This is a genomic window from Flavobacterium sp. ENC, from assembly GCF_020991415.1.
Classification (GTDB): domain Bacteria; phylum Bacteroidota; class Bacteroidia; order Flavobacteriales; family Flavobacteriaceae; genus Flavobacterium.
Genome location: NZ_JAJMOY010000005.1, coordinates 230487 through 345829, shown reverse-complemented (window position 1 = coordinate 345829; position 115343 = coordinate 230487). Strand labels below are relative to the sequence as shown.

The window sequence follows — 115343 nt, the reverse complement described above, 5'->3', positions numbered from 1 at the left end:
GTTTATTCATGAAAATCTGGGTCATTTGTATAATAACTCTATTCCTCTGTTAGTATTGTTGGCTGCGATGCAGTTTTTTTATCCAAAACAGGTTTATGCGGTTCTTGGTTATGGAATTATATTCTCCGGCTTGATTACCTGGATCATCGGCAGGGAAAATTATCATATTGGAGCCAGTGGCTTAATTTATGTATTGGTCAGTTTTATTTTTTTTAAAGGAATACAAACCAGATATTACAGATTAGTAGCCCTTTCTTTTTCCGTGGTGCTGCTTTACGGCGGAATGATCTGGTATGTTTTTCCGGATATTGATAACACAATTTCCTGGGAAGGACATCTGGCTGGTTTTTTGACCGGTTTTGCGCTTACTCTTTTTTATAAAACTCCTGATTATGCCAAGCCGATTGTTTACGAGTGGCAAAAACCAGATTTTAATCCGGAAGCCGATTCTTTTATGAAACACTTTGATGCAGAAGGCAATTTTGTCAATACGGAGATTCCGGAAGAAGAAACCGAGGATGTAATGACTTATTTTAATTCAAATGTTTTAGTGAATTACACGATTCGAAAAAGTGAAGAATCGGATATAAATTAGTAGCAGGGGAGGATAGGCGATTCTATAACGTGCAGTAAAAAAAATATCCATAACAGTCATTTGCAAAACTATTATGGATAAGTATATATTTTATTAATCATTTTAAGGTTGAGTCAGCAAGCATTCAGTTAATTAAAATGATTCATTACCAATCTAAACTTTAGTATTAACTTCTTTGGCGGACAGCTTCGTATAGAAAAGCGCCACAAGCAACTGATACATTTAAAGAGCCTATTGTTCCGAACATTGGGAGTTTTGCTTTTTCATCTACAATTTTAAGCACCGAAGGGTTTATTCCGCGATCTTCAGATCCCATTATTATGGCTACCGGTTCATTCAGTGATAAATCATAAATGTTGTGCTCTGTTTTTTCAGTTGCGGCAACAGTTTTAATCCCTGAACCCTGAAGATAGAATATAGCATCTTTAATATGCTCCACTTTACAGATTGGAACATTAAAAACTGCACCCGCTGATGTTTTTACGGTATCTCCGTTTACGGGAGCAGACCCGGCTTTTTGAACAATAATTCCGTTCACACCAGTACATTCAGCAGTACGGATAATAGCGCCAAAATTTCGGGCATCAGAGATTTGATCCAATATTAGAAACAAAGGTTTTGCACCGGATTCAATAGTAGATTCGACAAGATGCTCTAAGTCAATAAAACCGATAGGTGAAATTGTGGCTACAGCGCCCTGGTGATTATTAGGTGTTAATCTGTTTAGTTTTTCTACAGGAACATAAGAGAAATTGATGTTGGCGCGTTTCATCACCTTCATCAGGTCTTTCATTAATTCACCTGAAATTTCCTTTTGGATGAATACTTTATCTACTTCCTTACCTGCCTGAATTGCTTCTATAATGGCTCTAATTCCAAATATTTGATGTTCTTTTTCCATGGGGCAAATATAGGCATAATGTTGATATAAAAAAAAACCACTCTGAATGAACAGAGTGGTTTTAATATGTTTATTTGAGAATAAATTAGAATTTATCCCAGAATAATTTTGTAGTCAATAAATCTCCACCGATAGCTGTAGATGCAGCTTTCCAGTTTGAGCTGTTTACTTGTTGCTCTAATACTGGGTATGCCATTCTTACAGGAACTTTACCACCAGCATTGATAATAGCTGTAGCAGGAGCTGTTAATACAGGGAAGTCTAATCTTCTCCAGAAATTCCAGGAAGTTAAGGCTTGGTTAAACATAGCTACCCAAGCTTGCTCTCCAATTGATTTTTTCCAGTTAACTGCATCGTAAGGATGAGTTGCAAGGTAAGTTACAGCTTCAGCCGGAGTACCACCCCATTCTACGATAGAAGCAGTTACAGCTGTGTTGTAAGCAGTTGCAGCAGCTGCTGGATTCCAACGAGCGTTAGCTTCTGCGATATAGAAAGCAACTTCTGTATAGTTTAATATCACACCTGGAGTTGTAGGAGTGTATGCAAATTCACCAATATGAGAAAATTCTGCAAATTCACCACCTTCACCAATTGTCTGACCAATATAACCACCACCAGGTACTTCGTCATAATAATCGTCAAGTCTTGGATCAGCTGAAGTCTTCATGAAATCAATTAATGTTTTACCAGCAATATAATCTTCTCTACCACTAGCCTCTAAATTTTCGTATAAAGGATTGTAATTTGGAGATGCTGCTAAATATTGGAATTGACCGTTATCTGCAGGAGATGTCATTACTCCGGCTGCAATAGCTGCAAGTGCAGTTGTTTGTGCTAAAGTAGGATTAGAATCCGCTATTCCGATTCCAAGTTTTAATTTTAGAGAGTTAGCAAATACAGTCCATTTTGCGATATCTCCATGGTAGTATTGGTCACCATCACTGAAAGATTGAAATCCAGTTGCGCTGGCATCTAAATTAGCGATGTCTGCATTGATTCTGGCAATCAAATCCGTATAAATTGTAGCTCCGTCGTCATAAGCAGGCAAAGGATAAGCAAGAAGATTTGCTGCCTGAGTATAAGGAACGTTACCAAAAGTATCCACTAAACGTTGGTAAGTGAAAACTTGTATAATATCAATTATAGCTAACTGATTTTTTTTGTTTTTTGGCCATCCTGCTACTTCAGTTGCAGTTGGTGCATAAGCATTAATCGCATCTTTAGCTTTACCTAGATTGTTTAATACATTTACATAATTGTCAGAATAGATCTGATTAGAAACATTTCTGTTTGTAAAGTCATAATTACTTTCGTTTACATACGTTGTTTCTTGCCAATACTGCATGGTAAGCCTAAAGTTATTTTCGTTTACGCTTGGTGTATTCAGGTAATCGCTTAATTCTTTCTGTGCGTAATTAATTAACGATCCGGGCACAACAGTGTACGCACTGTTTGGATCTGTATTTATATCTTCATTAACACAAGCTGTCAAAGACAATCCTATTGTTAATATTGCTATGATTTTTTTCATTTTTATTTTTTTTAAAAATTAACTTTGACATTAAAAGAAATATTTCTTGTTGTCGGCATAGGTCCTGATTGGTATCCTTGTGTGTTACCTGAAGACAATCCAGCTTCTGGATCAGAATATGGTAAACTTTTGTCAATGATCCAAAGATTGTTACCTATTAAGCTAAATGAAGCTCCTTTAACAGATTTTCCTAAGATACTTTCAGGAAGATTGTATGTGAAAACAACTTCTCTTAATTTTACAAATCCTGCATCGTAAACAAATGCAGCAGCAGGTGGATCTGTACCGAAAACCTGGCTTGATTGAGATCTGTCTAATCTTGTAGTGTTTGTTATGTATTGTGGTTGAGTTCCTCCTGGAGTGTAAGCAGGATTTGCCATAACACCTTGTAGAATTTCACCACCACCATTAGCTAATGTATTTCTTATTGGGTTTCCTAAATCATTGTTTCCAACTGAATTAGCATAAATACCTGTTCCGTAACCGTAGTATTGATCAAGTGAGAAAACACTTCCTCCTTTTTTCACATCAATTAAGAAACTGAAAGAAAGGTTTTTGTAAGTGAATTTATTGTTGATACCACCAGCCCAATCAGCTTGGTATGTTCCTAATTTGTTGTCAGTAGTAGTAGAAACTACGTAAGCACCGTTATCTCCGATAATTCTGTTTCCAGAAGCATCAAGTACATAAGTTGTTCCCCAGATTTGACCGTAATCCTGGTTAAGAGGAGCATTTATACTAACACCACCCTGAAGTGAGTTAATGTTGATGTTCTCAATACCTGGAGCTAATTCTGTAACTTTTGTGTTAGGATTAGACCAGTTGATATTTACATCCCAAGCAAAGTTAGCCGTTTTAAAAGGAGTAGCGTTAAGTGAAACCTCAAATCCTTTTGTTGTTAATGTACCTGCGTTAACAGTGTTGAATGCTGATCCAGTAGATGTAGATACAGGTAATGGTAAAATTTGATCGTAAGCTTTGTTTTGGAACCAAGCAACATCAAATCCAACTCTGTTTTTTGCAAATTGCATGTTCAAACCTAACTCGACGTTGTCTAATTGTTGTGGTTTCAAGTTTGGATTTCTTGCAGTTGTATTATAAGAGTAAACTGCTGTTCCAAATGGAGTTCTTGCAGTGTAGGCATTTTGTAATGAATTAGGATCTGTGTCACCACCTACCTGAGCGTAAGCTGCTCTGAATTTACCGAAATTGATGAATTCAACATCTTTTAACCAGTTTGAGAAGATAACACTTCCAGAAACTGCAGAATACCAGTATGCATTGTTGTCTACCGGTAAAGCAGATGATTCATCTCTTCTTACAGAACCTTCTAAATAGTAAGTTCCTTTGTAACCTAATGTTGCTTGTGCAAACAAACCAAGTACTTCTTTTCTTGTGTCTATGATTCTAGGTAGAGCCGGAGCTGATACAGAGTTAGAAATAGTATACAATCCAGGAACATACAATCCACCAGATGTCATTTGTTGATTAGAGAATTTACTTTGTACGTTGTAGTTACTACCAACGATAACATTAAGATTTAATTCTTCAGCTAGATCTCTCTTGTAAGTTGCCAGGAAATCATAATTTTGTTCGCTGTAATCATAGATATCTAAAGCGTAACCAGATGGTTGTGCAGGTAGATTTGCAAGATTTGAGTTAGATCCTAAAGTTGCCGGAGTTGAACCTGCAGCGATTCTGTCTTCAGTTGTCATAGTGAAACCATCAGTACCCATTCTACCTGTGAAACTTAAACTTTTAGATACATCATAAGTTACACTTGCATTTGCAGCAAATCTTTTTCTACTATCGTTATTGTAGTTTTGGTATCTTCCGAAGTAAGGGTTATCCCAGTATGCAGGAGAGATATTCGTAGCACTTGCCATGTTCCAAGTATAGTTTTGGTGGCTCATGTTGTAGAAATCTTTTTGATCGTTAAGATCAACGTTGTTTGCCCACCATTGTCTGAAACCAGCAATTTGATTTCCTCCGTAACCAGTTGTATTTCTGTTACGTGTGTTTTGAGCTACATAAGTTGCGTTGAATGTAGAGCTTAATTTGTCGCTAAATTTATAAGTAGCTGAAGCATTAAAGTTATTCTTGCTTAATAAAGAATTTGGTAAAATGTCAGAACTGTTTGTGTTAGCATAAGTTAATCTGTAAGTTGCTTTATCGCTACCACCGCTTAATGCGATATTGTTTACAGTTGATGTTGCAGTGTCAAAAAATTCAATTGGACCATTCTTTGCAGCAACCCATGGAGTTCTTTGTCCAAAAGTAGCAGATCCTGGTATAAATGAATTGTATTGGTATACTAAAGAACCATCATATTTAGGTCCGTAAGATGCATCATCTCCAGTTCTAGCTCTTGGCTGTCCCAGGTAAGTTGAAAATCTTTGTCCAAAATATCCTTGACCATATTCTGTTTGATATTCAGGGAAAGTTTTTTTATCTACAGTACCCATAGTGTAAGAAGATGAAAACTCTACAGCCATGTCATTTCTTGCTTTTCCTTTTTTAGTAGTAATAATGATCGCACCATTTTGTGCTCTTGATCCGTAAAGAGCTGTTGCAGCAGCACCTTTTAATACGTTGATCTCAGCAATGTTATTTGGGTTGATATCAGAAGCGGCATTACCATAATCGAAACCACCTCTACCACTTTTTTGATCCGCACTGTTTACGTTGTTGTTCAAAATTGGCACACCATCAACAACAAATAAAGCCTGGTTATCTCCTAAAAGAGATTTGAAACCTCTAAGAACAACGTTTGTAGATCCTCCAAAGTTAGTACCCTGAGTTACACTAAGACCTGCAACTTTACCAGATAAGTTATTTACGAAGTTTCCTGTTGGAACTGTTCCTACTTGTTCTGCTGATACTGATTGAGCAGAGTAACCAAGAGATTTTTTCTCTCTTTTAATACCTAAAGCCGTTGTTACAACAACTGCTTCAAGTTCATTTGCATCAGCACCTAATTTTACATTGATTACTGATGAACTTGCCGCTACTTCCTGAGATTTCATCCCAATGTAGCTAAATACCAAAACTTGGCTTGTTGATGCTTTGATAGAGAATTTACCATCAAAATCAGTTTGCGTTCCAGTTTTTGTTCCTTTGATCAATACACTTACACCTGGCAAAGGCATACCTGTATTATCAGAAACCATCCCTGAAACAGATCTTTCTTGCGCGAAAGTTAGTTGCGCCACTAGTACTAGTAAAAGCACTAAGAATCCATTGAACTTTAGTTTCATTTTTAAATATTTTGAATTAGTATCGCAAAACTCTTAATAATTTGTTAACTTTCCTAATAAATAAAAATCTTTTTTTGATAAACCCTAAAATTTAACATTATAACATATGTTTATGATAGTGTTATATAATTCAAGGTCTTTAATGTTTTCTCCTCCGTTTGTTAGGATTATTTTTAATAAACCGTTTTTGGTCTGAATGGCAGTCCCAACTCCGATTCCTATTAATTTTTTAATTTTATTTTTATTCAAATTGCTTGTCAGGTCTTGGTATAAGCCGTAATCTGTAACAGAATGAACGAATAGGTTTTTAGAGACAATATATCGGTATTCTGTAAGAATTAAGGAATTGAAATTTGCCTGTAAACTATTTTCTAAAAAGCCTCTTATTGAATTTATACCGCCAAAACGCTGCAATTCGTTAGAAATGTAATTTTTACTTTTTAAATAAAAATTTTGTGAATTTATGTTAATAAAGTTCTTTTCGTTCAGTTCAAAATTATACGAAATGTTTAAGCTGGAGTAAAATTGTTTGCTTGATTCTGCAGTTTGAGGATCGTTGTTGGTATCTCTTTTTCCGTATCCCATTATAAAGTTTAAAAAAGCTTTTTTAGGGAGAAGGTCGTTCGCAATGTCAATTTTTTTATACTCTAAGGTTGAAGTGAGGTAGGAGTTTTTGTAATCGCTAATCGAAAAGTTATTTGTATTCTGAATGTCGCTTGATTCTGTAGATTGATAGCCAAGATATATTTTTGAATTATAATTAAGATAATAGCCCAGATCGATCGCAGTTTTGGTATTTTGAAAAGTACTGTCTTGTTTAAATATATTTAGCTGGGCTTTTATGCCAAGGGATGTTTTGAAGATGTATGGAATTTCTAATTTTGTGTCAAATGTTTTTTGTTGGTTTCCGTCGCTTTTCCAGTACAGCGAGAATTTTTCTCCGGAATGAAGAATATTTTGTAAAGTAATGTCGAGATATCCGTTCAGGTTTACTTTTTTGTTTTCGTCGTTTGAAAAGCCAATATACCCGTCAAAATTGTTGGCTCTTCTTTTTTCAATATAGGTGTATATTTTTGTGGAATCTGTAGTAAATAATATTTCAGGATATTTTGTCTGAGAGATAAATTCAAAACTATTGATGTCATCATACAGTTGTTTTGTTATTTGTTGATTGAATGTCTTGTTAAGGTATTTTTTATTTAATTGTTTTAAATGTCCTTTTGGAAAAAAATCCTTTCCTTTATTATCTGTGTAATTTAGAATAATTGAATTTACGATACGTTTTTTTTCGGATTTAAAATTTAAGTCCGCATAAATTACCGAATTCTTTCTCTGAATATTTTCAAGTTTTATTTTACTTAAAGCGAAACCTTGTTTTGCTGCCTCAATTATTTTTTGATTTAAATAATCTTCAAGTTCTGCATACGGAATAATTAAGGTGTCTTTTTGTATTTCGGATGAATTAAAAAACGAATTATTTCTACCTATATATATATGAATGTTTTTTGTTTTGTTTTTAAGGCTTATTATAGACCGGTAGGCAGTGTCATTTAATTTGGTGATTTCTAATATGGTGTTATCCAGATATCCTTTTTTTTCAAGCATTTTTGATGTTTTATTTGTTTCATCAAATAAGGATTTTATATTGCTGTGCTTTGTTAAATAATGTAAGGAGTCTATGATTTTGCTTTCGTTCTGATTGCTTCCTTTAATTTCCAGATAAAAATTCTGGGCATGGGAGCTCATTCCTGTAATGAAAATCAATATGGTTAAAAGTTTTTTCAAGTGTTAACTGTAGTTTATTAAATGTATTGCAAATATCTATTGTTTGTTTCTAAAATCATAAGGATAAATAATGTTATTGAAAATTAATGATTTAACGTTTGTATAGTGAAAAATATTTTATACATTTGCAACCCCGTAAAAAGCGGGAATTTAATATACATAATAAATTTTTAGTATTAATTATGCCAACAATTCAACAATTAGTAAGAACAGGAAGAACTCAGATCACTAAGAAGAGTAAATCGGTTGCTTTAGATTCTTGTCCTCAAAGAAGAGGGGTTTGTACGCGTGTTTACACTACTACACCAAAAAAACCAAACTCTGCAATGCGTAAAGTTGCGCGTGTACGTTTGACAAATGGTAATGAAGTGAATGCTTACATCCCTGGAGAAGGACACAATTTACAAGAGCACTCGATAGTATTAGTGCGAGGTGGAAGGGTAAAAGATTTACCAGGTGTTAGATATCATATCGTTCGTGGAGCGCTTGACACGTCAGGAGTTGCAGGAAGAACGCAAAGAAGATCTAAGTACGGTGCTAAACGCCCAAAAGAAGCAAAAAAGTAATTTAAAACGTTAAGAGTTGGAGGTTAGGAGTTAAGGGTTAGGGATTGAAACTTTGGTAGAAGTCTGTAACAACATAACATTTAACGGATGACCTATAACTTTTTATTAAAAAAAAGACATGAGAAAAAGAGCGGCAAAGAAAAGACCACTTTTACCAGATCCAAGATTTAACGATCAATTGGTAACACGTTTTGTGAACAACTTAATGTGGGATGGTAAGAAATCTACAGCTTTCAAAGTATTTTATGATGCAATTGACATCATTGAGTCTAAAAAGCAGGATTCAGAAAAATCTTCATTAGAAATTTGGAAAGATGCTTTAACAAACGTTATGCCTCACGTAGAAGTACGTAGTCGTAGAGTGGGTGGAGCTACATTTCAAATTCCAATGCAAATTAGACCAGACAGAAAAATTTCTATGGCAATGAAGTGGTTAATACTTTATTCCAGAAGAAGAAATGAAAAATCTATGGCACAACGTTTAGCGTCAGAATGTTTAGCTGCTGCTAAAGAAGAAGGTGCTGCGGTTAAGAAAAGAATGGATACTCACAAGATGGCAGAGGCTAATAAAGCTTTCTCTCACTTTAGATTTTAATTCGTAAGAAATGGCTAGAGATTTAAAATATACAAGAAATATCGGAATTGCTGCTCACATTGATGCTGGTAAAACAACAACAACTGAGCGTATCCTTTTTTATACTGGAAAGTCACACAAAATTGGTGAAGTACACGATGGTGCTGCAACAATGGACTGGATGGCTCAAGAGCAAGAAAGAGGTATTACAATTACTTCGGCTGCAACAACTTGTGAGTGGAATTTTCCAACTGAACAAGGTAAAGTTTTGCCTGAATCATTGCCATACCACTTTAATATCATTGATACTCCCGGACACGTTGACTTTACTGTAGAGGTAAACCGTTCTTTACGTGTACTTGATGGATTGGTTTTCTTGTTTAGTGCTGTTGATGGTGTTGAGCCTCAATCAGAAACTAACTGGAGACTTGCTGATCAGTACAGAGTTCCACGTATGGGATTCGTAAACAAAATGGACCGTCAGGGATCTAACTTTTTGGCAGTTTGTCAACAAGTTCGTGATATGTTGAAATCTAATGCTGTTGCAATCACTTTGCCAATTGGTGAAGAAAATGATTTCAAAGGTGTTGTAGATTTAGTAAAAAACCAAGCTATCATCTGGCATGATGCTACTCAAGGGGCAACTTTTGATATTGTGCCAATCCCTGAGGATATGTTAGCTGAAGTTAAAGAATACAGATCTATTCTTATTGAAGCAGTTGCTGACTACGATGAAAATCTTTTAGAGAAATTCATGGAAGATGAAAACTCTATTACAGAGGAAGAAATCAACAACGCTTTAAGAGCTGCTACTATGGATATGGCTATCATCCCGATGATCGCTGGTTCTTCTTTCAAAAACAAAGGAGTTCAATTCATGTTAGATGCAGTTTGTAAATATTTACCTTCTCCAATGGACAAGGAAGGTATCGAAGGAATTCACCCTGATGATGCTGAATTGTTAGAAGAAGATCAAACTAAAATCTTGCGTAAGCCAGATGTAAAAGAGCCGTTCGCTGCTTTGGCATTTAAAATTGCTACTGACCCATTCGTAGGTCGTTTAGCTTTCTTCCGTGCTTACTCTGGTCGTTTAGATGCTGGTTCTTATGTTTTGAACACTCGTTCAGGAAATAAAGAAAGAATTTCTCGTATCTACCAAATGCACGCTAACAAACAAAATCCAATCGAATATATTGAGGCTGGAGATATTGGAGCTGCTGTTGGATTTAAAGATATCAAAACTGGAGATACATTGTGTGATGAAAAACACCCAATCATTCTTGAGTCTATGAAATTCCCTGCACCGGTAATTGGTATTGCAATTGAACCTAAAACTAAAGCTGACGTTGATAAAATGGGTATGGCTTTGGCTAAATTAGCTGAAGAGGATCCAACATTTACTGTTAGAACAGATGAGGCTTCAGGGCAAACTATTATCTCAGGTATGGGTGAGCTTCACTTAGATATCCTTGTAGATCGTATGAAACGTGAATTTAAAGTTGAAGTGAACCAAGGTGAGCCTCAAGTTGAATATAAAGAAGCGTTTACAAGAACTGCAACACACAGAGAGACTTACAAGAAACAATCAGGAGGTCGTGGTAAATTCGGTGATATCGTATTTACACTTGAGCCAGCTGACGAAGTTGACGGTAAAGTTCCTGTTGGATTACAGTTTATCAATGCAGTAAAAGGTGGTAACGTTCCTAAAGAATATATCCCTTCTGTAGAAAAAGGTTTCCGTGAAGCTATGAAAACAGGTCCATTGGCAGGTTATCAGGTGGATAGTTTAAAAGTAACTTTGACGGACGGATCTTTCCACCCTGTCGATTCAGATGCACTTTCTTTTGAGTTAGCTGCTAGAATGGGTTATAGAGAAGTAGCTAAAGCTGCTGGTGCGATTATTTTGGAGCCAATCATGAAAATGGAAGTTATTACTCCTGAAGAAAACATGGGGGATATCGTAGGTGATATCAACCGTCGTAGAGGTCAGGTAAATGACATGGGTGACAGAAACGGTGCTAAAACTATTAAAGCTGATGTGCCTTTATCAGAAATGTTTGGATATGTAACAACATTAAGAACATTGTCTTCTGGTAGAGCTACTTCAACAATGGAGTTTTCTCACTATGCAGAAACACCTTCTAATATTTCAGAAGCTGTAATTAAAAAAGCAAAAGGTAACGCTTAATTCTTAAGAAAATGAGTCAAAAAATCAGAATAAAACTAAAATCTTACGATCACATGTTGGTAGACAAGTCTGCTGAAAAGATCGTAAAAACAGTAAAAACTACTGGAGCAGTTGTAACAGGTCCAATTCCGTTACCAACTCACAAAAAACTTTTCACTGTGTTACGTTCTCCGCACGTTAACAAAAAAGCGAGAGAGCAATTTGAAGTAATGTCATACAAGAGATTGATTGATATTTATTCATCTTCATCTAAAACTATCGATGCATTAATGAAACTTGAATTGCCAAGTGGAGTTGAAGTGGAGATCAAAGTATAATTAGATTATATTTTATATAGGAAAGCGAGACAGCAATGTCTCGCTTTTTTTATGTGATAAATTGAATGTTTTAACCTGGAATATATATAGGTAGAAGATTTTAGTTTTACTGTTGTTGCTTTGTATTTTATATTTAACTTTAAAATAAATTATTTATAAGAAAAATATTATATTTAAATAATATTGAAAAAGCGTGGGATAGTCTCTCGTATTATACTACGCTAAATATTTTTTACCCAATACTTATTATTGAACTTAATTATTATCTTTGAATTATGAGTACAGCAACAAAACCAAATCACATAGGGCGTAAAATAAGCCGTATTCGTGAGCTAAAAGACATGAAGCAAGAAGCCTTAGCGCAGGCATTAGGGACCAATCAGCAGGCTGTTTCTATTATGGAAAACAGCGAGACTATTGATGAAGAAAAATTAGTTGAAGTAGCAAAGGCTCTGGGCGTAACTGTGGAAGCTATTAAAAATTTCTCGGAAGAAGGGGTGTTTAATTATTTCAACACATTTAATGATACAACTAATAGCGGTGCGTTTAATTTTGGAACGAATCATTGTACATTTCATCCTCTTGATAAATTAGTTGAAGTTTATGATGAAAATAAAAAATTATACGAGCGATTAGTTCAGGCTGAAAAAGATAAAAATGAATATTTAGAAAAATTATTAAAAGAGAAATAATCTTTTTAATAAAATAAGTAACTTTTAAAAAAGGCCACTTCGGGTAACGAAGTGGTCTTTTTGTTTTGTTGTGAAATTTAACAGTAAATATAGTTTGTGAAAGTTGTAGTGGAGTTGTTTAGAGTGTTCTGAGAAGAGTATAATTGTTTTCTTTACACGGTATGGATTGAGGCATTCGTTTTGTTCTTTACGATGCTAAGCGCGTGTGTAAATAATTACTGTCGAAGTTTTGGAACTTGTAAATTTGAAGGATAGTTACGATAAAGGAAAGGTTGGTAATTTTAAATTGTTAAATCGGTAAAAAAAGAGAAAAGTTTTTTACAATTATATTTTAAATGCAAAAGAGAGCTGGCAATGTTTCGTTTTTATTTTTTGGTTCAGATTGGAGTGTCTTTTTTAGTTTTAATTGTATTTGTTTTAATTGTCACTTTTTGATGAAATGTCTTTTGTTTAGGCTGTTGCCAAAGATTTTCAAGAGCTAAATTAAGTAATTGTTAAGAAAAATGTTTTTAGGGCTTAATAGAGATGTTCGGTATTTTTTTTATTAACAGAATGTTCTTAGTAGAAGCTTTGATGCTTGGATTTTGATAATGAGCGATTTAATTTTTGTAACCGTTTGGTATATTCAATTTTAATGTCTACTTTTGCACTCCCTGTTTGGAAATTTCTGTTATTTTCAAATTGAAGGGAATTTTAGTAATTAATAATTAATATTTATGTCTGGGTTAATTGGTAAAAAAATCGGCATGACTAGTATTTTCGACGAAAACGGGAAAAACATTCCTTGTACAGTAATCGAGGCTGGGCCGTGTGTTGTTACCCAAGTCAGAACCAAAGGTGTTGACGGGTACGAAGCGTTGCAACTTGGTTTCGATGACAAAAACGAGAAACATTCCACTAAAGCGGCTTTAGGTCACTTTAAAAAAGCTGGAACTGTTGCTAAGAAAAAAGTCGTTGAATTTCAAGATTTTGCAACTGAACAAAAATTAGGAGATCTTATTGATGTTTCTATTTTTGCTGAAGGAGAATTTGTAGATGTACAAGGTGTATCTAAAGGTAAAGGTTTTCAAGGGGTTGTTAAACGTCACGGATTTGGTGGTGTTGGACAAGCAACTCACGGTCAACACAACCGTTTAAGAGCGCCAGGTTCTGTGGGAGCTTCTTCTTATCCATCCAGAGTATTCAAAGGAATGCGTATGGCTGGAAGAATGGGAGGAGACAATGTAAAAGTTCAAAACCTTAGAGTTTTAAAAGTAGTAGCTGAAAAGAACCTACTTGTTATTAAAGGATGTGTTCCTGGACATAAAAACTCTTATGTAATCATTCAGAAGTAATGGAAGTAAAAGTATTAGATTTCAACGGAAAAGATACTGGAAGAAAAGTTCAACTTTCTGATTCAGTATTCGCAATTGAACCAAACAATCACGCTGTATACCTTGATGTTAAGCAATATCTTGCTAATCAAAGACAAGGAACTCACAAAGCTAAAGAAAGAGCTGAAGTGACAGGAAGTACACGTAAGATTAAGAAACAAAAAGGAACAGGTACAGCTCGTGCGGGAAGTATCAAAAATCCATTGTTTAAAGGTGGTGGAACAGTTTTCGGACCAAGACCAAGAAGTTATTCATTCAAATTGAATAAAAGCTTGAAAAGATTGGCAAGAAAATCAGCGTTCTCAATCAAAGCAAAAGAGTCAAATATTATCGTTCTTGAGGACTTTAAATTTGAAACTCCAAACACTAAAAATTTCATTAACGTTTTGAAAGCTTTAGGGTTAGAAAATAAAAAATCTCTATTTGTGTTGGGAGAGTCGAATAAAAATGTATATTTGTCCTCACGCAATTTAAAGGCTTCTAATGTCGTAACTAGCTCAGAATTAAGCACTTACGCTATTTTAAACACTAACAATTTAGTGCTTTTAGAAGGTTCTTTGGAGTTAATTGAAGAAAATTTAAGCAAATAATAGGAATATGAGTATCATAATTAGACCTATAGTAACAGAAAAAGTAACCAAAGAAAGTGAAGTTTTAAACCGCTTCGGATTCGTTGTTGACAAAAAAGCAAACAAAGTTCAGATTAAGAAAGCTATTGAAGCTGCTTATGGAGTAACTATCGTTTCAGTTAACACGATGAACGTAAGACCGGACAGAACTACAAAATACACTAAAAGTGGTTTGATCAGTGGAAAGACAAATGCAATTAAGAAAGCGATTGTTCAAGTACAAGAAGGAGAAACAATTGATTTTTACAACAATATCTAAGATAGAAAAATGTCAGTAAGAAAATTAAAACCTATTACCCCAGGTCAGCGATTTAGAGTTGTGAATGGTTATGACGCCATTACAACTGATAAGCCGGAACGCTCTTTGATAGCGCCGATAAAAAACTCTGGAGGTAGAAATAGTCAAGGAAAGATGACCATGCGTTATACGGGTGGTGGTCACAAGCAGAGATATCGTATTATTGATTTCAAACGTACAAAAGAAGGAATTCCGGCTACAGTGAAATCAATCGAATATGATCCAAATCGTACTGCATTTATCGCTTTATTAGCTTATGCTGATGGTGAGAAAACTTATGTAATTGCACAAAACGGATTGAAAGTTGGTCAGAAATTAGTTTCTGGTCCAGAATCTCAACCTGAAATTGGTAATACATTACCTTTAAGCAGAATTCCTTTAGGAACTGTAATCTCTTGTATTGAGTTACGTCCAGGTCAGGGAGCGGTAATCGCTCGTTCAGCTGGTACATTTGCTCAGTTAATGGCAAGAGACGGAAAATATGCTACAATTAAAATGCCATCTGGTGAAACAAGATTGATCTTGTTAACTTGTTCGGCTACAATTGGAGCTGTTTCTAATTCAGACCACCAATTAGTTGTATCAGGAAAAGCTGGTAGAACAAGATGGTTAGGAAGAAGACCTAGAACAAGACCTGTTGCAATGAACCCTGTTGATCACCCAATGGGTGGTGGAGAAGGACGTTCTTCTGGTGGACATCCACGTTCAAGAAATGGAATACCAGCAAAAGGTTATAGAACTCGTTCTAAGAAAAACCCGAGTAACAAGTATATCGTAGAACGTAGAAAGAAATAATAAGATATGGCACGTTCATTAAAAAAAGGACCTTTCGTTCATTATAAGTTAGACAAGAAAGTTCAGGAAAACGTAGAAAGTGGTAAAAATAGTGTAGTAAAGACTTGGTCTAGAGCTTCTATGATTACTCCGGATTTCGTTGGACAAACAATCGCAGTTCATAACGGTCGTCAATTTGTACCAGTTTACGTAACAGAAAACATGGTAGGTCACAAATTAGGAGAATTTTCACCAACTAGATCTTTTAGAGGTCATGCTGGAGCAAAAAATAAAGGTAAAAAATAAGAAGCAATGGGAGTTCGTAAAAGAGAAACAGCAGATGCGAGAAAAGAGGCTAATAAGTCTATTGCTTTCGCAAAATTGAATAACTGCCCTACTTCACCTAGAAAAATGCGCTTAGTAGCGGACTTGGTAAGAGGTCAGAAGGTAGAAAGAGCACTTAACATCTTAAGATTCAGTTCTAAAGAGGCTTCAAGAAAATTAGAGAAACTATTATTATCTGCAATCAACAACTGGGAGCAAAAAAATAGTGAAGGTAATTTAGAAGAAGCTGGATTATTTGTTAAAGAGATCAGAGTAGATGGTGGAATGATGTTGAAAAGACTTCGTCCAGCTCCACAAGGTCGTGCACACAGAATAAGAAAACGTTCTAACCACGTAACAATCGTGCTTGGAGCTATCAATAACACACAAAGCAATTCTTAAGCAGCATGGGACAAAAGACAAATCCAATTGGAAATAGACTTGGTATCATCAGAGGGTGGGACTCAAACTGGTATGGTGGAAATGATTACGGTGACAAACTTGCCGAAGATCACAAAATCAGAAAGTATATCCACGCTCGTTTATCAAAAGCTAGTGTATCTAAAGTAATCATCGAGAGAACTTTGAAACTTGTAACCGTTACTATCACTACTGCAAGACCTGGTATCATTATCGGAAAAGGCGGACAAGAGGTAGACAAGTTGAAAGAAGAACTTAAGAAAGTTACTGACAAAGAGGTTCAAATCAACATCTTTGAAATTAAAAGACCTGAGTTAGATGCTTATCTTGTGGCGACAAGCATCGCTCGTCAAATCGAAAGCCGTATTTCTTACAGACGTGCAATCAAAATGGCTATTGCTGCTTCTATGCGTATGAACGCTGAAGGTATCAAAGTTTTGATTTCTGGTCGTTTGAATGGTGCAGAGATGGCGCGTTCAGAAGGTTTCAAAGAAGGTAGAATTCCTCTATCAACTTTCAGAGCTGATATTGATTATGCTTTGGCTGAAGCTCACACTACTTACGGTAGAATGGGTATCAAAGTATGGATCATGAAAGGTGAAGTTTATGGAAAGAGAGATCTTTCCCCACTTGCAGGAATGGATAAAAAACAATCCGGAACTGGTGGTGGTAAAGGTGGTGATTCTCCAAGAGGAGACAGAAAACCCTTTAATAAAGGTGGAAAACCAGACGCTCGTAAAAGAAAGTAAATTTTTAAACTAAAGAAAAATGTTACAGCCTAAAAGAACAAAATACCGTAAGGTACAGAAAGGTAAAATGAAAGGTAACTCTCAAAGAGGGCATGAACTTTCTAATGGAATGTTTGGTATTAAATCTGTACATGAAGATGGAATGTTCTTAACGTCTCGTCAAATCGAAGCTGCGCGTATTGCTGCAACTCGTTTCATGAAGAGAGAAGGACAATTATGGATCAAAATATTTCCAGACAAACCAATTACTAAGAAACCTCTTGAGGTACGTATGGGTAAAGGTAAAGGTGCCGTTGAATATTGGGCTGCCGTTGTTAAACCCGGAAGAATTATGTTTGAAGTTGGAGGAGTTCCTTTATCAGTTGCAAAAGAGGCGTTACGTCTTGCAGCTCAAAAGCTTCCAGTAAAAACTAAGTTCGTCGTTGCTAGAGATTTCGAAGCATAATTAATAGTATATTATGAAACAATCAGAAATAAAAGATCTTTCTGCAGCGGAGTTGCAAGAAAAACTTAGTCAAACTAAGAAGATATATGCTGACCTAAAAATGGCCCACGCTATTTCTCCAATTGAGAACCCACTTCAAATCAGAAGTGTAAGAAGAACAGTTGCAAGATTGGCTACAGAGCTAACTAAAAGAGAGTTACAATAATTGTATTCTGCTGAAAGATGGAAGAAAAAAGAAATTTAAGAAAAGAAAGAATAGGTGTTGTTACTTCAAATAAAATGGATAAATCTATTGTTATTGCTGAAGTAAGAAAAGTAAAACACCCGTTATACGGTAAGTTCGTGTTGAAAACAAAGAAATACGTTGCACACGACGAAACAAACGACTGTAACATTGGAGATACTGTAAGAATTAGCGAAACGCGTCCTTTAAGTAAAACAAAATGTTGGAGATTAGTTGAAATCTTAGAAAGAGCTAAATAATTATGGTACAACAGGAATCAAGACTAAAAGTAGCAGATAACACGGGAGCAAAAGAAGTTTTAACTATCCGTGTTTTAGGAGGTACCAAAAGAAGGTATGCCTCTGTTGGTGACAAGATTGTAGTATCTATTAAAGATGCAACTCCTAACGGTAACGTTAAAAAAGGAGCTGTTTCAACTGCAGTTGTTGTACGTACCAAAAAAGAAGTGAGAAGAGCTGATGGTTCTTATATCCGTTTCGATGATAATGCATGTGTTCTTTTGAACGCTGCAGGGGAAATGAGAGGAACACGTGTTTTTGGTCCGGTAGCAAGAGAACTTCGTGAAAAACAATTCATGAAAATTGTATCATTAGCACCAGAAGTGCTTTAATTCGTTTTAAGATGATAAAGCTAAAAATTAAATCAGGAGATATCGTAAGAGTTATTGCTGGAGACCATAAAGGTGCTGAAGGTAAAGTTCTACGTGTTTACCGTGAGAAAAATAAAGCGATAGTTGAAGGTGTAAACATGGTTTCGAAACATACAAAACCAAGTGCTAAAAACCCTCAAGGTGGTATCGTTAAGAAAGAAGCTTCTATACAAATATCTAACATTTCACTAATTGATCCTAAAACAAAGGAAACAACTAGAGTTGGTATTAGAGTAGAAGGAGATAAGAAAGTAAGATTTTCAAAAAAATCTAATCAAGTACTATAGTAATGGCATATACACCTAGACTAAAAGAAGAATATAAGAGTAGAGTAATCTCTGCTCTTAAAGAGGAATTCGGATATACAAACGTAATGCAAGTTCCAAAACTTGAAAAAATCGTTTTGAGCCGTGGAGTTGGTGCAGCTGTATCTGATAAAAAACTTATTGACTATGCAGTTGATGAGTTAACAAAGATCACTGGACAAAAAGCAGTATCTACAATTTCAAAGAAAGACGTTGCGTCTTTTAAATTGAGAAAAGGGATGCCTATTGGAGCAAAAGTTACTTTACGTGGTGAAAGAATGTATGAGTTTTTAGATAGACTTATTACTTCTGCTTTGCCACGCGTTAGAGATTTTAGTGGTATCAAAGCTACTGGTTTCGACGGAAGAGGTAATTACAACCTTGGAGTTTTGGAGCAAATCATTTTCCCTGAAATTGATATTGACAAAGTAAACAAAATTTCAGGAATGGATATTACATTTGTTACTACTGCAAAAACAGACAAGGAAGCAAAGTCATTATTGGCTGAATTAGGATTACCTTTTAAAAAGAATTAAGACATGGCTAAAGAATCAATGAAAGCCCGTGAGGTGAAAAGAGAGAAAACGGTAGCTAAGTATGCTGAGAAAAGAAAAGCTTTGAAAGAAGCTGGAGATTTTGAAGGTTTACAAAAATTACCTAAAAATGCTTCACCAGTTCGTTTGCACAATCGTTGTAAATTAACAGGCAGACCAAGAGGTTATATCCGTCAATTCGGTATTTCACGTGTAACTTTCCGTGAGATGGCTAATAATGGATTAATTCCCGGAGTTAAAAAAGCATCTTGGTAATCTCGCAATAAGTTAGTACTTTTGCAAACCAAAAAATAATTTTAATTGATTAAAGGTTCGGGAGGCGAGTGCCTCCCGAAAACCATAATCGCAATCAAATACATATGTATACAGATCCTATTGCAGATTATTTGACTAGAGTTCGTAACGCCGTGGCTGCAAACCACAAAGTTGTTGAAATTCCAGCTTCTAATCTAAAAAAAGAAATAACCAAGATCTTATTTGATCAGGGTTATATCTTGAGTTACAAATTTGAGGACAACACCGTTCAGGGTTCAATCAAAATTGCTTTGAAGTATGATAAAGATACTAAAGAGCCTGTAATTAAAGATATCCAAAGAATTAGTAAACCTGGTTTACGTAAATACGCAGGTGCTGCCAAATTACCAAGAATCCTTAACGGATTAGGAATTGCAATTGTTTCAACTTCAAAAGGTCTTATGACTGGAAAACAAGCGAAACAATTAAATGTAGGTGGTGAAGTAATTTGTTACGTATACTAATTTTAAAGACTAGATAAGATGTCAAGAATAGGTAAAAGCCCAATTGTAATCGCTGCTGGAGTAACTGTAGAAGTTAAAGACGGTATCGTTACGGTAAAAGGAAAAAAAGGTCAACTAACTCAGGAGTTTTCGGACATTACTGTAAAAGTTGAAGGCGATCAGGTTCTGTTAGAAAGATCGTCTGATCATAAAGACCAAAGAGCAAAACACGGATTATACAGATCATTGATCAATAACATGATTATTGGTGTGTCTGAAGGTTTTACAAAGGAACTTGAATTAGTTGGAGTTGGTTACAGAGCTTCAAACCAAGGTCAAAAGTTAGATTTAGCTCTTGGATATTCTCACAATATTGTTTTAGAAATTGCTCCGGAAGTAGCTCTAGAAACAATATCTGAAAAAGGTAAAAACCCTATCGTAAAATTAACATCATTTGATAAACAACTTTTAGGTCAGGTTGCTGCGAAAATCAGAGGTTTCCGTAAGCCAGAGCCATATAAAGGAAAAGGTGTTAAATTTGTGGGTGAAGTATTAAGAAGAAAAGCAGGTAAATCAGCTTAAAAAATAAGATTATGTCATTAACAAAATCTGATAGAAGACAGAGAATTAGATTCAGAATTAGAAAAACGATTAGTGGTACTGCTACTAACCCAAGACTATCTGTATTTAGAAGTAACAAAGAAATTTATGCTCAACTTATTGATGACGTAAACGGAGTTACTATATTAGCTGCATCTTCAAGAGAAAAAGAAATAGGAAAAGGTACTAACGTTGAAGTAGCTGCTGCAGTTGGAAAACTAGTTGCTGAAAAAGCGTTAAAAGCCGGGATTGATACCATCACTTTTGACAGAGGTGGATATTTATATCACGGTCGTATTAAATCATTAGCAGAAGGCGCAAGAGCGGCTGGACTTAAATTCTAATATATTATGTCTAAATACAAAAATGTAGAATTGGTAAAACCAAGTGGTCTTGAACTTAAAGATCGTCTGGTAAGTGTTAATCGTGTTACTAAAGTTACAAAGGGTGGTAGAGCTTTCGGTTTTTCTGCTATTGTAGTTGTAGGTGATGAAAACGGAGTAGTTGGTCACGGATTAGGAAAATCTAAAGACGTTTCTGAAGCAATTGCGAAAGCAGTAGAAGATGCTAAGAAAAATTTAGTAAAAATTCCTTTGAACGGACAATCTGTTCCTCACGAACAAAAAGGTAAATTTGGTGGTGCACGTGTATTCTTAATTCCTGCTTCCCATGGTACAGGAGTTATTGCTGGTGGAGCTGTTCGTTCAGTTCTTGAATCAGTTGGTATTCACGATGTATTATCTAAATCTCAAGGATCATCAAATCCTCATAACGTGGTAAAAGCAACTTTTGATGCTTTATTACAAATGAGAAGCGCTCACACTGTTGCAAAACAAAGAGGTGTTTCTTTAGAAAAAGTTTTTAAAGGTTAATTCAAGGAAATTATGGCTAAATTATTAGTAAAACAAGTAAGAAGCAAAATCAACTGTCCTCTTTCTCAAAAGAGAGGTTTGGAAGCTTTAGGTCTACGTAAAATGGGACAAGTTGTAGAGCATGATTCAAACCCTGCTATCCTTGGTATGATAAACAAAGTTAAACACTTAGTTTCTGTCGAAGAAGCTAAATAACAAATACTGTTATGAATTTAAGTAACTTACAACCAGCTGAAGGGTCAACACACAATCAAAATAAAAGATTAGGTAGAGGAGAAGGTTCAGGAAAAGGTGGTACTTCTGCAAGAGGTCACAAAGGAGCAAAATCTCGTTCTGGTTATTCTAAAAAGATTGGTTTTGAGGGAGGGCAAATGCCACTTCAAAGACGTGTGCCTAAGTTTGGTTTCACAAACATCAATCGTAAAGAATACGAAGGTGTTAATTTAGATACGCTTCAATTATTAGTAGACAATGGTGTTATTACTGATTCTGTTTCTATGACAGATTACGTAGCAAATCGTCTGGCTACCAAAAATGAGATCGTTAAGATTTTAGGTAGAGGAGAATTGAAAGCAAAATTAAAAGTAACTGCCCACAAATTTACTGCTACTGCAAAAGCTGCTATTGAAGCTGCTGGAGGAGAAGCTGTAACTATATAACTTATCTATTAAGATGAAGAAATTTATTGAATCAATAAGTAATGTTTGGAAAATCGAAGAACTGAAAAATAGAATCTTAATTACATTAGGATTGCTTTTGGTATATCGTTTTGGTGCACATGTAACGCTGCCTGGTATTGACGCAACTCAATTAACAGGTTTAGCGGGACAAACTAAAAATGGTTTAGGATCTATCCTGGACATGTTTACAGGAGGTGCTTTCTCTAAAGCTTCAGTTTTTGCTTTAGGTATTATGCCTTATATTTCTGCATCTATTGTTGTTCAGTTGATGGGAATTGCGATTCCTTATTTACAAAAACTTCAAAACGATGGAGAGAGTGGCAGAAAAAAGATTAATCAAATCACTCGTTGGTTGACTATAGCTATTACACTGGTTCAAGGTCCAACTTATATCTACAATTTATACAGAACGTTACCTGGAAGTGCATTCTTACTAGGCTTTAATTCACCTGAATTTTTGTTCTCTTCTGTTATTATCTTAGTTACTGGTACAATTTTCGCTATGTGGCTTGGAGAAAAAATTACGGATAAAGGTATTGGAAATGGAATTTCATTGTTGATTATGGTTGGTATCTTAGCGCGTTTACCGCAAGCTTTTATACAAGAATTTACAACCAGAGTTACCAATAACAATGGAGGTCCAATGTTATTAGTTATTGAAATTATTGTGTGGTTATTAGTAATTATATCTTGTGTATTGCTTACAATGGCAGTACGTAGAATTCCTGTTCAATACGCTCGTCGTACAACAACTGGAGATTACGAACAAGATTTAGCAGGTGGTAATAGACAATGGATTCCTCTTAAGCTTAATGCTTCGGGAGTTATGCCAATTATTTTTGCGCAGGCAATTATGTTTATTCCTGCAGCTGTAGCTGGATTGTCTAAATCAGACACATCACAATCTATCGTTGGAGCATTTAGTAATATATTTGGATTTTGGTATAATTTTGTTTTTGCAACTTTAATTATTGTATTTACATTTTTCTATACTGCTATCACAGTACCTACTAACAAAATGGCTGATGATTTAAAGAGAAGCGGTGGTTTCATTCCGGGAGTTCGTCCAGGAGCTGAGACTTCAGATTTTCTTGATAAAGTGATGTCTTTAATAACTTTCCCAGGATCTTTATTCCTTGCTTTGATTGCTGTGTTCCCAGCTATTGTTGTAAGTATTATGGATGTACAACAATCTTGGGCAATGTTTTTTGGAGGTACCTCATTAATAATTATGGTTGGTGTTGCGATAGATACTATTCAACAAATCAATTCATACTTGTTAAACAAACATTATGATGGTTTAATGAAGACTGGTAAAAATAGAAAAGCGGTAGCTTAATATATTTATGGCAAAACAATCAGCAATAGAACAAGACGGATCAATCATCGAAGCATTGTCAAATGCGATGTTCCGTGTAGAGTTAGAAAATGGACATATCGTAATTGCTCATATTTCTGGTAAAATGCGTATGCATTACATCAAGTTATTACCTGGTGATAAAGTGAAACTGGAAATGAGTCCTTATGATTTGTCAAAAGCAAGAATTACTTATCGATATTAAAGGATATTCACTATGAAAGTTAGAGCATCAGTAAAAAAGAGAAGTCCCGAGTGCATTATTGTGCGTAGAAAAGGGAGATTGTACGTAATAAACAAAAAGAATCCTAGATTTAAACAAAGACAAGGATAATTATGGCAAGAATAGCAGGGGTAGATATCCCAAAAAATAAAAGAGGTGTTATAGCACTTACCTATATCTTTGGATTAGGAAGAAGTAGAGCAATTGAGATTTTAGAAAAAGCTCAAGTTAGCCAAGACAAAAAAGTTCAAGATTGGAATGATGACGAGATCGGAGCGATTCGTGATGCAGTTTCATTTTACAAAATTGAAGGAGAATTACGTTCAGAGGTTTCTTTAAACATCAAACGTTTAATGGATATTGGTTGTTACAGAGGTATCCGTCATAGATCTGGTCTTCCGTTAAGAGGACAAAGAACTAAAAACAACTCTAGAACAAGAAAAGGTAAAAGAAAAACTGTTGCGAACAAGAAAAAAGCAACTAAATAATAAGTAATATGGCTAAAGCAACTGCAAAAAAACGTAAAGTTATCGTTGAATCAACGGGTGAAGCTCATATTTCTGCCACTTTCAACAACATTATCATTTCTTTGACTAATAAGAAAGGTGAAGTTATTTCTTGGTCTTCAGCTGGTAAAATGGGTTTCAGAGGTTCTAAAAAGAACACTCCGTACGCAGCTCAGATGGCAGCAGAAGATTGTAGTAAAGTAGCTCTTGAGGCAGGACTTAAAAAAGTAAAAGTTTATGTAAAAGGACCAGGAAACGGACGTGAGTCTGCTATCCGTTCTATTCATAACGGTGGAATTGAAGTGACTGAGATTATCGATGTTACTCCAATGCCTCACAACGGATGTCGTCCTCCAAAAAGACGTAGAGTTTAATACTCAAAAATTTAATATAGTATAACCTAGATAGAACATAGATTATCGAAGGATAAGACCTGAATTCATAATCTCTATCTTAAACAATTTAAAATGGCAAGATATACTGGTCCTAGTACAAGAATCGCTCGTAAATTTGGCGAAGCAATCTTCGGAGATGATAAATCTTTCGAAAAAAGAAATTACCCACCTGGACAACACGGGATGGCTAAAAAAAGAGGAAAAAAATCTGAGTATGCTGTTCAGTTAATGGAAAAGCAAAAAGCTAAATATTCTTACGGAATTTTAGAAAAACAATTCAGAAATTTATTCGAAAAAGCATCAGCGACTAAAGGAGTTACTGGTGAAGTTTTATTACAATTATGCGAAGCAAGATTGGATAACGTAGTTTTCAGAATGGGTATCGCTCCTTCTAGAAGAGGTGCACGTCAAATCGTATCTCACAGACACGTTACTGTAAATGGTGAAGTTGTTAATATTCCTTCTTACCACCTTAAACCTGGTGATAAAGTTGCAGTTCGTGAAAAATCTAAATCTCTAGAAGCTATCGAACGTTCTTTATCAAATTCAAGTCATGTTTATGAATGGATTACCTGGAACAATGATCTTAAAGAAGGAACTTTTGTTTCTGTACCTGCAAGACTTCAAATTCCAGAAAACATTAAAGAACAATTAATCGTAGAGTTGTACAACAAATAATAATTGACTTAGTCGAAATTTATGGCAATATTTAATTTTCAAAAGCCCGATAAAGTTATCATGATCGATTCAACCGATTTTGAAGGTAAATTCGAATTTAGACCTTTAGAACCTGGTTATGGATTGACTGTTGGTAATGCACTTAGAAGAGTTTTGCTTTCAGCATTAGAAGGTTATGCAATTACATCTGTTCGTATCGAAGGTGTAGATCATGAGTTTTCTACTATTTCAGGTGTTGTTGAAGATGTTACCGAAATTATCCTTAATCTAAAACAAGTACGTTTCAAACGTCAAATTGAAGATATCGATAATGAAGCAGTTACTATTTCTGTTTCTGGTAAAGATCAATTAACAGCAGGTGATTTTCAAAAATTTATTTCAGGTTTTCAAGTGCTGAACCCAGACCTTGTTATCTGTAATTTAGATCCTAAAATCAAATTGAACTTCGATTTAACAATCGAAAAAGGTAGAGGATACGTTCCTGCTGAGGAGAACAAAAAACAGAACGCTGCAATTGGTACCATTTTTACAGATTCTATTTTTACCCCGGTAAAAAATGTAAAATATGCAATTGAAAACTTCCGTGTTGAGCAAAAAACAGATTACGAAAAATTAGTTTTTGAAATTAAAACTGATGGTTCTATTAATCCAAAAGATGCCCTTACTGAAGCTGCTAAAGTTTTAATTCACCACTTCATGTTATTTTCTGACGAAAGAATTACACTCGAGGCTGACGAAATTGCACAAACAGAATCGTATGATGAAGAGTCATTGCATATGAGACAATTGCTTAAAACTAAGCTTGTTGATATGGATTTATCTGTGAGAGCATTAAATTGCTTGAAAGCGGCTGAAGTTGATACACTTGGTGATTTAGTATCGTTCAATAAAAATGACCTAATGAAATTCCGTAATTTTGGTAAAAAATCTTTAACTGAACTTGATGAACTTGTTGCAGTTAAAAATTTAACTTTCGGAATGGATTTAGCTAAATACAAATTAGATAAAGAATAATTCAATCCGCCACGGCGGATTAAATTTAAAATAGCAATGAGACACGGAAAAAAATTCAATCACTTAAGCAGACAGACTGGACATAGAAAAGCTATGTTGGCTAATATGGCTTGTTCTCTTATCGAGCACAAACGTATTAACACTACTGTTGCTAAAGCTAAAGCGCTTAAACAATTCGTTGAGCCTTTAATTACAAAATCAAAAGAAGATACGACTCACAACCGTCGTATTGTTTTTGCTTACTTACGTAGTAAATATGCTGTAACTGACTTGTTCAGAGACGTAGCTGCTAAAGTTGGTGACCGTCCAGGTGGATACACTCGTATCATTAAAGTTGGAAATCGTTTGGGAGATAATGCTGATATGGCAATGATCGAACTTGTAGATTTCAATGAACTTTACAATGGAGGTAAAAAAGAAGTTAAAAAAGCAAAAAGCCGTCGTGGTGGTAAAGCAAAAAAAGCTGAGGAAACTTCTGAAGCTCCAGCTGCTGAGTCAGAATCGACTACTGAAGCTTCTGAATAATTATGAAAGTAATGATTCTATAGAAATCAAGGATAAACTAATTTTTAGTTTATCCTTTTTTTTTGATTTTTTTTTAAATTGAAATTTAACTTATTTCTACAGTTAGGTTTTATTTTTATGAATGAAATTTTTAATTTTTTTTGGAAGCACTCTTTTAAAGAAGTAAATTTGCAAAATATCTAATTATAAATGAAATGGGCCTGCCGGATTTCATTAAACAATTATAAAAAACAATACAACTAAGAATGAAATACACTACACGACAAAGCGCCATTCTATTACTAAGCGACGGAACTATTTTTCACGGTAAATCTATTGGTATTAGTGGTAAAACTTTTGGAGAGGTTTGTTTTAATACTGGAATGACCGGATATCAGGAGATTTTTACAGATCCTTCTTATTTTGGTCAGATAATGGTGGCTACCAATGCCCATATTGGAAACTATGGTGTTAATGATTTGGAAATTGAATCTGATAGCGTCAAAATTGCTGGTTTAGTTTGTAAAAACTTCAGTTTTAATTATTCAAGAGAAGATTCTTCCGGAAGTTTGGAAGATTACTTTATAAAAGAAAATTTAATCTGTATTTCTGATGTCGACACGAGAGCTCTGGTAAGTTACATTCGTGACAATGGCGCTATGAATGCTGTAATTTGTACAGATGGAACGTCAGTTGAAGATTTGAAAAAAGAGTTGGCAAATGTGCCAAATATGGAAGGTTTAGAGTTGGCATCAAAAGTTTCAACTACTGAACCTTATTTTTTTGGAGATGAGAATGCAACTTATAAGATTTCAGCTTTAGATCTTGGAATTAAAAAGAATATATTAAGAAATCTTGCTAAAAGAGATTGTTATATTAAAGTTTTCCCATACAATTCGACTTATAAGGATTTGGCAGAATTTAATCCGGACGGATACTTCTTGTCAAATGGCCCCGGGGATCCGGATCCTTTATTCGGAGCTATAGAAGTTGCAAAGGAAATTATAAAAAATGATAATCCATTGTTCGGAATTTGTTTAGGACACCAGATTATTGCTTTAGCAAACGGCGTTAAAACTTATAAAATGTTCGGCGGACATCGCGGAATTAATCATCCTGTAAAAAATCTTCTCACCGGTAAAGGGGAAATTACTTCTCAAAATCATGGTTTTGCCGTAAAAAGAGAAGCTTTAGATGGTCATCCGGAATTGGAAATTACACATGTACATCTAAATGATGATACGGTTGCCGGAATGCGTATGAAAAATAAGAATTGTTTTTCGGTACAGTATCACCCTGAAGCAAGTCCCGGACCACATGATTCGTCTTATTTGTTTGATCAGTTTGTTGAGAATATAAAACTGGTTGCTGCTAAAACGATATAGTTAATAAGTAAAGGCGTTTAATAGTAAGAATGCATTTTTTCTATTAAATATTTTTATAATTTCGAAAAAAAATATAATTTATTAATAAAAAACAAAAATAATGAGTATTATAATTAAAGTTCACGCAAGACAAATTTTTGATTCCAGAGGTAATCCTACTATTGAAGTTGATGTTGTAACAGAAAACGGAGTTTTAGGTAGAGCAGCTGTTCCATCGGGAGCTTCAACTGGAGAACACGAGGCTGTTGAATTACGTGATGGAGGAAAAGCATTCTTAGGAAAAGGAGTTTTAAATGCAGTGAATAATGTAAATACTGTTATTGCTGAAGAATTAGTTGGAACTTCTGTTTTCGAACAAAATACAATTGATCAGTTAATGATTGATTTAGATGGGACTCCAAATAAATCTAAATTAGGTGCTAATGCAATTTTAGGAGTTTCTCTTGCTGCTGCAAAAGCTGCGGCTAATGAACTTGGATTACCTTTATACAGATATGTTGGCGGGGTTTCTGCTAATACGTTGCCTGTACCAATGATGAATATCATCAATGGAGGTTCTCACTCTGATGCTCCTATCGCATTTCAGGAGTTTATGATTTTCCCTGTAAAGGCAACTTCATTTACACATGCTATGCAAATGGGAACTGAAATCTTCCATAGCCTTAAAAAGGTATTGCATGACAGAGGTTTAAGTACTGCAGTGGGTGACGAAGGAGGTTTTGCTCCTAACCTGGCCGGTGGTACTGAAGATGCTTTAGATACTATCAAACTGGCAGTTGAAAAAGCGGGATATACTTTCGGTGACGAAATTATGATTGCTCTTGACTGTGCTGCTTCTGAGTTTTATGTAAACGGAAAATACGATTATACTAAATTTGAAGGTGAAACCGGAAAAATCAGAACTTCTGAAGAGCAGGCTGATTATTTAGCTGATCTTGCTGCTAAATATCCAATTATTTCTATAGAAGATGGTATGTACGAAGATGACTGGGATGGATGGAAATATTTAACTGAAAAAATTGGACATAAAGTTCAGTTAGTAGGTGATGATTTATTCGTTACTAATGTGGAGCGTTTGTCAACTGGAATTGAAAGAGGAATTGCAAATTCAATCTTAGTAAAAGTAAACCAAATTGGTACTTTAACTGAAACTATTGCAGCTGTAAATATGGCTAAAAATGCAGGATATACTTCAGTAATGTCTCACCGTTCAGGAGAAACAGAAGATAATACTATTGCTGACTTAGCAGTAGCTTTAAACTGTGGTCAGATTAAAACAGGTTCTGCTTCCCGTTCTGATCGTATGGCAAAATACAATCAATTATTAAGAATCGAAGAAGAGTTAGGAAGTACAGCTTATTTCCCTGGATTAAACGCTTTCAAGATCAAATAATTGTAAGAGTTATATATTGAAATTAAACCATTCGTTTTTGCGAATGGTTTTTTTTTGGAGTTTTAACAAATTCATAGCAGGATTCTTTTTTTAATTAGTCTTAAATTCCTTAGATTTGATAAATTATTATTTTAAAGATTTATTTCCGATATATTATGTCAAAAATAGCTACATTAGAAGTAGATGGTCAAAAAATTGAACTTCCGGTAATCACAGGAAGCGAAAATGAATCAGCTATCGATATTAACAAATTACGTGATTTAACAGGTATTATTACCATTGATCCGGGATATAAAAATTCTGGTTCTTGTAAAAGTGAAATCACCTTCTTAGACGGAGAATTAGGAATTTTGCGTTATAGAGGATACTCAATTGAAGATTTAGCTGAAAAGGCTAATTTTCTGGAAGTATCATATCTTTTAATTTTTGGAGAACTTCCAACTGCTCAGGAATTAGAACAGTTCGAAAATGGTATCAAAAAACATACTTTGGTAAACGAAGAAATGAAAAATATCATTGACGGTTTTCCAAAAACAGCCCATCCAATGGGTGTTTTATCTGCTTTAACAAGTGCTTTAACGGCATTTAATCCAAAAGCGGTAAATGTTGAAAATGAAAAAGAAATGTACGAAGCCATTTGTAAAACAATGGGTAAATTCCTTGTGATTGCTACCTGGACGTACAGAAAATCTATGGGGTATCCTTTGAATTATTATGATAACACAACAGGTTACGTTGATAATTTTATGCAATTAATGTTTAAATTGCCTACAGGACCTTATTCAGCCAATCCGGTTATTGTTGACGCTTTAGATAAATTGTTTATCCTTCATGCGGATCACGAGCAAAACTGTTCTACTTCAACAGTAAGAATGGTTGGTTCTTCTCATGCCGGTTTATTTGCTTCTATCTCTGCAGGTGTTTCAGCTCTTTGGGGACCACTTCATGGAGGTGCAAATCAGGCAGTTCTTGAAATGCTTGAGGAAATCAATAAAGACGGTGGTGATACGGACAAATTTTTAGCGAAAGCGAAAGATAAAAACGATCCTTTCCGTTTAATGGGATTTGGTCACAGAGTTTATAAAAACTTTGATCCAAGAGCTAAAATCATCAAAAAAGCAGCTAAAGAGGTATTAGAGACTTTGGGTGTTGATGATCCTATTTTAGAAATTGCCAAAAAATTAGAATCAGCTGCTCTTGAAGACGATTATTTCAAATCAAGAAATTTATATCCAAACGTAGATTTCTATTCCGGAATTATTTACAGAGCATTAGGGATTCCAACCGATATGTTTACAGTAATGTTTGCTATCGGAAGATTGCCGGGATGGATCGCACAATGGAAAGAAATGCGTGAAAACAAAGAGCCAATCGGTCGACCTAGACAAATTTATACAGGACACCCATTGAGAGACTTTAAGTCTAACAGATAAAATAACTTTAAAAGCTTCACTTAACTGTGAAGCTTTTTTTATATTTGCCCAAAATATAATAAAGTTATGTTGCAATTAAATGTAAAGAACGAAACGTCAAGATTACGTGCTGTAGTTTTGGGTTCTGCTGTTCATAATGGGCCGACTCCATCTGTTGATGAAGCCTATGATCCTAAATCATTGGAACATATTAAGGCAGGAACTTATCCTATTGAAAAAGATATGGTTGCTGAAATGGATGCTTTTAATGCTGTTTTTCAGAAGTACGATGTAACGGTCTATCGTCCTGAGATGATCGAAAATTACAACCAGATTTTTGCCAGGGATATTGGTTTTGTTATTGATGATACTTTTGTAAAATCTAATATTTTACCGGACCGAGAAAGAGAACTGGATGCTATTCAGTATGTGCTTGACCAGATGGATGCAACAAAAGTGGTTCGCCCTCCGGAAGAAGTTCATATCGAAGGTGGAGATGTCATGCTTTGGAATGATCATATTTTTATTGGGACTTATAAAGGTAGCGACTACAAAGATTATATCACTGCCCGAACCAATATGCAAGGTGTAAATTATATTAAGGAGTTGTTTCCAAATAAAATAGTCAAAGAATTTGATCTGGTTAAATCTAAACTTGAAGCAAGAGACAATGCTTTGCATTTGGATTGTTGTTTTCAGCCGGTAGGAAAAGACAAAGGAATAATCTATAAAAGAGGATTTCGTGAAGAAGCTGATTATCTTTATTTAGTAAACCTTTTTGGAAAAGAAAATTTATTTCACATCGAAAGAAATGAAATGTACCATATGTTTTCGAATGTGTTTTCAATAGATACGAATGTGGTGGTTTCAGAGAAAAATTTCACAAGGCTTAACAATTGGTTACGTGCAAACGGTTTCACTGTTGAAGAAATTCCGTATGCTGAAATTGCCAAACAGGAAGGGTTGTTGAGATGTTCGACTTTACCTTTAATTAGAGACTAAATTCAGTTTTGAGTTTTGAGTTATGAGTTTTGAAATGCTAGTGAAGATGAAGCACATGTTGAAATGAAGAGTTATAAAGATTTAGATGTTTACAAGATTGGATTAGATCTATTTTATCTGGTTCATCCGTCATCACTCAAACTTCCAAAATATGAATTGTATGAGCTCGGAAGTCAAATAAGGAGGTCTTCTGATTCTGTGGTTTCTAACATAATTGAAGGATATGGTAGGAGAAGATATAAAGCTGATTTTATAAAATTTTTAGTTTACTCTCATTCTAGTTGTCTTGAAACCATTGGTCATTTAGAAAAAATAGCAAAACTTTATCCAGATTGTTTTTATAATATGGATGAGTTAATTAATAATTATGAAGGATTAGGAGGTAAGTTGTTTAATTTTATCAAATACGTTGAAGAGAATTGGAAGAATTGATATGAATTCAGCGATTCAATTTGAAAACTCACAACCTACAACCCAGAACTCACAACAAAAAAGATTATGAAACAAACTACAAATGCCATCGTAATGATTCGTCCGGTTGCTTTCAGGATGAATGAGCAAACGGCTGTGAATAATTATTACCAAAAAGTATTAGACGGACTTTTGCCAAGTACGGTAAATGCGAAAGCACAACAGGAATTTGATGTTTTTGTAGAAAAACTGAGAGCGGTAGGAGTTGATGTTACGGTTATTGAAGACACACTTGAAACAGATACGCCCGATAGTATTTTTCCAAACAACTGGGTTTCATTTCACGAAAATGGTGATGTGGCATTGTATCCTATGTTTGCCGAAAATCGTCGTCAGGAACGTCGTGAGGATATTTTAGATACTCTTGAAGACAAAGGTTTTGAAATCGCTAATATAATGGATTATACGTCGGCTGAAGAAGACGGGTTTTTTCTCGAAGGAACAGGAAGTTTACTTTTAGACAGAGCTAATGCAAAAGCATATTGTGCTTTGTCACCTCGCGCCGATGAGGAATTATTTATCGAATTCTGTGAGGATTTTGATTATGCTCCTGTTATTTTTGAAGCTTTTCAAACTGTCGCTGGCGAGCGTAAACTAATTTATCATACAAACGTAATGATGTGCCTAGGAGAAACTTTTGCCGTAATCTGTGCCGATTGTATCGATGATAAAAAAGAACGCAAAATGGTTCTGGATAACCTAAAAGCGGATAAAAAAGAGATTATTCTCATTACAGAAGCGCAGGTAAATAATTTTGCAGGTAATATGTTAGAAGTTAAAGGAACAAACGATAAAAAGTATCTTGTAATGAGTGCTTCGGCTCACCAGAGTTTAACTCCAAAACAAATCACACAATTAGAAGCTCATGCTGAAATTTTGAGCTCAAGCCTGGATACCATCGAAGCTTGTGGCGGAGGAAGTGCAAGATGCATGATGGCCGAAGTATTTTTGCCAAGAAGTTAAAAGCAAAATAATAAAATTTGATATTAAAAAGGCTCAACTATTTAGTTGAGCCTTTGTTTTTTTATAAATTATGATGTCTAAGGTTACTTATTGATTAGTTTTTCAAGCCTTGCCATCATTTCATCTTTTTCTTTCAGCATACGCTCGTATAACTCAATTTTTTCTTCATGCAGCTTGATTAGTTTCTCAATTGGATTGTTATTGAAAGTTGGGTTGTAATTTATCAGGCCCTGAGTATCATGAAAAGTATTAGAAATAATATTTATAGCCTGCTCTTCATCAAAATTCTGAAAAGCTTCCACAGGAATTTTTAAGGCATGTGAAATTTGATCCAGGATAGCATCTTCAATTACATCTTTTTGCTCCAGCATAGAAATTTTCTTCTGATTCCAGTCATTTCCCAGATCAAAAGCCAATGATTCCTGTTTGATACCAAGCATTTCTCTGAAACGTTTTACGTTTCTTCCCTGATGTATTTTCTGTTCCATAATAAATATAAATTTTCCGAAGGCTCAAATATAACGCCATTTGGGTTAAAAATTCCGAGTTTTAAAGATAAAAAAAATATCCTGTAAAATATTATTTTTGTAAGAATATTATAGTGTAAAATAAATTACATCAGATTTCCTTTTACAATATTAATGATTGAACTAACGATATATTGAATTCCGATTGATATAACAATAAATCCAACAATTCTGGAAATGGCCACAATTCCTGAGGCTCCTAATATTCGGGCTAAATAATGGGCACTTTTTAAAATAACATAAATTGCAACGGCGATAGCCAGAATAGCCAGGCAGGAAAAAATTATTTCTTCCATTTGATGATGCTCCTGATAAAAGGCAATCAACAATGAAATTGATCCCGGGCCTGCAAGCATTGGTATGGCCAAAGGCGTTAAGGCGATGTCATTACGCTGCTGTGCATCGGTTTCTATTTTTTTATTTATTCCTCGTTTTTTATTGAATTTTCCGGAAAGCAAGGAGAATCCGGAGTTTACAATTACAATTCCGCCTGCAATTCGAAGTGCGTCAATGCTGATTCCAAAAAAAGTCAATACATACTGGCCAATAAAAAAAGAAACAATCAAAATGATGAAAACGTTTATAGCGGTCCATAATGAAATTCTCGAGCGCTCTTTTTGGGAGTCATGCTGTGTCAGTCCCACAAAAATGGGAACGGTACCAATGGGGTTTAATACGGAGAAAAGAGCGGCAAATAAATAAATGAATAAATCCATGTTGTCTGGGTTAGTGAAGTAAAAATAGTCAATTTTTAACATTTCATGGCATATTCATGTTTCGATATTGTTTTTTTTATTGCTGGTATTTCTGTGAAAATAACCTAAAATAAGCTCATACTTTTTGATTACTTTTGTAGCATATTTTAAAATGATGAAAAACAAAAAAACTTTAGTTCTGGGTGCTACCACAAAACCAGACCGCTACGCTTATAAGGCCATAAATGCATTGGTTCAAAAAGGACACACTGTTTTGGCAATTGGTCAGAATACCGGTGAAGTTGCAGGTGTGAAAATTTACACAAAAGCAATCCCGGTCAAAAATATTGATACTGTAACTTTATATTTAAATCCTTCCCGTCAGCGTGATTACTATAATTATATTATAGAAGCACAGCCAAAAAGAGTCGTATTCAATCCCGGGACTGAGAATCCTGAATTATATCAATTACTGGAGCTGAATAACATCAAGGCAGAAGTGGCTTGTACTTTGGTTTTGCTGGCTACAAATCAATATTAATTTTTTTTAGCATTTTTTCGGGTATCTTTTTTTGCTGATTAACGATGATAGAAAGTTTGATTGTTAGTAAGCCGGAATAGAAAAACCATAAAATAGTACTTTTGCAGTTATGGAATTTTCATCAAAATTGATCGAAAAAGCAGTCAGTGAAATGTCGCAATTGCCCGGAATCGGTAAGAGGACGGCTTTGCGGTTGGTTTTGCATTTATTGAAACAGCCCAAAGAACAAACGGGTTTTTTATCCCAGGCATTATTAAACATGCGAGAGGATATTAAGTTTTGTAAAAGCTGCCATAATATTTCAGATACAGAAGTGTGTGAAATTTGTGCTAATTCAACAAGAAATCACCAGCTGATTTGTGTGGTCGAAGACATTCGGGATGTAATGGCTATTGAAAATACAGGGCAATACAAAGGTATTTATCATGTTCTGGGCGGGAAAATTTCTCCTATAGAAGGCGTTGGTCCAAGTCAGTTAAATATCTCCACTTTAGTGGAAAAAGTAAAATCGGGAATCGTTACAGAGATTATTTTTGCACTGAGTTCCACAATGGAAGGTGATACGACAAATTTCTACATCTACAAACAAATTGCTGAATCAGATATCGTAATTTCAACAATTGCGAGAGGTATTTCAGTAGGGGACGAGTTGGAATATGCAGACGAAGTTACACTTGGAAGAAGTATTTTACATCGTATTCCGTTTGAAAAAACTTTCAAAAACAATTAAATAAGATCAATTAAAAGTTAGATTTTCTGAAGATTAAAGGAAAACCTATATTTGCCGATAAAATATTTACAATGACAAAAAACAGCTTTTATATATTACTATTGATTAGTGTATTATTTACATCCTGCATTCCTGTAAAAGACCTGGTGTATTTACAAGACAAAAATACTTCCGGTGAGCAAAATACTGTCGCTGCTGTCGAGTCTAAGCCTTACAGATTGCAAACTAACGATGTGATAACCGTCGACATTAAGGCAATTGATCCTAAATTGGTTTCCATTTTCAGTAAGTCAAATACAGCAATTACCGATAAATCAGAGTCAGCTTTGTATTTTGACGGATTTACCGTAGATGATCATGGAAATATCAGAATGCCGATTTTAGGCGAAATAAATGTTATTGGTTATACCCTTGAGGAAGTAAGGTTAATGATTGAAAAAAAATTACTTGAAGAATATTTTAAAAGTGAGGCTAATATTTTTGTTACCGTAAAATTAGCCGGCTTCAGATACACTATTAATGGTGAGGTTGGAAGCATGGGCACAAAAACATTATTTCAGTCACATGTAAATATTATGGAAGCTATTGCAAATGCTGGCGATATTACAACGGTAGGAGATAGAAAAGCGGTAACCGTAATTCGCCAAACGCCGACGGGAGTTCAGATGCATGATATTGATCTGACAGATGCCAATGTAATGAAGTCTCCCTATTATTATTTGCAGCCTAACGATTATATTTACGTAAAACCATTAAAGCAGAAAACATGGGGAACAGGGCAGACCGGTATACAATCTATAAGTACTGTCATTACTTTGCTGTCATTGGCTACAACAGTTTATTTGCTTCTTAAAAATTAAAACCAGATTCAGAGATGTTAGATATAAAGGATTTTTCGATGTTTGAAAATCATTCGAATTTTGATTTTAAGGGGCTTTTGCTAAAGATTCTGAGTTATTGGAAATGGTTTCTTATTAGTTTAATAATTGCCTTTACAATTGCATATCAGGTAAATATTCGTAAAGAAAAAATTTACGGAATGCAAACCATGATTTCTATTGAGGAAGAAAGTAATCCGTTTTTTACTTCAAATACGAGCCTGGTTTTTAACTGGGGAGGGATTTCGGATCAGGTAAACGGAATTTCAACCATCCTAAAGTCAAGATCACATAATGAACTTGTGGTTGATAAATTACAGTTCTACACTGATTATCTTACGCAGGGAAAATATAATCTGGTTGATTCTTATGGGGAAGTACCTTTTTATTTAAACATTGATAAATCGAGAGGACAGCTTGCCAATACTTTAATTGGTATAAAGTTTTTAAGTGAAAATATATACGAAATCAGAATTCCGTTTGAGACTAATTCTGTTTCTTTAATAACGTATTCCAAAAATACGTATTCGAATACTTCAGTTCAGCCTGTAGAATTCGTGAAAAAATATAAAGTTGGAGAGCAGGTTTCACTGCCTTTCCTAAACTGGAAATTACAGATAAATGACAATCCTGGACTTTATAAGGGGAATGAGTATTTTGTTCGTTTTAATGATTTTGATAATACCGTTTCTAATTACCGAACCATTGATGTAAGCGCTGATGACAAGGGAGGCTCATTGCTGACTTTATCATTACAAGGTACAAACAAGGCAAGAATGGTCGACTATCTGAACTCGACCGTGAAAATGCTGATTAAAATTCAGCTTGACGGGAAAAACCAATTTGCAAACAATACAATACGATTTATTGATAGCACCCTCGTTGCAATGGAATCTCAATTAAAAGAAAATGGTAATGAACTAAAGTCTTTTCGAAAAGATAAAAACATCTATGAGATTGAAGATGGCGGTGCCAAGTTTTCTGATAAAATAATGGATTTTGATGTTCAGAAAGATGTAATTTCCAGAAAAATTGCCTATTACAATTCCTTAAAAACATATCTGAATAATAGTGTTGATTATTCACGTTTGCCGGCCCCGTCGGTTGCAGGAATCGAAGATCCTAATATTGTTGTAAATGTTTCAAAACTTATTGCACTTTCAACACAAAGATCAGAAATGGCCTATGCGGTAAAAAGTGATAAAATTTTTAAAGATTTTGATAATCAAATGCATGCTGTTAAAGATGTATTGCTGGAAAATATCATCAGTGCAAAATCATCATTGTTGTATGATTTGTCAATGATAAACGCAAAAATTGGCCAGGCTGAAAGTACTGTCAAAAGACTTCCGGAAGAACAACAGGAATTGTTGAAGATTAAAAGAAAATATGATTTAAATGATAATATTTATACGGAGTTTCTTCAAAAACGAAATGAAGCAGAAATTGTAAAAGCATCTAACTTGTCAGATATCCATTTTATTGATCCGGCAAAAGATATTGGCGGAAATTTAATTGGACCCAAAACTTCTGCCAATTATGTACTGGCTTTGTTTCTTGGTATGTTGATTCCTTTGCTTATTGTTTTTGTGATTTTTTTCATCAATAATTCAATTCAAAATATCGAGGATGTCAATAAATTAACACAGATTCCTATTATTGGAGTAATTGGTATTAATAAAGACAATATTAATCTTGCGGTATTTGATAAGCCAAAATCGGCACTTTCAGAATCCTTTAGAACAATTCGTTCTTCGTTACAGTTTCTTTATAAAAAACAAAGAGTAAGCGGAGCAAAAACATTAATGATTACTTCGTCAATAAGTGGCGAAGGAAAGACATTTTGTTCGATAAACATTGCGACTGTTTTCGCTTTAAGTGAAAAGAAAACAGTAATAATAGGTTTAGATTTGAGAAAGCCCCGATTAGCAGACGAGTTTAACCTGACAAACAATGTTGGGGTTGTTAATTACCTGATTAAACAAAAAAGCCTGGAGGAAATTACCAATCCAACAAGTATTTCAAATCTGGATGTTATTCTTTCCGGTCCGATTCCGCCAAATCCTTCCGAACTTATTTTAAGCGAAGCGATGAAAGAGTTAATCGACGAATTAAAGCAAAAATACGATTATATTATCCTGGATACGCCTCCGGTTGGTTTGGTTTCTGATGCTTTAGAGCTGGCTCAGTATGCAGATGTTACCTTATACATTGTGAGACAAAATTATACCAAGAAGGATATGATTACCTTGTTGAATAACAGAATAAAAAGAGGAGAGCTCAACAATGCGAGTATCGTTTTAAACGGATATGAAAATAAAGCCAAATACGGTTCCGGATACGGATATGGTTATGGAGCTTATTCTAACGGATATCATGAAGAAGAAGAGCAAAAGAGTTTCGTAAAATCTATTTTCAATAAATGGAATAAAAAATAATTTGAGGTACATGAAAATATCAGCTCAATATACAATTTTAATTACGGGAGGTGCCGGTTTCATTGGCTCCAACTTATGCGAGCATTTTCTAAAATCAGGGCATAAGGTTGTTTGTCTTGATAATTTTGCGACAGGACACCGTCATAACCTGAAAGATTTTATTGAGAATCCAAATTTCAAATTAATTGAAGGCGATATCCGCAATATTGCCGATTGTCTTTTAGCAGTCGATGGAGTTGATTATGTGCTGCACCAGGCGGCTTTAGGTTCTGTTCCTCGATCTATAAATGATCCGATAACAACCAATGATGTTAATGTATCCGGTTTCTTAAATATGTTAACAGCCTCCCGCGATGCTAAAGTAAAAAGATTTATATACGCAGCAAGCTCTTCTACCTATGGAGATTCTCAGGGGCTTCCAAAAGTAGAAGAAGTTATTGGTAAACCACTTTCGCCATACGCTATAACAAAATATGTAAACGAACTGTATGCTGAAATTTTCAGTAAAACATATGGATTAGAAACGATAGGACTGCGCTACTTCAATGTTTTTGGAAGAAAACAAGATCCAAATGGCGCATATGCAGCGGTTATCCCTAAGTTTGTTATGCAGCTTATGAACTACGAAAGCCCTGTAATTAACGGTGATGGAAATTATTCCCGTGATTTCACCTATATTGATAATGTAATTCAGATGAATGAACTGGCTATGATAAGCCAAAATCCAGACGCAGTAAATACCGTTTATAATACTGCATTTGGAGATCGTAATACTTTAAATGATCTGGTAGGCTATTTAAAAAAATATTTAGCGGAATTTGACTCAAAAATTGCTGATGTAGAAATTATTTATGGTGCAAACAGAGCAGGAGATATTCCACATTCACTGGCAAGCATTGACAAAGCTAAAAATATGCTGGGTTACGATCCAAAATATTCTTTGCAGAAAGGGTTAAAAGAAGCAGTGAACTGGTACTGGAATAATTTGAAATAAAAATCAAGATTAAGATAATAAATAATTAAATGGAAATAACCAAAATTTGTTGCATTGGTGCAGGTTATGTCGGAGGACCGACAATGGCAGTAATTGCTCAAAAATGTCCCCATATTCAAGTGACTGTTGTTGATTTGAACGAACAAAGAATTAAAGACTGGAATGATCCGGATACAAATAATATTCCGATTTACGAGCCGGGGCTTTCAGAAATTGTTGCAGAAGCCAGGGGAAGAAATCTTTTTTTTTCCACTGAAGTTGAAAAAGCAATCAATGAAGCTCAGGTAATTTTTATATCCGTAAACACCCCGACCAAGACGTACGGAAAAGGAAAAGGGATGGCAGCCGATTTAAAATACATTGAATTGTGCGCCAGGCAAATTGCCAAAGTTGCCAAAGAAAATAAAATTGTAGTTGAAAAGTCAACTTTGCCGGTTCGTACAGCAGAAGCAATCAAGAGTATCCTGGACAATACCGGAAATGGAGTTCAGTTTCAAATATTATCTAATCCTGAGTTTTTAGCGGAAGGAACCGCTGTTACCGATTTGCTGAATCCTGACAGGATTTTGATTGGTGGCGATACAACTCCCGAAGGAGAAGCAGCGATTAATGCCTTAGTTGATGTATATGCCAATTGGGTCAGCAAAGATAAAATCCTGACTACAAACGTCTGGTCTTCAGAATTATCTAAACTTACCGCAAATGCATTTTTGGCGCAGCGTATTTCATCAATAAATGCCATGTCGGAACTTTGTGAAAAAACAGGTGCTGATGTAAATGAAGTTGCCAAAGCAATTGGTATGGATAGTCGAATTGGATCAAAATTTTTAAAAGCCTCTGTAGGTTTTGGAGGTTCCTGCTTTCAAAAAGACATTTTAAATTTAGTTTATATCGCAAAATCATACGGATTAAATGAAGTAGCAGACTATTGGGAACAGGTTATCATTATGAATGATCATCAGAAGAGAAGATTTTCAAATAAAATCGTTCAAACCTTATATAATACTGTTGCTGATAAGAAAATTACATTTTTAGGATGGGCATTTAAAAAAGATACAAATGATACCCGTGAATCTGCAGCAATATATGTAGCGGATGATTTGATTAATGAACAGGCTAAAATATCTGTTTATGATCCGAAGGTTTCAAGAACTAAAATGCTCGCTGATTTAAATTATTTAGAAAGCAGATCAGTTGAAGAAAATAATAAAGCAATTCTTGCGTTTGATAATCCTTATGATGCCTGCAAAGGTTCGCATGCGATTTCAATTCTTACCGAGTGGGATGAATTTGTAACGTATGACTGGCAAAAAATTTACGACTCAATGCATAAGCCGGCCTTTATTTTTGATGGGAGAAATATTTTAAATGCTAAAGAAGTAGAGGAAATTGGGTTTGTTTATAAAGGCATAGGTTCTTAATTGAAAATAAAGACTGAGGTAAGATTTAATTCGAAGTGAGATAAAAATAAGACTGATAATCTTATTTCAATATAAAAATACATATGAATTGGTATGTTATATATACTAAACCCAAGTGGGAGAAAAAAGTTTCGGATAAGCTAAATCAAATAGGTGTTGAATGCTATTGCCCTCTGATAAGTCAGATTAAACAATGGTCGGATAGAAAGAAAAAAATTGAGGTTCCCCTTTTTAATTCATATGTTTTTGTTCGCTTGCAGGATGCTGAAAGGAATTCTGTTTTTCAGGTTTCCGGTGCTGTCCGGTATTTGTTCTGGTTAGGCAAACCGGCAATTGTTAAAGATGAAGAAATTGAGATCATAAAAAAAAGTCTCATGGATGTAAATGTTAGTGAAATAGCAGTAACCCCGTTTCAGGTTGGAGACCGGATAAAATTAGAATCCGGGGTCTTTAGTAATCAGGATGCAATTGTTCAGGAAGTGTCAAAAACGCATTATATCCTGGTTTTAGAATCTTTAGGATGTGTTTTGAAAATAAAATATAAATAACTATTTTTAAAATAGTATAAGTAACGAGATGGAAGATGAAATGCTTTTTTAGCTTTTTTATCTTCTGTTTTTTTTAAATGCAATCTTTAGTGTCTGATTGATAAAGGTTTGATTAGGTTTATGACGTTTTGACTTTTTAGTAAGTTAAGTTCTGTTATAAACCGTATTGAATAAGTTGACTTAATGTGCTATATTTGCCAAAAATGGATTTTGAGTTATCTGTGTCAGCTATAATGTGACTCAGAAGGGCGAAGCCGTGAATTGAAATGAAAAAAGTGAATAAAAACGACGATAAAATAGACAGAAACATAAAAGTAGCCATTATTGGCTTAGGATATGTAGGTTTGCCATTGGCCAGATTATTTGCTACTAAATATTCGGTCGTAGGTTTTGATATAAATGAATCAAGAATTGCATCGTTAAAATCGGGAACAGACACCACACTGGAGGTTGATGATGTTACTTTGCAAAAAGTACTGGTTGATAATGCATATCAGGATACAGGATTATATTGTACAAGTTCTTTAAATGATCTCGCAGCTTGTAATTACTTTATAATAACAGTTCCTACACCAGTAGATAAAAACAATCGCCCGGATTTAACCCCATTGTATAAGTCCAGTGAATCGGTTGGTAAAATACTGAAAAAAGGTGATATTGTAATTTATGAATCAACAGTATATCCGGGTGTTACAGAAGAGCAATGCGTTCCTGTTTTAGAAAAAATTTCAGGATTAACGTTTAATGAAGACTTTTTTGCAGGATACTCCCCGGAAAGAATAAATCCGGGAGATAAGGAACATACGGTTGAGAAAATTCTAAAAGTTACATCAGGATCCACATTAGAAATTGGCCTGAAGGTAGATGCGTTGTATAAATCTGTTATTATAGCGGGTACGTATCTCGCTCCTTCCATAAAAGTGGCAGAAGCCGCTAAAGTTATTGAAAATTCCCAACGCGATATTAATATCGCATTTGTAAATGAACTAGCCAAAATATTCAACTTAATGGGTATTGATACCCAGGAAGTATTAACTGCGGCAGCTACAAAATGGAACTTTTTACCCTTTAAACCAGGATTAGTAGGTGGGCATTGCATTGGTGTTGATCCCTATTATTTAGCACAAAGAGCCCAGGAATTTGGTTATCATCCAGAAATAATTTTAGCAGGAAGACGCTTGAATGACAGTATGGGAGAATATGTTGCTTCGCAAATAGTAAAGCTCATGATCAAAAAAGGAATTTCTGTTAATGGTGCAAATCTTTTAATGCTTGGAATTACTTTTAAAGAAAACTGTCCGGATGTTCGAAATACGAAAATTGTAGATGTTGTAAAAGCATTAAAAGAATATGGAATCCTAGTAACCATATTTGATCCGCTTGCTAATGCGAATGATGTAAAAAAAGAATATAATTTAATAACAATTAACAGTATTCCCAATGATAAATTTGATGCGATTGTTCTGGGAGTAGCACATGCAGAATTTTTAAAATTAAATTTCTCAGAACTTCAAAAAGAAGATAGTTTAATATATGATGTAAAAGGAGTTTTAGGAGCTATAGCTGATAATAGATTATAGTCACTAAAGGTCTTTTTTTATTTTAAGAAATTTTATTTTAAGAAAAATGGAAACAAAAAATTCAATTATACATGTCATTTTAACTGGTGGAGTTGGTAGTAGATTATGGCCGCTGTCACGAAAAAGCCAGCCTAAACAATATTTAGAGATATTTGAAAACAAATCATTATTTGAAATGACAGTGCAACGCAACAGTCATTTAGCGGATAAAGTAATGGTGGTTGGAAATGTAGACAATCATCACTTAAGCGGAAAGGTGATGGACAAAACTAAAACAACTTATTTAAATATTGTAGAAGCTACACCAAGAAATACTGCAGCTGCTATCGCTTTTGCAGCATTTGCTTCAGATCCGGACGATATTTTAATCATAACGCCATCGGATCATATTATTGATAAAATGGATGATTACAATAATGCAATTCAGGAAGCCGTTAAAAAAGCCAATGAAGGTTTTATTGTTACTTTTGGAATTATACCAACTAAGCCTGAAACGGGCTATGGATATATCGAATCTAAAGGGGATAAAGTGCTGTCATTTCGTGAAAAACCAAATGAAACTACCGCAAAAGAGTTTATTGCAAGAGGTAATTTTTTATGGAATAGCGGAATGTTCTGCTTTAAAGCAGGAGTTCTTTTGGACGAATTAAAACAATTTCAGCCTGAGGTTTATGAAAAATCAAAAGCAGTTTGGGAAGCAAACGAAAAAGGGCTTCTTAATTTAGATTTGTCAATGGAAATTCCGTCAATTAGTATTGATTATGCAGTAATGGAACGCAGTAAGAAAATTAAAGTCGTACCTGCGTCATTCTCCTGGTCAGATTTAGGCTCGTTTGAGTCTGTTTATGATTATTTGCTTTCAAAAAATCATCCTGTTGATAAAAATGGAAATATGGTTATTGGCTCTGGAAAACATACTACTTTTCTAGGATTAAAAAATACTATTTTTGTATATACCGATACAGCAAATCTAATTTTGCAAAAAGAAAACTCACAAGATGTAAAAGACATATACAGTGAGTTGGAAAAAATAAATTCAGATTTATTAAATTAATTAAAATTTAAAATGAAAAAAATACTTATAACAGGTGGTGCCGGTTTTATTGGATCACATGTAGTTAGACGTTTTGTGAACAGATATCCTGATTATCAAATTTTTAATTTAGATGCTTTGACTTATGCAGGAAATCTGGAAAATATAAAAGATATTGAAGATCACCCCAATTATCATTTTGTAAAAGGAGATATTGTTGATGAATCTTTTATCAATGAACTCTTCCTAAACTATAATTTCGACGGTATATTGCATTTAGCGGCAGAATCACATGTAGATCGTTCTATTGAAGATCCTTTGGCTTTTGTAAAAACCAATGTTATTGGTACAATGAATTTGTTAAATGCTGCAAAAAATCAATGGAAGGATGATTTTACAAATAAAAGATTTTATCATATAAGTACAGATGAAGTGTATGGTTCTCTGGGAGCTGAAGGGCTTTTTACTGAAACGACACCATACGATCCCAATTCTCCATATTCTGCCTCAAAAGCAAGTTCTGATCACTTTGTCAGAGCTTATGGAGAGACTTACGGACTACCGTATGTTTTGACAAACTGCTCCAATAATTACGGATCTTATCACTTTCCTGAAAAATTGATTCCACTTTTTATAAATAATATTATAAATAATAAACCATTACCGGTTTATGGTGATGGAAATTACACGAGAGATTGGCTATTTGTAGAGGATCATGCAGCAGCAATTGATTTGGTTTTTCATGAAGGAAAAAATCATGAAACCTATAATATTGGTGGTTTCAATGAGTGGAAAAATATCGATTTGGTAAAATTATTATGCCAGATTATGGATGAAAAATTAGGTAGAACTTCCGGGACTTCCCAAGAGCTGATAACTTATGTAAAAGACAGGCCTGGTCATGATTTGAGGTATGCAATAGATGCTTCAAAAATTAATAAAGAACTAGGTTGGAAACCTTCTGTAACTTTTGAAGAAGGTTTGGAAAAAACAATTAATTGGTATCTTGAAAATGAAGAGTGGTTACAAAATGTAACTTCTGGCTCTTATAAAGATTATTATCAAAAACAATACTCATAGATTTATTTGTATCAAATATTTTTAATATGAAAAAAACAATATACGTTCTTACTCTGTTCATTCTTTTATTTACTTCTTTACATGTTAATGCTCAGGATATTCTTAGATCTAAAGATTTAAGTACAGTAAATGTAGATTATTTGACAGATAGCGATATAGCTAAAATTGATGCCCAATTAAAAAGCAATAATACTACTATCGAACAAGTTGAATCAATGGCAATTTCCAAGGGAATGAGCCAGACAGAATACGACAAACTGAAGTCAAGGCTTAATGAATATGCAGGTAAATCTAATAATAATAATAAACCAAAAATTCAGGAGAACTCCAATGACTCTGAGAGAAAACAAGTCAAAATTACTAATGAAAAAGTAAAAGATTCAGTTAACTCATTAATTTTTGGTTCAGAGCTTTTTGATAATCCAACGCTTAATTTTGAGCCGGATTTAAAATTAGCGACTCCAATGAATTATATCTTGGGGCCTGGAGATGAATTGCAAGTAAGCGTATATGGCGTTCAGGAATATAATGCAAGTATTCCAGTAAGTGTTGAAGGAAAAATATCAATTCAAAATGTTGGACAAATAGCCGTTTCAGGAATGTCAATTGAAGCAGCGACTCAAAAAATAAAAGCAGCAATTGCTAAAGTATACACTACAGTTAGATCCGGACAATCTCAGGTAAGTATTAGTTTAAGTCAAATACGAACTATTAAAATAACAGTGGTTGGAGGTAAACAGCCTGGTAATTATTCAATCTCATCCTTAGCTACTGTATACAATGCGTTACACCTGGCGGGTGGTCCGGGAAAAAATGGGAGTTACAGAAATATTGAATTAATTAGAAACAATAAAGTTTTTAAAAATATAGATATTTACAGGTTTCTGGTTAAGGGAGACCAATCTGATAATGTTAGCTTAAAGGATAATGATGTAATTAGAATTCCTGCATATAGCCAAAGAGTAACAGTTGAAGGAGAGGTAAAACGCCCTGGTATTTTCGAAATGAAAAAAGGAGAAACATTTTCAGATTTATTAAATTTTGCTTCAGGATTTAACGAATTTGCTTATACTGCTTCTGTCAATGTGGTGCAAAAAACAGGTAAAGAGTTTAGAGTTCATGATATAAACGAAAGTGATTTTAGTACTTATAATCCACAATCCGGAGATGTTTTTAAAGTAACGAAAATTTTAAATCGATTTGAAAATCGTATCAAAATAGAGGGGGCTGTTTTTAGACCTGATTATTACTCTTACAGCGAAGGAATGAGAATTTCTGATCTTATTACGCGAGCAGAAGGACTTAAAGAAGATGCCTACAGTAAAAGAGCCAGAATTATACGCTTAAAGTCTGATTTGACAACGGAAATAGTGAATGTAGATTTAGGTGCTGCATTATCTGGTGATATAAATGCGGACATTCAGTTGAAAAGAGAAGATATAGTAACAGTTTATTCTATTCTTGATTTCAGAGAAGAATATAAAGTCACTATTGACGGTGAAGTAAAAAAGCCTGGTACATATGATTATTTTGATAACTTAACCTTAAATGATTTAATTGCACAGGTTGGAGGTTTAACGGGTTCTGCTTCTAAAAGAGTCGAAATTGCAAGAATGGTTAAATCGGATGTAATAAACGATGCTGATCCAAATCGAATTGAATTAGTGGAGCTTGAGATTTCAGGCGATAATAATGAGCAAATTAAGAATTTTGCTTTAAAACCTTTCGATGTTATAAATATAAGAAGAATAGCGGTTTACGAAAAGCCTGAAATGATTACTATAACTGGCGCTGTCACTTATCCGGGAAAATACGTTTTGGCAAACAAGAAAGAAAAAGTTTACAATATCGTAATGAGAGCCGGTGGATTGACTTCTATTGCAAATTTAGAAGGTATGAAAATCAAGAGACCTATTAAAGAGGAAGAAATCGAAAAAATAGAAAACGTAGATTTAAATTTATCGAAAGAAGATACTTTAAAAGAAAAAATAAGAGATAAAAAGTTTTCAACCATTCCTATTAACTGGGAGAAAATTGAGAAAGATAAAAATCATTATTCCAACGTTACTTTATTTCCAGGTGACGAAATTGAAGTTGCTGTTTATAATGAAGGCGTAAAAGTGACTGGAAATGTTTTGTTAACATCTGAAATTCCATACAGAAGAGGAAAAGGATTTAAATATTACATAAGTGCCGTAGGAGGCGTAAACAATAAAGGCTGGAAAAGAAAAGCCTATATAATATATCCTAATGGAAAAGCTGATGTAACGAAATCTTTTTTATTCTTTAGGTCATATCCTACTGTAGAGCCAGACTCTCAAATAGTTGTTCCGGAAAAACCTGAAACCAGGAAAATGAGTACCGGGGAGTGGGTAAGTATTGGAAGTGTTCTGACAAGTTTAGCATTATTAATTGTTACTGCTTTTAGATAATTATGGATAGTAAACCAATAGAGAACGATGAAATATCGTTAAAAGAGTTAATCGAAAAAGCTAAGGACTGGTATAGTTTTTTATGGTCGCAATGGATAAAGATATTTTTGGCAGGACTAATTGGTGCTGGTATAGGGTTAACATATTCTTTAATTAAAAAACCTATTTATACTGCTAATTTGTCGTTCGCACTTGAAGACGAAAAAGGAGTTGGCGGACTCGGAAGTGCATTAGGACTTGCCAGTACTCTTGGATTAGATTTAGGGGGTAGTGGCGGAGGAATTTTCACCGGATCAAATTTGACAGAATTGTTTAAATCCAGATCGATGGTTGAAAAAACATTATTGTCTCCGGTAAATGTCGATGGCAAAGTTATTTCTTTAGCAGAAATGTATATTCAAAACAATAAATGGAGAGATAACTGGAAAGAAAATCCTAAACTAACTTCAATTCAATTTTTGCCAAATAGCGATCGAAAAAACTTTTCCAGAATGCAGGACAGTATAATTGGTTCCATGTATAGTAATCTGTCCAAATCTAGTTTATCTGTTGGGCAAAAAGACAAAAAAGTTTCTATAATTAATATTGATGTTTCTTCAACTAATGAATTGTTTGCAAAGTATTTTTGTGAGGCACTGGCCAAAGAGGTTTCTGATTTTTATATTAAAACCAAAAGTAAAAAAGCACGTTTAAATATGGCAATTTTACAAAAGCAGACAGATTCAATCCGTGGTGAATTAAATGGCGCCATTACAGGAGTAGCTGTTGCTAACGACAATACTTTTAATTTGAATCCTGCGCTTAATGTACGGCGTACTCCTTCCATGAAAAGGCAAGTTGATGTACAGGCAAACACAGCAATATTAACGGAGCTCGTTAAGCAGACTGAATTGGCAAAAGTAACTTTGCGCAGAGATACACCTTTAATTCAGGTTATTGATCGTCCAATTTTACCTTTATCAAAAGAACGGGTTGGAAAAATGAAAGGAATGATTCTAGGAGGATTCATTGGAGGATTTTTGATTTTAATTTATCTCATTATTAAACGGATATTTAAACAGTTAGTTTAAATATATTTACAAATACTTATAACAATTACATATGTTAAATAATAAAACGATACTTATAACCGGAGGAACTGGTTCTTTGGGTAAGGCCCTGACAAAGCATATTTTTAAAACTTATCCATCCGTTAAAAAAGTGATTATCTTTTCAAGAGACGAGCAAAAGCAGTTTCAGATGGCACAAGAATATCCTACAGATAAATATCCGCAAATACGTTTTTTATTGGGTGATGTTAGAGATGAGCAAAGATTGATTAGAGCTTTTCAGGGAGTAGATTATGTTATCCATGCGGCGGCGATGAAACATGTTCATTTAGCAGAATATAATCCTGATGAATGTATTAAAACAAATATTGGTGGTGCTCAAAATGTAATTCATGCAGCAATGCAGACTAATGTACAAAATGTAGTTGCATTATCAACAGATAAAGCTTGCGCTCCTATTAATCTTTATGGCGCAACTAAGCTAACATCAGATAAATTATTTGTTGCAGCTAATAATATAAAAGGTTTTAATCCTATAAAATTTTCAGTAGTAAGATATGGAAATGTTATGGGATCTAATGGCTCTGTTATTCCATTTTTCATTAATAAAAAGAAAGAAGGGAAGTTGCCAATTACAGATTTAGCAATGACACGTTTTAATATCTCTCTTCAGGGAGGTGTAGATATGGTTATGCATGCTATGGAACATGCTTGGGGGGGAGAAATCTTTATACCTAAAATACCGTCTTATAAAATTACAGATGTTGCAGAAGCAATTGCACCAGATTGCCCAATTGAAGTAGTTGGAATTAGACCAGGTGAAAAAATACATGAAGAAATGATTACTGCTTCGGATTCATTTTACACGTATGATCTTGGGAAATATTATACAATACTACCTTCTGTTCCAAAATTTAAAATAGAAGAGTTCTTAAATCATTTTAAAGCAGTAAAAGTTGAGGAAGGATTTAATTATAATTCAGGCTCAAACGAAGATTGGGAAACTGTTAATTCTTTAAGGGGTTTAATAAAAGAGCATGTTGATGCTAATTTTGAAATTTAAAAAATGAATAAAAATGTTCTAATTACAGGTATTAGTGGTATGCTTGGTAAATCTGTATATAGAAGTTTTCTAAAATCTGAAAAATATCATATACATGGTATTTCAAGAAAAGTTGATTATTCAGTTTCTGGAGTAACCATGTTTTATGGTGATTTGTCTTCAGCAGATTTTGTGAACTCAATTGATCACATTTTTTTTGATGCTATTATTCATTGTTCGGCTGAAGTTAATGTAAATTTATGCGAAAAGGATAGAGATTTAGCTTATAAATCAAATGTTGAGGCTACTATGAATGTCTTCTCAATATTGAAAGCAAAAAAGTATCTATATATATCTACTGACTCTGTTTTTGATGGTGATAATGGTGATTATCTTGAAAATTCAAAAGTAAATCCTCTAAATTATTACGCCGAAACAAAGCTGTTAGGAGAGAATGCGGTTAAAGAATGTACTCCAAGTTATTATATTTTAAGGACAAATATTTATGGATTTAATAAACCAATAAAAAATTCACTTTTTGAATGGGGTTATTCAGAGCTAAACAAGGGAGTTGAACTAAATGGATTTGCTAATATGTTTTTTAATCCATTATATGTTGGGCAATTAGCGGAGTTAATCGAACAAATAGTTGAAAAAGATATAGAGTTTGGAGTTTATAATATTTCTTGTGATGATAAAATATCAAAATATGATTTTCTGCAAAAAATAGCACAAGAGTTTGGTTTTTCTTCAGATTTAATAAAGCCAGTTATTTTTAAGCAAACTGATCTTATTGCAAAAAGAGCATTAAATACAACTTTAAACAATTCTAAAATTCAGAACGCAATTAAAACTTTTGATTTCTCAATAAATAAAGGTTTTTCTATGTTAAAAAAAGATTTAAAAAATGAGTAAAAAAATTAAATTTGGAAATAGAGTTATAGGTAATGGTGAACCATTATATTTCATTGCTGACATAGGCGCTAACCATGATGGTAGTCTGGAAAGGGCATATAAATTAATAGAATTAGCAAAAGAGGCAGGGGCTGATGCTGCAAAATTTCAAAATTTTCAGGCTTCTAAGATTGTAAGCAAGGTGGGTTTTGAAAAATTAGGTTCTCAGTTGTCACATCAGGCTTCATGGAAAAAAAGTGTTTATGAAGTATATGAAGATGCAAGTTTATCTTGGGATTGGACGCCATTATTAAAAGCGAAATGTGACGAAGTTGGAATTGATTTTTTTACAAGTGCGTATGATTTTGAATCAGTTGATGAGGTTGATCCATATGTTGATTTATATAAAATAGGATCAGGTGATATTACATGGATTGAAATTTTAGAATATATAGCAAAAAAAAATAAACCTGTTTTACTTGCAACAGGTGCATCAGAAATGACAGATGTAGTTAGAGCAATGAATGCAATTGAAGCAATTACTGATGACGTAGTGTTGATGCAATGTAATACAAATTACACTGTAGATAAAGATAAATTTAAGTATGTCAATTTAAACGTTCTTAAAAATTTTGCACTTAGATTTCCTAATGTAATTCTGGGATTATCCGATCACACTTTTGGGCATGCAACAGTTTTAGGAGCTGTAGCATTGGGTGCTGTAGTTATCGAAAAACATTTTACTGATAATAATGAAAATGAGGGACCTGATCATAAATTTGCGATGAATCCAAAGTCCTGGAGAGAAATGGTCGAAAACGCTAATGAGGTCTATTATGCATTAGGTGACGGTATAAAAAGGATTGAGGAAAATGAAAAAAAATCTTTAGTAGTTCAAAGAAGATCTTTACGCTCCACAGCAAATTATGAAATTGGTCATATAATTACCGAGGGAGACTTAGAGGCTCTCAGACCTATAACAGAAGATGGTTTTGCACCTTATCAGTTGAAAGATCTTTTAGGGAAGAAATTGACGCATTCAATTGGAAAAGGAGAACACATTACAAAAAATCATATTCAATAAGATATGTTAAAAGGAAAAATAACTGGCTTACGTGCCCTTGAAAAAGAGGATTTGGTTTTTCTACGTGATTGGCGAAATAATCCTGATTTTAGGAAAAACTTTAGAGAACATAAGGAGCTTAATTTACAAAATCAAGAAAATTGGTTTAATCGAACCTACAGTAATCCAAATGATTTTATGTTTGTTATTGTAGATTTAAAAAATAATGAACCAATAGGGGCATGTGGTCTTTTGTATACAAACTGGATCAACAGATCTAGTGACTTTTCATTTTATATTGGTTATAACGATCTTTACATAGATGAAGTGTATGCTTTTGATGCTGCAAATACTCTTATAAAATATGGCTTTGAGGATTTAAATCTAAATAAAATATGGATGGAGCTTTATGAATATGATTTAAAAAAAATTGACTTTTTCAAAGACCGATTTAATTTTAAAGTTGATGGTAAATTGAGACAAAATGCTTTTGCTGAAGGCAAGTATTGGGACTCATTTATTATATCATTGTTAAAGTCTGAGTTTTAAGAATGGAAAAAAAAATTGCTATAATACCCGCAAGGGGTGGAAGTAAAAGAATACCGAGAAAAAATATTAAAGATTTTTTTGGTAAACCCATAATTGCTTATTCGATTGAAGTTGCTTTACAAAGCGGCTTATTTGATGAGGTAATGGTTTCAACAGATGATGAAGAAATAGCTGATATTGCAGTTAATTATGGTGCAAAAGTACCTTTTTTACGTTCTTCGGAAAATTCTGACGATCTTGCAACAACAGCGGATGTATTACTGGAAGTTATTGATAAATATAAAAAGGAGTTTGATATTGATATTAAAACAGCATGTTGCATATATCCAACATCTCCTTTGACTCAGATAAGTCAATTAATGGAAGGGAATCGTTTATTGGAGGTAAATAATTACGATTCAGTATTTCCAGTTGTTGCATTTAGCTTTCCAGTTTGGAGAGGAATAGATTTAGATAGTCAAAATCTGGTAACTATGCAGTGGCCTGAATTTTATAATTCCCGTTCACAGGATTTAAAGACTCTGTATCATGATGCAGGACAATGGTATTGGTTTAAGAGCGACTCTTTAAAGGAGAGTAAAAAGCTTTACATGAATAAAAGTTATGGTTATGTTTTGGACGATACCGAAGTTCAGGACATTGACAATTTGGTTGATTTTAAGCTGGCAGAGTTAAAATATCAATTATTGAAAGACGTATTGTCTTAGCTATTCCTCCAATAGAAGATGAAAATCATAGTGTGGGTTAAAGATTAAAAATAAATGTTTCTTTTAATGAAGTTCCAATTTCAAGTATAATAATGAGGTTATTTGAAGTTTTTGAATGAATAATCAAAAAGAACGAAATGAGATGAATTTTATAAATTAAATAAATATTTTGAATGCTTTTTAATTCGATTAGTTTTGCTGTTTTTTTGCCAATTATTTTTATTTTGTATTGGTTTGTAACTAATAAGTCTTTAAAATTTCAAAATTTCTTATTACTGGGAGCAAGTTATTTTTTTTATGCTTGTTGGGATTGGAGGTTTCTCTTTCTATTAGTTTTCTCAACACTATTAGATTTCTATTCGGCCATAGCAATGTCGAATGCAAAAAATGATCAAATTAAGAAGTTTTGGTTTTGGTTAAGCATTTCCATAAATCTGGGCTTTTTAGGCGTTTTTAAGTATTATAATTTTTTTGCTGAATCTTTTTCAAGTGCAATCTCTAATTTTGGATTACATATCAATACATGGACTTTAAATATTATTTTACCTGTAGGTATTTCATTTTACACATTCCACGGCTTATCTTATGTAATTGACTGTTATCAGAATAAAATAAAAGAAGAAAGAAATTTTATCGATTATTCTCTATTTGTCAGTTTCTTTCCTTTATTAGTAGCTGGCCCAATTGAAAGGGCAACACATCTTCTTCCTCAAATAAAAAATCAAAGAATATTTAACTACGAAAATGCTATTTCTGGTTTAAGGCAAATTCTTTGGGGGTTATTTAAGAAAGTTGTAATTGCAGATCAATGTGCCCAATATGCAAATATGGTATTTAATAATTCTGAAAATTATTCTGGAAGTACTTTATTGATAGGGGCTGTTTTTTTTGCTTTACAAATTTATGGTGATTTTTCAGGATATTCTGACATAGCACTTGGTGTAGCAAGATTATTTGGTTTTGAACTTTTAAAAAACTTTGCTTTTCCATATTTTTCGAGAGATATAGCTGAGTTTTGGAGAAGATGGCATATTTCGCTATCAACATGGTTTAGAGATTACTTATATATTCCACTTGGAGGAGGAAGAGGTGGCACCTGGATAAGAATCCGAAATACATTTGCAATTTTTTTAGTCAGCGGTTTTTGGCATGGCGCTAATTGGACTTTTATTGTGTGGGGTGGATTAAATGCTTTACTAATGATGCCTTCTATTATCAACCATACTAACAGAGCTAATATGGAGATAGTGGCAAAAGGAAGTTTGTTGCCTACATTTAAAGAGTTTTTTCAAATATGCTCTACATTTCTTTTAGTCGTTTTTGTTTGGATATTTTTCAGAGCAGAAAGTCTTACTCATGCATTTCAATATATTGGCGGAATTTTTTCAAATACGATATTTTCTTTGCCTGCGATACAGATACCAAAAAGACTTATTTTTATAATTTTTGTTTTTATTTTTATTGAATGGTTAGGGAGAGAGAATGAATTTGCACTGCAAAAAATTAATTTAAGAACTCCAAAACTATTAAAGTGGGGATTATATTACGTTTTAATTTTTTTGATACTTTATTATGCAGGTTCTGATGAACAATTTATTTACTTCCAATTTTAATATGAAAAAATTTATACATACGATTTTTCTTTTTGTTATTTTTAGTTGTTTCATAAGTGCATTATTGGGCTTTATTATAGTAGTAAAGTATAAAATTACAGCTAAAGACATTCCTGCATTACATTTTTCAGAAAGCTACTCATTTAATGAAAAAATGATGTTCTTGTTAAACAAGAATAAAAATATCAATACTTTGGCAATTGGCTCATCAATGACGTTATACAATTTGAACTCTGAAGTAGTAAAAAAAGAATTGAAATCGGATAGTTTCCTAAATACTGCTTCGTGGGGCATGTCTATAAAAGACGATTACTATTTTTTAAAGACATTACACAAATATTTTAAAATAAAACAGTTATTGCTATCGGCTAACATAGGGGATTATTCACATGATGTCGATGAAAAAAAAATAAAATATGATTATGCGGAAAATTTCCTGATCTATAAAAAATCTTTTAGCGTAGAAAATTTTAGTATTAAATACTATCTTGATAATTTTGAATTTGCAAGGAAAGTAAGAAGTTGTAAGGGGTGTGATGAAAGTTTACAATTTGATCAGTCGGGTGGCGTAACTCATAAGAAGAAAGGTTTTTTAATCAATAATGAAAGATGGAAAAGTAATGGGCTGTCTGGAGAAACTAATGAAATTCAGTATAATTATTTGGACAGTATAGAAAATTTTTCAAAAAAAAATAAAATTAAACTTATAGTTTTTGAATCTCCTTTTCGAGAAGGAATTTATACTACATTAAGTACGGCTAACAAGAAAAAGTTTGAAATTCATTTGCAAAAGGTTAGAGATATTTGCAAAAAAAATAATTCATTATATGTGGATGCTAATAATCGACTATGGCCTGATTCACTTTATGTGGATGCAAAACATTTTAATGAAGATGGAGCAAAATTATATACTAAATACTGTTTTGATATTATTAAAAGATAACCCATAATTTCATATGAAAAAAAAACTACTCGGTTTATTTGTTGGTTTGCTAATTTGTACGGCATGTACTTCACAAGATTACGATGATGATGATAGTTTTATTACTCAACGAATTACAGATAATCAGGATAGCCATCAAGGTTTTACAGATTTAGTGTTCTTTGACAATCAGTTTTTTTTAGTATTTCGGGAATCAAGCAGCCATGCATATGGCACCGATGGTATTGTGAAATTGTATAGTAAAGGAAGTGATGATAAATGGACTTTTGTAAGAGAATTTAAGGTTGATGGATTTGATTTGCGAGATCCTAAATTTTCAATTCACGAAAATAATTTGATGCTCTACATACACGGGACCACTTTTGAAGGTAAAAAAGTTGTTGGTTTTACAGATTACAATTCTAGCTATTCAGTAGATAAAGGTTGGAACGAATTACAAGATGTTAAGTTAGATAATTTGAAATCGGGTGCAGAAAAATTAAAGGGTAATGAAGCCTGGCCCTGGAGAGTTACATGGTATAAGAATGTCGCTTACAGTGTGGGATATAATTATTCCGGAATATTTGATTTATACAATAGTGACAATGGATTATTTTTCAAAAGTACTAATAGCTTTTCAAATATTCCCAAGATGCCAACAGAGGCCACTCTTAGAGTTAATAATGAGGGTCAGTTTTATATTTTGGCGAGAAGAAATTATGGAAATGCAATTATAGGCAGATCAAACATTTCTCTGACGGATTGGGATTGGTTTTCCGAAATACCAATTCTTAATTTTGGAGGACCTAATTTTTTATTGACAGGAAATAACAATATGTTAATTTCAGGTAGAGAAAATGATCAACTTGTATTGGGAGAATATGATATGGCTGAGAAAACATATAATCGGCTTTTAACGTTAAAAAGTGGTGGTGACTGTGGATACGCCGGGATGGTTAGAAAAGATAACTTTTTATGGATTAGTTACTATTCTTCTCATGAATGTGCTAAGGGATCTTCAATATATATAGCTAAAATTAATTTGGATAAATTAAAAGGGTATAAAGAATGATCTAAATCCAATAGTACTTTTTTACACATTACTTAATTTTTTTTGCCGTATTTATTATCATTAAATACACATTTTGGAGGTTATATATGGATACATATCTTATTAAATATTTGAGAGACAATTTAGAGAATGAATTGTCAAAAAAATATATAGATTTTTTTAAAATTGAGTTAGACTGGCATATTTACAATTCAGAGAGACATATCTCAAAAGAATATCATAGAAATAGGGAAAAAGGCTGGAAAGAGAAGACAGTGTCTCTATTACAGTATTCAAATGCGATTTTTGAGAAACCTAAACATTCAGAAAAACTGAATATTTTGTCGACGATAAGTTTTTCTGATAAGAACTTATTATCTAACGCAGGTTTTAATCCTTATTCTCCTGTTTGGCAACCAATGGGAAAGAAAAATATCTTCGGAGATTTAAAAACAATTAGCTGGCATAAAAAAATTCAAAATTTAATTCAAGAGAAAGATTTTTATGAATATCTAAATGTAAATTTATATGAGGAATTAGAAGACTTTCAAAAGTATTTAATAGACAAGTATAGAGAAAAAGACTTTAGAGCTTTCTTAGTTAGTAGTGATCAATATTTCTACAGCAAATATTTTATTGATCTTTTTAAAAAACTTGACAGGCCGTCATTAGTTTTCTCTCATGGATTACCGGCAATATACTCAACAGATGTAGATAATAGGTCCGATTACTTAATGGTTTGGAGCGAAAAAATCAAGCAGAATTATATTAATTCAGGTTTCGATGAAGCAAAAATTAAAGTTATTGGAAACCTTAAATATAAAATGATACCTAATAATAAAGAGTTAAGATCTAATTTGTCAGATGTACTTATTGTTCCAGTATCATCAATTCTTTGGCATCAACATGAATATGATACTACTGTCCTTGTCGATAAGAGTATGATTGTTTTGTATTTATATAAAGTGCAATCAGTATTAAAAAAATTGGGAGTTAAAAAAGCCAGATACCGACCACATCCATCGATTGATAAACAATGGGTTCATGCCTTTTTAGATCAGGATTTTTTTATTTGTGACAATGAATCTCTTGAAGATTCTCTTAAGCACTCATCTTTGGTAATAGGTGCAACCTCTACAGTACTATTGGAATCTTTAGTAAATGGTGTTAACTATCTGGTATTTGAGCCTAAAGAAGAAAATAATATAAACATGGCAGGACTTAAGTTAGTTCCTCCATTTGATGGTTCTGATGAAAAAGTTATGATTGCATGTAATGAAGATGAATTGGAAAAAATGCTAAGATTTAATGCTTTAACAGATTATAGTCTTGTTCGTGACTATATTCAGGATTTTGATATATCAATTTTAAAAGAATTGATAAAATAATTTTATGACAGATAATAAAAAGTTAGTTAAGAATACTACAATTTACGCTTTAGGAGACATCGTTCCCCGATTACTTGGATTTATAAGTTTCCCTATCCTTACCCGATATTTATCTCCTGCAGATTATGGTATTGTAAATTACGTGGGCACACTAACAACTTTTATGTTAGCCTTAGGTTTTTTATGTATAAATACTTATTATTTAGTTTTTTATTATAGATGTGAAGATGACATCACAAGGAAAAAGTTATTAGGAAACCTTACTTCTTTTGTCATTTTATTTAATGTGTTCATTGTAGTGCTGTTTGTGCTATTTGGACCCTATTTTTTTTCATTGCTTGGAAGTAATATTTCTTTTTATCCTTTTATATTAATAGGTGTTTTTACCAATTTTTTTAATATTTTTTCGATACTTCCTTCAGCATTATATAGACTTTTGGAAAAGCCTTTAATGCTTACAGTAATAAATATTTCAAGAGGAGTAATAACACTTGTACTAACACTAGTATTGGTAGTCTATTTTAATTATTCTGCATTAGGAGTTTTATTGGCGGGACTGTTGGTTAATTTTATATATGCATTTGTTTTTCTCTATATTTCCAGAAAACATATCATATGGAATCTTTGCCTTAAACAAATAAAGGAAGTTCTGTTATTTTCTTTACCACTTGTCCCAGGTACTTTAGCCTATTATGTTACAACAATTTCTGACAGGATTTTGATAGACAAATATCTTAGTTTAAATGATTTGGGTATTTATAGTACAGCATCAACATTGGCATTGATCCTTAATATTTTCGCCTATGGAGCTTATAAGGCTTTTGAGCCTTTTATATTTAAAACCTGGGGGACTGACGGATTTATCAAAACGTTTGAAAATATAAGGAATGGCTTTGTCTACGTTTTACTTATTGGCGTATTATGCTTAAGTGTATTTTCAAAAGAGTTTTTTCAAATAATGTCAAATCCGCAATTTCATGGAGCATATTGGTATGTTCCAATGATAATAATTGGAGTGTACAGTTCTTCTCTAAGTATGTTATACGGCACTATTATTACAGCACAATCCAAGACCAAGATAAATTCCCTTATTAATATTATTGGTGCAGGTATCAGTATTGTTTTAAATATATTTTTACTGCCTTTATATGGCCTTGTGGTTGCAGCCCTAGTCTCTAGTTTTTCTATGACTGTCATGTTATCTATCTCAATGTGGTATTCACGATTACAAATTAGTCATATCAGGCCTTTCATTAGCATCTTAGTAATCTCAACAGCTATATTTATTTTGGTATATATTATCGATATTGATAGTATACTACTTTCTATATTAATTAAATCTATTGCGATATTAATAGTAATCGCAATTTTATCATTAACTCTTGCCATTAATCCGATTAAGAGCATTATTGGATTCTATAAAAAATAATTAATTTATGATAACAAAAGCCCGTTTAATTGCATTTTATTTACCACAGTTTCATCCAATACCCGAGAATGATGAGTGGTGGGGAAAAGGGTTTACAGAATGGACAAATGTAGGAAAAGCCAAGCGTTTGTTTCGAGGACACGAACAGCCTAAAATTCCTGCAGATTTAGGCTATTATGATTTACGTTTGAAGGAAACCAGAAAAGCTCAGGCAGATTTAGCAAGAGAACATGGTGTTGAAGGATTTTGTTACTGGCATTATTGGTTTGGTAACGGAAAAAGATTAATTGAGCAGCCCTTTAATGAAGTCGTAAATTCAGGAGAACCGGATTTTCCATTTTGTCTGGCTTGGGCAAATGACTCATGGATGGCTAAATTATGGAATAGCGAAGGCACATGTGTAAAAGAAACACTGCAGGAACAACTTTATTTAGGAGACGAAGATTATATTGAGCATTTTAATGCTCTTTTGCCTGCATTTAAAGATAAAAGATACATACGTGTAGAGGATAAACCACTCTTTATGATTTATAAACCGTTAGAGTTTCCTGATGTTACCCGCTTTATTGAATTGTGGCAGGAGCTGGCCAAACAAAATGGACTTAAAGGAATTTATTTTGTCGGACAAACTCCAAACATAAAAAAACGAGAAAAGATCTTATCAAAAGGATTTGATGCTGTTAATGTTGTAAGATTATTTGAATATGTAAGGTATGGCAGAAGCCTGACAAGAAGAGCTTTTGATAAAATTAAAAGAAAGGTATTTAGGCTTCCATTTGTTTTTCAATATAAAGACGCAATGAAAAATTTCGTTGGAACAGAGGATTCTGATTTAAATGTAATGCCTTCGATCGTACCCAATTGGGATCACACACCGCGCAGTGGTCTGGGAGGACACGTTTATCTTAATGCTACGCCTGAACTTTTTGGGAAACATGTTGAGCAGGTATTAGAAAAAATAAAAGATAAACCTGAAGACAAGCGTATCGCTTTTATCAAATCGTGGAATGAATGGGGAGAAGGTAATTATCTTGAGCCAGATTTGAAATATGGCTTATCTCATCTTGAAGAATTGAAAAAAACCTTAAATGCCTTTGAAAAATAAATGTATGAAAAAAATACTCATCGTTTTTGGAACCAGACCAGAAGCTATAAAAATGGCACCACTGGTAAAGGAGTTTCAAAATCATAAGGATAAATTTGAGACAAAGGTTTGTGTTACTGCTCAGCATAGAGAAATGTTAGATCAGGTTTTAGATTTTTTTGAAATTGTTCCGGATTTTGATCTCAATCTCATGAGACCAGGTCAAAATTTATCTCAACTAACATCTGATGTAATTTTAGGATTAAAACCAATACTGGAAAGTTTTACGCCCGATTTTGTTTTTGTTCATGGAGATACTACAACATCTACTGCTGCTGCTTTGGCATCATTTTATGCAAATACAAAAGTTTGTCATATAGAAGCAGGTTTAAGAACTCATAATAAGTTGTCTCCGTTTCCGGAAGAGATGAACAGACAGTTAACCGGTCGTTTGGCTGATTTACATTTTGCTCCGACCCAACAGGCTAAAAAGAACCTGCTGGATGAAGGAATTAGTGAAAAAGCAATCTTTGTAACAGGTAATACCGTAATTGACGCTCTTTTATTGGCAAAAGATAAGGTTGAAAATATTGAGGATAGTCAAATAAGTTTTTTAAAATCAATAATTGATCCTTCAAAGGAATTAATTGTTGTCACAGGGCATAGAAGAGAAAATTTTGGTGAAGGTTTTATAAATATTTGTCACGCTTTAAGACAACTTGCATTAGAACAAAATGTACAGATAATTTATCCTGTTCACTTAAATCCAAATGTTAAGGAACCTGTATTTTCAATCTTGGGTAACATACCAACTATAAACCTAATAGATCCTTTAGCTTATCCGGGATTTGTCTGGTTAATGAAACAGTCTAAAATAATAATTACGGATAGTGGTGGGGTTCAGGAAGAAGCACCAAGCCTTGGAAAACCTGTACTTGTGATGCGGGATACCACAGAAAGACCAGAGGCAGTAGCAGCAGGAACGGTAATTCTTGTAGGTACTAATACCGAAGAAATTGTTAAACAGGCAACCGCTTTACTGACAGATGATAATTTATACGAAAAAATGAGTAAAGCACATAATCCGTATGGTGATGGTTTAGCAAGCTATAATTGTGTTAAAATATTTTTGGATGGAAAGTAAACTGCTGATTTTAGCACCGTATCCGACACCTGAGAATAGTAAGGACGGAATGATTAGTCGTGTAAAAGCTATCGATACTTTACTGGAAAACATACCACGAACATATTTATATGTTTCACTAAGGAATTTTAAAGAAAGTAAAAATTATAAGGAAGGAATAGTAGATGTATATTCCCTCAATCTTTTATTACAGTTTGGGACAATATTAAAATTAATAAAAGAGCATAAATATATCTATTCACATTCTATTTACATGTTGAGTTTTTTATGGATTCTGATTTCTAAAAAAAATAATTCTTTGACTCTTGATTTACATGGAGTTGTTCCGGAAGAAGAAAAATATTTTAATAAAAGTAAAATCAGAGCTTCGTACTATAAATTTACAGAATCCCAGGTTTTTAAACGGTTGAAGAATGCAATTTGTGTTACAGATACTATGAAAATTCATTACCAGCAAAAGTACAAATGGTTTAAAGGTGATTTTTTGGTTTATAGTATTGTGCCTGATAACTTACACGTACAGGATCCCCATACAACAAATGGCATAAAAGAGAAAAATAAAGATAAAATCCAGGTTGTATACAGCGGCGGTGCACAAGCGTGGCAAAATGTTGATTTAATGATTGAATTTATTAAAAAAAATCAATCACCACGTATTCATTATACAATTCTTACTGGAGATAAAAAGACTTTTGAGGATAAATTAATGACAAATAATATAAACTTAGATTCTATTACAATCACTAGCAGGAATCCTTCCGACTTATGGAAAGATTACATAGCTGCAGATTATGCTTTAATATTAAGAGACGAAAATATAGTTAATAAGGTAGCTTGTCCCACTAAATTAATAGAATACCTGTATTATGGTTTGGTACCGATTGTTTTATCCGAAGAAATAGGAGATTATAAAAAAATGGGATATGACTTTATTAAAATAAATGATTTTGACAAAAATACCATTGAAAAGCCATTAGGAGCTAGTTCTAATAATATTAATATAGCTAAAAAGATTATAGAAATAAACGAGTCTGTTGATTTGCGTAATTTTATATTGAAATAACTTTAAGTCTTCAGATGATTTTAATACTGCTTTTTACATTTTTTACATTTTTAATGATTTCTCTCTTTCCTCCGGAAGATAGAATGATAAAAAATGCAATGTACATATGTCTGGGCCTCATTTTAATTTTCATCGCTGGTTTTCGGGGAGAAGGCGTTGATAGGGATTATAATAATTATGTAGAAATGTTTCATCAGCGGGAGTTTATTGTGATGGAACCTTCTTTTGTAGCTATCTCAATGTTTATTGAGGCTGTTTTTGGAGACAACCCTTTATTTTTGTTTTTAATTTTTGCAATATTGGGGGTCTCAATTAAATTAATTGCCATAAAGAAACTGACTAGTTTATGGTTTTTATCACTATTGGTTTATCTAAGCAATTTTTTCATATTGCATGAAATGACTCAGATTAGGGCAGGGATAGCCTCCTCTTTTTTACTGTTGTGTATTAAGCCAATTTATGACCGTAATCTGAAGCTTTTTTTGCTGTTTGCAATACTTGGAATTTCCTTTCATTATTCTGCTTTAGTAATTTTACCATTATGGTTTTTAGGAAATAAACCTCGCAGGAAATGGATGTTTTTTTCGATTCCGTTTGTCTATTTAATTTATTTTTCCGGAATAAATTTAATAGGTATTATTCCGATACCGGGAATACAGGAGAAAATTCAAATGTATCAGAAATTACAGGAAATTGGTGATCAGGAATCAACAGCAATCAATGTTTTTAATCTTGTTTTTTTATCTAAAATTGCAATATTTTACTTCTTGTTATTTAAATATGATCTAATACTTTATTACAACAAGTATTTTACAATTTTAATAAAAATTTATTGTATAGCATTAATGTTGTACCCTTTGCTTTCAAGTGTTCCCGCGATAGCAGTTCGTATAAATGAATTGTATGCTATTGTAGATGTTATATTGATTCCACTCCTGTACTATGCATTTAAGCCAATTTACTTTTCCAGGCTGATAGTGATTTCCATAGGATTTACACTTTTACTTGTTGTACTGTTTTACGTAAAATTGATTACAAATTAATATATAGAAATCCTTTTAATAAATAATTTTAATAATATGCTTTCTGCAGTTGTAGTCTTATATAATCCTGACGATACCATTCTAGAAAATATTGGTAGCTACATTAATTGGGTAAACTTTATCTATATTATTGATAATTCGGATAAGCCAAACGGCCATAAATTTTCTGATTTAGGTCCCAAAATTCAATATGTTTTTAATAACGGAAATCTTGGTATTGCGCAGGCTCTTAATATAGGATGTAAGATGGCCCTGTCAAATGGTTTTGAATGGATTATTACAATGGATCAGGATAGTAAGTTTCTGAATTTCACGGATAATGTAAAGGATCTACTATCAAATACTACCAATAAAAATATTGCTCTGTATTATCCGGATTACATAATTGATGGTAAATTATACGATAAATCTATAAAAGAAGAGAATGAGCCCATCATTGTGATGACATCTGGAAACATTGTAAACTTAAAAATTCATGAAAAAATAGGTGGATTTGAAGAAAAATTATTTATAGATTATGTTGATATAGAGTATTGTTTGAAACTAAAAAAAGAAGGTTATAACATTGCCAAATTACCAAATGTAGTATTACAGCATGAACTTGGGGATTCAAAACGCACTTCTTTCCTTTTTGTTAAAGCAATTGTGACGAATCACTCCAGTATCAGGAGATACTACATAACAAGAAATAGATTATATGTTAGAAATAAGTATAAAGATGTTTCAAATACCTTTGCAAAAATAGAAACAAGAATTTTTATAAATGATATTTTGAAAATTCTGATGTTTGAGAGCAATAAGATATCAAAAATTAAAAGTATAATTAAAGGTTACCTTGATTATCGTAACAATTGTTTTGGGATTTACAATAAATAATTAAAGGTATTACTACTAACTATATTAAATTTAAGATGAAATGATATCAGTATGTATTGCAACATATAATGGGGAAAAATATATTAGAGAACAGCTTTTATCTATACTCCTTCAGTTAGAATTACATGATGAAATTATAATTTCAGATGATCATTCAACTGATGAGACGATCTCAATTATTAAATCTTTAAATGATAACAGGATTAAAATCTTTTTCAATGTAAATAAAGGATATACGAATAATTTTCAAAACGCTATACTGCAAGCCTCAGGAGACCATATTTTTTTGTCTGATCAGGATGATGTCTGGGAAAAAAATAAAGTTAAGGTAATGTCTGAATTTTTAAAGGAGCATGATTTTGTTGTGAGTAATGCAAAAATTGTTGATGAAAATCTAGTACCGACCGGCTTGACTTTTTTTGAAATGCGGGGTGGAGGTAAGAAGGGGTTTTGGAGTAATTTAATTAAGGCAAAATATTTAGGCTGTTGCATGGCTTTTAATAAAAACATACTCCATAAATTAATACCATTTCCTGAAAAAGTCAAATTATGTCCTCATGATTTATGGCTGTCTTTGATTTCGGAATTTTACTATAAAACCTATGTAATCAGTGAACCTTTGGTTTTATATAGAAGACATGGTCAGAATGTATCAACAGGAGCTGCAAAAAGTACAAGTTCTTTTTTGTTTAAGGTGAAGTTCAGAGTGTATTCTTTTTTTAAAGTAATTTGCAGAGCTACAGCATAATTTTAATAATATGATTTTTAAAATATTTTGGATTATCAGAGCTTTGTTTTATAAAGCTTTTATAGGGAAAATCGGTTTTCCGTCATACATAGGGAAGCCTGTTTATCTGGGACGAATTAATCGGGTTTTTATAGGTAAAAAGGTGCGTATTTTTCCAGGTGCAAGAATTGAAGTAATTGACGATTTATCTTCAATTGTTTTTGAAGATGATATCTCTGTTGGACAAAATCTTCATATCATTTCTGGCGGGAACCTTATTATTAAAACCAGGACAACTATATCAGCGAATGTTTTTATAAGTAATGTAGACCACGATTATCAAGCAATAGAGGTTCATATATTAGACCAGCCAAATATAATCAAAGAAACCTTAATTGGCGAGAATTGTTTTATTGGTTATGGTGCGGTAATTCAGGCAGGAACTATATTGGGAAATCACTGCATTGTTGGATCAAACGCAGTGGTCCGGGGAAGTTTTCCAGATTATTCTGTAATAGTTGGAGCACCGGCAAAAATTGTTAAAAGATATAATGCAGATAAAAAACAATGGGAAAAAACAAATCCCGAGGGAACATTTATATAAAAAGTATTAAATCATGAAAAATATTTTGATTACGGGAGGAGCTGGATTTATAGGCAGCAATCTTTCTTTACAATTAATTAATAAAGGCTATTCAATAACAGTTTTAGATAATTTATCAACACAAATACATGGTGAAGACCCTAAAGTTACTTCTCCTCTTTACAAAAGCATAAAAGATAAAGTTACTTTTATTGAAGGTACAGTAACTTCTCGTGCAGATTGGGAAAAAGCCTTAAAAAATCAAGATGTTGTTGTCCATTTTGCAGCCGAAACAGGAACTGGACAATCTATGTATTGTATTGAAAAATATACCGAGGTTAATATTCAGGGTACTGCTATTATGCTTGATATTCTGGCAAATAGTCCGCATCAGGTTAAAAAAATTGTAATAGCTTCATCCAGATCGATCTATGGAGAAGGAAAGTATATCCATCCTGAATTGGGAGCAATTTATCCAGGTTACAGAAATGAAAAGGATATGTTAGAAGGGAAATTTGAATTGAATTATAAAGGCAGTTCAGATTTAATATTAGTAGCAACAGATGAAGAATCAAAAATTCATCCATCATCTGTTTATGGTATTACAAAACAGAATCAGGAACAAATGATTATGACGGTTTGCCCAACTATAGGAATTGCTCCGGTGGCGTTTAGATATCAAAATGTATACGGCCCGGGACAATCACTTTCTAATCCTTATACTGGAATACTATCCATATTTTCGACCCAGATTAGAAATAATAATCCAATTCAAATATTTGAAGATGGAAAGGAATCAAGAGATTTTGTTTTTATCGACGATGTCGTTCAGGCGACTATATTAGGGATTGAAAAAGAAGAAGCAAATGGTCATGTATTTAACGTAGGAACAGGAGTGCCAACAGATGTTGTTGAAGTGGCTAATTCTTTAATAGAGGCTTATGCTATTAATGTTCCCGTAACTATTACAGGTCGATTCAGATTAGGTGATATTCGCCACAATTATGCTGATTTAACGAAAATTAAAGAAAGATTGGGATTTGAACCCAAATTTACTTTTAAAGAAGGTATTAAGAAATTTTCGGCATGGGTATTAGACCAGGAAATTCAGGAAGATAAATTAAGTAAATCTCTGGACGAGATGGTTAAAAAAGGCTTATTGAAATAATGGACGATAAAAATTTTAATAATAAAAAGATACTTTTTCTTTCTGTAAAATTATTCAATTATGAGAATATTATTGCTGAAAAACTAAGGTTCCTTGGTGCAGAAGTAGATTATTATGATGAAAGACCCAATAATTCAAATTTTAGTAAAGGTATAATCAGATTAAAAAGAAGTCTTTATAATGTGACCATAACCAAGTACTATATTGAGATTTTAGAAAAAATTCGCGAAAAAAAATATGACTATTTCTTTTTGATAAAAGGAGAAGTAGTTCCTCAGTTTTTTATTGACAGGATAATTGAATTGAATCCCAAAATTATATTACTCTATTATACGTTTGATTCATTTGAAAATAACCCTAATGGTATTGCTATTTTAAAAAATTTCAATAGAAAGTATACATTCGATCCTAAAGATTCTGAAATTTATAATTTAAAATTTCGGCCATTATTCTTTTCCGATGATTATTACAAACTGGAAAGTCACAATAATCCCATCTATGATTTGTTATTTATCGGTACAGCACATTCTGACAGATATATTATTAGTGAAAAAGCCAGCATATGGTGTCTGAAAAATAAACTTAAAAGTTTTGCATTTTATTACTCACCCAGTAGAATTGTGTTTTTGTTTTTTAAATTGTTTGATTCTTCTTTCAAAAAATTTAATTACAATAAAATTTCTTTTTTTAGTTTAAAACATGAACAAATAATAGAATTATACAAACAATCAAAAGTTGTTTTAGATATAAATCATCCAAATCAAATAGGTTTGACAATGAGAGTGTTTGAAGCATTGGGTAGCGGAAAAAAAATAATTACAACAAACGCTGATATAAGAAGATATCCATTTTATAATGAAAATAATATTTATATCATTGATAGAAATAATATTGAATTCAATTACGATTTTTTCAATTTAAAATTTGAAGAGATAGACGAAAAAGTTTACGAAAAAATGTTTATCTCCGGATGGCTTAAAGAATTGTTTTTTGATGATTTTTCTTTTAATTGGCTGCAAAAATAGATATAGAGATACAATAATAATGAATATACTTCTAACAGGTTCAAATGGTTTTTTAGGTTCGATTATAAAAAAAGAATTAACTAAGGATTATAATATCAATACTTTATCCAGATCAAATTCTTTTTATAACGTTTCATTAGAAAAAGAAATCCCTGATTTTAACCAGGAATTTGATTTAGTTATTCATGCAGCAGGTAAAGCACATAGTATTCCAAAAACAGAGCTCGAAAAAAAACAATTTGACGATGTAAATTTTTTAGGAACATCAAATATTTTAAAAGGTTTAGAGAAATCCGGCCTGCCAAAACAATTTATTTTTATTAGTTCCGTTGCTGTTTATGGTCAGGATAAAGGTTATAATGTTAATGAGGAACATCCTTTACTTGCCTCTGATCCCTATGGATTAAGTAAGATTAAAGCAGAAAATCTCGTTATTGAATGGTGTGAAAAAAACAGTATTACTTATACAATTTTGAGATTACCGCTATTAGTAGGGCAAAATCCTCCCGGTAATTTAGGAGCGATGATAAAAGCCATTAATAATGGATACTATTTTAATATTGGAAAAGGACAAGCCAGAAAAAGTATGGTCTTGTGTAAAGATGTTGCATTATTACTCCCTGTTGTGGCACCAATAGGGGGGATTTATAATCTTACTGATGGTTTTCATCCTAACTTTCATGAATTAAGTATGGCTATTTCTAAGGGAAAAAAGCATTTTTCTTTACCAGCCTCCCTGGCTAAAATCATTGGAAAAATGGGTGATGTAATAGGAGATAAAGCACCTGTTAATTCGTTAAAAATTAAAAAAATAATTTCAGATCTGGTTTTTGACGATTCGAAAGCCAGAAAATTACTGAATTGGAATCCTGAACCAGTTTTGGTTTTTTTAAAAAATGAAAAGTTACAAAGTGATAAAAAATAATATTTAATATGAACATAGAAAAAACATTTATAAAAGATTTAGTAGTAGTGGAACCAACCGTTTTTGGAGATGAGAGAGGTTATTTTTTTGAATCTTACAGTAAAACTAAATTTTCAGATTTAGGGATTGAAATTGAATTTGTTCAGGATAATCAGTCTTTTTCTAAGAAAGGTACTTTACGCGGACTTCATTATCAAAATCCTCCTTTTGCCCAGACTAAATTAGTTCGTGTTTTAGAAGGAGAAATTATTGATGTTGCTGTAGATTTGAGAAAAGATTCACCCACTTATGGTAAAGCGTTTAGTGTTTTGTTATCAGCAGAAAATAAAAAACAGTTATTAGTGCCACAAGGTTTTGCACATGGTTTTTCAGTAATAAGCGAAACGGCTTCTGTAATGTATAAATGCGATCAGTTTTATAATAAAGCATCTGAGGGTGGAATTAAATTTGATGATCCGTCTCTAAATATTGATTGGGGAATGGATTTGGAGAACGCCATTGTTTCTGAAAAAGATCAGATACTTCCTTTTATTGAGAACTGTAATAGCTTATTTTAATGGAAAAAATACTTGTCACTGGCTCAAATGGGCAATTAGGGTCAGAATTGAAATTTTTGTCTGAAAATCATGCTCAGTTTGAATGGGTTTTCGCTGACAGAACTGAAATAACTTTAGATAATTTACCGGTTTTAGAAAAACAGTTAGAACAAATTCATCCCAATATAATTATTAATTGTGGTGCTTATACAGCTGTAGATAAAGCTGAATCTGAAGAGGAACTTGCAGATACAATCAATCATTTAGCGGTTGGTATTCTGGCAAACTGGTCTTCAAAAAACAATTCTAAGCTAATACATGTGTCTACTGATTATGTGTTTGATGGGACATCATCTACAGCTTTGACAGAGAATGCACCAACAAATCCCATAAATGTTTACGGAGCAACTAAACTGGCAGGGGAACATTTGTGTCTGCAAAAAAATCCGGAGGCAATAATCCTTAGAACATCATGGGTGTATTCAGGTTTTGGAAACAATTTTGTAAAAACCATGTCGCGATTGATGATTGAAAGAGATACGCTTAATGTAGTAAATGATCAGATAGGAAGTCCTACTTATGCTGCTGATCTCGCACAAGCTATTATAACAATAATTACACATTCGAATTGGACGGGCGGAATTTATAATTTTTCTAATGAAGGAGAAATTAGCTGGTACGAATTTGCATTAGCTATAAAAGAAATTGGAGGTTATACTTGTGAAGTAAGCGGAATTCCTTCTTCTTCATATCCTACTCCTGCAAAAAGACCGGCGTATTCTTTATTGGATAAATCTAAAATTAAAAAAGAATTTCAAGTCGCTGTTCCAAATTATAAAGAGAGTTTAAAAGTAATGATGAGTTTATAAAATTTAAATATCATTTGATTAATAAAAAAAATATGAAAGGAATTATATTAGCAGGAGGTTCAGGAACAAGATTACATCCTTTAACATTAGCTGTAAGTAAACAGTTAATGCCAGTTTACGATAAACCAATGATTTATTACCCGCTTTCCACTTTAATGATGGCAGGTATTAATGAAATATTAATTATATCTACACCGCATGATTTACCTCATTTTAAGAAACTATTAGGAGATGGTACAGCAATTGGATGCAAATTTAGCTACGCCGAACAACCCGATCCAAATGGATTAGCGCAGGCCTTTGTAATTGGTGAAGAATTTATTGGTAACGATAAAGTAGCATTAGTTTTAGGAGATAATATCTTTTTCGGAACTCATATGCAGCAATTATTGAAAGAAAATGCCAATCCGGAAGGAGGAGTTGTTTTTGCATATCATGTCTCAGATCCTGAACGTTACGGAGTTGTTGAGTTTGATGATGATAAAAAAGCAATTTCTATTGAAGAAAAGCCATTAGCTCCTAAATCGAACTTTGCTGTTCCGGGATTGTATTTTTATGACAACTCTGTCGTTGAAATTGCAAAAAATATAAAGCCAAGCGCTAGAGGTGAATATGAAATTACCGATGTAAATAAAGTATATCTGGAACAGGGAAAATTAAAAGTTGGAATACTAAGCAGAGGTACCGCCTGGCTGGATACCGGAACTTTTAACAGCTTGATGCAGGCCGGGCAATTTGTTCAGGTTTTAGAAGAACGTCAGGGACTAAAAGTAGGCTGTATAGAAGAAATTGCCTGGAGACAGGGGTTTATTACTGCTGAGCAGTTAAGAAATTTGGCAGAACCTTTAAAGAAATCCGGGTACGGTGAATACCTTTTGAATATTTTAAAATTTAAAATTTAATCCGCGGAATTCATTCTTTTTGAAGTTCTTATTTAGCTTATGATTTACACCATAATATTTCTTATCTTATTTATAATTGAGTTGGTATATTTTAAAGTGGCCGATCGCTTTAATATTATTGATAAACCAAACTTAAGAAGTTCTCATACCGAAATTACATTAAGAGGCGGAGGCATCATTTTTTGGTTTGCGGCGTTGCTTTATTTTGCTCAAAATATACCTTACAATTATTTTTTCTTTACAGGAATTACGCTGGTAACTCTGGTAAGCTTTTGGGATGATATTCAAAGTTTGTCCACTAAAATCAGAATATCGGTTCACTTTCTGGCTATTAGTTTGATTTTTTATGATTTAGGGGTGTTTGTTAATTTACATCCGATCGCCATTGTTTTGGCCTATATTTTTGCTATCGGAATTATCAATGCATATAATTTCATGGATGGTATCAATGGCATAACCGGTTTGTATACCTTAGTGGTTATGGGATCTCTATGGTATGTAAATAAAAATATCCAGCTTTTTACCGATGCAAGTTTCATAATTTATGCTATGCTGGCTAGTCTTGTTTTCTTGTTTTTTAATTATAGAAAAAGAGCGAAATGTTTTGCCGGTGATGTTGGGAGTATTGCCATAGCTTTCTGGGTTATTTTCCTCATCCTGAAATTGATATTAATTACGAATTCAATTATATGGCTTTTGTTTTTAGCAGTTTATGGAGTGGATGCGATTTGTACAATTTTACATAGATTGTACCTGAAACAAAATATTTTTGAAGCACACAGGCTTCATTTCTACCAGATATTAAGCAACGAATATAAAATCCAGCATCGTATTGTATCTTTAATTTATGCCATAACACAAAGCATTATTTCGGGCATAGTTATATTCTTCTACGATAAACTGGAAACAGTTACACTTTTTGTTGTAATTATCGTACCACTCATTTTAGTATATTCATTGAAATTTTACCTGATTCGTAAAGCAAGTTTAAAAATTAGCTAATGGAACCTAAAATAATTCAGGGAGGGAATTTTTCAGACCATCGAGGAACTATTTCGTATGTAAATGATTTTAGTTTCAGAGACATTGAAAGGTTTTATATCATAAGTAATTCTGATGCAAATCCGGTCAGGGCATGGCAGGGACATAAACTGGATGCTAAAAATTTCTATTGTCTCAGCGGATCTTTTAAAATCCATTTTGTGAAAATTGATAATTGGGAACAACCCTCAAAGGATTTGGTTATTGAAACGGTATTTGCAAGTGCTTCAGACAGTAAAATTATTCATATTCCCGCAGGATATGCGAATGCTATAGAGTCTTTGGAAAGCGACTCGAAATTAATCTCATTTTCAACTTTACCTTTATCAGATGTGAGTGAAGATGATGTTAGATATGATTCAAATTATTGGAAAATTAATGACTGATAAAAGAATTTTTTTGTCATTGCCACAATTAAGCGGCGAAGAACAAAAGTATATTCAGAAAGCTTTAGATGATAATTGGATTACCTCCGGTGGTCCAAATGTGAATGATTTTGAAAATGATTTGCAGGAATTTCTACAGGATGATGTTTCGGTAGCGGCTTTAAATTCAGGAACGTCTGCCATTCATTTAGCATTGATCTTACTCGGTGTTAAAGCAGAAGATGAGGTAATTTGTCAAAGCATGACATTTTCTGCATCCGCTAATCCTATTTTATATCAGAAAGCAACCCCTGTTTTTGTAGACAGTGAAGCGGAAACCTGGAATATTTGTCCGCTAAGCCTCGAAATTGCAATTAAAGACAGAATAGCTAAAGGCAAAAAACCAAAAGCAATTATAGCAGTACATTTATATGGAATGCCATATAAGGTTGATGAGGTTCATGCTATTGCAGATAAATATGAAATCCCGGTTATTGAGGACAGTGCCGAAGCCTTGGGGAGTTATTACAAAGGTAAAAAATGCGGTACTTTTGGAACCTTTGGAATTTTCTCCTTTAATGGGAATAAAATTATTACAACCTCCAGTGGGGGTGCCCTTATTACTCACGCTAAAAATCTCAAAGAAAAAGCAATTTTTTACGCGACCCAGTCGAGAGATGAAGCGATTCATTACCAACACAGTGAAATTGGATATAACTATCGAATGAGTAATGTTTGTGCCGGAATCGGAAGAGGACAAATGAAAATTTTGAATGCTAATTTAAAAGTTAAAAAACAAATTCACGATTTTTACGTTAACGTATTTAAAGATATAAAGGGAATAACTGTTTTCGAAAATTTAAATACCGACTATGATTCAAACTATTGGCTGACCACTATTTTAGTAGAACCGAATTCCAACGTTAACAGAACGATTTTATTGCAGGCTTTTGAAGAAAAGAACATAGAATCCAGGCCATTGTGGAAACCCATGCATTTACAGCCCCTGTTTTCTGAATATCCGTACTACGGAAGTACTGTTTCTGAAAATTTATTTAAAAAGGGTTTGTGTCTGCCATCAGGGACCAGCTTAAGTAGTCCGGAAAAAGCAAGAATTAAAGAGGTCATAAATCAAGTATTTCAGATTTTCGAGTAGAATAGATTGAATTTGTTTGATATCTATAAATAGTATTCACTTTTATTTATAAAAACACAGTTTAAGTCAGTTTTTTATAACATATGATAAGAACTACACATGTTATTTTTAAATGAAAAGAAATTTTTAATATCTTTAATTTGTATTTTTGTAGTAATTACAATTAAGATTATCAAAGCAAAACCAAATTGAATACAGATAAACAAACCAAAGTCACGGATTTCCTGCATACTTTTCTTTCGCCAAGAAATTTAAGAGCCAATATAAATAATCTTAGCTATTTGCCAAGGTGGATTATTGTTGGAATAGATGTAATGGTCCTGATTTTTTCTTTTACTTTTACCTATATGCTGTTTGAAGGTACGGCATTAGGATATATCATAACTTCACATCATTTTTATTTCGTAGGCAGCCTCATTTTTGTAAATGTGTTTTTCTTTTGGTTGTTTAGAACCTATTCGGGTATTATCAGGCATTCCTCTTATATTGATGCAATAAAACTGCTGTTTTCGCAGATGTCCGTTTTAGTGTTTTTCTTGTTTTTAAATTTAGTTTTTGAATTATATGTCGGGCACAAAGCCTTCTTAAATACGGCCCTTTTTATTAATCTGGTGCTGTCTTTTTGCGGATTGTTTTTATATCGCGTTATTGTAAAACAAACTTTCGAATTATATTTCTCTGAAAAAACAAATTCTAAACTAATCAGGACCGTTATCTACGGGACGGATGCCAATGCTATTTCAGTAGCCAATGCTTTAAAATTTGAAACTCCGTCAAGATTTAAAATTGTTGGTTTTGTAGATAAAAATAATCAGAATGCCTCTAAGCGAATGCTTGATCTTCCTATTTTGATTCTCAGAAAAAAATTACCGGCCCTTATGCGATCTGTAGCAGCAGAAGGTGTCATTATAGCCGATAAAAGTTTGTCTAAAGAGGAACAATTAATTATTGTTGACCAATGCTTAGAGTTTAACTACAGAGTTTATACAGTACCATTAATCTCCGACTGGGAAAATCAAAAAGAGATTTCCCAAAAAGTAAAAAATATACAAATTGAAGACTTACTGGAAAGAAAGCCAATAGTCCTGGATAGTAAATCTATTTCAAAACAATTAAAAGATAAAACGGTATTAATTACAGGCGCAGCAGGATCAATCGGAAGTGAAATAGTAAGACAGGTACTGGGATTTAACCCTAAGAGAATTATTATTTTAGATCATGCCGAAACACCACTCCATAATTTATGCTTAGAAATTTTAAGTGTTGATTCTGAAACTAAAATTGTGGCGGTAATTGCAGATGTGAGAAGCAAAAAAGCACTTGAAAAGGTTTTCAAAACATACAACCCTCATGTTGTTTATCATGCGGCGGCCTACAAACACGTTCCTTTAATGGAAGAAAATCCGGCACAAGCCATTCTGACCAATATTAAAGGTACCAGAAACCTAGCCGATTTATCATGCAAATACAATGTCCGAAAATTTGTGATGGTTTCTACTGACAAAGCAGTTAATCCCAGCAATGTTATGGGGGCCAGTAAAAGAATTGCAGAGAAATACGTTCAGTCTTTATTCTTAAAAAACCAGCAGGAGAATTTTGAGGTAGTAACGAAATTTATTACCACCCGTTTCGGTAACGTTTTAGGCTCAAACGGATCAGTGGTTCCTTTGTTCACCAAACAAATTGCTGCCGGAGGACCGGTTACCATAACACATCAGGATATTATTCGTTATTTTATGACGATTCCCGAAGCATGCCAGTTAGTATTAGAAGCCGGTGCAATGGGTAACGGGGGAGAGATCTACATCTTTGATATGGGAAAACCGGTTAAAATTATTGACTTAGCCAAAAAGATGATCAAACTGGCAGGTTTTATTCCTGACAAGGAAATAAAAATAAAAATTGTCGGCTTGCGACCTGGAGAAAAATTATATGAAGAATTATTAAATGATACTTCCAAAACATTGCCTACCTATCATAATAAAATCATGATCGCTCAGGAAATACAAGACGAATATGAAAACCTCCATATTGAGATTGATGAACTGATCGAAATTGCAGATTTTTATGACAATGATGATATTGTAGCCAAGATGAAAAAAATTGTTCCGGAATTCAAAAGTATGAATTCGGCTTTTGAAGTTTTGGATAACTAATTTTGACTGTTAAGCTTTAATTTAAAGAGATATAAAAGGGTGTTTTTTAAAAACGCCTTTTTGCTTTTTAAATAATTTTTACAAGACTAAAAATCTTGTTAATTGCACGTATAGTAAGGAAGCCCCCTCTCTATCTTAAATAATAATATTGCAATTTAATTGTAATACCACTGAAAATGAACAATACAAATACTACAAATGACTGGCTGTTTGAAATAACACCCAAAAACAAATTCTTCTCCCTAAATCTTAAAGAAGTCTGGCAATATCGGGATTTACTATTTCTTTTTGTAAAACGGGATGTTATTACAGTTTATAAACAAACCGTATTAGGGCCCTTATGGTATCTTATTCAGCCTTTGTTTACAGCAATAACCTTTACCATAATATTTAATAATGTTGCCGGAATCAATACCGGCAATGTACCTCCGTTCCTGTTCAATCTGGCAGGTATAACGGTTTGGAATTATTTTACAGCTTGTCTGAACGGTACTTCTGATACCTTCAAAGCCAATGCCGGGATATTTGGTAAAGTCTATTTTCCCAGAATTATAACGCCTCTTTCAGTTGTCATTTCTAATCTGATTAAATTCGGGATACAGTTTTTTATTTTCATAGCCTTTTATTGTTACTACTATATTCAGGGGAAAGACCTGAGTTTAAATGGTTCAGTACTGCTTTTTCCTCTTCTTATTTTGGTGATGGGAATTCTGGGCTTGGGACTGGGAATGTTTATTTCTTCACTGGTTACAAAATACCGTGATTTTAGCTACCTGATTGGTTTCGGAATACAGTTGCTTATGTATTTATCAGCAGTAATGTATCCAATGGAATTAATTAAACAAAAACTGCCGGGTTATGGCTGGATTGTAGAGTATAACCCCCTGGCCTATATTATAGAAACCTCCAGATATATGCTTTTAAATGTGGGCGAAATATCAATTTTAGGACTGTGTTACACTACGATTATCACCATAGTAGTATTTTTTCTTGGTCTTTTAGTTTTCAATAAAACGGAAAAAAGCTTTATTGACACTGTTTAATTCATTTTTTTAAAAATACAAAACTTATAATTTTTCAATTGGAAAAAGATATCATATTAAAGGCCGAAAATATTTCTAAACAATATCGGTTAGGTCAGGTTGGAACAGGAACTTTAAGCCACGATTTAAACAGGTGGTGGCATCAGGTACGCGGAAAAGAAGATCCTTATCTTAAAATTGGGGATACTAATGACCGTTCTACCAAAGCAGTTTCCGAATATGTCTGGGCATTACAGGACATAAATTTTGAGGTGGAGCGTGGACAGGTATTAGGCATTATTGGTAAAAATGGAGCAGGAAAATCGACACTTCTGAAAATATTATCAAAGGTAACCGCTCCAACCACCGGGAGTATAAAATCACGTGGACGTATTGCTTCACTTCTCGAAGTGGGTACGGGTTTTCATGGCGAAATGACCGGTCGTGAAAATATTTTTCTAAACGGCGCCATCTTAGGGATGACCAAAAAGGAAATTGCTTCAAAACTGGATGAAATTATAGAATTCTCCGGTTGCGAACGTTATATAGACACGCCTGTAAAAAGATACAGTTCCGGAATGACGGTTCGGCTGGCCTTTGCAGTTGCAGCTTTTTTAGAACCCGAAATTTTAGTAATTGATGAGGTTTTGGCTGTTGGTGATGCTGAATTCCAAAAGAAAGCGATCGGAAAAATGCAGGATATCTCGAAAGGACAGGGACGCACCGTTTTGTTTGTGAGTCATAATATGGCAGCGGTAAAGAGCTTGTGTAATAAAGGAATTATTTTAGAGCACGGAAAGGTGGTTTTTGAAGGTGATATAGAAAATGCCGTAAGTTATTATCTTGGAGGTGATCCTGAAGCAATGAATTTAAAAACGTTTGGAAAAGAGCATGATTTTCCCATCTTTAAACTAAATGAAATTTCATTAAATAATCCGGGGAGAACTTCGCATGAACTACTGCAGGAAAAAGAAATCATCACCCTTACGACGAAATTAGACTTAAAAGTTAAAGATGCAGAACGCTATCATATCACCTATCATTTATATAATGAAATGGGTGAGGCGATGTTTTCCTTTTCGAATGCCGGATCATTTTCTCTGGAAACCGGACTAAACAATATCAGCTGTGATTTTCCGGCCTCTTTTTTTCAATCCGGACAATATTTTTTATCGCTCTTTATCATTGAAGATTCAAGACAATTACTTTTTACCGAAAGTGATATCATTTCTTTTACAGTTGTGGATTCCGGAAGGGAATTAGGAACCTACATGGGCAGGGAACCGGGTTATATTAAACCGCAATTTCAATGGAAAAATAGTATCGAAAAATAAGCCTTATTTTATTTGAGTGTCTAATGTATGTTATGATAAAATTTAACTCTTGTAGCAATGGAAAATAATGAATTGACTGTTTCAGTCAATATGATTACTTTTAAGCATGAACTTTATATAAAGCAGGCTATAGAAGGAGTTTTAATGCAGCAGACGAATTTTGATTTTGAATTAATTATTGCTGATGACTGCTCACCCGACAGTACACCGGAAATAATTAATGACATTATCACAAACCATTCTCAGGGTCATAGGATCAAATATTTCAGGCAGGATGCAAACATCGGAATGCAGGAAAACGGCATTTTTGCCTTTAATCAGTGCATGGGAAAATACATTGCCCTGTGTGAAGGAGATGATTATTGGACAGACCCTTTAAAACTACAAAAACAGGTTGATTTTTTAGAAGCAAATTCGGATTATGTGCTGTGCTTTCATCCCATAAAAATTTTAAGACCAGACGGAACAATTGATGATGATTTTATTACAAAGGTTCCGGAAAACCATGAAACCTTAGAAACTTTAGCAAGACTTGGAAATTATATACACACGCCTTCTGTAGTTTTTAGAAATGTATTCAGAAGTCTTCCTTTTGAGTTTCGATTATCTCCAATAGGAGATTATTTTCTTTATATTATTCTTGCCGGTTACGGGAAACTAAAATATTTAGAGGATAAAATGGCAGTCTATAGATATAACGTTGGGGTAATTTCCAGAATGTCCGCTTTAGATATTGCCAATAATAACGTCAAAATGTATTCCTGCATGATTGGATACCTTAAGGATGAAAATATTAAAAGAATTATTTTAGAAAAACAAATACGGGTTGTCACCGAACATTACAATTTGGTGGAGTCCTATTATGACGAAAAGATGGAATCAAATTATAAAGATGCCTTCGTTTCCCGTCATTTTATTTTTATTAAAATTAAAATGTTAGGTTTTTATTATAAGAATCCAAAGATGTTTCTAAAAAAAATAAAGAAGATACTCTCAAAATAAATGCTGTCAATAATCATTTGTTCCCGGACAAAACAAATCGCTACGGATTTTCAGGAGAATATAAAAAATACAATTGATTCTGAATATGAATTACTTGTAATCGATAACTCGCAAAATGAATATTCTATTTTTGAAGCTTATAATTTAGGGATCCAGAAAAGCACCGGAACTTATCTGTGTTTTATTCATGACGATATTGTATTCCATACTCCGGGGTGGGGAAAGGTTATTGAGTCAATTTTTGCAGCTGACGAAAAAATTGGACTAATTGGTATAGCAGGAGCAACAGTCAAAACCAAAATGCCTTCCGCATGGTGGGATTGTCCTGAAGAAAACAGGATCATCAATATAAGGCAGCATCTTACTAACGGGGCGATTGAAAACTGGTATGTGGGCTGGAAAGATAAAGCTGTAGAAGAAGTGGTAGCTATTGATGGTGTTTTTATGGCAATGCGTAAAGCTGATGCATTGTTGTTTCATGAAAAGCTGGGCGGTTTTCATAACTATGATTTAGATCTTTCGTTTAATGTGAAACGGAACAATAAAAAGATTGTCGTTACGAACCAATTTTTGGTAGAACATTTATCCGAAGGGCAATTAAGCGGCGATTGGGTACAATCAACTTTGAAAATACATCGTTTATATAACAGGATATTGCCTCTTGCAGTAAATAAAATGCAAAAGGAAGAACTTAAGGTTCTGGAGATTGAAAATGCTAAGAAAATAATTTATCTGTCGTTTACTTATAAAAGGCCTTTCCTGGCCTTAAGAATCTGGCTTAAACTATTTTTAATAGCTCCCAAAAATAAATATCACACCGTTTTTTGGAAAGAATTCCTAAACTTAAAATAGCATGCTGGCCATAATAATTCCGTATTACAAACTTACTTTTTTTGAGGCTGCCTTAGAATCACTGGCGAATCAAACAGATAAGCGGTTTAGGGTTTATATCGGTGATGATGCCAGCACGGAAGATTGTTCGGTTTTATTAGCGCAATACAACGAAAAAATTGATTTTGTTTATCATCGATTTGAGGATAACCTGGGCAGTATTTCGTTAACCCGGCAATGGGAACGCTGTATTGCACTTTCTACAGCAGAAAAATGGCTGATGCTGTTAGGAGATGATGATGTTTTGGGGAGTAATGTAGTAGAGGAATTTTATACTTTCTTGGAACTGAAAAAAGCAAAAGTCGATTTAATTCGGTTTAATCTTAGCATTATAGACAAGGACGGACAATTGCAGGGGTCAAATTTTGAGCATACAGCCTTTGAAACGCCGGAAGAGCTGCTGGATCAGATGCTGTCGATGAAAGAAACGATCACTGCAAGTGAATTTATCTTTAGCAGAGCTATTTATAATTCTAATGAGGGCTTTGTTGAATTTCCGCTCGCCTGGTTTTCCGATTATGCGACCTGGCTCTTTTTTAGTAAAAATAACGGAATTCATTATATCAAATCGGCAAATGTTTATTGGAGACTCAGCGGAATCAATATCTCTTCTGAACCTTCGAATCTAAAAAACATCCGGCTAAAAGTAAAGAGCCTCTTTTTATTCCTGTATTTCGTGCAGGTTAATTTTAAGGTTGAAAATAAAAGACTAAAACAATACGCCCATTCGCAGCTAATCAATATTTTTGGGAATATCTCGGACTTTACCAAAATAAAATTTTTGTGTAAGGAATGTTTTAAATTCAAATTTAGATTGACAGAAATAATTACAATTGAGTTTCTTTACCGAAGAATCAAAAGAAAAAAAATGAAGAATTTATGGAAGTATTTGTTCCCCATCTAAAGGATAGAAATATTTACCTGGATGAAATTATTTTTTTTTCGGATTGTAATTTTATTTTTGGTGATTTTAAGGAGTATAAAAGTTCTTATGAAATTGTAAATATCCAATTTCCGGAAGCGATCTTTAATTGGGTTATTCCAACAGCCGAACAACTGATAGATTTCGAAAAGAAGATTTTAGAATGGAAACAGCATTCAAAAATTGTTTTCACTTTAAATGACATAGAATCACATTATGATGAAGAAAACCAATTTATTGATTTGTTCAGACTGATTCAAAAACATGCCGATGGCGTTATTCATTTAGGAAATTATTCTTTAGAAAAGTACGCACCTCTTTTTTCTGTTAATTGCATACACACAGTAATATATCATCCGTTATACGGGAGTCTGACGGGAGATTACCAGACGGCAGATTTTAAGGAAAGATTTCAGTTAAATTTAGAAGATAAATATATAGTTTCGGTTATTGGGGCCATCAGATCTGATGAAGAAGCCAAATTGATTTTAAAAATTTTCAGGAAAATCCCTTTAAAAAATAAATTCCTGATCGTTCCGAATATGTTTCAATTTGTAAACAGACCGTCTTATTTTCCGTATCGTTTCCGGAAAATATACAAAAAGATTGCAGAAAAAATATATTGTTTTCCGCTTCGTAAAAATCAGTACTTTTTTGGCTATAAATTTTTAGATTACGATTATATGGTCGATCTGGTAAAAGATTCCTCCCTGATTATAATACCGAGAATCAGAAATCTGAATTCGGGAAATTTATATCTTGGGCTTACTTTTGATAAACCGATGATCATTCCAAAAGTGGGAAATCTCACAGAAGTGGCCCGTTTTTTCGATTTTTCGGTATTAGATCTGGAGAAAAAAAATTACGATGAGGTGATTAAAAGTGTTTTAGATTCCAAAAAAACAGCCTTCTTTAAAACCAAAGAATATACAGAAAAGAAGAATTTATTCCAACCGGAAAAGATTGCCAATCAATACGATCTTTTCTTTAATCAATTGACAACTAATCAATGAATCCATTAGTTTCCATTATTGTTCCTTGTTATAATCAGGGGCAGTATCTAGGTGAAGCACTAGAGTCCGTCCGTAATCAGACCTTCTCCAATTGGGAATGTTTAATCATTGACGACGGAAGTGTCGATAATACGGCAGCAGTCGCAAAAACATTTGCGGACAGGGATTCCCGTTTTGTCTATTTATTCAAAGAAAACGGAGGTGTCAGCAGTACCAGAAATTTCGGGATTGAAGCGGCAAAAGGAGCCTTTATCCAATTTTTGGATTCAGATGATATTTTAGAGAAAACCAAACTGGAATTATCATTACTTCAATTAGAATTACCGGAGAATAAGGAGGTCAAAATAGTTATTTCCAATTTCAGAATGATTGTTGACCATCAGGAGGCTTCCTTGCCGCCATTTTGTGTTTTGGATGAATCCTTTTTCAATGTGGAAGGCTTTTTATTTCAGTGGAATGTTTCTTTTTCACTTCAGATGCAGTGCGGCTTTTTTGATGCAGCCTTATTTAAAACCATCCGTTTTCCTGAAAATCTGTCAGCACAAGAGGATTGGGTCGTTTGGGTCAGTCTTTTTAAAGCGACAAACAAGGCCGTTTTTATTGATAAACCTTTAGCATTCTATAGAATTAACCCTTTAAGCAGAATGATGACGCTTGGTATTGACGATAACAGAATAAAGGTTTTGGAATCCTTTAAAGCAATACTAAGCTATGACGAATATTACAGGTTTTCTTTCGATTTAATTTCAAGATGTTATGATGCAAATGAAAATTTCCGGATTAAATTAAATGAACTCAAAAAGTCAAACAGCTATCAGACCGGTTTAATGATAAAAAAAGGATTAAAAAAAATAGGTCTCTTAAAACCGGCCAGATCTTTTTTTAAACTAGTAGTACGACTTAAGGCAAAATAAATGGCAAAGCTTTCCATCATACTACCCAGTTATAATCACAGTGCGTTTTTAACGGACCGATTAGAAAGTATCTCTAATCAAACCTATAAAGACTGGGAAGCGATTATAATTGACGATAAATCGACCGATAACAGTGTTCAGATCATCACTGATTTCCTGAACAGCAATCCGGATTTTAACGTCAGGTACTTTATTGTTAATGAATCGAACTCGGGCAGCGGCTATTTTTCCTGGCAAAAAGGAATAGAACTGGCCGAAACAAAATACATCTGGATTGCCGAAACAGACGATTATTCAGAACCCGGATTTCTGGAAGAATTAGTGAATATTTTAGAGGTCAATAGTACCGCTTCATTAGCCTTTTGCGGTAGTAAATATGTTGAAAATGGCACTGTAATTTACGATTCAGCAAACAGGACAAAAGACCTCAATACACCGGCAGGGGAATATAGAATTATGGACAAGGAAATTTTTTTAAACCCAATGCCATTTGATACTTATATTACCAATGGAAGCTCCGTTGTTTTCAGGAAGCCTGAAACTGAAATTCCGGCTGTACTTTTTCAGAACAGATTGTGTTCGGATATTTTTCTCTGGTCCTATTTAGTGCAAAACAATTCTTTTGCGTTTTTAAATAAGAATTTAAATTTTTTCAGAAGGCATGAAGGATCAACCTCTTCTTATTTGCAAAAAAATAAATTAGAAAACGTTTACCACGAAAAAGCCGGTTATTTAAATTATTTCGGGCAAACTGAAAAGTACGAACAGTTTATCGACCATTATATAAAAAATTATATCTGGACCAATAAGAAAGAATTTTTTAATGCGTCAAGTATTCAGGAGATTCAGTCGGACAAAAAATTAACAGGGCTATATTTTTATAAACTGGTTCAGTTTATCATTTCAAAAATTTTAAACAAATGACGCCTTTAGTAACTGTTATTATCCCCACCTACAATCGTAGTGAATATCTTAAAAATGCGATTCAGTCGGTAGTGGGGCAATCCTATAAAAATATTGAAATACTGGTAATTGATGACGGATCTTCCCCGAATTATGCGGAAGCAATCTGCGCCGAATTCCCGAATTGTAGGTACCATTTCAAAGAAAACGGAGGATTGTCATCAGCAAGAAATTATGGAATCAAGCTGTCAAAAGGAGAATTTATAGCGTTCCTGGACGATGATGATTTTTGGGAAACTTCTAAAATTGAAAAGCAGGTCAGCGTATTATTAGAGAACTCTTCCGTTGACTGTGTTCATTCTTCTGTTGCTGTGGTAGATGAAAAAGGAACAGCTACGGGAAAATATTTTGGGGCTTCAAAGAACAAAATTCATAAACGTTCCGGTGATGTTTTCTGGAACGCTTTGGGAGTGTGGGTGGTTAAATCGCCTACTCCTTTAATCAGAAAGGAAGTATTTCAACCTGATTTAATATTTGACGAGAGCATAAAAATAGGCGAAGATGTTGATTTCTATCAGCGTATGTTTTACAGACATAAGGTGCAGTACATCAACGAGCCGCTGGCCTATTACAGAGAATATGATAATGCGGACCGGCTTTCCCTCCAACGCAAAAAATACATCGGCCTTCACGAAAAAATGTTTTTTAATTTTAAAAAAATGGGAATCACAAACCCGTTTGTACTTCATAAAATCGCAAGGAAATTATTGCTAAGTGCGGCAAAAATGTGGAATGAGATTCACCCTCAAAATCAGGTTAAAATAAATAAGATCGATTTATATCTCAGACCCGTTTATGGTCTGTGTAACTATTTTACTGGAAAAGATGAATAATTTTATTAACACAGCTATTTTCTTGTGTAAGCGCCTGGTGAAGGAAAATTGGAAAACTACTTGCTTTAATTTTAGATATTTTCCATTTAAAGACGCCATTAAGTTTCCGGTTCTGATTTCCAAAAACGCGATTTTTAAGTTGAAGGAAGGAGGAAGCATCAGGTTTGAATGTCCTTTACGTTACGGTCTTGTGAAAATAGGTTATGGAAAAGGAGATATCTTTGATGAGAAATTTTCCAGATCAATTTTCCAAATATCTGGTGAGTTGGTTTTTAAAGGAAATGCCGCCTTCGGGCAAGGTTCAAAAGTCAGCGTTGCTAAAAATGCAAAAGTAATTTTTGGAAATAAATTTACAATCACTGCCGAAAGTGAGATTGTTTGTTCCAAAAGAATTGAATTTGGTGATAATTGTTTATTGTCGTGGGATATCCTGATCATGGACTCCGATCACCATAAAATCTGGGATGAAGAAAAAAATATCATGAATCATCCCAAAGAAATAGTAATTGAAGATAATGTCTGGATTGGATGCCGGGCATCAATACTAAAAGGCTCCAGAATACCTTCAAATTCAGTAATTGCGGCCAATGCCGTAGTCGCTAAAAACCTGGAAGATCCGAATGCCGTATATGCCGGGAATCCGGCCAGGAAGATAAAGGAAAATATAACGTGGGGATAATGTGCTTAAAAATAAAGCTATACTATGCGAGTTGGTTACAATCCAAATAAAGACAAGATAAAAGAAGCCACTGATTTTTTTCATCAGGTTATAATTCCAATTTATATACCGGATGAGGAAGGTTATTTTAAAGATGCTTTTAAGATTTTGCACTATTGCCTGGAATCTTTATTTAAAACGGTTCATCAAAAAACATACATTACGGTTGTTAATAATGGCAGCAATACTGATGTGGCTGACTATTTAAACGGTCTTCAAAAAACCGGAAAAATACAGGAGGTAATAAATGCTACGAATATAGGAAAACTAAATGCCGTCCTAAAAGGCCTCTCCGGACATGATTTTACCTTTGTAACAGTTGCTGACAGTGATGTACTCTTTTTAAAAGACTGGCAAAAAGAATCTTATCACGTTTTTGAGAAGTTTCCAAAAACAGGAGCAGTTTGTCCAACCCCATCTTCAAAATCACTAAAAAATTATACCTTTAATATTTGGTTTGAACTTCTGTTTTCAAAGTCACTTCAATTTACAAAAGTTAAAAATCCTACGGCTTTAAAAGCATTTTCCATCAGCGTTGGAAATCCAGATATGTACAGTGACATTCACCTCGAAAAATATCTTACGGTTGCTAATGGCGATTTTAAAGCTGTTCTTGGAGCAGGACATTTTTTGGCTACTTATAGAAAAGAAGTTTTCGAAAATATGGATATCAAATACTCCAATTTTATGCTTGGCGGTGACAGCGAAGCCCAATTGCTAGATCTTCCCGTGGTCAAAAAAGGAATGTGGAGACTTTCAACCGAGGATAATTTTGCTTACCATTTAGGAAATGTAGAAGAAAAATGGATGCAGAAAACTTTGGAAGAAATACAACCAAACGATTTTTTCCCGAATGCACCCATAACTTTAAGGAAAGTCAAGTCCTCAAAAATCGCATTTTTATTAAAATATAAAGTATTCGCAAGGATCATTACTCAAAAAAAAATATGGTATTATTGCCTTAAACTGAAAGGCCTTTCTAACGAGGAAGTCATAAAATATACTCAGAAATATGAATGATGCTGTAAAAGTAATCCTGATTTCTCAATCACCTCTTCCATTTTCAAAAATCGGGAGCTGGACGACGCTTTATAAAAATTATTTGGAGAACAAGCACCAAATCGATTGTATTGTCTGTCCGAAACCCGGGAAATTATTTGAAGGAATACAATACAGTTTTACAAAACTTACCTTTTGGCACAAACTGCAACGAAAGTTTCTGAAACGCAAAAATCCTGAATATTTTCAGGCTCTTGATAAGATAATGGTTCCCGGTCAAAAATACATTATCCAGATTGTCGATAATTACGGAATGATAAAAGCACTAAAAAAACACCTTACTTTAAAGGGAATTGAAAAACAATGCTACATTCAGTTTTTTTACCACGGTTTTTCACCATACGTAAAACCAGGCGCATGGCAGGATTTTTACGAAATCATTGACGAAATGATTGTACTGACAAATGATAGTTATGAAGCTCATAAAAGAAGCGTTGCAATACTGCCGGATCATTTTTCGGTTTTAAATAACGGAATTGATACCAAGAGATTTAAGAAAATTTCCGAAGCCGAAAAAATCAGACTAAAAGAACAATTAGGTTTTGGAGATAAGAAAGTTTTTGTCTGGTGTTCACAAGACCGGCCAAAAAAAGGACTGCACTTAATGTTAGAACTCTGGCAAAAGAAATATTCACTTGAAAAAAATATACAGTTAGTAGTCATTGGCTGTGATCCGAGACCAAAAATGGAAGGAGTGGTTTTTCTGGGCAAAATTCCAAATGATGAGCTTCCAAAATATTACCAGGCCTCAGACTGTTATCTCTTTCCTACTTTATGTCAGGAAGGTTTTGGCCTTAGCCTGATAGAAGCTTTACATTGTGGAAATTATTGTATTGCATCAGCTATGGGAGGTGTTCCCGAAGTTTTGCAGCATGGAAAACTCGGAAAATTAATCGAAAACCCTCATTTTCTTTCTGAATGGGAAACTGCCATAGATGAATTTTTGGAAGGAAATACCAAGCTTCCCGTATTTTCAGAAGAATTATATGCTATGGAAAATTGGAACATACAAATGAATCAGATTATTAATCAGGCAAAAACCAGGTTTTAGCAAGCAATCAAATTGAATTTATGAGAATCGAGCAGTTAACATTTACCAGATTTCTTGCAGCAGTTTCGGTTGTTGTTTTTCATTATGGTGGAAAAAGTTTTCCTTTCAGGAATGACAGCATTGCTTTTATATTTCGTCATGCTGACGTCTGTGTCAGTTACTTTTTTATTCTGTCAGGCTTTGTGATGATAATAGCCTACGGGAATAAAACGGTTATTTCAGCAGGAGATTACTTTCGAAACAGGGTGGCCAGAATCTATCCGGTATACTTTTTAGCTATCCTGATTATGCTTTTTCTGCAGTTCAGAGAAAAAAACATCGATTTTTCAGGTCTGTTTTTGAATGTTTTCATGATTCAGGCATGGATTCCGGGTAAGGTTTTGTCGCTTAATCCGCCGGGCTGGTCCTTGTCTGTTGAATTATTATTTTATGCCATATTCCCTTTTGTGTTCAATAGAATTTTCAAAAAAATACCGTTAAAACGAACTGCTGTATCGATCATTTTGTTTTGGATTTTGAGTCAGGTAATTTTTCAGCTCTTCTTTTTTGTCTATGAAGAAAATCAATTAGGAACGATCAAAGACATTTTGCAATATAATCCGTTAATGCATCTCAATGAATTCCTTATCGGGAACCTTGCCGGACTTTTTTTTATCCGGAATTTCAAAGAGGAAAAAAGGAATTACGATTTTGTAATTTTGATTTTGATCGCTTTGTTGGTTTTGGCATTAAAATTTCCGCTGGGTTTAAATTTTCATAATGGATTACTAAGTGTACTTTTTATTCCCATTATATTCTTTATCTCCCTAAACGATGGAATAATAACCAAGTTATTCAGGAATAAAATATTTGTTTTTTTGGGTGAAATCAGTTTTGGAATTTATATTTTGCAGCATCCCGTTTACTCTTTAATAAGCGCTTACAGTGTTAACAAATATTTGCATTTAAGTGATCCGACTATTGTATTTTTTCTCAGGCTTTTTATCTTGATTGTGTTTTCTTCGGTTGTTTATATCTGCTTTGAAAAACCAATTTTGGAGAAAGTGAAAGGAAAGAAGAAAACGCTGACGCTTTCTGAAAATCCAGTTTAATAAATATAGAAAAAATAATGAAAACTATCGCTATTATACCGGCTCGCGGAGGCTCTAAAAGAATTCCCGATAAAAATATCCAGATGTTGGGTGGGTTGCCTTTGCTGGCACATTCTATTTTATATGCGCAGCAAAACAGCGCCATAATTGATGAGGTGTATGTTTCGACAGATAATGAAGAGATAAAAAAAACAGCACTGCAATTCGGAGCAAAAGTAATTGACAGGCCAGCCGCTATTTCAGGGGATTTAGAGCCTACGGTTTCTGCTTTGAGACATGCTTTGGAAGCTATTGAAAGTAATGATGTTGAAAATGTGATTTTACTTCAGGCAACCAATCCGTTACGGCCAAAGAATCTGATAGCGGAAACTTTTGAAGCCTATCAAAAAGGAAACTTCGACAGTTTATTTACGGTTACGAGAAACCATCAGAAATTCGGAAAAATCACAGACCGGAAATTTATCCCGTTTAATTATGCTATTGGCCAGAGAAGCCAGGATTTAGAGCCGCTTTTCTTTGAAAACGGATTAGTATACATCACAAAATCATCCTTAATCAGGAATGATATTATTATTTCGGAAAATGCTTTTCCGTTCGAAGTAAATCATATTTTTGCACAAGTTGATATTGATACCCCGGAAGATTTGGATTACGCGGCGTATCTGTTTCAAAAACAATTATAATATAAAAATACCACTCCTTTATGAACCCATTTATAGAAATTGCCGGTAGAAAAATCGGACCCGATTTTCCACCCTTAGTTATTGCCGAAATAGGAATTAATCACGAAGGTTCTCTTGTCGTTGCCAAAGAAATGGTTGATGCAGCACACAGAGCAGGCGTTGAGGTGGTAAAACACCAGACACACATTGTAGAAGACGAAATGAGTGGCGCCGCAAAAAAAGTAATTCCCGGTAATGCAGATGTTTCTATTTATGAAATCATGGAACGTTGTTCCCTTAATGAAGCGGACGAGTTAGAACTAAAAAATTATGTGGAAAGTAAAGGAATGATTTTCATCTCGACACCATTTTCACGCGCAGCAGCAGAAAGATTAAAGAAGTTTGACATACCTGCTTATAAAATTGGTTCCGGGGAATGTAACAATTATCCTTTATTAGAGCATATCGCTTCTTTTGGCAAACCTGTCATTTTAAGTACCGGTATGAATACCATAGAAAGTATTCAGAAAGCCGTAGCGATTTTCGATAAGCATCAAATTCCTGTTGCTTTACTGCACACCACAAACCTGTATCCAACTCCAATACATTTGGTTCGGTTTGGAGCCATGACAGAACTACACCAGGCTTTTCCGGATAAAGTATTCGGATTGAGTGATCATACCTTAAATAACAATGCCTGTCTGGGTGCAGTTGCTCTTGGAGCCAGTATCTTAGAGCGGCATTTTACAGATCATATGCAGCGAACAGGTCCGGATATTGTTTGCAGCATGGATGAAAAAGCCTGCGGGGAATTAATTGTAGCAAGCGCCGAAATGGCCCTAATGCGTGGCGGGACAAAAAAACCGGCATTAGAAGAACAAGTCACCATTGATTTTGCCTTTGCAACAGTTTGCGCGATCGCATCCATTAAAAAAGGAGAAAAATTATCTAAAGAAAATATTTGGGTAAAACGTCCGGGAACCGGTAAAATCCTGGCGGAACATTTCAATGATCTAATTGGAAAAGCAGCCACGAGAGATATAGAAAACGATGAACAATTAGATTTTTCTGATTTTCAATAATATAAAAATGATTTTCTGATTTCGAAAACCAAATTTGAAATCCGTAAAGAGTTAAAAAAGAAAGTATCCAATTAATGAAAAAAATTCTTTTCCTAACCGGAACACGTGCCGATTTTGGCAAAATAAAATCATTGATTTCAATTCTGGAACAACAACCGGATTTTGAAGTTTTTGTATTTGTAACCGGAATGCATCTTCAGGAAATTTATGGTTATACATTGATAGAAATTGAGCGTTGCCATTTTAAAAACGTATTTACTTTCGAAAATCATACGCATGAAACCACAATGGATCTGACTTTGGCAAAAACCATCGAAGGATTATCCCATTATTGTAAAACTATCAATCCCGATATGATTGTCGTACATGGTGATCGTGTAGAAACACTCGCAGGTGCTATTGTGGGATCTTTGAATAATATCCTGGTAGCCCATATTGAAGGAGGAGAAGTTTCAGGTACCGTAGATGAATTAATCCGCCACAGTGTTAGCAAATTAAGCCACATTCATTTCGTATCGAATACAGAGGCGGCGAAAAGGCTGATTCAGATGGGCGAAATAAAAGAATCTGTCTTTACCATTGGTTCACCCGATATTGATATCATGTTTTCGGATAAACTTCCTGATTTGGAAACGGCCAAAAAGTATTATGAGGTTCCGTTTGAAGCATTTGCTATCGTAATGTTTCATCCTGTGACCACCGAATTTCAGGCCATGCAGGAATACACAACAGCCTTTGTCGATTGTTTACTGCAGGACAACCATAATTATCTGGTTATTTTTCCCAACAATGATTTGGGAAGCCAGTTCATTCTGGATTCTTATGAAAGACTAAAACAAAATACCAGATTCAGGGTTTTTCCATCCCTTCGGTTTGAATATTTTCTGACCTTGCTAAAAAACAGTCAGTTTATAATAGGTAACAGCAGCGCCGGAATTCGCGAAGCGCCGTATTACGGCATCCCTATCATTAATATCGGAACTCGTCAGCAGAACAGGGCCGTTCATGCCGATATTATCAATACCGATTATTCGCACGAAAGCATAAAAGAAGCCCTTAAAGTTATAGACTCACACAAAGTTCAGGTGGCAACCAATGATTTTGGACAGGGAAATAGCAGCGAATTATTTTTGGATTCACTAAAGAAAAACGATATTTGGCAGCTGAATCACCAAAAGCAGTTTAAAGATTTTTAATGAAGGCAACGATACTTTTAGGGTAGTGCCTTTCACTTAAAAGAACAAAATAAACGAAAAGTAAAATGAGACATTTTTTGCGAAAAATAGCATGGATATTTTTGGGAAAAGGATATTTTGACTTTCTGAAAGGTCAGCATAAAACCTACCTGCATCAGGCAAAGAATGTGTCACTGGGATATAAATCCTATCATAATGGTGCATTTGTCTGGCAGTGGCATCAAAATTCGCAATTAGAGATTGGAAAATACTGTTCAATAGCAAACGATGTTCATTTTATATTAGATTCAGGCCATCACCGGTTAAGTGAGGTGACAAGCTTTCCTCATTTTAATCATTTGGTCGATAAAGATTTGCCTATTGGTAACCAAACACAGTCTGATTTTAGAAAAAATATAAAAACAGGGGAAAGTAAAACGATCATCGGCAATGATGTGTGGATTGGAATGAATGCCATAATTTTGCCCAACGTAAAAATAGGAGATGGTGTTACCATTTTGGCAGGTTCAGTGGTCACAAAAGATGTTCCGGATTATGCCGTTGTCGGAGGTATTCCGGCAGCAATTGTAAAAATGAAATACGATCTCGATACGATCGATAAAATGAAAAAAATACAATGGTGGAACTGGCCCCCGGAAAAAGTGGAAGAAAATGTAGGGGATTTTTATAGCCCGATTCATGATTTCATTGCCAAATGGCTTAAGTAATAATCCGATTGTGGCAATAAACAGATTGCCGTTGTACTTTACTAATTAATTTAATTTATGTTTTTTAACTCCTTAGCGTTTGCTGTTTTCTTACCAGTCGTTTTTTTCCTCTATTGGTTTGTTTTCAATAAAACCAAAAGCACACAAAATGCCTTACTGATTATTGCAAGCTATTACTTCTATTCCTGCTGGGACTGGAGATTTCTATTTCTATTGGTTTTTTCTACTTTTCTGGACTACTATACCGGTATTCAGATCGAAAAAGGAAAGTCTGAAAAAAGCCGGAAATTTTGGTTCTGGCTTAGCATTATAGTCAATTTGGGATTTTTGGGAATTTTTAAATATTATAACTTTTTTGCCGCTTCTTTTTCAGAATTATTAGGCTCTGTGGGAATTCAGGCAAGCCCGATTCTCTTGAACGTTATCCTTCCGGTTGGAATTTCATTTTATACGTTTCACGGATTATCGTATGTGATTGATATTTATTACAAGCGAATAAAAGCCGAATACAATTTTGTAGATTATTCGCTCTTTGTCAGCTATTTTCCTCTTCTGGTGGCAGGCCCGATCGAAAGAGCCACACACTTATTGCCGCAGGTAAAAGTAAAACGGGAGTTTGATTTTCAGGTGGCAAAAGAAGGAATTTACCAAATCATCTGGGGATTGGTCAAGAAAGTGGTTATTGCAGATACCTGCGCGATCTACGCCAATGCTATTTTTGATCATTACACTTCCATGAATTCGTTCTCTCTTATTTTGGGAGCCATCTATTTTGCCTTTCAGATTTACGGAGATTTTTCAGGGTATTCAGATATTGCATTAGGCGTTTCAAAACTGTTTGGTTTAGACCTGTTGCGAAATTTCAATTATCCCTATTTTTCAAGGGATATTGCCGAGTTCTGGCGTCGTTGGCATATTTCGTTATCCTCCTGGTTTCGGGATTATCTCTACATTCCGTTAGGAGGAAGCAAAGGTGGCCTTTGGATGAAGATCAGAAATACGTTTATCATTTTTGTGGTCAGCGGATTCTGGCACGGAGCCAACTGGACGTATGTAGTCTGGGGATTTATAAACGCCGTTTATTTCCTTCCCCTGCTTTTATCCAACAGCAACCGAAACAATATGGATGCGATTCAGCTGAAATTTAATTTCGATTCGGCAAAAGTGCTGCTCAGTATTTTCTATACTTTTTTTCTGACCTGCATAGCCTGGGTCTTTTTTAGAGCTAAATCGATAACAGATGCTGTCCTGTATTTAAAACGTATCATTACCAACAGGGATTTTAGTTTTCAATATTTAGACAATGAACGTTACAGTTATGAACTGCTGCTAATGATTGGTCTGTTTGTTTTGGTGGAATGGAACAACAGAAATAAAATTGAACCGCTTTCGGGCAAAAGAAGCCTGCTGAAAATGGCATTGGCCATAGCAGCAATACTGGCGCTTGGAACCTATTCAGATTATAAAGAATTTATATATTTTCAGTTTTAATGAAGAAGTTTTTAATTTATACGGTCAAAATTATAGTGATAACCGCTTTGGTAGCCGTTGTACTGGACGGTTTGTATACAGCCGTTTTTATGCAATCCCGAAACCGTGGTAAAGTGGAGACGGTTTTCAATTCAGAAGCTAAAAAATACGATGTGGTAATTCTGGGCTCCTCTCGTGCCAATAACCATTTTGTAGCACAAATGTTCGAAGATAAGGGGTTGAAAGCTTTTAATTACGGAATGAGCGGCGGCCATTTGTTTGAGGCTTCACTGATGCTGAAATTAATGATCGAAAGGAAATACGTTATTAAGAATGTAATTCTGGAAGCCGATTTAAATCTTTCGGGTGAAAAAAAAGCCGAAGGAATCGCAGCTTTGTTTTTGCCGTACATCCACAATTCCGAAACGATAAAGAAACATTTTGAAAACGAAAAGGATTTCTACGAGTTGTATTATATTCCGTTTTACAGATATATAAAGTACGATGGGAAAATCGGGTTTAGAGAAGCTTTTTTTACGGTAATTCATAAAAAGACTTCCATGCTCGATAATTTAGGATATTACCCGCTTTTCAAAACGAAAGGCGCAAATATGAAAAATGACATTGTAAACCTGAATCCGCTTCCGCATAACAAATACTACGAAGAAATTAAGGGGCTCTGCAAAGCCAATAATATTAATTTTATAGCGGTAATGACACCAATGTGTGAGAATGTGAAAGGAATGAACTATTTTGATAAAGTAAAAAAAGCTTATCCTGAAATTCTTAACTATGAAAATGCGGTAGTTGAAGATAAATATTTCTCATCCTGCGGGCATATGAACGATACCGGAGCAAAGCTTTTTACGGCGAGAATTATAAATGACTTTTTTGTCAAAAAATAAACTGGCCCGGTTTTTAGGAATTGTAAGTCAATGATCGAATTAGTATTGTTTTTTAGTAAATTTTTGAATGGAGAAAGATAAAATTTTATTGCTCTTTCCAGATGGAGTCGGAATTAGAAATTACCTGTATGCTAATGTTTTTAAAGACATGCAGGAGGATTTGGTATTGTTCCATAATTTTGATCCCGAAACGGTAAGTGCCATTAAAGACAATGTTATCCTTGATGACGAAATCACTATTCCTGCTTATAAAGAATCCGCCAGAGAGAAATTTTTAAGAGAATTGATTTGTCTTTGCAGGTTGTATCACAACACACAAAAAGTAAAAAACACCTCCCTGCTGACCAATTGGAACTGGAAGCAAAATACATTTTCGAAAAAGGTTTTTTATAAGCTGATTGAAGCAGCAGCCTCGTTTTTTAAGAAATATTCGGGTATTCTGAAATTAGAAAAACACTATCAGAAAGCAATTCGTCAGAATGTTTTTTATGATGAGGTCAAAGAAATTTTAAAGAAAGTGCAGCCCAGTGTTGTTTTCTGCTCCCATCAGCGGGCTTTAAAAGTAGCCGGTATTTTTGCAGCCGCAGCAGACTTAGGAATTAAAACGGCAGCGGTAATTTATTCCTGGGATAATTTGCCTAAAGCACGAATGGCCCTAAGGGCTGATCATTATCTGGTCTGGTCGGATTATATGAAACAGGAATTACAATTGTATTATCCCGAAATTCCGGTAAAGAGCATTGCGGTTACCGGAACGCCTCAGTTTGAGTTTTATGCAGATGAAAAAAACAGAATCGATAAAGAAAAGTTCTACAAAAGATACAACCTGGATCCAAATAAAAAAATCATTTGTTTCTCCGGAGATGATACCAAAACCTCTCCCGATGATCCGGCTTACCTGAACGATATTGCAGAAGAGCTTACAAAAGCCAGTCTGCAGGATGAATACCAGATTTTGTTTAGAAGATGTCCGGTCGATTTTTCGGGCAGATATGATGCTGTGGTAAAAAAATATAAAGATCTTATAAAAGAAGCCGCGCCCTTGTGGTATTTTAATACGGCAAACGAATGGAACACAGTGTACCCTTCAATTGAAGATGTGAAATTGCTGATAAGTACTGCTTTTTACTCGGATATCGTTGTAAATGTCGGATCGACAATGGCTTTTGATTTTGCCATGTTTAATAAACCCTGCGTGTTTATCAATTATGATCAGCAGCAGAAAAAGGTGAAAGACTGGTCGGTAAACACGATTTATCAATTTCAGCATTTTAAAAGTATGCCTGATAAAAGCGCTGTTATCTGGCTGAACAATAAACAGGAAATTGTAGAAAAGGTAACGTTGCAAAAGAATTGCAGTCCGGCTATGATCGAATGGAAGAATATTGTGCTGGAAGAGTATCAAAATGCCTCGACAAAAATAAAGCAAATCCTTAAAGCCCATTAAAATGCATATTTGCTTCTTGACAAACGAATATCCAAAAGAAGGATTTCCACATGGCGGAATAGGAAGTTTTGTGAAAACTTTAGCGGTAGCCCTGATTAAAAATGGAATCAGAGTTTCTGTGGTTGGCCTGAACTATACCTCAAATAATGAAGAGGAAACTACAGACGGAGTTCATATCTATCGTCTGAAAAGAAGCAGCGTAAAAATAATTTCCTGGTATTTTAATTTTAAAGCCATTAATAAAAAGATAAAGGAAATTCATAAAGAAAATCCCATCGCTATTGTTGAAGCTTCCGAACTGGGTCTTGCGTTTATAAAAAAGATAAAAGGGATTAAATACATCATCCGGCTTCATGGAGGACATCATTTCTTCGCTGAAGGTGAAAACAGGAAAATCAATAAATGGAAAGGATTTCAGGAAAAAAGGTCTTTCGGTAAAAGTGATGCTTTTATTGCCGTTTCACAGTTCGTAAAAAAGCATACCGAAAAATATTTAAGCTATCACAATAAACCATTAGCTTATATCAATAATCCCATAAATACGGAATTATTTCAACCCATTAAAACAGAAGTGCCCGAAACCAGAATTGTTTTTGTGGGTACAGTCTGCGAAAAGAAAGGAGTCCGCCAGTTAATACAAAGCTTTTCTTTCGTAAAAAAAGCTTTTCCTGACGCGACATTAGACATTTATGGCAGGGATTGGTTTTTTCCGGATGGAAGTTCCTATGTGGAAATGCTTAAAGAAAAAGAGCTGCCTCTTTTAGGAGATGCGATACCAAAAGACATTTATTTTCATGGCGCGATACCTTTTACTGATATTCCTGAGGTATATGCAAATGCTTCGGTATGTGTATTTCCATCGCATATGGAAACGCAGGGTTTGGTAGCACCGGAAGCTATGGCAATGGAAAAAGCAGTTATCTTTACCCAATTAGGCCCGGGCCCGGAAACGATAGAGAATTATAAAACGGGATTATTATGCGACCCGTATAGCCCTGAAGATATTGCCGAAAAAATCAGCTGGATTTTTTCCAATAAAGAGAAGGCAAAAGCAATAGGTCAGGCAGGAAGGCAATCCGTTCTTGCAAAATATGGATTGGAGAGTATAGCGCGTCAGAATATGGATTTTTTTAAGTCTTTACCTGATCAATAAAATGTTTAGGACAGGCAGGAAAAGATAAAATACGAGTGCAGGGCAGGACTTGCACAAAGGTTTACCTATAATATTAATTAGCTTCTAATGAAACTGGAATTACCCTACTGGACTTCTCATCACAACATGATACTGTATTCATTACTGCACTATTGTGAAGAAAACAATGAGGTTTTTGATGTTTCTTTTAATACAAAAATTGCTACGGGCGGCGCTATACTGCACAACAACAATCAGATGATTTTTTTAGATTATTCAGATAATAGTGTATTCCTTGATAATCCGGAAAAATATGATTTTTATTTTAAGAGATCATTGCTGTTTCAGGATTATAAAGGAAATGTGCATCCGTTGAATCTTCAGGTGAACTTCTCGTATAAAGCGGTAAAACTTTTAATGAAGTTGAATTTTAAAGACCTGGTAAATAAAACAAACCGCACAGAAATTGTCCGTGCCATGGATTACTTTAATCTGGTTACCAATTTGTCGCATAATGCAATGGACGTAAGGGATTTTCCAAAAAAGACTGATGACCATAACGGAAAAATCATTTTTCATTCGAGACTATGGAATCCGGATAATAATGCTGACCTGGATGAAAAAATAAGAAGGGCGAGCCAGAACGAATTTCGTATTGAAGCCTGCAGGATTATAAAAAAGAATTTCAAAAATGTTTCAGTGGGTTTATTTCCCGATGAATTATCAAAGAAAATTGCCCCGGAACTGCTATTAGATATAAAACATACCTCTAAAAAAGAATATTTTAAATCCTTAAGAAACGGAGATATTGGGATAGCAGATGACGGCTTGAAAGATACTCCGGGATGGAAAATAGGAGAGTATCTGCTATTTGGAAAAGCAGTTGTGACCACTCCTCTTCGTACAGTTGTAGAAGATTTTAAAGAACATACTAACTTTGAAAAGCTTCAAAATCGCAGTTCCTATTTAGAATTACCGGAAAAAATCGAATACTTACTGGAAGGTAAAAGATATCTGGAAGTAGGAGAAAATAATTTAAAATGGAGTGAAAACTACTTACACCCAAAAAATTATATCAGGAGAATATTGAACATTACAAAAAATACGCTTTAGTGCCAAAACCAATGAAATTTGCTGTAATCACACATGTAAGCCATACTTGGAAGGATAACCAGTATTTTGGTTATGCGCCTTACGTGAGAGAAATGAACGTTTGGCTAAAAAATATTGATGAATTGATTCTGGTCGCACCGCTAGGCCCTAAAAGTCCAACCTTGATCGACTTGCCGTACGAACATGATAAAATCGACTTTAAAGAAGTTCCCGATTTTAGCCTTACTAATTTTAAAGAGATAATAAAAGCCATATTTAAATTGCCCGTTATTTTCTGGAGGGTTTTTTGGGCGATGAAAAAAGCCGATCACATTCATTTGCGATGTCCCGGAAATATGGGGCTGATTGGCTGTATCGTTCAGGTTTTATTTCCACACAAGGAAAAAACAGCAAAATATGCCGGCAATTGGGATCCGCAAAGCAAACAGCCCTGGACTTACAAATTGCAAAAGTATATTGTAAGCAATGTTTTTTTGACCCGAAACATGAAGGTTTTGGTGTATGGCGACTGGAAAAATAAAACCAAAAACATAGTACCTTTTTTTACGGCCACGTATTTAGAATCAGAGAAAACTGTGGTTCAGAAAGAACCTTTTAATGCAGGAATAAAATTTGCTTTCGTCGGAAGTCTGGTGGAAGGTAAAAATCCTTTGTATGCAATAAAATTGGCAGAACAATTAGCGATAAAAGGATTTGATGTAGTTTTAAACGTATACGGCGATGGCATTCAACGAGATAGTTTAGAAGCATACATTAAAAATAAGCAATTGGAAAACACTGTCTTTTTATATGGAAATCAAAATCAGGATACGATAAAACAGGCCCTTCAAAAAAGCCATTTTGTGGTGCTGCCCTCTAAAAGTGAAGGCTGGCCCAAAGCAATTGCCGAAGGAATGTTCTGGGGTTGTCTGCCTATTGCAACCAAAGTCTCCTGTGTTCCTTTTATGCTTGCGGATGAAGAACGCGGCCTGCTGTTGGAAATGAAAATAGAGCAGGATGTTCTTAAACTTGAAAAAGCACTTAAAGACGAATCGGATTATACTCTAAAAAGTCAAAAAGCCCTCGTTTGGTCACGGGAATATACTTTAGAAGTCTTTGAAAAAGAAATAAACAAAATACTACATCATGAAGCATAGCTTAAAAACGAAGATATTTAAAGTTCTTTCCGTGTTGCCTGATCGCCTTGGATATGGCGTATATCATTTTTTGCAAAATATCGGAGGTAAATTAACGCTGGAAGATAAAATTCGTTCTACAAACGATAGTTACCAAACCATAGTAAGAATTTTGCGTGATAATAATGTTAGTATTGAAGGTAAAAAAGTTGCCGAACTAGGCTCGGGCTGGGTGCCAATTTTTCCGTATCAGTTAATTTTGGATGGAAAAGCCAGACAGGTCGATACATATGATATAAACGAGCACTATAGCAAAAAAGAAGTGAAGAAACTGAACAGCTATTATAGCTCAAAGTATACTGTAGAAACCGAAAGCAAAAGTAAATATCCCCTTCTTAAAAACATTTTTTATTATCCTAAAACCGATATTTGTAACGGGGATCTTAAAGATGTAGATTTGATCGTGTCAAGATTTGTTCTGGAACATGTGCCTCCCGGTGAAATAACCAAAATGCATCAGTTTATGCTCGCCAGTTTAAAATCAGGCAGTCATATATTACACTTGATTTCTCCCAGTGATCACAGGGCTTATCAGGATTCTTCGTTGTCATTGCAGGATTTCCTGAAATACAGTGAAGCAGAATGGAATCAGATACAAACTAAATTCGATTACCACAACAGACTGAGGCTTCCGCAGTATTTAGCGCTTTTTCAAAACGAGTTTGAAATAACCTTTTTTGAACACAGTACCATCAATACGGAATCTGAAAGTTTTAAGAAATTTAGCAAATTAAAAATCCATGGCGATTTTAATAATTTTACGGATGAAGAATTAATGGCAGGAAATATCAATATTTTACTGAAAAAGAAATAAATGAGGATTGTTCAGATTATAGATTCACTCGAAGCTGGCGGTGCGGAACGTATGGCAGTTAACTATGCCAATATTCTCGCGGATAAAATTGAATTCTCCGGATTAGTGGCGACCCGGAAAGAAGGGCAATTAATAAATCTTATAAATAAAAAAGTTTCGTATCTCTTTTTAAAAAAGGAAAATAAAATCGATTTTAAAGCTATTTTCAGATTGAGAAAATACCTGAAAAAGAACAAAATCGATACCGTTCATGCGCACAGTTCTTCTTTTTTTACAGCCGTTTTAGTGAAGTTTACGATGCCGGGAATCAAAATAGTATGGCACGATCATTACGGAAGCCGTGCAAAGGAATCAAAAAAACAAAACCGGATTTTAATTTTTTCCTCACTCTTTTTTCATTCTATTTTTGTGGTTAACCTGCAATTGCAGGAATGGAGCAGAAAGAACATGAATTGTAAAAACGTAATTTTTGTTCCTAATTTTATTTTAGAACGAAATGAAAACCCGGAAATTACACAGCTGAAAGGTGAAAATGGAAAACGAATTGTTTTTTTGGCAAATTTAAAAAAGCCAAAAAACCATATTTTTGTCCTGAACGCTTTCAGGGAACTGAAATTAAAGGAAGCCGGCTGGACCCTGCATTTGATTGGAAAAGATTATTCTGATCCGTATTCGCAGGAATTAAAAGACTTTATAAAATCTAATGCATTAGAAAATCATATACATTTGTGCGGAGAAAAAAGTGATATAAAATATATTCTCTCGCAAGCGTCAGTAGGTGTTTTGGCATCCACTCAGGAAGGATTCCCTGTAACATTACTTGAATATGCTGCCGCTAAACTGGCAGTCGTTTCTACTAATGCAGGGTATTGCGCTGAGCTTATTCAGGATGAATTTAATGGATTGTTATTTCATCCTTTAAGAGATGCTGAAATAAACCAACAGTTGGAAAAAGTAACAGGAAGTGAAGCGCTTAGAAAAGTTTTAGCCAGCAATTTACATGAAACACTGGTTAAGGAATATTCACAAGAAACGATAGTTGAAAAGCTTATACAGGCTTATAAAAAATAATTCATGAAAAAAACCTCATTATCTTATGTTCATTTAATTGCATTTCATGCCTTTATAGGAGTGTTGGTTTTTATTTTGCCTTTTATTACAAAAATTTACACCCTCTCTATTTTTGTTTTTGGAATTTTCTACATTATTAAAAACAGGAACAGGAATAATGAAGTTCTGATTATGTCGGCTTATGTAGTAGGAGCAGAGGTACTTTTAAGGATGACAAATGGAGTGATTTTAAATGAATTCGGTAAATATGCCGTAATGATATTCATGTTTACCGGCATTGTTTACTCTGGTTTTTCCAGGAAGGCATTAATTTACTGGATCTTTTTTATACTTCTTATTCCGGGAATTATAATATCTGTTTTTTCTTTAAACTTTGATACTGATATCAGGAAGGCAATTGCTTTTAATATTTCCGGACCGGTCTGTCTGGGTATCTCTGCCATTTATTGTTATGAGAGGAAAATAACTTTTGACAGATTGAAGACAGTCATAGCTGCTTTGTGTTTTCCCTTAATTTCTATTGCGGTTTATCTTTTTTTGTATTCCCCAAGTGTGAGGGACGTTGTTACAAGTACAGAATCTAATTTCGCCACTTCAGGCGGGTTTGGACCCAATCAGGTATCTACAATTTTGGGATTGGGAATTTTTGTCTTTTTTGTACAATTATTATTAAATTCAAAAAGCAAATTTCTGATCGCGTTGAATGCTATCCTTGTGATGGTTTTTGCTTTTAGGGGAATTGTTACTTTTTCCAGAGGAGGGGTAATGACAGGTGTCGTGATGATTATCTTGCTTTTAATGATATTGTACTATCAGGGAAATGCGGTAGCTAAGTCAAAAATTGGACTGATCATGTTAATGACATTTTTGGCAGGAGTAGGGGTTTGGGGTTATTCTTCATTTCAAACCAGCGGACTGATCAATAAAAGATACTCCAATCAGGATGCTTTGGGAAGAGTTAAAAAAAGTAAATTATCAGGCCGGGAAACCCTTATTGCTTCAGAACTTCAAATGTTTGTGGAAAACCCTGTTTTTGGGGTGGGCGTAGGAAGGAATAAAGAGATTAGAAAAGAAGAAACGGGAATTGAAGCAGCATCTCACAATGAAATTACAAGGATGGTCGCCGAACATGGCAGTTTGGGCTTAATTGATCTGATGATTTTGTTGTTTACTCCCTTGTTATTGTTTGTAAATAACCGTCAAAATATATTTGCTCTCTCTTTTTTAGCTTTCTGGCTGTTAACAATCAATCATGCGGCTATGCGAATGGCTGCTCCGGCATTTGTTTATGCTTTGGCACTTCTTTCTATCCAGATTAACATTCCGGAAAAACCTCAGAATTCAGGCGATTAAATCCTTTTTTTTATAATACATTTGCTTCGAGTTAATTACCCCAAATTAAACCGTAGAATAGATGTTTTTAAATAAAAAAATTCATTTCGAGATATCGGAACGGAAAGTACTGCTTCATATTTTAGATGCTGTATTTGTCTTAGGTACACTTTTTTTACTGAGTGTAACTACTGATTTTAAATATTTTGCATTCTCAAGTGCCAATTATTACTGGGAGATTGTATTGATCTTTTACATATACATGTTTGGATCTATTTTCGAAATGTATAATTTACAGGTGGCCAGCAATCAGTTTCAAATTCTCAGAAGCACCATCTTCACAGTAAGCACAACGGTAATTGTTTATTTACTGACTCCTGTTTTATCTCCTGAATTACCCAAAAACAGAATCGCAATAGTTATCTTTTATTTTGCTGTTCTTTCTTCCCTGTTAATCTGGCGATACTTGTATGTCTATTTTCTGGCTTCACACCGATTTATCCAGAATGTTGTTTTAATATGTGACAAAAATCAGGTTGAAGAATTGGTTTTGGGACTTGAAAATGTTGATCCCCATTACAAAATCGCAGGTTTTGTTAACTCTGATGCTGTTTCCGGCGAAGAGTCCGGTTTTTGTTATGTCAAAGAAATTAAAAAGGAAGATTTAGAAGAATTTGTTTCAGGCAACAACATAGCTGAAATTGTCATTGCTTCCCAGAACACTGATGGGATCACTGCAGATTTGTATCAGACCATACTACATTTATTAGAGTCCGGAAACGTAATTAGAGAATATACGCAGGTTTACGAAAGCAAAACACAACGTATTCCGGTACACTATATCTCACGCGATTTTTATCGCTTTTTCCCCTTCAGCCGAAGTAATAACAATAAATTATACCTGTTTTTAGTTCGCTTTCTGGAACTGCTGTTTTCAGTCATAGGCTTACTGATTTGCTTTGTCTTTATTCCTTTTATTTTTATTGGAAATAGTATTGGCAATAAAGGAAGTCTGTTTTATACACAGGAAAGGGTAGGTAAAAACGGGGTTGTTTTTAAAATTTATAAGTTTAGGACAATGGTCGAAAATTCAGAATCTGGCGGAGTTGTTTTTGCAACTTCAAATGATAAACGGGTTACGCCATTTGGAAAATTTATGCGCAAATCCAGAATAGACGAATTGCCACAATTCTTCAATATTATTATTGGCGATATGGCTGTAATCGGGCCAAGACCCGAGCGTCCTTTTTTTGTTGCCGAAATTGCACAGCGAATGCCTTTTTATGAGACAAGGCATGTTATAAAACCGGGCCTTACAGGCTGGGCACAGGTCAATTATTCGTATGGCGAATCTATCGAAGAGAGTCTGATAAAATTGCAGTATGATTTGTATTACATCAAGCACAGAAGTATTTTTCTGGACGTCAGTATTACTTTTAAAACCATCACAACAATTGTATTCTACCGCGGACAATAATTTAGATAATGATCGGAATACGTTTTTTGTTTCGGATCGCGACTCTGACGAGTACAAAACCACTAGTAATTATCATAGGCAGGACAATAAAAAAGTGTGCTTTATTGATCATAAAAATGGCATAAACTACCAGGAATATCAGATGTAAAACAGAAAAGCGGTACGTCCATCTTTTATTTTTTGCAATCGAAAGAAATATTAAAATCAGCAGTAAAGGACTAAATAAAAGGGTATTGTAATTCATAGCCAGTTCCAGGTGAAAGGAATAGAAGCCAACAATAACAAAAAAGATCCCGATTAAGGACAAAATCAAAAGATAAATTTTGTCTACTGCTTTATTGTGTGCCAAAACAACAAAACCCAGTATAAAAAGATACGTATACACATTATTCCACCAGGAGGATGGCGTTTCTTTTTCGAAACTTAAAAGAGTTTTGCTTTTGCTTACCAAAGGATGGTTTTGGAAGGTAGTTTTTTCCAAACTGCTCTTGAGCTCGAAAGGCAGGAATATTTTCGTCCCCAATTGATCTACTTTTGTCCCGAAGATAATACTGGTTCCTAATTTCTCATAAAAATGCCCGTCAAAATAAGGGTATAAAATAGATCTGTAAGTGATGTCCCTGTCTCCCTTTTTTACCACTGCATCCTGGCCTAAGGTGGCATTAATGATGTCCACTACCATCGATGTACAGTTCTTATCAATAAATTTATAAGTATAATAACGATCGTCTGAAAACAGTGTGGCGTTTAATTTATCAAAAAGAGTTTGTTTCAATTCAGGAGAAATAAGCAATTCCTGCTCATAAACACTTCTTCCCTCAGAAGTATAATCACTTAGGAATTCAGGAAACGGGCGTGCACTTACAAAATATTGTAGGTCCCCTTTTGCAAATTTTGCCACGAAATTAGGAGTCCTGAAATCAAAATTGCCATAATTATAAACCACATCAATAGTATTTACCGGATCAGCTACGCGAACAGCAGTATGACCAAAAAAGGAATAGCTTTCGTTGCCAAGGCCACAGGTAATGACGCTTATTTTTGCTTCTTTTGATAAGGGTAAGTTTTGGCTGAAACCACTACTAAAACTTAATAATAAAGTAAAAAGTGTTATTTTGAAAATGACTTTTTTCATGATTTAAAATTTTAAGAAGTTTAATGGTTTGTAATTATTATCTAAAGATACTTAAATCTACTTTTAATGAGAAAATATTGGAATACAAAGCAGTACTCTGATTGCCCAGATCGGTCAAAGCATAATCTACCTGAATGCCTTTATATTTGAAACCCAAACCAATATTGGGTTGAAAATTTATTTTTTCAGTGTTGTCTAATTGCGTCACATTCTGAAAATTTCCTGCTCCTGCTCTCAAAAATACCAGATCAGTATAACCAAATTCAAAACCCACAGCAGGATCTATACTTACTGCTTTTGAAGAAATAATATCGTTCGTACGTTCAAAACGCATGTTCAGATTCGTGGCTACCAAAAGACTGTAATCATTATGGAATTCAATTTTTCTCGATACGCCCAACTGTGCTTTTGGCAAAGTGATCTCTGTGCTTTCCGGCAATTCATTATTTTCTCCCGGAATAGCATTCGATATTTTTTTATATTCCTCCTCATCAATATTCCACACATTATAAGTGGTAGTAATATCGCGAAGCATCAGGCCAAATTTCCAGTCATTTTTTTCGAATTGTAGTCCAAAATCAAAACCAAATCCCCAGGAATTCGCAAACTTTCCGATAATACGGCGGATTACTTTAGCATTCACGCCATATTGAAATCCTTCTACAGGTAATTTTCTGGCGTATGAAAATGTAAAACCATAATCGGCAGTTGAAAAAAGACTGATTCGGTTGTAATCAATATTTCCCTGACTGTCGATTAATTCGGTGGTGTTCAGAATGTCATCAACCCCAAAACGAATCATCGAAATTCCCCAGGCGCTTCTGTCATCAATCGGACTTGCATAACCGATATAGTCATATTGCGCGATGTTGGCAAAATAATTGGCGTGCATCAGTGAAATCTGGTGATCTTCAAGATGTGTAAGACCGGCCGGATTCCAGTAAACGGAGTTTACATCATTGGTCGACGCAACCACAGCGCTCGACATTCCAAGGGCAGCTGCATCAACACCAATATTCATAAACTCATTCGAATATTTTCGAACAGTTTGTGCGTATTGTGCCGTACAACTCCATAATAATAAAAGCGTGAAAAGTTTCTTCAACGGATATTTTTTTGTAAACCGGAGTCTGTTTTAATTTTTATCAAAAATATAATATTTTACGCATCTAAATTTATGGATTTTGATAAATATTGCGAAAGTCAGAATTTTGAATAAAAAACTCCCTGAAAAAGCTATTTTAGATTCAGTTATTGTGCTAAATTTGTTGCTCACCATTATCAAAATTTATAAAGATGAATATTAAAAAACACATTCCTAATTTAATTACGTTAATCAATCTTTTTTGCGGTTGCATAGCAGTTGTTTATGTTTCTGAAGCCAACTACTTAATGGCTTTTTACATGGTTTGTTTAGGTATCTTTTTTGATTTTTTTGATGGATTTTTTGCCAGATTATTTAAAGTTTCCAGTCCACTTGGACTGCAGTTAGATTCTTTGGCTGATATGGTGACCAGCGGAGTAGTGCCGGGTTATGTGATGTTTAGCTTGTTTTCGAACAGCGCACATGAATTGGGCACAAATCCTTTCATTCCCTTTTTAGGTTTCATCGTTACACTGGGTTCCTGCTACAGACTGGCTAATTTTAATATCGATACGCGTCAGACAGATTCGTTTATTGGATTACCGACACCGGCAAATGCCTTGTTTATTTTAAGCCTGCCTCTGGTGATAGAATTTTCAGATTCTTTAATGATGCTTGAAATTTTAACGAACCAATGGGTCTTACTCTTTATTACATTGTTAAGTGCTTATATCCTAAATGCTGAAATTCCTTTGTTTTCATTAAAAATTAAAAAGTATAATCTAAAAGACAATGTACTTCAGATCGTATTTTTAGTAATTTGTTTGTTGTTAGTAGTATTGCTTCAATACATGGCAATTCCGTTAATTATCATTTTTTATGTAGTATTATCGGTAGTAAATAATATGTTTCTGAAAAAGTAGTTTTTTGTTGAATGAAAAGAAAATCTGTTACAAGAAAACAAAGCTATAATCGAAAAACGGGCTCAGGTTCTTCGATTGGTAAATTTTTTCGATACCTGACTCTTATTGTTTTTATTGGCCTTTTTCTGGGTGGTGTTTATCATTATCGCAGAGGACTGGCGTATTACCTGGGTTTTAAAAAGGAAAAACTTTCAGAAAAGGAAATAGAAGACAAACGACTTTCGGATGTGCGAAATTTTCAGGTTCTCGCGAAACATGAAGGAAAATCGATTGGTCTGGATGTATCCGAATATCAGGGAAAAATAAGCTGGTCTTATGTAGATACGCTGGAGCAAAAATACCCACTGGACTTTGTTTTTATCAGGGCAACCGTAGGCAGGGACAGAAAAGATTTTCAGTTTAAGCGAAACTGGATTGGAGCCAAAGAAAATAAAATGATCCGTGGCGCTTACCATTATTATCGTCCAAATGAAAATTCCATCGAACAGGCCGATCTTTTTATTAAAACAGTAAAATTGGAGAAAGGCGATTTGCCACCGGTGCTGGATATCGAAAGATTACCAAAAAATCAATCAATAGACAGTCTTAAAAAAGGATTGAAACGCTGGTTGCTGAAAGTAGAAAATCACTATAAAGTCCGGCCAATAATCTATACAGGCGAAAGATATTACGCTGATTTCCTTAAAGATGAATTCGGGGAATATTTGTTCTGGATCGCCAATTATAATTTCTACAGGGAAAGAATCGAAGATGACTGGTTATTCTGGCAGTTCACTGAAAAAGCAACAGTACCCGGAATTGAGCGTACGGTCGATGTGAATATTTACAATGGAGATTTACAGCAATTGCAGTTTATAACCGTTGAGTGAAGTTTTTAGTCTCAGTTTTTAGTCTCAGTTTTCAGTCTGTTAACTGAGACTGAAAACTGAGACTGAGACCTGTGACTTATTTTAGAATTCGAGTTTCTTCTTGCGCAGCTCAAAGTTTTGACCCAGATACACACGGCGAACCATTTCATCTTCAACCAGTTCTTCCGGAATTCCGGCTTTCAGGATTCCTCCTTCAAACATTAGGTAGGTTTTATCCGTAATAGCCAAGGTTTCCTGTACGTTGTGATCGGTAATAAGAATTCCGATGTTTTTGTTTTTCAGTTGCGCTACAATTCGCTGGATATCTTCAACGGCAACCGGGTCCACTCCGGCAAAAGGCTCATCCAGTAAGATAAACTTCGGATCGGTAGCCAGTGCACGTGCGATTTCGGTACGACGGCGCTCTCCTCCTGAAAGTAAATCGCCTCGGTTGGTACGAATATGTTCCAAACTGAATTCTTCGATTAAACTTTCCATTTTGGCAATCTGCTCTTCTTTAGAAAGTTTAGTCAGCTGCAAAACACTTAGGATATTATCTTCAATACTTAATTTTCTAAAAACAGAAGCTTCCTGTGCCAGATAACCAATGCCCTGCTGTGCACGTTTGTACATCGGATAATCGGTAATATTTAAATCATCCAGGTAAATACTTCCCTGATTTGGTTTTACCAGTCCTACAATCATGTAAAAAGAAGTTGTTTTTCCGGCACCGTTTGGCCCCAGAAGACCAACGATTTCTCCCTGGTTTACTTCAACGGAAATTCCTTTTACAACACTTCGTCCTTTATAGGTTTTGATTAAATTATCGGCTCTTAGCTTCATTTAGTTCAATTAGATAATTAGGTAATTAGAAAATGAGATAATTGAAAAACTAACTCACTATTCAATTTTATAATTTGATTTGAAAGGCAAAATAAATGTAAAATAATCAATCCGATAAATCAATTAACAAATTATTGCGTTTTCAAAATTTAGATTTTGTGATTAAGAATTAAATAATTAGAGCATTTCGGGAAATTATCTAATTATCTAATTGACACATTTTCTAATTATTTTCCAGCTTCTTCCAAAGCTTCCCAGAATTCATAAGCTCTGCGTAAATGCGGGATCACAATTGTCCCTCCAACGAGAGTTGCGATTCCCATTGCTTCCATCATTTCTTCTTTGGTAACTCCTTCTTTATGGCTGGTTTCCAAATGGTATTTGACACAGTCATCACAACGTAAAACAGCAGAGGCTACCAGGCCTAAAAGTTCTTTTGTTTTTACATCAAGAGCTCCCGGTGCATAAGCATTGGTGTCAAGGTTAAAGATTCTCTTTACAATTTTATTATTGTCAGCTAATAATTTTTCGTTCATTTTAGAACGATAGTCGTTAAATTCTTGAATAATATCAGACATTTTGTTTCATTTTATTTTTATAAACAATCTTTGAAATCAGGATACTCACCTCATAAATAATCAGCATGGGTATCGCTACAATGGTTTGGCTCACCACATCCGGAGGGGTAACAATTGCGGCGATAATCAAAATGATGATTACGGCATATTTCCAGTATTTTCGTAAAAATTCGGGTGTTACCAGGCCTAATTTCGTTAAGAAATAAATAATAATCGGCAATTCAAAAAATAATCCGCTGGCCAGTACGCTGGTTTTAACCATCCCCATGTAAGATTCCAGTGTAAATTGATTCTTTACAACATCACTCACAGAGAAAGTAGCAACGAAATTGACAGACATTGGAATTACGATATAATAGCCAAATAATACGCCTAAAAAGAAAAGGAGCGAAGAAGTAAAAATAAATACTTTGGCATTTTTTCTTTCTTTCTCGTACAAAGCCGGGCTTATAAATTTCCAAAGTTCCCATAAGATATAAGGGAAACTCAAAATGAATCCGGCGAGGATACACATCCAGACAAAAATATTCACCTGACCTTCCATTTCAGTATTCTGAATAATGAAATTCAGTTCGGTAATACAAATACTGTCGGCAAAACCCAGTTGATGTGATAAATCACAAAACCATACATAGGTAAAAAAAGTAGGTCTTATAGGCCCTAAAATAATTTGATCAAATAAATAATCACTGATAAAATAAGTGACAAATGCCATGATGCAAATTGCAATTGTACTTCTAACTAATAACCATCTTAATTCTTCAAGATGATCTAAAAACGACATTTCGTTCAGATTTTTCTTTGCCATTATACGATTCCCTCTTTTAATATGTCATGTAAATGTAAAACGCCTCTGTAGGTTCCGTTATCGGAAACAATCAATTGGGTGATTGAAAAATCTTCCAGAATATTTAAAGCATCTACTGCCATTGTATCAGAAGAAACTAATTTCGGATTTTTAGTCATAATATCTTTAGCGGTTAAATCAGCGATTGTGTCTCTGTCATTAAGCATTCTTCGGATGTCTCCATCCGTAATAATCCCGATTATTTTCTCGTCTTCTATTACGGCAGTGACACCTAATCTCTTTTCGGATATCTCAAATATAACTTTTTTAACTGAGGTGTCAGGAGTAACCATCGGTTTTAACGAATGTTCAATCATGTCTTTTACACGAAGCAATAGTTTTTTTCCTAAGGCCCCGCCAGGGTGATATACGGCAAAATCTTCAGGTTTAAAATCACGCATTTCCATTAAGCAGACGGCAAGGGCATCGCCCATTACAAGCTGTGCCGTGGTGCTGTTGGTTGGTGCCAGATTAATTGGGCAGGCTTCTGTGTCAACGGTAGTGTTTAGAACATAATCAGAACCTTTGGCTAAGAATGAAGTTATGTTTCCGGTGATGGCAATCAGGGTATTCCCAAAACGCTTTAGTAGCGGAACCAAAACTTTTATTTCAGGACTGTTTCCGCTTTTGGAAATGCAAATAATAATATCTTCGTTTTGTATCATGCCCAGGTCACCATGAATCGCTTCTGATGCATGTAAAAACATAGAAGGAGTTCCGGTGGAATTAAAAGTAGCGACCATTTTTTGTGCGATAATCGCGCTTTTTCCTATCCCCGTTACGATCAGTCGGCCTTTAGTTTCATATATGCGTTGGGTGGCTTCGTAAAAATTTTCGTCCAAAAAATCAATTAGCTTTATAATTGCTTCACTTTCAGAGAGTATTGTTTTTTTTGCTATGGCTAATATATTTTCTTTTGTGATCAAAACAGAATATTTAAAATTTGTATGTATAAAAGAAAGTTGTATCTTTATGTGTTGCAAATTTATACAAATTACCATTAATATAAAGAATGAATTCAAACGAAATTGAAATACACAAGGAATTAAAGAAGTATTTCGGCTTTAGCCAATTTAAGGGCTTGCAGGAGCAAGTCATTACGAGTATCTTAGGTAAGACGAACACTTTCGTCATAATGCCTACAGGCGGTGGAAAGTCTCTTTGTTATCAATTACCCGCTTTAATTCAGGAAGGGACAGCTATTGTTGTTTCTCCTTTAATTGCTTTGATGAAAAATCAGGTTGATGCGATTCGAAGCCTTTCTTCAGAAAACGGAATTGCACATGTATTAAATTCCTCCCTCACCAAAACAGAAATTGCACAGGTAAAAAAAGACATAACTTCCGGACTGACCAAACTCTTGTATGTGGCACCGGAATCTTTAACAAAAGATGAATATGTAGCCTTTTTGCAAAGTGTGCCCATTTCATTTGTTGCCATTGATGAAGCACACTGTATCTCAGAATGGGGGCATGATTTCAGGCCAGAATACCGAAATCTGAAAAATATAATCAAACAATTAGGCCAGGTGCCTATTATTGGCCTGACCGCCACTGCAACACCAAAAGTTCAGGAGGATATTCTTAAAAATCTGGACATGTCTGATGCAAATACCTTCAAAGCATCATTTAACAGACCCAATTTATACTACGAAGTACGTACCAAAACTAAAAATATAGAATCGGATATTATTCGGTTTATCAAACAACACAAAGGCAAATCAGGAATTATTTACTGCCTGAGCCGTAAAAAAGTAGAATCTATTGCTGAGGTTTTACAGGTCAATGGAATTAGTGCCGTTCCCTATCACGCAGGGTTAGATGCCAAGACACGAGCCAAACACCAGGATATGTTCCTGATGGAAGATGTAGATGTGGTCGTCGCAACAATTGCTTTTGGAATGGGAATTGACAAACCCGACGTTCGTTTTGTTATTCACCATGATATTCCAAAATCATTAGAAAGTTATTATCAGGAAACGGGCCGTGCAGGCCGTGACGGAGGTGAAGGACATTGCCTGGCCTATTACTCCTATAAAGATGTCGAAAAGCTGGAGAAATTTATGTCCGGAAAACCTGTAGCAGAACAGGAAATTGGTTTTGCACTATTGCAGGAAGTTGTGGCCTACGCCGAAACCTCAATGTCACGAAGAAAATTCCTGCTGCATTATTTCGGTGAAGAATTTGACAGTGAAACAGGCGAAGGTGCTGATATGGACGACAACGTCCGAAATCCGAAAAATAAAATTGAAGCCAAGGAACAGGTTGTTAAATTGTTGGAGATTGTTCGCGATACCAAGCATATTTATAAATCAAAAGAAATCGTATTTACCTTAATCGGCCGTATAAATGCTGTCATTAAAGCACATAAAACCGATACACAATCTTTCTTCGGTAAAGGCTCTGACCATGACGAAAAATATTGGATGGCCTTATTAAGACAGGTGCTGGTAACCGGTTATTTGTCTAAAGACATTGAAACGTACGGAATCATAAAAATTACAGAAGCCGGACTGGATTTTATTAAAAACCCGGTTTCCTTTATGATGTCTGAAGACCACGAGTACAATGAGTCTGAAGACGAGGCAATCGTAACCGCTTCCAAATCCTCCGGTACTGCCGATGAAGTCCTGATGGGAATGTTGCGCGAGCTGCGAAAAAAAGTAGCCAAAAAACTCGGAGTTCCCCCATTTGTTGTTTTTCAGGATCCTTCCCTTGAAGACATGGCCCTCAAATATCCGATTAGCTTAACGGAATTGTATAACATTCACGGCGTTGGTGAAGGAAAAGCAAAAAAATACGGAGGCGATTTTATTACCCTGATTAATCGTTATGTAGAAGACAATGATATCATTCGCCCGGATGACTTAGTCGTTAAATCTACCGGAGTAAACTCTGCCAATAAATTATACATCATTCAGAACATAGATCGAAAATTATCCCTGAAAGATATCGCTTCCGCCAAAGGACTTACCATGGATGCCCTGATTAAAGAAATGGAGCAAATTGTATACGCCGGAACCAAACTGAACATCAAATATTGGGTTGACGATATGTTAGATGATGATCAGCAGGAAGAAATTCACGATTACTTCATGGAATCAGAATCCGATAAAATCGAAGATGCCCTGAAAGAATTCGATGGGGATTACGATATTGATGAACTTCGTTTGATGCGTATTAAGTTTATCAGCGAGGTAGCGAATTAAAAATTAAATTCCAAAATTTATAAATTCCAAACTCCAAGTGCTAGCGATAGTTTGGAATTTGGATTTTTATTTTCAATGATTTCCAAACTTGGAATTTGGAGTTTAAAAAATTGGAATTTTATTCTGAGTAAACTTCCCCCCGATGTGGCTTCAAAGCATCTCTTACGGGAATCATATTTTCATCAGTCACCACCATAAAAGCAATGGCATGCATTTCGCTGATTACTTTAAAACCGGTAATATTCAACGGAAGTTTTTCAATAGCAATATATTCTTTCAAATGAATTTCGTGGTGTTCCGCTGTTTTTGCGGAAGCCGGACCCCGAAAATCCCAAATCAATTTTATTTTTCTAGACATTATTTTTAAGGTGCAAAGGTTCTGAGTGGCAAAGGTACAAAGTCTATTTTACGAAAAAGGTACAAATTACTGCATAATTAACCGCAAAGTGCGCTAAGATTTTTTAAAGGTATTGTTTTATAAAAACACAAAGTTCGCAAAGCTTTTGTGTTGATCTAGCTTTGTGAACTTTGTGTTTTCTATGCATACAGTAAAATTAAATCTTAGCGCACTTTGCGGTTAATTATATAAAGTCAGTTCAAAATAGTATTTTTGCATGTTCTTTTCATAAATAGAAAAGCTAATTGCATAAATAAGATACAATGCCAAGAGAACTTTTACTTCAGGTAACCCCGGAAATTGCCGCAAACGAATTGCTGCTTCATGACCATTTGTCGAAGCAGTTAAAAGTTTCCCCTAAAGAGATTCAACATGTTTCGATCCTGAAACGCTCGATTGATGCGCGTCAAAAAGCGATAAAAATCAATTTGAAAGTGCTGATATATTTAAAAGGG

123 protein-coding genes (2 of these 123 cut by a window edge) are annotated in these 115343 nt (G+C 34.2%); 110 read left to right on the top strand and 13 right to left on the bottom strand.

Going from position 1 to position 115343, the window contains the following annotated elements; genetic code table 11:
* A protein-coding gene (locus tag LPB89_RS15685; RefSeq protein WP_230702638.1) for a rhomboid family intramembrane serine protease crosses the window boundary here: on the top strand, positions 1 to 595 show its 3' portion. 170 nt of this gene lie to the left of the window's left edge; 595 of the gene's 765 nt are visible here — the last part of the coding sequence; its start codon lies beyond the left edge, outside the window; the stop codon is at positions 593 to 595.
* A gap of 166 nt (positions 596 to 761) precedes the next feature.
* Here LPB89_RS15685 and rlmB read toward each other — a convergent pair whose 3' ends face one another.
* The 4 genes from rlmB to LPB89_RS15665 form a co-directional block, all read right to left on the bottom strand.
* Positions 762 to 1496 (bottom strand): 23S rRNA (guanosine(2251)-2'-O)-methyltransferase RlmB, encoded by a 735-nt coding sequence (rlmB, locus tag LPB89_RS15680; RefSeq protein ID WP_127338527.1) that lies wholly within the window; start codon positions 1494 to 1496, stop codon positions 762 to 764.
* Positions 1497 to 1581: 85 nt separating this feature from the next.
* Positions 1582 to 3027 carry a SusD/RagB family nutrient-binding outer membrane lipoprotein gene (locus LPB89_RS15675; protein WP_230702637.1) on the bottom strand — a complete coding sequence of 482 codons (1446 nt, stop codon included), beginning with the start codon at positions 3025 to 3027 and terminating at the stop codon, positions 1582 to 1584.
* Between the two features lie 11 nt (positions 3028 to 3038).
* Positions 3039 to 6284, bottom strand: coding sequence for a SusC/RagA family TonB-linked outer membrane protein (locus LPB89_RS15670; RefSeq protein ID WP_230702636.1), 3246 nt, complete (start codon positions 6282 to 6284; stop codon positions 3039 to 3041).
* Positions 6285 to 6368: 84 nt separating this feature from the next.
* Complete coding sequence (locus LPB89_RS15665) at positions 6369 to 8069, bottom strand: hypothetical protein (protein WP_370635536.1); 1701 nt, start codon at positions 8067 to 8069, stop codon at positions 6369 to 6371.
* Positions 8070 to 8251: 182 nt separating this feature from the next.
* Between LPB89_RS15665 and rpsL the strand changes: the two genes are divergently transcribed.
* The 39 genes from rpsL to ctlX all read left to right on the top strand — a co-directional run bounded on the left by rpsL (position 8252) and on the right by ctlX (position 33362).
* The gene (gene rpsL / locus LPB89_RS15660; RefSeq protein ID WP_007136570.1) at positions 8252 to 8635 is read left to right on the top strand and encodes a 30S ribosomal protein S12; all 384 of its coding nucleotides are present in this window, start codon (positions 8252 to 8254) and stop codon (positions 8633 to 8635) included.
* A gap of 118 nt (positions 8636 to 8753) precedes the next feature.
* Entirely contained in the window at positions 8754 to 9230 is a 477-nt protein-coding gene (rpsG, locus tag LPB89_RS15655) for a 30S ribosomal protein S7 (RefSeq protein WP_007803600.1), read from the top strand.
* Positions 9231 to 9240: 10 nt separating this feature from the next.
* Positions 9241 to 11397, top strand: a complete 2157-nt coding sequence (fusA, locus tag LPB89_RS15650; RefSeq protein ID WP_127338524.1) for an elongation factor G — start codon at positions 9241 to 9243, stop codon at positions 11395 to 11397.
* An 11-nt stretch (positions 11398 to 11408) separates the two neighbouring features.
* Positions 11409 to 11714 (top strand): 30S ribosomal protein S10, encoded by a 306-nt coding sequence (rpsJ, locus tag LPB89_RS15645; protein WP_007803605.1) that lies wholly within the window; start codon positions 11409 to 11411, stop codon positions 11712 to 11714.
* A gap of 275 nt (positions 11715 to 11989) precedes the next feature.
* Positions 11990 to 12406: a helix-turn-helix domain-containing protein gene (locus tag LPB89_RS15640; RefSeq protein WP_230702635.1), complete on the top strand. Its 417-nt coding sequence runs from the start codon at positions 11990 to 11992 to the stop codon at positions 12404 to 12406.
* A 716-nt stretch (positions 12407 to 13122) separates the two neighbouring features.
* Positions 13123 to 13740, top strand: coding sequence for a 50S ribosomal protein L3 (gene rplC, locus LPB89_RS15635; protein WP_007803612.1), 618 nt, complete (start codon positions 13123 to 13125; stop codon positions 13738 to 13740).
* Positions 13740 to 14369, top strand: coding sequence for a 50S ribosomal protein L4 (rplD, locus tag LPB89_RS15630; RefSeq protein ID WP_154339874.1), 630 nt, complete (start codon positions 13740 to 13742; stop codon positions 14367 to 14369). Before rplC ends, rplD begins: the two co-directional genes overlap by 1 nt.
* 7 nt (positions 14370 to 14376) lie before the next feature.
* Positions 14377 to 14667: a 50S ribosomal protein L23 gene (gene rplW, locus LPB89_RS15625; RefSeq protein ID WP_007803621.1), complete on the top strand. Its 291-nt coding sequence runs from the start codon at positions 14377 to 14379 to the stop codon at positions 14665 to 14667.
* Positions 14668 to 14676: 9 nt separating this feature from the next.
* Positions 14677 to 15501, top strand: a complete 825-nt coding sequence (gene rplB, locus LPB89_RS15620) for a 50S ribosomal protein L2 (protein WP_059114053.1) — start codon at positions 14677 to 14679, stop codon at positions 15499 to 15501.
* Between the two features lie 6 nt (positions 15502 to 15507).
* Positions 15508 to 15786 (top strand): 30S ribosomal protein S19, encoded by a 279-nt coding sequence (gene rpsS, locus LPB89_RS15615; RefSeq protein WP_012022488.1) that lies wholly within the window; start codon positions 15508 to 15510, stop codon positions 15784 to 15786.
* 6 nt (positions 15787 to 15792) lie between these two features.
* Positions 15793 to 16206: a 50S ribosomal protein L22 gene (gene rplV / locus LPB89_RS15610; protein ID WP_007803631.1), complete on the top strand. Its 414-nt coding sequence runs from the start codon at positions 15793 to 15795 to the stop codon at positions 16204 to 16206.
* A gap of 5 nt (positions 16207 to 16211) precedes the next feature.
* Entirely contained in the window at positions 16212 to 16973 is a 762-nt protein-coding gene (gene rpsC / locus LPB89_RS15605) for a 30S ribosomal protein S3 (RefSeq protein ID WP_007803635.1), read from the top strand.
* A gap of 19 nt (positions 16974 to 16992) precedes the next feature.
* A complete protein-coding gene (gene rplP, locus LPB89_RS15600) occupies positions 16993 to 17418 on the top strand; it encodes a 50S ribosomal protein L16 (RefSeq protein WP_007803637.1) in 426 nt (141 codons plus the stop codon).
* 13 nt (positions 17419 to 17431) lie between these two features.
* Complete coding sequence (gene rpmC / locus LPB89_RS15595) at positions 17432 to 17623, top strand: 50S ribosomal protein L29 (protein WP_007803639.1); 192 nt, start codon at positions 17432 to 17434, stop codon at positions 17621 to 17623.
* Between the two features lie 17 nt (positions 17624 to 17640).
* Positions 17641 to 17901, top strand: a complete 261-nt coding sequence (gene rpsQ / locus LPB89_RS15590) for a 30S ribosomal protein S17 (protein ID WP_007803646.1) — start codon at positions 17641 to 17643, stop codon at positions 17899 to 17901.
* A 2-nt stretch (positions 17902 to 17903) separates the two neighbouring features.
* On the top strand, positions 17904 to 18272 hold the full coding sequence (gene rplN / locus LPB89_RS15585; RefSeq protein ID WP_007803649.1) for a 50S ribosomal protein L14: 369 nt from the start codon (positions 17904 to 17906) through the stop codon (positions 18270 to 18272).
* Positions 18273 to 18283: 11 nt separating this feature from the next.
* A complete protein-coding gene (gene rplX / locus LPB89_RS15580) occupies positions 18284 to 18598 on the top strand; it encodes a 50S ribosomal protein L24 (RefSeq protein ID WP_007803650.1) in 315 nt (104 codons plus the stop codon).
* 2 nt (positions 18599 to 18600) lie between these two features.
* On the top strand, positions 18601 to 19152 hold the full coding sequence (rplE, locus tag LPB89_RS15575) for a 50S ribosomal protein L5 (protein ID WP_017495015.1): 552 nt from the start codon (positions 18601 to 18603) through the stop codon (positions 19150 to 19152).
* A gap of 3 nt (positions 19153 to 19155) precedes the next feature.
* Positions 19156 to 19425 (top strand): 30S ribosomal protein S14, encoded by a 270-nt coding sequence (gene rpsN / locus LPB89_RS15570; RefSeq protein ID WP_007803655.1) that lies wholly within the window; start codon positions 19156 to 19158, stop codon positions 19423 to 19425.
* 104 nt (positions 19426 to 19529) lie between these two features.
* Positions 19530 to 19928, top strand: a complete 399-nt coding sequence (gene rpsH / locus LPB89_RS15565; protein WP_007803657.1) for a 30S ribosomal protein S8 — start codon at positions 19530 to 19532, stop codon at positions 19926 to 19928.
* 18 nt (positions 19929 to 19946) lie between these two features.
* Positions 19947 to 20489 carry a 50S ribosomal protein L6 gene (gene rplF / locus LPB89_RS15560; protein ID WP_042565877.1) on the top strand — a complete coding sequence of 181 codons (543 nt, stop codon included), beginning with the start codon at positions 19947 to 19949 and terminating at the stop codon, positions 20487 to 20489.
* An 11-nt stretch (positions 20490 to 20500) separates the two neighbouring features.
* The gene (gene rplR, locus LPB89_RS15555; RefSeq protein WP_127338521.1) at positions 20501 to 20851 is read left to right on the top strand and encodes a 50S ribosomal protein L18; all 351 of its coding nucleotides are present in this window, start codon (positions 20501 to 20503) and stop codon (positions 20849 to 20851) included.
* Positions 20852 to 20854: 3 nt separating this feature from the next.
* Complete coding sequence (gene rpsE, locus LPB89_RS15550) at positions 20855 to 21379, top strand: 30S ribosomal protein S5 (RefSeq protein WP_085950926.1); 525 nt, start codon at positions 20855 to 20857, stop codon at positions 21377 to 21379.
* 12 nt (positions 21380 to 21391) lie between these two features.
* Positions 21392 to 21574, top strand: a complete 183-nt coding sequence (gene rpmD / locus LPB89_RS15545) for a 50S ribosomal protein L30 (RefSeq protein ID WP_017495010.1) — start codon at positions 21392 to 21394, stop codon at positions 21572 to 21574.
* Positions 21575 to 21585: 11 nt separating this feature from the next.
* Positions 21586 to 22038 carry a 50S ribosomal protein L15 gene (gene rplO / locus LPB89_RS15540; RefSeq protein ID WP_007803667.1) on the top strand — a complete coding sequence of 151 codons (453 nt, stop codon included), beginning with the start codon at positions 21586 to 21588 and terminating at the stop codon, positions 22036 to 22038.
* Positions 22039 to 22051: 13 nt separating this feature from the next.
* Positions 22052 to 23398 (top strand): preprotein translocase subunit SecY, encoded by a 1347-nt coding sequence (gene secY / locus LPB89_RS15535; RefSeq protein ID WP_089049758.1) that lies wholly within the window; start codon positions 22052 to 22054, stop codon positions 23396 to 23398.
* 7 nt (positions 23399 to 23405) lie between these two features.
* On the top strand, positions 23406 to 23621 hold the full coding sequence (gene infA, locus LPB89_RS15530; protein WP_007136545.1) for a translation initiation factor IF-1: 216 nt from the start codon (positions 23406 to 23408) through the stop codon (positions 23619 to 23621).
* Between the two features lie 12 nt (positions 23622 to 23633).
* Positions 23634 to 23750: a type B 50S ribosomal protein L36 gene (gene ykgO, locus LPB89_RS15525; protein ID WP_072945378.1), complete on the top strand. Its 117-nt coding sequence runs from the start codon at positions 23634 to 23636 to the stop codon at positions 23748 to 23750.
* A 2-nt stretch (positions 23751 to 23752) separates the two neighbouring features.
* Positions 23753 to 24127 carry a 30S ribosomal protein S13 gene (gene rpsM / locus LPB89_RS15520; RefSeq protein WP_007803675.1) on the top strand — a complete coding sequence of 125 codons (375 nt, stop codon included), beginning with the start codon at positions 23753 to 23755 and terminating at the stop codon, positions 24125 to 24127.
* A gap of 8 nt (positions 24128 to 24135) precedes the next feature.
* Positions 24136 to 24519 carry a 30S ribosomal protein S11 gene (gene rpsK / locus LPB89_RS15515; RefSeq protein WP_007803677.1) on the top strand — a complete coding sequence of 128 codons (384 nt, stop codon included), beginning with the start codon at positions 24136 to 24138 and terminating at the stop codon, positions 24517 to 24519.
* Positions 24520 to 24612: 93 nt separating this feature from the next.
* Entirely contained in the window at positions 24613 to 25218 is a 606-nt protein-coding gene (gene rpsD, locus LPB89_RS15510) for a 30S ribosomal protein S4 (RefSeq protein WP_035619621.1), read from the top strand.
* Between the two features lie 21 nt (positions 25219 to 25239).
* Positions 25240 to 26232: a DNA-directed RNA polymerase subunit alpha gene (locus LPB89_RS15505; RefSeq protein WP_127338520.1), complete on the top strand. Its 993-nt coding sequence runs from the start codon at positions 25240 to 25242 to the stop codon at positions 26230 to 26232.
* Between the two features lie 36 nt (positions 26233 to 26268).
* Positions 26269 to 26757, top strand: a complete 489-nt coding sequence (gene rplQ, locus LPB89_RS15500) for a 50S ribosomal protein L17 (protein WP_127338519.1) — start codon at positions 26269 to 26271, stop codon at positions 26755 to 26757.
* A gap of 245 nt (positions 26758 to 27002) precedes the next feature.
* Entirely contained in the window at positions 27003 to 28121 is a 1119-nt protein-coding gene (carA, locus tag LPB89_RS15495) for a glutamine-hydrolyzing carbamoyl-phosphate synthase small subunit (RefSeq protein ID WP_127338518.1), read from the top strand.
* 100 nt (positions 28122 to 28221) lie between these two features.
* Positions 28222 to 29514 carry a phosphopyruvate hydratase gene (gene eno / locus LPB89_RS15490; protein ID WP_059114067.1) on the top strand — a complete coding sequence of 431 codons (1293 nt, stop codon included), beginning with the start codon at positions 28222 to 28224 and terminating at the stop codon, positions 29512 to 29514.
* A gap of 155 nt (positions 29515 to 29669) precedes the next feature.
* Complete coding sequence (locus LPB89_RS15485) at positions 29670 to 30947, top strand: citrate synthase (RefSeq protein WP_230702634.1); 1278 nt, start codon at positions 29670 to 29672, stop codon at positions 30945 to 30947.
* A 66-nt stretch (positions 30948 to 31013) separates the two neighbouring features.
* The gene (locus tag LPB89_RS15480; RefSeq protein WP_230702633.1) at positions 31014 to 31928 is read left to right on the top strand and encodes a dimethylarginine dimethylaminohydrolase family protein; all 915 of its coding nucleotides are present in this window, start codon (positions 31014 to 31016) and stop codon (positions 31926 to 31928) included.
* A gap of 63 nt (positions 31929 to 31991) precedes the next feature.
* Entirely contained in the window at positions 31992 to 32360 is a 369-nt protein-coding gene (locus tag LPB89_RS15475) for a four helix bundle protein (protein ID WP_230702632.1), read from the top strand.
* A 66-nt stretch (positions 32361 to 32426) separates the two neighbouring features.
* Entirely contained in the window at positions 32427 to 33362 is a 936-nt protein-coding gene (gene ctlX / locus LPB89_RS15470; RefSeq protein WP_230702631.1) for a citrulline utilization hydrolase CtlX, read from the top strand.
* Positions 33363 to 33445: 83 nt separating this feature from the next.
* Here the strand turns inward: ctlX and LPB89_RS15465 are convergent, their stop codons facing one another.
* Positions 33446 to 33850 carry a helix-turn-helix domain-containing protein gene (locus tag LPB89_RS15465; protein ID WP_127338514.1) on the bottom strand — a complete coding sequence of 135 codons (405 nt, stop codon included), beginning with the start codon at positions 33848 to 33850 and terminating at the stop codon, positions 33446 to 33448.
* 125 nt (positions 33851 to 33975) lie between these two features.
* Positions 33976 to 34605: a MarC family NAAT transporter gene (locus LPB89_RS15460; RefSeq protein WP_127338513.1), complete on the bottom strand. Its 630-nt coding sequence runs from the start codon at positions 34603 to 34605 to the stop codon at positions 33976 to 33978.
* 154 nt (positions 34606 to 34759) lie between these two features.
* On the opposite strand from LPB89_RS15460, the gene LPB89_RS15455 reads away from it, so the two are divergent.
* From LPB89_RS15455 to LPB89_RS15130, 66 genes are all read left to right on the top strand, one after another.
* A complete protein-coding gene (locus tag LPB89_RS15455; protein ID WP_127338512.1) occupies positions 34760 to 35125 on the top strand; it encodes a CoA-binding protein in 366 nt (121 codons plus the stop codon).
* Between the two features lie 109 nt (positions 35126 to 35234).
* Positions 35235 to 35855 carry a recombination mediator RecR gene (gene recR, locus LPB89_RS15450; RefSeq protein ID WP_230702630.1) on the top strand — a complete coding sequence of 207 codons (621 nt, stop codon included), beginning with the start codon at positions 35235 to 35237 and terminating at the stop codon, positions 35853 to 35855.
* A gap of 71 nt (positions 35856 to 35926) precedes the next feature.
* Positions 35927 to 36715: a polysaccharide biosynthesis/export family protein gene (locus LPB89_RS15445; protein WP_230702629.1), complete on the top strand. Its 789-nt coding sequence runs from the start codon at positions 35927 to 35929 to the stop codon at positions 36713 to 36715.
* Between the two features lie 14 nt (positions 36716 to 36729).
* Entirely contained in the window at positions 36730 to 39171 is a 2442-nt protein-coding gene (locus tag LPB89_RS15440) for a polysaccharide biosynthesis tyrosine autokinase (protein WP_230702628.1), read from the top strand.
* Positions 39172 to 39181: 10 nt separating this feature from the next.
* Positions 39182 to 40165 carry an SDR family oxidoreductase gene (locus LPB89_RS15435; protein ID WP_230702627.1) on the top strand — a complete coding sequence of 328 codons (984 nt, stop codon included), beginning with the start codon at positions 39182 to 39184 and terminating at the stop codon, positions 40163 to 40165.
* A gap of 29 nt (positions 40166 to 40194) precedes the next feature.
* Complete coding sequence (locus LPB89_RS15430) at positions 40195 to 41586, top strand: UDP-glucose 6-dehydrogenase (protein ID WP_230702626.1); 1392 nt, start codon at positions 40195 to 40197, stop codon at positions 41584 to 41586.
* Positions 41587 to 41669: 83 nt separating this feature from the next.
* Complete coding sequence (locus tag LPB89_RS15425; RefSeq protein ID WP_230702625.1) at positions 41670 to 42134, top strand: UpxY family transcription antiterminator; 465 nt, start codon at positions 41670 to 41672, stop codon at positions 42132 to 42134.
* A 275-nt stretch (positions 42135 to 42409) separates the two neighbouring features.
* Entirely contained in the window at positions 42410 to 43714 is a 1305-nt protein-coding gene (locus LPB89_RS15420) for a nucleotide sugar dehydrogenase (RefSeq protein ID WP_370635533.1), read from the top strand.
* 46 nt (positions 43715 to 43760) lie between these two features.
* The gene (locus LPB89_RS15415; RefSeq protein WP_230702623.1) at positions 43761 to 44768 is read left to right on the top strand and encodes a mannose-1-phosphate guanylyltransferase; all 1008 of its coding nucleotides are present in this window, start codon (positions 43761 to 43763) and stop codon (positions 44766 to 44768) included.
* A gap of 12 nt (positions 44769 to 44780) precedes the next feature.
* The gene (gene rfbB / locus LPB89_RS15410) at positions 44781 to 45827 is read left to right on the top strand and encodes a dTDP-glucose 4,6-dehydratase (RefSeq protein ID WP_230702622.1); all 1047 of its coding nucleotides are present in this window, start codon (positions 44781 to 44783) and stop codon (positions 45825 to 45827) included.
* A 26-nt stretch (positions 45828 to 45853) separates the two neighbouring features.
* Positions 45854 to 48259: an SLBB domain-containing protein gene (locus LPB89_RS15405; RefSeq protein WP_230702621.1), complete on the top strand. Its 2406-nt coding sequence runs from the start codon at positions 45854 to 45856 to the stop codon at positions 48257 to 48259.
* A gap of 2 nt (positions 48260 to 48261) precedes the next feature.
* Positions 48262 to 49329, top strand: a complete 1068-nt coding sequence (locus LPB89_RS15400) for a Wzz/FepE/Etk N-terminal domain-containing protein (protein ID WP_230702620.1) — start codon at positions 48262 to 48264, stop codon at positions 49327 to 49329.
* A gap of 31 nt (positions 49330 to 49360) precedes the next feature.
* Complete coding sequence (gene pseB / locus LPB89_RS15395; protein WP_132036370.1) at positions 49361 to 50371, top strand: UDP-N-acetylglucosamine 4,6-dehydratase (inverting); 1011 nt, start codon at positions 49361 to 49363, stop codon at positions 50369 to 50371.
* Positions 50372 to 50374: 3 nt separating this feature from the next.
* Positions 50375 to 51265, top strand: a complete 891-nt coding sequence (locus tag LPB89_RS15390) for an SDR family oxidoreductase (protein ID WP_230702619.1) — start codon at positions 50375 to 50377, stop codon at positions 51263 to 51265.
* Complete coding sequence (locus tag LPB89_RS15385) at positions 51258 to 52328, top strand: N-acetylneuraminate synthase family protein (protein ID WP_230702618.1); 1071 nt, start codon at positions 51258 to 51260, stop codon at positions 52326 to 52328. Before LPB89_RS15390 ends, LPB89_RS15385 begins: the two co-directional genes overlap by 8 nt.
* A 3-nt stretch (positions 52329 to 52331) precedes the next feature.
* Entirely contained in the window at positions 52332 to 52856 is a 525-nt protein-coding gene (locus LPB89_RS15380; protein WP_230702617.1) for a GNAT family N-acetyltransferase, read from the top strand.
* 2 nt (positions 52857 to 52858) lie between these two features.
* Positions 52859 to 53563 carry a pseudaminic acid cytidylyltransferase gene (gene pseF / locus LPB89_RS15375; protein ID WP_230702616.1) on the top strand — a complete coding sequence of 235 codons (705 nt, stop codon included), beginning with the start codon at positions 52859 to 52861 and terminating at the stop codon, positions 53561 to 53563.
* A 173-nt stretch (positions 53564 to 53736) separates the two neighbouring features.
* A complete protein-coding gene (locus tag LPB89_RS15370; RefSeq protein ID WP_230702615.1) occupies positions 53737 to 55176 on the top strand; it encodes an MBOAT family protein in 1440 nt (479 codons plus the stop codon).
* Between the two features lies 1 nt (position 55177).
* Positions 55178 to 56119, top strand: a complete 942-nt coding sequence (locus tag LPB89_RS15365; protein ID WP_230702614.1) for a hypothetical protein — start codon at positions 55178 to 55180, stop codon at positions 56117 to 56119.
* Between the two features lie 13 nt (positions 56120 to 56132).
* Positions 56133 to 57170 carry a hypothetical protein gene (locus LPB89_RS15360; RefSeq protein WP_230702613.1) on the top strand — a complete coding sequence of 346 codons (1038 nt, stop codon included), beginning with the start codon at positions 56133 to 56135 and terminating at the stop codon, positions 57168 to 57170.
* Between the two features lie 110 nt (positions 57171 to 57280).
* Complete coding sequence (locus LPB89_RS15355; RefSeq protein WP_230702612.1) at positions 57281 to 58537, top strand: hypothetical protein; 1257 nt, start codon at positions 57281 to 57283, stop codon at positions 58535 to 58537.
* Between the two features lie 4 nt (positions 58538 to 58541).
* Positions 58542 to 59966, top strand: a complete 1425-nt coding sequence (locus LPB89_RS15350; protein WP_230702611.1) for a lipopolysaccharide biosynthesis protein — start codon at positions 58542 to 58544, stop codon at positions 59964 to 59966.
* Between the two features lie 7 nt (positions 59967 to 59973).
* Positions 59974 to 61071, top strand: a complete 1098-nt coding sequence (locus LPB89_RS15345; RefSeq protein WP_230702610.1) for a glycoside hydrolase family 99-like domain-containing protein — start codon at positions 59974 to 59976, stop codon at positions 61069 to 61071.
* 4 nt (positions 61072 to 61075) lie between these two features.
* Positions 61076 to 62194, top strand: a complete 1119-nt coding sequence (gene wecB, locus LPB89_RS15340) for a non-hydrolyzing UDP-N-acetylglucosamine 2-epimerase (RefSeq protein ID WP_230702609.1) — start codon at positions 61076 to 61078, stop codon at positions 62192 to 62194.
* Positions 62184 to 63257 (top strand): hypothetical protein, encoded by a 1074-nt coding sequence (locus LPB89_RS15335; RefSeq protein ID WP_230702608.1) that lies wholly within the window; start codon positions 62184 to 62186, stop codon positions 63255 to 63257. Before wecB ends, LPB89_RS15335 begins: the two co-directional genes overlap by 11 nt.
* Before the next feature lie 14 nt (positions 63258 to 63271).
* The gene (locus LPB89_RS15330) at positions 63272 to 64300 is read left to right on the top strand and encodes an EpsG family protein (protein WP_230702607.1); all 1029 of its coding nucleotides are present in this window, start codon (positions 63272 to 63274) and stop codon (positions 64298 to 64300) included.
* A gap of 36 nt (positions 64301 to 64336) precedes the next feature.
* Complete coding sequence (locus LPB89_RS15325) at positions 64337 to 65176, top strand: glycosyltransferase family 2 protein (protein ID WP_230702606.1); 840 nt, start codon at positions 64337 to 64339, stop codon at positions 65174 to 65176.
* Positions 65177 to 65216: 40 nt separating this feature from the next.
* On the top strand, positions 65217 to 65924 hold the full coding sequence (locus tag LPB89_RS15320; RefSeq protein WP_230702605.1) for a glycosyltransferase: 708 nt from the start codon (positions 65217 to 65219) through the stop codon (positions 65922 to 65924).
* 10 nt (positions 65925 to 65934) lie between these two features.
* On the top strand, positions 65935 to 66507 hold the full coding sequence (locus tag LPB89_RS15315) for a DapH/DapD/GlmU-related protein (protein ID WP_230702604.1): 573 nt from the start codon (positions 65935 to 65937) through the stop codon (positions 66505 to 66507).
* Between the two features lie 13 nt (positions 66508 to 66520).
* Positions 66521 to 67654, top strand: a complete 1134-nt coding sequence (locus LPB89_RS15310) for an NAD-dependent epimerase/dehydratase family protein (protein ID WP_230702603.1) — start codon at positions 66521 to 66523, stop codon at positions 67652 to 67654.
* Positions 67654 to 68679, top strand: a complete 1026-nt coding sequence (locus LPB89_RS15305) for a hypothetical protein (RefSeq protein ID WP_230702602.1) — start codon at positions 67654 to 67656, stop codon at positions 68677 to 68679. Before LPB89_RS15310 ends, LPB89_RS15305 begins: the two co-directional genes overlap by 1 nt.
* Entirely contained in the window at positions 68648 to 69604 is a 957-nt protein-coding gene (locus LPB89_RS15300) for an NAD-dependent epimerase/dehydratase family protein (RefSeq protein ID WP_230702726.1), read from the top strand. Before LPB89_RS15305 ends, LPB89_RS15300 begins: the two co-directional genes overlap by 32 nt.
* Before the next feature lie 8 nt (positions 69605 to 69612).
* A complete protein-coding gene (gene rfbC, locus LPB89_RS15295) occupies positions 69613 to 70161 on the top strand; it encodes a dTDP-4-dehydrorhamnose 3,5-epimerase (RefSeq protein WP_230702601.1) in 549 nt (182 codons plus the stop codon).
* The gene (gene rfbD / locus LPB89_RS15290; protein ID WP_230702600.1) at positions 70161 to 71009 is read left to right on the top strand and encodes a dTDP-4-dehydrorhamnose reductase; all 849 of its coding nucleotides are present in this window, start codon (positions 70161 to 70163) and stop codon (positions 71007 to 71009) included. The genes rfbC and rfbD overlap by 1 nt, the downstream gene beginning before the upstream one ends.
* Positions 71010 to 71041: 32 nt before the next feature.
* A complete protein-coding gene (rfbA, locus tag LPB89_RS15285; protein WP_230702599.1) occupies positions 71042 to 71911 on the top strand; it encodes a glucose-1-phosphate thymidylyltransferase RfbA in 870 nt (289 codons plus the stop codon).
* Positions 71912 to 71950: 39 nt separating this feature from the next.
* Positions 71951 to 72913, top strand: coding sequence for a glycosyltransferase family 4 protein (locus LPB89_RS15280; protein ID WP_230702598.1), 963 nt, complete (start codon positions 71951 to 71953; stop codon positions 72911 to 72913).
* Positions 72913 to 73338 (top strand): WxcM-like domain-containing protein, encoded by a 426-nt coding sequence (locus LPB89_RS15275; protein WP_230702597.1) that lies wholly within the window; start codon positions 72913 to 72915, stop codon positions 73336 to 73338. The genes LPB89_RS15280 and LPB89_RS15275 overlap by 1 nt, the downstream gene beginning before the upstream one ends.
* The gene (locus tag LPB89_RS15270) at positions 73331 to 74473 is read left to right on the top strand and encodes a DegT/DnrJ/EryC1/StrS aminotransferase family protein (protein WP_230702596.1); all 1143 of its coding nucleotides are present in this window, start codon (positions 73331 to 73333) and stop codon (positions 74471 to 74473) included. The genes LPB89_RS15275 and LPB89_RS15270 overlap by 8 nt, the downstream gene beginning before the upstream one ends.
* 188 nt (positions 74474 to 74661) lie before the next feature.
* Entirely contained in the window at positions 74662 to 76629 is a 1968-nt protein-coding gene (locus LPB89_RS15265) for a nucleoside-diphosphate sugar epimerase/dehydratase (protein ID WP_230702595.1), read from the top strand.
* A 176-nt stretch (positions 76630 to 76805) separates the two neighbouring features.
* Positions 76806 to 77672 carry an ABC transporter permease gene (locus LPB89_RS15260; protein WP_230702594.1) on the top strand — a complete coding sequence of 289 codons (867 nt, stop codon included), beginning with the start codon at positions 76806 to 76808 and terminating at the stop codon, positions 77670 to 77672.
* A gap of 38 nt (positions 77673 to 77710) precedes the next feature.
* A complete protein-coding gene (locus LPB89_RS15255) occupies positions 77711 to 78985 on the top strand; it encodes an ABC transporter ATP-binding protein (protein ID WP_230702593.1) in 1275 nt (424 codons plus the stop codon).
* A gap of 57 nt (positions 78986 to 79042) precedes the next feature.
* Positions 79043 to 79987 carry a glycosyltransferase gene (locus LPB89_RS15250; RefSeq protein ID WP_230702592.1) on the top strand — a complete coding sequence of 315 codons (945 nt, stop codon included), beginning with the start codon at positions 79043 to 79045 and terminating at the stop codon, positions 79985 to 79987.
* The gene (locus LPB89_RS15245; RefSeq protein ID WP_230702591.1) at positions 79988 to 80839 is read left to right on the top strand and encodes a glycosyltransferase; all 852 of its coding nucleotides are present in this window, start codon (positions 79988 to 79990) and stop codon (positions 80837 to 80839) included. It begins immediately after the preceding gene.
* Position 80840: 1 nt separating this feature from the next.
* Positions 80841 to 81782, top strand: a complete 942-nt coding sequence (locus tag LPB89_RS15240; protein ID WP_230702590.1) for a glycosyltransferase family A protein — start codon at positions 80841 to 80843, stop codon at positions 81780 to 81782.
* Entirely contained in the window at positions 81758 to 82813 is a 1056-nt protein-coding gene (locus LPB89_RS15235; RefSeq protein ID WP_230702589.1) for a hypothetical protein, read from the top strand. The genes LPB89_RS15240 and LPB89_RS15235 overlap by 25 nt, the downstream gene beginning before the upstream one ends.
* A complete protein-coding gene (locus tag LPB89_RS15230; RefSeq protein ID WP_230702588.1) occupies positions 82810 to 83727 on the top strand; it encodes a glycosyltransferase family A protein in 918 nt (305 codons plus the stop codon). The genes LPB89_RS15235 and LPB89_RS15230 overlap by 4 nt, the downstream gene beginning before the upstream one ends.
* Positions 83728 to 84651 carry a glycosyltransferase family 2 protein gene (locus tag LPB89_RS15225; RefSeq protein WP_230702587.1) on the top strand — a complete coding sequence of 308 codons (924 nt, stop codon included), beginning with the start codon at positions 83728 to 83730 and terminating at the stop codon, positions 84649 to 84651.
* Positions 84648 to 85523 (top strand): glycosyltransferase, encoded by an 876-nt coding sequence (locus tag LPB89_RS15220; protein ID WP_230702586.1) that lies wholly within the window; start codon positions 84648 to 84650, stop codon positions 85521 to 85523. The genes LPB89_RS15225 and LPB89_RS15220 overlap by 4 nt, the downstream gene beginning before the upstream one ends.
* A 139-nt stretch (positions 85524 to 85662) precedes the next feature.
* Entirely contained in the window at positions 85663 to 86202 is a 540-nt protein-coding gene (locus LPB89_RS15215; RefSeq protein WP_230702585.1) for an acyltransferase, read from the top strand.
* Between the two features lie 24 nt (positions 86203 to 86226).
* Positions 86227 to 87261 carry a glycosyltransferase family A protein gene (locus LPB89_RS15210; protein ID WP_230702584.1) on the top strand — a complete coding sequence of 345 codons (1035 nt, stop codon included), beginning with the start codon at positions 86227 to 86229 and terminating at the stop codon, positions 87259 to 87261.
* The gene (locus LPB89_RS15205; RefSeq protein ID WP_230702583.1) at positions 87254 to 88351 is read left to right on the top strand and encodes a glycosyltransferase family 4 protein; all 1098 of its coding nucleotides are present in this window, start codon (positions 87254 to 87256) and stop codon (positions 88349 to 88351) included. Before LPB89_RS15210 ends, LPB89_RS15205 begins: the two co-directional genes overlap by 8 nt.
* Positions 88352 to 88371: 20 nt before the next feature.
* The gene (locus LPB89_RS15200; RefSeq protein ID WP_230702582.1) at positions 88372 to 89442 is read left to right on the top strand and encodes an acyltransferase; all 1071 of its coding nucleotides are present in this window, start codon (positions 88372 to 88374) and stop codon (positions 89440 to 89442) included.
* A gap of 17 nt (positions 89443 to 89459) precedes the next feature.
* A complete protein-coding gene (locus LPB89_RS15195; protein ID WP_230702581.1) occupies positions 89460 to 90125 on the top strand; it encodes a cytidylyltransferase domain-containing protein in 666 nt (221 codons plus the stop codon).
* A 20-nt stretch (positions 90126 to 90145) separates the two neighbouring features.
* Complete coding sequence (neuB, locus tag LPB89_RS15190; RefSeq protein ID WP_230702580.1) at positions 90146 to 91186, top strand: N-acetylneuraminate synthase; 1041 nt, start codon at positions 90146 to 90148, stop codon at positions 91184 to 91186.
* A gap of 74 nt (positions 91187 to 91260) precedes the next feature.
* Positions 91261 to 92382 carry a UDP-N-acetylglucosamine 2-epimerase gene (gene neuC / locus LPB89_RS15185; RefSeq protein WP_230702579.1) on the top strand — a complete coding sequence of 374 codons (1122 nt, stop codon included), beginning with the start codon at positions 91261 to 91263 and terminating at the stop codon, positions 92380 to 92382.
* 65 nt (positions 92383 to 92447) lie between these two features.
* Positions 92448 to 93089, top strand: a complete 642-nt coding sequence (locus LPB89_RS22010) for a CatB-related O-acetyltransferase (protein WP_305070303.1) — start codon at positions 92448 to 92450, stop codon at positions 93087 to 93089.
* Between the two features lie 57 nt (positions 93090 to 93146).
* The gene (locus tag LPB89_RS15175; RefSeq protein ID WP_230702578.1) at positions 93147 to 94580 is read left to right on the top strand and encodes an MBOAT family protein; all 1434 of its coding nucleotides are present in this window, start codon (positions 93147 to 93149) and stop codon (positions 94578 to 94580) included.
* Positions 94580 to 95464: a hypothetical protein gene (locus LPB89_RS15170; RefSeq protein WP_230702577.1), complete on the top strand. Its 885-nt coding sequence runs from the start codon at positions 94580 to 94582 to the stop codon at positions 95462 to 95464. Before LPB89_RS15175 ends, LPB89_RS15170 begins: the two co-directional genes overlap by 1 nt.
* A 67-nt stretch (positions 95465 to 95531) precedes the next feature.
* Positions 95532 to 96911: a CDP-glycerol glycerophosphotransferase family protein gene (locus tag LPB89_RS15165; protein WP_230702576.1), complete on the top strand. Its 1380-nt coding sequence runs from the start codon at positions 95532 to 95534 to the stop codon at positions 96909 to 96911.
* A 16-nt stretch (positions 96912 to 96927) separates the two neighbouring features.
* A complete protein-coding gene (locus LPB89_RS15160; protein ID WP_230702575.1) occupies positions 96928 to 98064 on the top strand; it encodes a glycosyltransferase family 4 protein in 1137 nt (378 codons plus the stop codon).
* An 87-nt stretch (positions 98065 to 98151) separates the two neighbouring features.
* Positions 98152 to 99156, top strand: a complete 1005-nt coding sequence (locus tag LPB89_RS15155) for a hypothetical protein (RefSeq protein ID WP_230702574.1) — start codon at positions 98152 to 98154, stop codon at positions 99154 to 99156.
* A gap of 11 nt (positions 99157 to 99167) precedes the next feature.
* Entirely contained in the window at positions 99168 to 100292 is a 1125-nt protein-coding gene (locus LPB89_RS15150; protein ID WP_230702573.1) for a glycosyltransferase family 4 protein, read from the top strand.
* Positions 100282 to 101145 carry a hypothetical protein gene (locus LPB89_RS15145; protein WP_230702572.1) on the top strand — a complete coding sequence of 288 codons (864 nt, stop codon included), beginning with the start codon at positions 100282 to 100284 and terminating at the stop codon, positions 101143 to 101145. Before LPB89_RS15150 ends, LPB89_RS15145 begins: the two co-directional genes overlap by 11 nt.
* Positions 101146 to 102216 (top strand): glycosyltransferase, encoded by a 1071-nt coding sequence (locus LPB89_RS15140; protein WP_230702571.1) that lies wholly within the window; start codon positions 101146 to 101148, stop codon positions 102214 to 102216.
* Between the two features lie 3 nt (positions 102217 to 102219).
* Positions 102220 to 103569, top strand: a complete 1350-nt coding sequence (locus LPB89_RS15135; protein WP_230702570.1) for an O-antigen ligase — start codon at positions 102220 to 102222, stop codon at positions 103567 to 103569.
* A 61-nt stretch (positions 103570 to 103630) separates the two neighbouring features.
* Positions 103631 to 105025 carry an exopolysaccharide biosynthesis polyprenyl glycosylphosphotransferase gene (locus LPB89_RS15130; RefSeq protein WP_230702569.1) on the top strand — a complete coding sequence of 465 codons (1395 nt, stop codon included), beginning with the start codon at positions 103631 to 103633 and terminating at the stop codon, positions 105023 to 105025.
* A gap of 1 nt (position 105026) precedes the next feature.
* On the opposite strand, the gene LPB89_RS15125 is transcribed toward LPB89_RS15130, so the two are convergent.
* Positions 105027 to 106160 (bottom strand): DUF4105 domain-containing protein, encoded by a 1134-nt coding sequence (locus tag LPB89_RS15125; RefSeq protein ID WP_230702568.1) that lies wholly within the window; start codon positions 106158 to 106160, stop codon positions 105027 to 105029.
* Between the two features lie 37 nt (positions 106161 to 106197).
* On the bottom strand, positions 106198 to 107181 hold the full coding sequence (locus tag LPB89_RS15120; protein WP_230702725.1) for a PorV/PorQ family protein: 984 nt from the start codon (positions 107179 to 107181) through the stop codon (positions 106198 to 106200).
* Positions 107182 to 107456: 275 nt separating this feature from the next.
* Here LPB89_RS15120 and LPB89_RS15115 point away from each other — a divergent pair, with 275 nt between their 5' ends.
* Both LPB89_RS15115 and LPB89_RS15110 read left to right on the top strand, forming a co-directional pair.
* On the top strand, positions 107457 to 108167 hold the full coding sequence (locus tag LPB89_RS15115) for a phosphatidylcholine/phosphatidylserine synthase (protein ID WP_230702567.1): 711 nt from the start codon (positions 107457 to 107459) through the stop codon (positions 108165 to 108167).
* 11 nt (positions 108168 to 108178) lie between these two features.
* The gene (locus LPB89_RS15110) at positions 108179 to 109036 is read left to right on the top strand and encodes a glycoside hydrolase family 25 protein (RefSeq protein WP_230702566.1); all 858 of its coding nucleotides are present in this window, start codon (positions 108179 to 108181) and stop codon (positions 109034 to 109036) included.
* Positions 109037 to 109117: 81 nt separating this feature from the next.
* Here LPB89_RS15110 and lptB read toward each other — a convergent pair whose 3' ends face one another.
* The 4 genes from lptB to LPB89_RS15090 form a co-directional block, all read right to left on the bottom strand.
* Positions 109118 to 109858, bottom strand: a complete 741-nt coding sequence (gene lptB / locus LPB89_RS15105; protein ID WP_230702565.1) for an LPS export ABC transporter ATP-binding protein — start codon at positions 109856 to 109858, stop codon at positions 109118 to 109120.
* A gap of 227 nt (positions 109859 to 110085) precedes the next feature.
* The gene (locus tag LPB89_RS15100; protein WP_223679981.1) at positions 110086 to 110436 is read right to left on the bottom strand and encodes a carboxymuconolactone decarboxylase family protein; all 351 of its coding nucleotides are present in this window, start codon (positions 110434 to 110436) and stop codon (positions 110086 to 110088) included.
* Complete coding sequence (gene tatC, locus LPB89_RS15095; protein WP_230702564.1) at positions 110429 to 111244, bottom strand: twin-arginine translocase subunit TatC; 816 nt, start codon at positions 111242 to 111244, stop codon at positions 110429 to 110431. Before tatC ends, LPB89_RS15100 begins: the two co-directional genes overlap by 8 nt.
* Positions 111244 to 112209: an SIS domain-containing protein gene (locus tag LPB89_RS15090; protein WP_230702563.1), complete on the bottom strand. Its 966-nt coding sequence runs from the start codon at positions 112207 to 112209 to the stop codon at positions 111244 to 111246. The genes tatC and LPB89_RS15090 overlap by 1 nt, the downstream gene beginning before the upstream one ends.
* Before the next feature lie 86 nt (positions 112210 to 112295).
* Between LPB89_RS15090 and recQ the strand changes: the two genes are divergently transcribed.
* The gene (recQ, locus tag LPB89_RS15085) at positions 112296 to 114491 is read left to right on the top strand and encodes a DNA helicase RecQ (RefSeq protein WP_230702562.1); all 2196 of its coding nucleotides are present in this window, start codon (positions 112296 to 112298) and stop codon (positions 114489 to 114491) included.
* Positions 114492 to 114609: 118 nt separating this feature from the next.
* On the opposite strand, the gene LPB89_RS15080 is transcribed toward recQ, so the two are convergent.
* On the bottom strand, positions 114610 to 114849 hold the full coding sequence (locus tag LPB89_RS15080; RefSeq protein WP_127338441.1) for a hypothetical protein: 240 nt from the start codon (positions 114847 to 114849) through the stop codon (positions 114610 to 114612).
* A 302-nt stretch (positions 114850 to 115151) separates the two neighbouring features.
* Here LPB89_RS15080 and LPB89_RS15075 point away from each other — a divergent pair, with 302 nt between their 5' ends.
* Positions 115152 to 115343 carry the beginning of an NAD(P)/FAD-dependent oxidoreductase gene (locus LPB89_RS15075; protein ID WP_230702561.1) on the top strand. It continues 1368 nt past the right edge of the window, so only the first 192 of its 1560 coding nucleotides appear in the window; it begins with the start codon at positions 115152 to 115154; its stop codon lies beyond the right edge, outside the window.

What these genes read in the sequence shown, in the direction of transcription:
- rlmB (WP_127338527.1), bottom strand. Translation starts at nt 1,496, where the DNA reads ATGGAAAAAGAACATCAAATATTTGGAATTAGAGCCATTATAGAAGCA.
- LPB89_RS15675 (WP_230702637.1), bottom strand. Translation starts at nt 3,027, where the DNA reads ATGAAAAAAATCATAGCAATATTAACAATAGGATTGTCTTTGACAGCT.
- LPB89_RS15670 (WP_230702636.1), bottom strand. Translation starts at nt 6,284, where the DNA reads ATGAAACTAAAGTTCAATGGATTCTTAGTGCTTTTACTAGTACTAGTG.
- rpsL (WP_007136570.1), top strand. Translation starts at nt 8,252, where the DNA reads ATGCCAACAATTCAACAATTAGTAAGAACAGGAAGAACTCAGATCACT.
- rpsG (WP_007803600.1), top strand. Translation starts at nt 8,754, where the DNA reads ATGAGAAAAAGAGCGGCAAAGAAAAGACCACTTTTACCAGATCCAAGA.
- fusA (WP_127338524.1), top strand. Translation starts at nt 9,241, where the DNA reads ATGGCTAGAGATTTAAAATATACAAGAAATATCGGAATTGCTGCTCAC.
- rpsJ (WP_007803605.1), top strand. Translation starts at nt 11,409, where the DNA reads ATGAGTCAAAAAATCAGAATAAAACTAAAATCTTACGATCACATGTTG.
- LPB89_RS15640 (WP_230702635.1), top strand. Translation starts at nt 11,990, where the DNA reads ATGAGTACAGCAACAAAACCAAATCACATAGGGCGTAAAATAAGCCGT.
- rplC (WP_007803612.1), top strand. Translation starts at nt 13,123, where the DNA reads ATGTCTGGGTTAATTGGTAAAAAAATCGGCATGACTAGTATTTTCGAC.
- rplD (WP_154339874.1), top strand. Translation starts at nt 13,740, where the DNA reads ATGGAAGTAAAAGTATTAGATTTCAACGGAAAAGATACTGGAAGAAAA.
- rplW (WP_007803621.1), top strand. Translation starts at nt 14,377, where the DNA reads ATGAGTATCATAATTAGACCTATAGTAACAGAAAAAGTAACCAAAGAA.
- rplB (WP_059114053.1), top strand. Translation starts at nt 14,677, where the DNA reads ATGTCAGTAAGAAAATTAAAACCTATTACCCCAGGTCAGCGATTTAGA.
- rpsS (WP_012022488.1), top strand. Translation starts at nt 15,508, where the DNA reads ATGGCACGTTCATTAAAAAAAGGACCTTTCGTTCATTATAAGTTAGAC.
- rplV (WP_007803631.1), top strand. Translation starts at nt 15,793, where the DNA reads ATGGGAGTTCGTAAAAGAGAAACAGCAGATGCGAGAAAAGAGGCTAAT.
- rpsC (WP_007803635.1), top strand. Translation starts at nt 16,212, where the DNA reads ATGGGACAAAAGACAAATCCAATTGGAAATAGACTTGGTATCATCAGA.
- rplP (WP_007803637.1), top strand. Translation starts at nt 16,993, where the DNA reads ATGTTACAGCCTAAAAGAACAAAATACCGTAAGGTACAGAAAGGTAAA.
- rpmC (WP_007803639.1), top strand. Translation starts at nt 17,432, where the DNA reads ATGAAACAATCAGAAATAAAAGATCTTTCTGCAGCGGAGTTGCAAGAA.
- rpsQ (WP_007803646.1), top strand. Translation starts at nt 17,641, where the DNA reads ATGGAAGAAAAAAGAAATTTAAGAAAAGAAAGAATAGGTGTTGTTACT.
- rplN (WP_007803649.1), top strand. Translation starts at nt 17,904, where the DNA reads ATGGTACAACAGGAATCAAGACTAAAAGTAGCAGATAACACGGGAGCA.
- rplX (WP_007803650.1), top strand. Translation starts at nt 18,284, where the DNA reads ATGATAAAGCTAAAAATTAAATCAGGAGATATCGTAAGAGTTATTGCT.
- rplE (WP_017495015.1), top strand. Translation starts at nt 18,601, where the DNA reads ATGGCATATACACCTAGACTAAAAGAAGAATATAAGAGTAGAGTAATC.
- rpsN (WP_007803655.1), top strand. Translation starts at nt 19,156, where the DNA reads ATGGCTAAAGAATCAATGAAAGCCCGTGAGGTGAAAAGAGAGAAAACG.
- rpsH (WP_007803657.1), top strand. Translation starts at nt 19,530, where the DNA reads ATGTATACAGATCCTATTGCAGATTATTTGACTAGAGTTCGTAACGCC.
- rplF (WP_042565877.1), top strand. Translation starts at nt 19,947, where the DNA reads ATGTCAAGAATAGGTAAAAGCCCAATTGTAATCGCTGCTGGAGTAACT.
- rplR (WP_127338521.1), top strand. Translation starts at nt 20,501, where the DNA reads ATGTCATTAACAAAATCTGATAGAAGACAGAGAATTAGATTCAGAATT.
- rpmD (WP_017495010.1), top strand. Translation starts at nt 21,392, where the DNA reads ATGGCTAAATTATTAGTAAAACAAGTAAGAAGCAAAATCAACTGTCCT.
- rplO (WP_007803667.1), top strand. Translation starts at nt 21,586, where the DNA reads ATGAATTTAAGTAACTTACAACCAGCTGAAGGGTCAACACACAATCAA.
- secY (WP_089049758.1), top strand. Translation starts at nt 22,052, where the DNA reads ATGAAGAAATTTATTGAATCAATAAGTAATGTTTGGAAAATCGAAGAA.
- infA (WP_007136545.1), top strand. Translation starts at nt 23,406, where the DNA reads ATGGCAAAACAATCAGCAATAGAACAAGACGGATCAATCATCGAAGCA.
- ykgO (WP_072945378.1), top strand. Translation starts at nt 23,634, where the DNA reads ATGAAAGTTAGAGCATCAGTAAAAAAGAGAAGTCCCGAGTGCATTATT.
- rpsM (WP_007803675.1), top strand. Translation starts at nt 23,753, where the DNA reads ATGGCAAGAATAGCAGGGGTAGATATCCCAAAAAATAAAAGAGGTGTT.
- rpsK (WP_007803677.1), top strand. Translation starts at nt 24,136, where the DNA reads ATGGCTAAAGCAACTGCAAAAAAACGTAAAGTTATCGTTGAATCAACG.
- rpsD (WP_035619621.1), top strand. Translation starts at nt 24,613, where the DNA reads ATGGCAAGATATACTGGTCCTAGTACAAGAATCGCTCGTAAATTTGGC.
- LPB89_RS15505 (WP_127338520.1), top strand. Translation starts at nt 25,240, where the DNA reads ATGGCAATATTTAATTTTCAAAAGCCCGATAAAGTTATCATGATCGAT.
- rplQ (WP_127338519.1), top strand. Translation starts at nt 26,269, where the DNA reads ATGAGACACGGAAAAAAATTCAATCACTTAAGCAGACAGACTGGACAT.
- carA (WP_127338518.1), top strand. Translation starts at nt 27,003, where the DNA reads ATGAAATACACTACACGACAAAGCGCCATTCTATTACTAAGCGACGGA.
- eno (WP_059114067.1), top strand. Translation starts at nt 28,222, where the DNA reads ATGAGTATTATAATTAAAGTTCACGCAAGACAAATTTTTGATTCCAGA.
- LPB89_RS15485 (WP_230702634.1), top strand. Translation starts at nt 29,670, where the DNA reads ATGTCAAAAATAGCTACATTAGAAGTAGATGGTCAAAAAATTGAACTT.
- LPB89_RS15480 (WP_230702633.1), top strand. Translation starts at nt 31,014, where the DNA reads ATGTTGCAATTAAATGTAAAGAACGAAACGTCAAGATTACGTGCTGTA.
- LPB89_RS15475 (WP_230702632.1), top strand. Translation starts at nt 31,992, where the DNA reads ATGAAGAGTTATAAAGATTTAGATGTTTACAAGATTGGATTAGATCTA.
- ctlX (WP_230702631.1), top strand. Translation starts at nt 32,427, where the DNA reads ATGAAACAAACTACAAATGCCATCGTAATGATTCGTCCGGTTGCTTTC.
- LPB89_RS15465 (WP_127338514.1), bottom strand. Translation starts at nt 33,850, where the DNA reads ATGGAACAGAAAATACATCAGGGAAGAAACGTAAAACGTTTCAGAGAA.
- LPB89_RS15460 (WP_127338513.1), bottom strand. Translation starts at nt 34,605, where the DNA reads ATGGATTTATTCATTTATTTATTTGCCGCTCTTTTCTCCGTATTAAAC.
- LPB89_RS15455 (WP_127338512.1), top strand. Translation starts at nt 34,760, where the DNA reads ATGAAAAACAAAAAAACTTTAGTTCTGGGTGCTACCACAAAACCAGAC.
- recR (WP_230702630.1), top strand. Translation starts at nt 35,235, where the DNA reads ATGGAATTTTCATCAAAATTGATCGAAAAAGCAGTCAGTGAAATGTCG.
- LPB89_RS15445 (WP_230702629.1), top strand. Translation starts at nt 35,927, where the DNA reads ATGACAAAAAACAGCTTTTATATATTACTATTGATTAGTGTATTATTT.
- LPB89_RS15440 (WP_230702628.1), top strand. Translation starts at nt 36,730, where the DNA reads ATGTTAGATATAAAGGATTTTTCGATGTTTGAAAATCATTCGAATTTT.
- LPB89_RS15435 (WP_230702627.1), top strand. Translation starts at nt 39,182, where the DNA reads ATGAAAATATCAGCTCAATATACAATTTTAATTACGGGAGGTGCCGGT.
- LPB89_RS15430 (WP_230702626.1), top strand. Translation starts at nt 40,195, where the DNA reads ATGGAAATAACCAAAATTTGTTGCATTGGTGCAGGTTATGTCGGAGGA.
- LPB89_RS15425 (WP_230702625.1), top strand. Translation starts at nt 41,670, where the DNA reads ATGAATTGGTATGTTATATATACTAAACCCAAGTGGGAGAAAAAAGTT.
- LPB89_RS15415 (WP_230702623.1), top strand. Translation starts at nt 43,761, where the DNA reads ATGGAAACAAAAAATTCAATTATACATGTCATTTTAACTGGTGGAGTT.
- rfbB (WP_230702622.1), top strand. Translation starts at nt 44,781, where the DNA reads ATGAAAAAAATACTTATAACAGGTGGTGCCGGTTTTATTGGATCACAT.
- LPB89_RS15405 (WP_230702621.1), top strand. Translation starts at nt 45,854, where the DNA reads ATGAAAAAAACAATATACGTTCTTACTCTGTTCATTCTTTTATTTACT.
- LPB89_RS15400 (WP_230702620.1), top strand. Translation starts at nt 48,262, where the DNA reads ATGGATAGTAAACCAATAGAGAACGATGAAATATCGTTAAAAGAGTTA.
- pseB (WP_132036370.1), top strand. Translation starts at nt 49,361, where the DNA reads ATGTTAAATAATAAAACGATACTTATAACCGGAGGAACTGGTTCTTTG.
- LPB89_RS15390 (WP_230702619.1), top strand. Translation starts at nt 50,375, where the DNA reads ATGAATAAAAATGTTCTAATTACAGGTATTAGTGGTATGCTTGGTAAA.
- LPB89_RS15385 (WP_230702618.1), top strand. Translation starts at nt 51,258, where the DNA reads ATGAGTAAAAAAATTAAATTTGGAAATAGAGTTATAGGTAATGGTGAA.
- LPB89_RS15380 (WP_230702617.1), top strand. Translation starts at nt 52,332, where the DNA reads ATGTTAAAAGGAAAAATAACTGGCTTACGTGCCCTTGAAAAAGAGGAT.
- pseF (WP_230702616.1), top strand. Translation starts at nt 52,859, where the DNA reads ATGGAAAAAAAAATTGCTATAATACCCGCAAGGGGTGGAAGTAAAAGA.
- LPB89_RS15370 (WP_230702615.1), top strand. Translation starts at nt 53,737, where the DNA reads ATGCTTTTTAATTCGATTAGTTTTGCTGTTTTTTTGCCAATTATTTTT.
- LPB89_RS15365 (WP_230702614.1), top strand. Translation starts at nt 55,178, where the DNA reads ATGAAAAAATTTATACATACGATTTTTCTTTTTGTTATTTTTAGTTGT.
- LPB89_RS15360 (WP_230702613.1), top strand. Translation starts at nt 56,133, where the DNA reads ATGAAAAAAAAACTACTCGGTTTATTTGTTGGTTTGCTAATTTGTACG.
- LPB89_RS15350 (WP_230702611.1), top strand. Translation starts at nt 58,542, where the DNA reads ATGACAGATAATAAAAAGTTAGTTAAGAATACTACAATTTACGCTTTA.
- LPB89_RS15345 (WP_230702610.1), top strand. Translation starts at nt 59,974, where the DNA reads ATGATAACAAAAGCCCGTTTAATTGCATTTTATTTACCACAGTTTCAT.
- wecB (WP_230702609.1), top strand. Translation starts at nt 61,076, where the DNA reads ATGAAAAAAATACTCATCGTTTTTGGAACCAGACCAGAAGCTATAAAA.
- LPB89_RS15335 (WP_230702608.1), top strand. Translation starts at nt 62,184, where the DNA reads ATGGAAAGTAAACTGCTGATTTTAGCACCGTATCCGACACCTGAGAAT.
- LPB89_RS15330 (WP_230702607.1), top strand. Translation starts at nt 63,272, where the DNA reads ATGATTTTAATACTGCTTTTTACATTTTTTACATTTTTAATGATTTCT.
- LPB89_RS15325 (WP_230702606.1), top strand. Translation starts at nt 64,337, where the DNA reads ATGCTTTCTGCAGTTGTAGTCTTATATAATCCTGACGATACCATTCTA.
- LPB89_RS15320 (WP_230702605.1), top strand. Translation starts at nt 65,217, where the DNA reads ATGATATCAGTATGTATTGCAACATATAATGGGGAAAAATATATTAGA.
- LPB89_RS15315 (WP_230702604.1), top strand. Translation starts at nt 65,935, where the DNA reads ATGATTTTTAAAATATTTTGGATTATCAGAGCTTTGTTTTATAAAGCT.
- LPB89_RS15310 (WP_230702603.1), top strand. Translation starts at nt 66,521, where the DNA reads ATGAAAAATATTTTGATTACGGGAGGAGCTGGATTTATAGGCAGCAAT.
- LPB89_RS15305 (WP_230702602.1), top strand. Translation starts at nt 67,654, where the DNA reads ATGGACGATAAAAATTTTAATAATAAAAAGATACTTTTTCTTTCTGTA.
- LPB89_RS15300 (WP_230702726.1), top strand. Translation starts at nt 68,648, where the DNA reads ATGATTTTTCTTTTAATTGGCTGCAAAAATAGATATAGAGATACAATA.
- rfbC (WP_230702601.1), top strand. Translation starts at nt 69,613, where the DNA reads ATGAACATAGAAAAAACATTTATAAAAGATTTAGTAGTAGTGGAACCA.
- rfbD (WP_230702600.1), top strand. Translation starts at nt 70,161, where the DNA reads ATGGAAAAAATACTTGTCACTGGCTCAAATGGGCAATTAGGGTCAGAA.
- rfbA (WP_230702599.1), top strand. Translation starts at nt 71,042, where the DNA reads ATGAAAGGAATTATATTAGCAGGAGGTTCAGGAACAAGATTACATCCT.
- LPB89_RS15280 (WP_230702598.1), top strand. Translation starts at nt 71,951, where the DNA reads ATGATTTACACCATAATATTTCTTATCTTATTTATAATTGAGTTGGTA.
- LPB89_RS15275 (WP_230702597.1), top strand. Translation starts at nt 72,913, where the DNA reads ATGGAACCTAAAATAATTCAGGGAGGGAATTTTTCAGACCATCGAGGA.
- LPB89_RS15270 (WP_230702596.1), top strand. Translation starts at nt 73,331, where the DNA reads ATGACTGATAAAAGAATTTTTTTGTCATTGCCACAATTAAGCGGCGAA.
- LPB89_RS15260 (WP_230702594.1), top strand. Translation starts at nt 76,806, where the DNA reads ATGAACAATACAAATACTACAAATGACTGGCTGTTTGAAATAACACCC.
- LPB89_RS15250 (WP_230702592.1), top strand. Translation starts at nt 79,043, where the DNA reads ATGGAAAATAATGAATTGACTGTTTCAGTCAATATGATTACTTTTAAG.
- LPB89_RS15245 (WP_230702591.1), top strand. Translation starts at nt 79,988, where the DNA reads ATGCTGTCAATAATCATTTGTTCCCGGACAAAACAAATCGCTACGGAT.
- LPB89_RS15240 (WP_230702590.1), top strand. Translation starts at nt 80,841, where the DNA reads ATGCTGGCCATAATAATTCCGTATTACAAACTTACTTTTTTTGAGGCT.
- LPB89_RS15235 (WP_230702589.1), top strand. Translation starts at nt 81,758, where the DNA reads ATGGAAGTATTTGTTCCCCATCTAAAGGATAGAAATATTTACCTGGAT.
- LPB89_RS15230 (WP_230702588.1), top strand. Translation starts at nt 82,810, where the DNA reads ATGAATCCATTAGTTTCCATTATTGTTCCTTGTTATAATCAGGGGCAG.
- LPB89_RS15225 (WP_230702587.1), top strand. Translation starts at nt 83,728, where the DNA reads ATGGCAAAGCTTTCCATCATACTACCCAGTTATAATCACAGTGCGTTT.
- LPB89_RS15220 (WP_230702586.1), top strand. Translation starts at nt 84,648, where the DNA reads ATGACGCCTTTAGTAACTGTTATTATCCCCACCTACAATCGTAGTGAA.
- LPB89_RS15210 (WP_230702584.1), top strand. Translation starts at nt 86,227, where the DNA reads ATGCGAGTTGGTTACAATCCAAATAAAGACAAGATAAAAGAAGCCACT.
- LPB89_RS15205 (WP_230702583.1), top strand. Translation starts at nt 87,254, where the DNA reads ATGAATGATGCTGTAAAAGTAATCCTGATTTCTCAATCACCTCTTCCA.
- LPB89_RS15200 (WP_230702582.1), top strand. Translation starts at nt 88,372, where the DNA reads ATGAGAATCGAGCAGTTAACATTTACCAGATTTCTTGCAGCAGTTTCG.
- LPB89_RS15195 (WP_230702581.1), top strand. Translation starts at nt 89,460, where the DNA reads ATGAAAACTATCGCTATTATACCGGCTCGCGGAGGCTCTAAAAGAATT.
- neuB (WP_230702580.1), top strand. Translation starts at nt 90,146, where the DNA reads ATGAACCCATTTATAGAAATTGCCGGTAGAAAAATCGGACCCGATTTT.
- neuC (WP_230702579.1), top strand. Translation starts at nt 91,261, where the DNA reads ATGAAAAAAATTCTTTTCCTAACCGGAACACGTGCCGATTTTGGCAAA.
- LPB89_RS22010 (WP_305070303.1), top strand. Translation starts at nt 92,448, where the DNA reads ATGAGACATTTTTTGCGAAAAATAGCATGGATATTTTTGGGAAAAGGA.
- LPB89_RS15175 (WP_230702578.1), top strand. Translation starts at nt 93,147, where the DNA reads ATGTTTTTTAACTCCTTAGCGTTTGCTGTTTTCTTACCAGTCGTTTTT.
- LPB89_RS15170 (WP_230702577.1), top strand. Translation starts at nt 94,580, where the DNA reads ATGAAGAAGTTTTTAATTTATACGGTCAAAATTATAGTGATAACCGCT.
- LPB89_RS15165 (WP_230702576.1), top strand. Translation starts at nt 95,532, where the DNA reads ATGGAGAAAGATAAAATTTTATTGCTCTTTCCAGATGGAGTCGGAATT.
- LPB89_RS15155 (WP_230702574.1), top strand. Translation starts at nt 98,152, where the DNA reads ATGAAACTGGAATTACCCTACTGGACTTCTCATCACAACATGATACTG.
- LPB89_RS15150 (WP_230702573.1), top strand. Translation starts at nt 99,168, where the DNA reads ATGAAATTTGCTGTAATCACACATGTAAGCCATACTTGGAAGGATAAC.
- LPB89_RS15145 (WP_230702572.1), top strand. Translation starts at nt 100,282, where the DNA reads ATGAAGCATAGCTTAAAAACGAAGATATTTAAAGTTCTTTCCGTGTTG.
- LPB89_RS15140 (WP_230702571.1), top strand. Translation starts at nt 101,146, where the DNA reads ATGAGGATTGTTCAGATTATAGATTCACTCGAAGCTGGCGGTGCGGAA.
- LPB89_RS15135 (WP_230702570.1), top strand. Translation starts at nt 102,220, where the DNA reads ATGAAAAAAACCTCATTATCTTATGTTCATTTAATTGCATTTCATGCC.
- LPB89_RS15130 (WP_230702569.1), top strand. Translation starts at nt 103,631, where the DNA reads ATGTTTTTAAATAAAAAAATTCATTTCGAGATATCGGAACGGAAAGTA.
- LPB89_RS15125 (WP_230702568.1), bottom strand. Translation starts at nt 106,160, where the DNA reads ATGAAAAAAGTCATTTTCAAAATAACACTTTTTACTTTATTATTAAGT.
- LPB89_RS15120 (WP_230702725.1), bottom strand. Translation starts at nt 107,181, where the DNA reads ATGAATATTGGTGTTGATGCAGCTGCCCTTGGAATGTCGAGCGCTGTG.
- LPB89_RS15115 (WP_230702567.1), top strand. Translation starts at nt 107,457, where the DNA reads ATGAATATTAAAAAACACATTCCTAATTTAATTACGTTAATCAATCTT.
- LPB89_RS15110 (WP_230702566.1), top strand. Translation starts at nt 108,179, where the DNA reads ATGAAAAGAAAATCTGTTACAAGAAAACAAAGCTATAATCGAAAAACG.
- lptB (WP_230702565.1), bottom strand. Translation starts at nt 109,858, where the DNA reads ATGAAGCTAAGAGCCGATAATTTAATCAAAACCTATAAAGGACGAAGT.
- LPB89_RS15100 (WP_223679981.1), bottom strand. Translation starts at nt 110,436, where the DNA reads ATGTCTGATATTATTCAAGAATTTAACGACTATCGTTCTAAAATGAAC.
- tatC (WP_230702564.1), bottom strand. Translation starts at nt 111,244, where the DNA reads ATGGCAAAGAAAAATCTGAACGAAATGTCGTTTTTAGATCATCTTGAA.
- recQ (WP_230702562.1), top strand. Translation starts at nt 112,296, where the DNA reads ATGAATTCAAACGAAATTGAAATACACAAGGAATTAAAGAAGTATTTC.
- LPB89_RS15080 (WP_127338441.1), bottom strand. Translation starts at nt 114,849, where the DNA reads ATGTCTAGAAAAATAAAATTGATTTGGGATTTTCGGGGTCCGGCTTCC.